Source organism: Sneathiella sp., from assembly GCF_002694385.1.
GTDB lineage: Bacteria > Pseudomonadota > Alphaproteobacteria > Sneathiellales > Sneathiellaceae > Sneathiella.
The window spans coordinates 1-113,950 of the sequence record NZ_NZMB01000019.1 but is presented as its reverse complement, the minus strand read 5'-3'; the positions used below and the strand labels follow the sequence as shown (position 1 = coordinate 113,950).

The window sequence follows — 113,950 nt, the reverse complement described above, 5'->3', positions numbered from 1 at the left end:
TCGTGCGGGTCAGCATCTCCCCGGTTGAGAGCCTTTCCGGCGTGAGTTATGAGGCGCAGTCGGAGATATTCACGCTTCCCTCTGCCTCCCTTACGCCGCTCGGCGGCAGTGGGGGAGAGACCAATAATATCACACGGTTGGTTGGCTATCTTCCCGCAACGGATGAGCTTCTGTTCCAGAATGCCTACCGGATTTTCAAATGGTCCACCCGCAGCCAGAGCGTGACGGTCAGCCGCGATGTCAGTGATCTGAGTGGCGCGCTCAGCCTGGTGAACGGCCATAACGGGATGGAGATTGTCTTTATCAGCGCCGGGCGCTATGCGGTTTATCTGAGCGCCGCGACGCTGGACGAAATTGAGCGGGTTGATCTCTATGAATTTGACGGGGTCTCCAATTCGGTGAGCGGCGTTTATGACGCGGCGACGGACAGCCTCTATGCCTTCAATACGGATTTCGGGCTGAAACGGCTGTTTCTCCGGCGGGGGAGCGGCGACGGGGCGCTGATCGCCGAAATCGTTGCCGATCTTTGCGTCCTCGGCCGGTTGGAGGTGGGGGATATTGATGTTTCCGCTCTCACGGGCAGCATTCCGGGTTATCTGGTGACCCGCCCGCAATCCATTGCCGAGGCGCTGACCCCGCTCAGCCAGTACGCCCTGTTTGATGCGGTGGAAAGCGGCGATACCCTCAAATTCATTCCGCGCAATCAGGCACCGAGCGGCGTGACCCTTCAGGATGCCGACATGCTGGCCCCGCCGGAAATGCGCCGATTGCAGGAAAGCGAACTGCCGGAGCGGATATCCCTTTCCTATCTCGCGGCCGATGCGGGTTACCAGATCGGCACGCAGATGGAAAAGCGCAGTTTCCGCCCCGTCGCCACCATGTTCGGCCGCAACCAGATTGCCCGCGATTTGCCGATGGCCCTGACAGCGGATGAGGCGCGGGCGGCGGCGGCCAAGAGCCTTTATGCCGCCTGGGCGGAGCGGCAGACATTTTCCGCGGCGCTTCCCTTACGCTTCCTCGCGCTTGATCCCGCCGATGTGGTGACGCTTGATCTTGGGGGGAGGACGAGCGCGGTGCGGCTGATGCAATCGCGCTTCGGGGCGGATTTCACGCTGGAGACGGAGGGGGTTTCCCTTTCCCCCTTCAGCGAGAGCACCCTTGCGGCGGGGGATAGCGGTTCGGGCTATCAGCAGGTGCTGATCCGCCCGGCGGTGACGGCGGAGCTGTTCCTCCTCGATCTGCCGCTGCTGCGGGATCAGGATGGCGCGGGCGGCACGGGCAGCCGCTTTTATTTCGCCATTTCAACACGCGCGGCGGGCGCAGGCGGCGCACTCTACTCCGCCTTTGACGAGGAGAGATATGAGATTGAAGGCAATGCCGGGGCGGGGGCCGTCTGGGGCGTCGCGCTGAATGCGCTGGCCGCAACGGACCGGCCGTTCCAGACCGATCATAATTCCCATGTGGATATTCGCATGATCCACGGGGCGGAGGAGTTGGAAAGTCTCAGCGATGTGGCGCTGCTGAACGGCGGCAATGCGCTGTTGCTCGGCGATGAAATCCTGCAATTCGGCACGGTCACGGAGAATGAGGACGGCAGTTACCGGCTCACGCATCTGATCCGCGGGCGGCGCGGCACGGAAGGAGCGATCACGGGGCACAAGGTTGGGGATCGGGCGATCCTGCTGCGCCGCAGCGAAATCGGCGGCGGCTTTACGGCGCTCGCCCATCTCGATATGCCGCGCCGTTGGAAGGCCGTGGCGGCGGGTCAGTTGATTGAGGCGGCAACGCCGGTGACAAGAACCCTCACCGGCAATGATTTGCGGCCCTATGCCCCGGTGCATATTGCGGCGTCGCGGATTGATGATGATCTTGAAATCACCTGGCAGCGGCGCACCCGCATGGGCGGCGGCGGCAGTCTCAGTACGGCGGTGCCGCTGTCTGAAACATCGGAACGCTATGAGCTGGTCTTCACCTACGCGGGGCAGAGCGTCTCGAAATTCGTTCATAGTGCGCGGGCGTATGTCTATTCGCTGTCCGATTTCAATGATGATTTCGGGCTGAGCGAAGGGGCGATCCCGCCGCTCACCCTCACCCTTTATCAACTGTCTGAAACCATCGGCCGGGGTTTTCCGGCAACGGAGATTATCTAGCATGTCCGAACTGGATTTACCGCAGATCGCCGAAAATCAGGCGCTCGCCTATGTCACGTCAAATGATGCGGATGCGGCGCTGGAATCCGCGCTGTGTAATGAAAGGGCGGGCCATGACCCGACGTCGGGCGATGTGACTTTGAGTGACAGTGACTTTCGCGAAGCCTGGCACCATGTCATCGGCGGCAGCCCGGCGGGCGGCTTCAATTTTATCGTGCCCGCCATCAAGCGCCCCTTCATGGTCACGAACGGGAGCGGGGAGACGGCCACCGTCAAGACGGTATCCGGCGCGGCGGGGCAGGTGCTGGACGGGGAGACGCGGCTTTTTTACTGCGACGGGACGGATGTCATCGGCCTCACCGACAGCACATCGGACGGCGGCGTAGGTGGCGGCGCTCACGCGGGCGTGCTGGTCACCAAAACCGCCAATCAGAGCATTGCCAATAACAGCAATACGGCCATCGCCTGGGACAGTGAGGCCTATGACACCGACGGCTTCCACGACAATGCGGTGAACAACAGCCGTCTCACCGTGCCGGGCGGGGTGACGAAAGTCATCGTGAGCGGGCAGATCCGCTGGGACAGCAGCGCGGCGGGCACGCGGGAGATTTTGCTGGAGAAGAACGGCTCAGGGACTTATGCCGGACGCCCGTTCGAACATATGGAGGCGCAGACCAACCGCACCATGCAGAGCTTCGTCTCGCCGGTGCTGGCGGTGACGGGCGGTGATTATTTCGAACTGATCGTCTGGCAGGACAGCGGCGGCGCGCGCGACGTGGAAAGTCATGCCGCCACCTGGTTCAGCCTGCAGGTCATTGAATAGGCCGGGCAAGACCCACGGTTCAAGGGGGACAGAATGAAAAGATTTTACCGACTGGCGGCCGCAGGGGCCGCTTTTTTTATGCCGGTCGCGCTTCTGCCGCTGGCGGCGGCGACCGCGGAGGGATGCCTGCCGCGGGCGGAGCTGGCCCGTCAGCTTGCCGCGCAATATGGCGAGGTGCTGATCGCCCAGGGGCTGAGCAGCGCCGGGCAGCTGCTGGAGATTTATGCCAGCCCGATGGGCGATAGCTGGTCCCTGACGGAGACGGACCCCGCGGGCCGCGCCTGCCTGCGGGCGGCCGGGGACTATTGGAACATGCCCGCGGCGCTGGCAGGAAGGCGGGGCGGACAACCCGCCTTTTTTCAGCCGGACAGCAAACCGGACGGCGGAGGCGCGGAATGAACACACTGGAACAGGAAATCGGCGCCATGCGGGTGCGCATCGAAAATCTCCACCTCGATATGGTGGAGCTGCGCGACGATGTGAAATGCCTGACGTTGCAGGTCAGCATGGGGCGCGGCGCGCTTAAAGTCATTGGCATCACAGGGACGGCCATCGCCGCGTTAACCAGCTTTGCCGTCTGGATCGGTCAGACCTTCCGGCCTTTCAATCTGTAATCATACAAGGAGAGAACGAGTGGGCATCTATGTCACAGTCGACAGCCTGATTGCCGCCTTCTGCGCGGCGCTGCACGGGCTGGCCATTGTGGTCACGCTGGCGACCGTCATCACGGCGACAACTCCGATGCGCTGGCGGCGGCCGGGGCTGGGGCGGCTGTTTCACCTGCTCAATCTGCTGGCCGGAAATGTCGGACGTAACCGCAATGCGGATGACAGATGAGCCCGCTGGACGCCGCCATCTGCGCGCGCATTGCCTATGAGACGGCGGGCGGGGCCATCGCGGCCCGCTTCGGCTACAGCTACGCCCCGGTGGCGAGCCGGGATCATTTCGCCTGGATCGGGCGGAAAAGGGACCTGACCGTCGTCGCCTTTCGCGGCAGCATATTCGCCGGGCGGGAAGCGCGCGGCAGCATCAGCAATCTGTCCACTGATCTCATCCGCTGGGGCGGGGAAGGCCGCGTGCATGAGGGATATTATCAGGGGCTCTGGCAGCTACTCGGTGCGGTGCAGCGGGAATTGCGCGGGCGCGCGGGGGAGCTTGTCCTCACCGGCCATTCCATGGGCGCGGCGCTGGCCACATTGGCGGCGACGCTGCTGGAGGCGGACCGGGTCCATGCCTTCGCCAGCCCGCGCCTTGGCAATCGTGCCTTTGCCGAAAGCTATCCGCGCGCCATCCGGGTGACCCGCTATGTCAACCGCTGCGACGTGCTGGCGCGCATGCCGATATACGGCGAGGTGCAGGGCAGCAATCCGCCCTTTCGCGAACGCTATTGCCATATCGGGCGGCCCGTCCGGCTGCCCGGTCTCGGCCATTCCATGAGCGCCTATATCGAGGGGTTGCGCCTGCATCGGCGCGGCCTGCGCAGCCATCCATCCACTGAACAGGGAGAATGATCATGAATGCAATTTGGTGGGACAGGAAGTCCGACGAAGATGAGCAGGAGACCGCCCCGTTATCGGGGGGGATATTGGCGGACTATGTTGTCCTGACAGGTGAAGAGGACGGGGAGGAGGGGGCCCGCGACGCGGCGTCCGGGGAAGAGATATTCCCGCTGCATGAGCTGCTGCACGGCTGCATCTGGCGCGATGCGGAAAGCGCGCAAGCAAAGGCGGGCATTCTGGATGTCGATGGATATGACTTATCCGCGTCCGATGCGGATCGGTGGCGGGAGCTGGACTTCTCGGAGGAGCGGCGCGGCGCGCGCGGTTTCCTCGATGAGGAATGGCTGCCGTTTGCCGCGGAATATGAAGAGATCGAATGACGCCGGGTTTATTTGCGGCCGCTGAGGGCGAGGCCGATCCCCGCGGCAATGAGGAAGCCGCCGGTAAGACGGTTCCGCCACCGGCCATAGCGCAGCAGCAGCGGCCGGAGCGCGCCCGCGAAAAACGCCCACAGGGAATCGCCAAGGGTGAGGACGATCAGGAAAACGGCGGCAATCAGCGCAAGCTGGCTGTCGTGGTTGCCGCCCGGCGTGATGAACTGCGGCAGCAGGGCGGCGTTGAAGATCAGCGTTTTCGGATTGAGGACGGCAATGCCCAGACCATGCAGGAACAGCTTTCCGATGGGCGCGCGCACGGGGCCGATATGAGCGAGGTCCGCCGCCGGGGTGAGCCAGCTTCTGATTCCGAGCCACAGAAGATAGGCGACGCCCGCCCATTTGATCCAGGTCAGGATATCGGCCGCCAGCTCCAGCAGCGCGCCGATGCCAAGCACAACAAGCACAAGCTGCAGGCCAACGCCCGCCGTTGTGCCGAGGACGGTGACGAGGCCATACATCGCGCCATAGCGCAGCGAATTGGCGACGGTCAGCGCCACATTGGGCCCGGGAATGGCAACCAGGCCCAGGGTGACCAGAATGAGAGCGAGAATCGATTCCATATTTTTATTCTTACCACGTCGGCGGGTGCCGGCAACGGCTTTTCATAAAATCGTCACAGAGCGGCCACAGTCACTCCCTAGATAGAATTCGTGAAGCATACAAAGTACATAGAGGATGACAGGAAAAGGTCGCCACGACCGGCTCCTGTCAATATTAACCATGATCGATAAAAGACTCGATTTCACACAAAATTCGGATAAAATTATCGACATTCCGGATAAGGTAATACTTGTTTTATTTCAAACAGTTAAATTTCCTGCAGCGGTTGCTGCGGAGCAATGTAATATTGGGGACATCTCATGACAGCCGTAGTGACAGGTTACAGGCAGCACATGTATGCCGTTTGCCTGACGGCGTTGATGGGTCCGTTTCTGTCTGCGGTTGCGGCCGATCCGGCCGCCGCGACGGAAAGCGGGTCTGATTGTAAGGCGTATTTGTCTGCACAGGACATGTCTGCACAGGACCGGGCCACCTGCCTTGAAACGCAGGCCCTTACGAACGCGGGCGCGGCGGTGATGCAGCTGGCGATGAAAGAGGACGCGCTGCAAAATGGCCGGGGGGATAAAAATCTCTCGGTGGCGAAAATGATCCTGCCGGACCGGATTATCCTCACGGATGTGAAGCCCGCCGCGCGCAAGGAGGCGGAGGTGCCGGACCGCAAGCAGAAAGAAGCGTCGGTGGGAGTTTTCTCCCCCATTTCGCTGCTGTTGTTCGGCGCGGCCTTTGTCGGCATTCTCTATCTGGGCCGCCGCCGCCGAAACATGCGCGAGGAAGACAGCTAACCCTCGCGCGTCTCTAATGGCTCCCGCCGTCAAGACGGGAAAACGGGCATTTTTCGGGGCATTCTTCATCCCCGCAGGCAAAGGCGGCCGCAGCATGGCGGGGATGGCTCCGGCCGCTGGCCGCGCCGGTTGGGCAAGAAGCAAGCGGGGCGGTCAGCGGTTTAATCATTGATTAGCTTCCCCGCGCTATGATCGGCGGATGGACCGCCCGCAAACGCAAACCGCCCGTCCGGCCGCCGCGCTGCTTGATGCCTTCCGATTCGTCATTGCGCATCGGTGGCCCTGCCTTGTGCGGGCCGTGCCGGTGATCGTGATGACGGGTCTGATCGCCTGGCTGGAGACCAATATCCTGGCGAGTGCGGAGTATTTCCGCCTCGTCGTGAATGACATCCTTTATGCCATTTTCGCCGTTTACTGGCACCGCTACACCCTGCTGGAGGAGGCGCGGGAAAGCCCGGAATCCGGGCTGCATTTCGGGCTGCGCGAGATCAGATATGCGGGCGCGATGGTCGGGGCGGCGATTGTGACCCTTGTGCTGGGCAAGCTTTATGTGGTCAGTAATGGCGGCAATGTGTCGGCCGCATCCGTTGTGCTGTTTGTCGGGCTGCTGCTGCTGTGTTTCCTGCCGCTGATGTTCGTTTTCCCGGCGATTGCGCTGGACCAGCCGATCCGCCTCGTGCCCTTCGTCCGCAGCGTTATCGACATGTTTCTGCCGCTGCTCGGGGTCATGCTGCTCGCCCTTGTGGCGGTGGTCGGGCTGTACGGCCTGATCTATCTGCCGATGCTGCTGCTGGTGTTACTGAAGTGGCCGGAGATGGCGGGCATCCTGTTCTATCTGCTGTCCAGCTTTGTGATCATGCCATTTGTCCTGGCGGTGGGGATTTCCTTCGTGTCGTTTCTGTATCGGGACGCGGCGGCGGGTGAGCCGTTCACGCCGGTCCGTTGATATTGCTGCTTGCCCTGCCGGGGAATATTTCCTAGCGTCTCTCCTCATGAAGAAAAGGCACGGGATGGGTTTCGCCGGGAGGTAGCCCGTCCGTGCAAATGGTACAAAGCGGAAAGGATAACAATAAATGACGCTGAAAATCGGAGTGGTCGGCGCCGGGGCGATTGGCGGATATTTCGCCATCCAGCTGGTGCGGGCCGGATATGAGGTGGTGGTGCTGGCGCGCGGGGCCAATCTTGCGGCGATGCGTGAAAAGGGACTGACCATCACTTCGGAGGAGGGAGAAGTGAACGTCAAATTCGCCGCCGTCTCCGACAAGCCGGCGGAACTCGGCGTGTGCGATGCGATGCTGTTCGTGGTCAAGGGACAGGACAGCGAACAGGCGGCCGCCGACATGCGGCCGATGATCGGCCCGAAGACGGAGATTATCAGCCTGCAAAATGGCTTTTACGGGATCGAGCATCTGGTGGAGACATATGGCGCGGAGCGCGTCTCGCCCGGTGTGACATACATTCCCGCCGTGCTCGACGCGCCGGGGCATATCCGCCGCACCGGCAATCGCACGCGGTCCTATATCGGGCCCTACCACCCGCGCGATACGGCGCTGCATGACGAGCTGGCGGCGGCGCTGCGCGCGCAGGGCACGGATATCCAGGCGCTGCGGGAGCCGATGCGGCAGATCTGGGCGAAATATGTCGTGCTCGCGCCCTTTCACGCCATGTGCAGCCTGACGCGGCTGCCCGTCGGCGGCTGGATCATCCATCCGGAGATGCAGGCGCTGTATCTTGGCGCGATGAAGGAGGTGGCGGCGCTCGGCCGGGCGAAGGGCGCGGATGTGCCCGACAGCATCGCCGAGAAGCAGGTGGAGATCACCCGTACCTCGACCAGCCCGAAGACCCGCGCCTCGATGTTCGAGGATCTCGATCGCGGCAAGCGGCTGGAGCTGGAGCCGATCATCGGCTGGATTGTGCGCGAGAGCGAGAAGCTCGGCCTTGAAAGCCCGATCCATAAAATGGCCTATGCGCTGCTGCGGCCGCATCGCGACGGCACGCCGGAGATTTAACAGGCCGCGACGCCGGAGCGGACGGAACAGAAAAGGGCGCTTCCCATAACGGGCGGCGCCCTTTTTCGTGACCATCACAGGGTTTCAGCTCACCCACAGGCGCCTTTCGGGGCGCCTTTTTCATACCCGCAAGGGACGCGGGCGGGCCGATGCAGAAGATGCAGAAAAGGAAAACCGCATATGATTATTCAGGACTTTCGCGATCTCATCATCCGCCCGACGCTGGCGGTCCTTGGCATGGGCGGGCGGGCGGCGGAGGAACTCCTCCTCGGCACCGCGCTGGTGGAAAGCGGTCTCAAGCATCTCAAGCAGGTGCGCGGGCCCGCCCTCGGGCTTTACCAGTGCGAACCCGCAACCTACGCCGATATCCTGGCTTACGTCCGCGCCCGACCAGGCCTGCTTGCCCGGCTCCGGCCGCTGATCGCCGGAGCTGAGCTGCCCGATGTGTCGCAGATTATCTGGAACCTCCAATACGCAACCGCCATCTGCCGCCTGCATTACTGGCGTATCCCGGCGCCGATTCCGGAGGATATGGCGGGGCAGGCGGCCTATTGGAAGCGCCATTACAACACCGTGCACGGGCGCGGCACGGTGGAGAAGTACCTTGAATGCGCCCGACCCCTGAATGAATCCCTGACTTAAGGAGTATGACGATGAAAACCTATCTGAAAGGCAAGAAAACCTATGTGACGGCGTTTCTCGCCATTGTCGCGGCGGCGGGCAGTTACCTGCTCGATGAAATTCCGCTTCAGGACATGATTGAGGCGTGTTTCGCGGCGCTGACCGCCATGACCATCCGCGCCGCCATCGGCAAGGGCGACAGCGGCGGCATTGAGACCGGCGGTGCAAGTGGCCATGAGAGCGATCCGATGAGCGGGGTGCAGGATGAACGCTAGAATGCTGTCGATGGGCGCGCTGGCATCGGGGGTTCTGATGCTCGCCGCCTGCGCCGCGCCCCTGGCGGGTCTCACGCCGCGTGATCAGCTTCTGATCGCCTGTGACGGGATGGCGACCACCATGGGCATTGTGCGGAACTATATCCTCGACGGCACTATTCGCCATCCGGAAACGCTGACGGCCCTTCGCGATGCCTCCCTCGTGGTGGAGGAAAGCTGCCGCGAGGAGCAGGATCCGGGGGCGGCGCTGACGCGGCTGGCCGCTCATTCGAGCATCTTGCTGGAAGCGCGTCTTGTTGCCGAAGCCGGAACCAAACGGGGGGAGGGGGCGACATGGAAGTAACGTCAGCCACCATCGTTGCGCTGCTGGAAGGCGGGGCGTTCCTCATTGGCGCGGCGCTCCGGGCCCAGAAAGGGGCGCTTTCCGCCGCCGAGGCGGCGGCCATCCTCACCCATCTCGGGCAGGAGGGAGCGTCCCTCCGCGCGGCTGTCGATGCCGCGCTGGCGGCGCAGCGGCAGGCGGATCGGCAGGCCCGCTGATATGGGTCATTGCAGCATGATCACAAAATTAAAGGGGGCGTCATGCCCCCTTTATTCCCGCCGGTTAAAATCCGCTAATCCAGACTCACCCCGATCTTTTCGTTCCAGGCTTTGTTGTGTGCAAGGTCCAATGGTGGAATGAGGGAACCGTCGCCGGTCCGGTTATCGCGAGAAATCCTCCCAAATTCCCTGCGGCCATGCGACAGTAATTTCGTTTTTGTTATTATCCTTTACGGTTCCCTCATATCGCTTGCAGGGAAAACATTATCTTGCATCGATTGATATGATAAATAATAATTTATGTCATATTAATATGAATTTCATATAAATCAGGGGATCGGGATGTATCGGCATTTCAAGGCCTTTGTGGCGGTGGCGCGGCATCTGCACTTCACCCGCGCGGCGGAGGAGGTGCATATGACCCAGCCGTCGCTGTCGCTGCTGATCAAGCAGCTTGAGGAGCGGCTGAATGTGCGGCTGATCACCCGCAACACGCGGCATGTGCGGCTGACGGAGATGGGGCGCGCGTTCCTGCCGTTGGCCGAAAAGTCGGTTGCCGAGATGGACGCCGCCATGCGCCATATGCGCGATCTGTCCGATTTGAAGGCGGGGCGGGTGACGGTGGCGGCCTTTCCTTCCGTTGCCGCCAATCAGCTGCCGCCCATTCTGGTGGAGTTCCGCCGCCGCTATCCCGAGGTCAAGGTGCAGATCATCGACAGCGTCTGGGGCACGGTGGTGGAGAAGGTGCGCGACGGCATCGCCGATTTTGGCATCGGCTCGCAGCCGCCGAAGATGGACAACCTCAATTTCGAGCAGATTTATGAAGACGAGATCATGCTGCTGGCCAAGCGGGAGCATCCGCTGGCGGCGCGGAGCAGCCTTGACTGGGAGGATATCTCGGGCGAGGAGATCATCGCGCTCGCGACCGATACGGGGGTGCGCCACAGCATTGACATGGCGCTGGCCGACACCGGCGTCACCTTCCGCCCGGTGATGGAGCCGTCGCTGATCCAGACGGTGGCGGCGCTGGTCATGGCGGGGGCGGGGATCGGCGTGATCCTGTCGTCTTACCTCAAGGCGGTGAATATGGACGGGCTCGTCGCCATCCCGCTCTATCGCCCGCACGTGCTGCGCCCCGTCGGGCTGATCACGCGGCGCGACTGGCAACTCACCCCAGCGGCGGAGGTGATGCTGAAAATGATGGTGGAGAGTCTCAGATTGCGGACCCTCTCTCCGAATTATACACAATCGAAAATGACATGAAAAAAGCAATAAAGACAAAGGCGGCGAGGCCGTGCGGCGGCCCGCGTTTGGCGCAAATAAAAAAGCCTTCGGAGGTAACTCCGAAGGCTTTTGAATTGGCTCCCCGAACAGGACTCGAACCTGTGACAGGCTGATTAACAGTCAGCTGCTCTACCAACTGAGCTATCGGGGATCAGGGTCCGAAATATGCGGACTGGCGGCTTATAGCAAGTGCGCCTTCGCCTGCCAAGCCTTGTTTTGCCTTTTTGGCAAAAATTTATCGCCCGGCGGGCATCCGGCGCGGGCGGTCAGCCCTTGCCGTGCGCCTCGGCGATTTTTCGGTCCGTATTATACTGGCTGAGGGCGTAGACGGCCCAGATGGCGGCCGGAATCCAGCCGATCAGCGTGATTTGCAGGATCAGGCAGATAATCCCCTGAAAAGGCTTGCCGATGGTAAAGAATACCAGAAACGGCAGGATCAGCGCGATAATCAGTCTCATGACATACCCCAATATTAAACATCGGGGACAAGCTTAGCGGCGTTGCGCGGGCCTGGCAACTGCCGGGCCGGTTCCTGTCCCCCTGTACGGACAGCATATATAGGGGAAATTGCGGCGATGTCCATGACCGGTCAGCGGCGGCGGGATTATTTCGCGCCTTTGCCGCCACTCTTGGTCTTTTTCGGTTTGGCATCCGCGGGCTTTGCCGCATCGGGCGCGCCCGCCTTTGCCGAGCTGTGACCCGCCGGGTGATGATAGAGCATATACAGCGCCCATAGAATGGCGACGGGCCAGCCGATCAGGGTGAGTTGCAGGATCAGGGCAAGGATACCCCGGCGTCTGCTGCCGAACCGGAAGAACAGCAGACAGGGCAGCAGGATGGCGGTCAGGGTCGGCATAAAACCTCCTTCAGCATAGGGATGCATAACTTAAGGCGCGGACAGAATGCGGCGCGTTACCCAGACGCGCGGGCGGCCCGGTTTGTGAGGCGGCTATCGGCCTGCCTTTGCGGATAAAGGGGTGGGGGGACGGGCCATGGATCGCGGCGCGCGCTGCAAATCGGCGGAAGTTCGATGCGGGGATAAAGGATGGAGGCCTGGACCGGAATCGAACCGGTGTACACGGATTTGCAATCCGCTGCGTCACCACTCCGCCACCAGGCCTCACTCTGTGGTGTATCGGCCGCCGCAGGACGGCGCCGACAGATCGCTCATATGCAACGCGAGGCGGCTGGCTGTCAAGTCCGCTTTCAAAGTTTCCGCGCGCGGGCGCGATTTTGCGGCCACGATAAAGCCTTTCCCGCGGCGGAGAGGGGCAAGAGCGGAATGGCCGCACGGAGAACGGGGCGACAAGAAGGGCGGATAAGGAGGCAGAAAGGCAGCGGGAAAAGGCAATCCGGCCGCCCCGTCGCGGCGGCGCGGAGCCGAACGCGGCCCCTGCATTTTTCTGTTGCGCTGCAACACATTTACTCTACTCTGTTTGTCATGGAGGACAGCAAACAGATTTTTGATGAAATGCATGGGGAGGCGGGCGGCGTCCGCTATCCATACGCGGAATATCAGAAATGGCTGGAGACGGAGGACCCGGCGCGGTTGCGCCGCAAATCCACGGCATCGGAAGCCTTTTTCCGCAGAACGGGGATCACCTTCAATGTCTATGGCCGCGAAGAAGCGGCGGAGCGGCTGATTCCCTTCGACATTATTCCAAGGGTGATATCGGCGCGGGAATGGGCGCGGCTGGAACGCGGGATCGAGCAGCGGGTGCGCGCCATCAACGCCTTTCTCCATGATATCTACCACCGGCAGGAAATATTGCGCGCGGGCCGCATTCCGCTCGACATCATCGCCAATAACGCGGCGTTCCTGCCGCAGATGATCGGCGTTTCCCCGCCCGGCAATGTCTACACCCATATCGTCGGCACCGATCTGGTGCGCACGGGGGAAGATGAGTTTTACGTGCTGGAGGACAATGCCCGCACGCCGTCCGGGGTTTCCTATATGCTGGAAAATCGCGAGACCATGCTGCATATGTTCCCCGAGCTGTTCGCCGAGGTGAAGGTGCGCACGGTCAGTGACTATCCGAAGAACCTCCGCCGGTCGCTTGGCGAATGCGCGCCGGAAGCGTGCGAGGGCAAGCCGGTGATTGCGGTACTCACTCCCGGCATTTACAACTCCGCCTATTTCGAACACAGCTTCCTCGCCGATCAGATGGGGGCGGAGCTGGTGGAAGGGCATGACCTGCGCGTCATTAACGGGCGCATCGCCATGCGGACAACGCGCGGCTATGACCCTATTGATGTGCTCTACCGCCGGGTCGATGACGATTTCCTCGATCCGCTGACCTTCAATTCCCAGTCGCAGCTCGGCGTGGCCGGGATCATGGATGTCTATCGCGCGGGCGGCATCACCATTGCCAACGCGCCGGGGACAGGGATTGCCGATGACAAGGCGATCTACTCCTATATTCCGGAGATTGTAGAATTTTACACCGGTGAGAAGGCGATGCTGAAAAACGTGCCGACATGGCGCTGTGCGGAGCCGGAGTCTCTCGCCTATGTGCTGGATAACCTCACCGAGCTGGTGGTGAAGGAAGTGCATGGCTCGGGCGGTTACGGCATGCTGGTCGGTCCGGCCGCCAGCAAGAAGGAGCTGGCCGCTTTCCGCGCCAAGCTGAAGGCCCGGCCCGGCAATTATATCGCCCAGCCGACGCTGGCGCTCTCAACGGTGCCGATCCTGACGAAAAAGGGCTTGGCCCCGCGGCATGTGGATTTGCGGCCCTTCGTGCTGGTGTCCCCGCGGCAGGTGAATATTACACCCGGTGGCCTGACGCGCGTCGCGCTGAAGGCGGGCTCGCTGGTCGTTAATTCGAGCCAGGGCGGCGGCACCAAGGACACCTGGGTACTGGAGGAGTAGCGGCGCGATGCTGGGCAAAACCGCAGGAGGGTTGTTCTGGATGTTCCGCTACCTTGAACGGAGCGAGAATACCGCCCGTCTGCTCGACGCCGGGTTCCGTATCGCGCTGACCCGCTCCAGTGCGGCGGAGAATGAATGGGCGTCGGTCGTCGCCACGGCCGGGGTCAGTCGCAACTATCTGGAAAAATATGATCAGTATGTCGCCCGCAACGTCATTGACTTCCTGCTGCGCGACCGAACGAACCCGTCCAGCGTCTGGTCCGTGATCGAGGCGGCGCGCAACAATGCCCGCATGGTGCGGACGGCCCTGACCCGCGAGGTGTGGGAGGCGACGAATGAATGTTATATGACGCTGCGCGACCTGTTGTCCCATCCGGTGTCGGAGCGGGACCTGCCCGATGTCCTGGGCAGCATTCGCCAGCAGAGCGCGCTGGTGCGCGGGGCGTTGCATGGCACGATGCTGCGCAATGACATTTTCGACTTTGCCCGCCTCGGCACCTTTCTGGAGCGTGCGGACAATACGGCGCGCATTCTTGATGTGAAATATTATGTGCTGCTGCCATCGGCCTCTTTCGTCGGTTCCTCGCTCGATAATGTGCAATGGGAATCGATCCTGCGCTCGGTCTCGGCGCAGCGCGCCTTCCGCTGGCTCAACCCCGGAGAGGTGAATCCCATGAGCATTGCGGAATTTCTTATTCTTGACCGGCGGCTGCCGCGCTCGCTGGTCTTCTGCTATTCCAAGATTGTCGATAATCTCGGCTATCTGGAGGAGGATTACGGCCTCCGGCTTGACTGCCATGACAAGGCTATGCCCATTCTCAAGCGGCTGAAGGATGCCTCGATCACCACCATTTTCGATCACGGGCTGCATGAATTCATCACCACCTTCATCCGCGACAATATCGATCTCGGCGCGCAGATCGAACAAGACTATCGGTTCAGCGGATGATGCCATGCTTCTGAAAATCTCTCACCTCACCAAATACCGATATGAGCATCCCGTGCGTTACGTATTGCAGCAACTTCGCCTGATGCCGAAAACCGGCGTCGGGCAAACGGTACTGCGCTGGGATGTCACGCTGGAGGGCGGCGCGCGCGAGCTGGAGTTTGACGACCAGTTCAACAATCATGTTATGCTGGTCAGCACGAATCCGGAGGGAACCGAAATTTCGATCCGCTGCGAGGGGGAGGTGGAAACCACGGACCTGCATGGCATTATCGGAGTGAACAGCGGGTTTGCGCCGCTGTGGTTTTTCCTGCGCGAGACACCGCTGACGAAGCCGGGTGTGCGGATCGGCAAGCTGATCCGCGAGCTTGGCCGCGACTATGCCTCCGATGTTGCCATGATGCATGAATTATCCCTGCTGATCGCCAAGAGCGTTCCCTATCGGACCGGAGAAACCCATGCGGAAACAACGGCGGAGGAGGCCCTTGCCACCGCCAATGGGGTGTGTCAGGATCATGCGCATATCTTCATTTCAGTGGTGCGACAGCTTGGCTTTCCCGCCCGCTATGTCAGCGGATATCTGATGATGGACGACCGTATTCACCAGGAGGCGACTCACGCCTGGGCGGAGGCCTACCTGCCCGATATCGGCTGGGTCGGTTTTGATGTGTCAAATGGCATTTCGCCCGATGAGCGCTACGTCCGCGTCTCGACAGGGCTTGATTACAAGGATGCGGCGCCCATCTCGGGCCTGCGTGTTGGGCACGGGGGGGAGTTTCTGGATGTATCCTTGCAGGTTCAGCAACAATAAACGTTCCATGGTTCGGGGTCTGAAGTAACGAGCATGACATACTGTGTCGGTCTGAGGCTGAACAAGGGCCTCGTTTTCATGTCGGACACGCGCACTAACGCGGGCATCGACAATGTCTCCGTCTTTAAGAAGATGCATAGCTGGGTCGTCCCCGGCGAACGGGTCATCACCATGCTGACCGCCGGTAATCTGGCGACGACGCAGGCGATCATCAGCATGCTGGATGAGCGTACCAAGGCGCCAGCGGACCGCAAGCCGTCCATTCTGGAGGCGCCGTCCATGTTCCAGGTGGCGCGGCTGGTCGGCGAGACGGTGCGCGAGGAAATCCGCAGCCACAGCCTGGAAGGGCAGAGGGCCGATGCCGCCTTTAACGCGACCATCATTGTCGGTGGCCAGATCCGGGGCAGCGCGCCGCGCCTGTTCATGGTCTATCCCGAAGGCAATTTTATCGAGGCGTCGAGCGAGACCCCCTTCTTTCAGATCGGCGAGACGAAATACGGTCGGCCCATTCTGGTGCGCGCCTATGATCCGGACATGAGTTTTGAGGATGCGGTGAAGCTGATGCTGGTGTCGTTCGATTCGACCATCAAGGCCAATCTATCGGTCGGCCTGCCGCTCGATTTGCAGGTCTATGAGAATGACAGCTTTCTGATCAGCCATGAACAGCGCATCCCGCTTGACGATGCCTATTACAACCTGATCTCGACAGGCTGGGGGGAGGCGCTGAAGGAAGCCTTCCGCTCGCTCCCGGATTTTCATTTCTGAGCGCAGGCAGGAGGCAGCCTTTGCCTTTCCCCGTTCGGAATGTGTTATGGCTTGCGTATCAAGGCGGTAATTCAGTATAACCAGCGAAGTTTTCGAAAAGGAATGGCCGGAACATCATGATTGCTGAAAAATATGCCGAGGCGCGCCGCCATATGGTGCTGAGCCAGCTCAGGCCGAACCGGGTTACCGATGATCGCATCGCCGATGCCATGGAAACCGTCCCGCGCGAGGAATTTGTGCCCCGCAATCTGCGCGGCGTTGCCTATCTGGACGAGGATCTGGAGGTTGCCGGAGGGCGCTATCTCATTGAACCGCGGGTATTCGGACGGCTGTTGCAGGAAGCGGCTGTTGCGCCGACCGACATCGTGCTTGATATCGCCTGCGGCACGGGCTATTCCGCCGCCGTGCTGGGGCAGCTCGCTCAGGCCGTTGTTGCCGTTGAAAGCGATGCGGAGCTGGTGGCACAGGCGAGCGAGACGCTGACGCGGCTCGAATGCGACAATGTGGCCGTGATCGAAGGCGCGCTGGACAAGGGCAATGTCAAGCAGGGGCCCTATAACGTCATTCATATCAACGGGTCAATCTCGACAGCGCCGCAGAGCCTGTTGGACCAATTGGCGGAAGATGGCCGGCTGATCTGCGTTCTCGGCACGAACCCGGGGGTCGCCACTGTCTATCGCCGTCGGGGAGAAAGTTTCTTTCCCCGCGCGGCCTTTGACGCATCGGTGCCGCCGCTGCCGGAACTGACCCGCGCGGCCGCCTTCAAATTCTGACCGGAGGTCGGCGCGGAAGTAACAAATTTGTCACGATTTGCCTGCTATGATTGGCAGATAGAGGACAATAAACAGGATTTTGGTGTCAATATCGGCTGTCAATCATATGATTCGTTAAAATTGTTGATTGAAACCGCTATCGGGACTAAATTCGGCTATGGTTAATTACTGTTTGCCCTGCAAGAGGGGTCGGAAGGCGAATTGATGAGAAAAGTAGCTTTGACAGTTGCATCTGTGTTGGCCGTCATGATGCCGATCACCGGCGTTCATGCCGAAACGCTGCAGGATGTTCTGGCGTCCACATATGACAACAACCCGACTCTCAAGGCCCGTCGTGCCAATGTTCGCGGCGTGGATGAACAGGTGCCGCAGGCGCTGTCCGGCTGGCGGCCGCAGGTTTTCGCCACTGGCGAGATTGCGGCGCAGAGTCATGACACCAATGTGCCGGGGGTAGACAAAAACAGCAACCCGCGCGAAGCGGCGCTGACGGTCTCCCAGCCGATCTATACCGGCGGCCAGACGGTTGCCTCCACCAAGGCGGCGGAAGCCACAGTTTTGGCGGCCCGCTCCGGCCTTGAATCGACCGAGCAGGGCGTGTTTCGGGATGCGGTTGCGGCCTATATGAATGTGCTGCGGGATGAGGCGCTGGTTGATCTCAATCGCAACAACAGCGTTGTTCTGCGTCGCCAGCTTGATGCCGCCAACGACCGCTTCCAGGTTGGGGAAATCACCCGAACCGACGTGGCGCAGGCCGAAGCCCGTCTCGCGGATTCCATTTCGAATCTGATCCAGGCGGAAGGCAATCTGCGCTCCACCCGCGCCAACTTTGAACGCATCGTCGGCCGCGCGCCGCTCAGCCTGGAGGAGCCGGGGGTCCCTTCCGATTTCCCGGAGTCCGAAGCCTCGGCGCTGACGATCGCCCTTGATAACCACCCGGACATTCTGGCCGCGCGCTTTAACGAGGAAAGCTCCCGTTATGATATCCGCGCAACATCGGGTCAGCTTCTGCCCTCTGTCGAAGTCAATGGCCGTCTGGCGACGGGGCAGGACTTGTCTGTCTACAGCTCCAGCAACGACACGGCCCGCATCGGCGCGGTGCTGACGGTGCCGCTCTATCAGTCCGGTGCGGTCTACAGCCAGGTGCGGCAGGCCCGCCAGATCAACAGCCAGCGGATGCAGGAGATCGAGGAAACGGTCCGCGCGGTCCGTGAAAGCGTCATCCAGAGCTGGGAATTGCTGGAAACCTCCCGCTCCCGCATCGGCGCGAGTGAAGAGGCGGTCCGCGCCAACACCATCGCCCTTGAAGGGGTGGAGCAGGAAGCCCAGGTCGGCTCCCGCACCACGCTTGATGTGCTGAATGCGGAGCAGGAACTGCTGCAAAGCCGGGTTGACCTGGTCACCGCCCGCCGCGACCAGTATGTGGCGATCTATAATGTGCTGGCCGCCATCGGCAAGCTGAATGCCCGCGATCTGGCGCTCAATGTCGACTATTACGATCCGAATGCGAACTATGACCGGGTTCGTAACAAATGGTTCGGTACGGACGGCGGGCTGGATTAGTCAGAGCCGGAGACCGGCCCGGGTCGTGCGAAATATATGTGTAACAGGGACACCGGTGTTTGTTGATCCGGCCCCTCCGGCTTCTATGGTGAATTGACGATGAGCGATCCTACGACAGAACAAGAGCCGACGATGGAAGAGATTCTTGCCTCCATCCGGCGCATCATCTCTGAAGACGGTGACGAGGGGCAGGACGAGGGCGCGGCGAAAGCCGGGGAAGCCGATGAGCCTGATACAGCGGATGACTCCGATGTCGACGCCATGGCCGACGAGCTGGCCGCCGAGATTGAGGCGGAAGTCGAGGAAGAGCCTGAACCCGAAGAGGATGTTCTGGAATTGACCGACGAGGTCGCGGAAGAGGTCGAGGAAGACGAGGTGGTTCTGTCCCTCGACGATGCCGTAGAAGATGACGCGGCGCCGGAGGTTATGGCGGAAGCCGAAGAAGAGCCGGAAGACATGGATATGGAACCGGAATTTGAAGAGGAACCGGCGGCAGAGCCGGTTGAGGCGGGCGCGAGTGCTGCCGATAAAGTCACCAGCAGCCTGCTGGCGGACCCGACTATTGCCGCAACGACGAGCGCTTTCGCCTCACTGGCCGGCGCTGTTGCTTCATCACGAGGATTGCAGATGGGTAAGAATGCGACATTGGAAGACATGGTCAAGGATATGCTCCGTCCTATTCTGAAGGACTGGCTCGATCAGAATCTCCCGCAGATCGTGCAGCGCATCGTGGAGCGCGAAGTGAGCAAGCTCGCTGACCGGGCGGACGAAGAAGATTAAGTCTTTCCCCCCGGGTAGTGAGCCGACTATATTACTCCCGAATTTTGCCGACTAATAAATAAAGAAAGGTTCAGCGATGCTGGACAAGTCTTATCGACCCGATGAGGTCGAGGGAAAGCTCTATTCGCGCTGGATGGAGCAGGGGGCGTTTGCCTGTGGCCGCGCCGACAGTGACGAGACCTATACGATTGTTATCCCACCGCCCAATGTGACGGGCAATCTGCATATGGGCCATGCCCTCAACAACACGTTGCAGGACGTGCTCGTGCGCTTTGAGCGGATGCGTGGCAAGGATGTGCTGTGGCAGCCGGGCACCGACCATGCGGGCATTGCGACCCAGATGGTGGTGGAACGCCAGCTTGGCGAACAGGGCAAGACCCGCCATGATCTCGGCCGCGACAAATTCATCGATCAGGTCTGGGAATGGAAGGAACAGTCCGGCGGTCAGATCATTGAACAGCTCAAAAGCCTCGGCGCGAGCTGTGACTGGGACCGCGAACGCTTCACCATGGATGAGGGGCTTTCCAAGGCCGTCCGCAAGGTGTTCGTCCAGCTTTATAAAGAGGGGCTGATCTATCGCGACAAGCGCCTTGTCAACTGGGATCCGAAATTCCACACGGCGATTTCCGATCTGGAAGTGGAGCAGCGGGAGGTGGAAGGCCATATGTGGCATTTCCGCTATCCCATCGACGGGGAAGAGGGGCGTTTCATCACCGTCGCGACGACGCGGCCGGAGACGATGCTGGGGGATACCGGCATTGCGGTGCATCCCGACGATGAACGTTATCAGGACCTGATCGGCAAGCACGCGATCCTGCCTATTGTCGGGCGGCGCATTCCTATTGTCGCCGACGACTATGCCGATCCCGAACAGGGCTCCGGCGCGGTGAAGATCACCCCGGCCCATGATTTCAATGACTTCGAGGTCGGCAAGCGCGCCGGGCTTGAGGTCATCAATATCATGGACGAAAACGCGCATCTGAATGACGCGGTGCCGTCTGCCTATCAGGGCATGGAACGCTTCGCGGCGCGGAAAAAGGTCGTCGCCGAGATGGAAAGCCTCGGCCTGCTTGAAAAGATCGACGCGCATCCGCATACGGTGCCCTATGGTGATCGTTCCGGCGTGGTGATCGAGCCGCTGCTGACCGATCAGTGGTTTGCCGATGCGGCGACGCTGGCGCAGCCCGCCATTCGCGCGGTGGAGAGCGGGCAGACCAAATTCGTGCCCGAGAAATGGACCAGCACCTATTATGACTGGATGCGCAATATCCAGCCCTGGTGCATCTCGCGCCAGCTCTGGTGGGGGCATCGCATCCCGGCCTGGTTCGGCCCGGACGGCATGATCTTCGTCGAGGAAACGGAAGCGGAGGCCTTTGCCGCCGCCGAGGCGCATTACGGCAAAAAGGTCGATCTCAACCGTGATACGGATGTGCTGGATACCTGGTTTTCTTCCGCCCTCTGGCCCTTTTCGACGCTCGGCTGGCCGGAACAGACACCGGAGCTTGCGCGCTATTACCCCACAAATGCACTGGTGACGGCGTTTGATATCATTTTCTTCTGGGTCGCCCGGATGATGATGATGGGGCTGCATTTCATGAAGGAAGTGCCGTTCGATACCGTCTACATTCATGCCATTGTGCGCGATGAGCATGGCGCGAAGATGTCGAAATCGAAGGGCAATGTCATTGATCCGCTGGTGCTGGTGGATAAATATGGCGCCGATGCGCTCAGGTTTTTCCTGTCCACCAGTGCGGCGCAAGGCCGCGATGTCCGTCTTTCCGAACAGCGGGTGGAAGGCTATCGCAACTTCGCCACCAAACTCTGGAATGCCGCGCGCTTCTGCGAGATGAATGACGCCCGTGTGCCGGATGGGTATGATCCCTTCACGGTGACGGAAACCATCAATCAATGGATCGTGGCGGAGACGGTGAAATGTGAAGCCGCGGTGCGTGAGGGGATTGAGGGCTATCGCTTCAACGATGCCTCCAACGCCATCTATGCCTTCACCTGGAATGTGTATTGCGACTGGTATCTGGAATTCGCCAAGCTGCCGTTCCAGCAGGATGGTGCGGCAAAGGCGGAAACGCAAGCCACGGCGGCCTGGGTGCTGGATCAGATCCTGAAAATGCTGCATCCCTTCATGCCGTTCGTGACGGAGGAACTCTGGGGCAGCGTCGCCGCCACGCGATCGAGCGACCTGATCATTGCTGACTGGCCGGTCTATCCGGCGGTTGATAACGCCGCCGCCGTTCAGGAAATGGATTGGGTGCAGGAGCTGATTACCGGTATCCGCGGGGTACGCAGTGAAATGAATGTCCCGGCGGGGGCGAAAATCCCGCTTATCTTCAATGACGGCAGCGCGGACGACAAGGCGCGGCTCGACAGGCACTGGGATATCATCGCGCGGATGGCCCGGCTGGAGGAAAAGACGCTCGACGCCGCCGTGCCGAAGGGGGCGCTGCAATTCGTCCATCGCGGGGCAACGGTTGTCCTGCCGCTCGCAGGCGCCGTGGATCTGGACGCGGAAAAGGCCCGCCTCGCCAAGGAGATGGGCAAGCTGTCCGGCTACATCACGGGTCTTAACAAAAAGCTCGGCAATGAGAAGTTCGTCGCTAATGCCCCGGAAGAAGTGGTGGCCGGGGAACGTGAAAAACTCAGCACCGCCGAAACGGAGCTTGCCCGGCTGCAAGAGGCGGCCAATCGCCTCGCCGAAATTTAAAGACAAGCTGACAGGAAGCTTGCAGAAAAGGCCGGAAGCACCTGCTCCCGGCCTTTTTGTTATAATGGAAAGTCGTGGGACGGGGTTATCGCCCGATCAGTTTCATCATCCGGGTCCAGATGGCGCGGAACAGCCGGTCGAAAAGGGCGACCATCGGGGTCACTTTCAAAAAGGGCAGCAGGATCAGCGAAGCGGCGGCGCCGCCGATGATCACATCCGTCAGCCAGTGACCGCCGCCCGCAAGCCGGGGCAGGCAGACAAAAACCATCAGCAAAATACTGAAGGCAATGACATAGGGACGGTTGCGGAACAGGAGGATCAGGCCGCCCGCGAACAGGGCGCTGGTCATGGCATGATCTCCGGGGAAGGAATTCTCGCTCGCCGTCTTGACGCTATAGCCGCTGATAAATTCGTTGAGGTCGTTATAGGGCTGCAAGGCATAGCCCGGGCTGAGATGCGGCATGTCGCTGAAGATTTGCTTGGAAATAAGCAGCGCCACTCCGATCAGCAGCGCGATACACCAGATTTTTGCGGCGGTGGTGATCCATTCCTCCCGTCGGCTCGAAAAAACCAGATAGACGCAGAGCGCCAGCATTACAACAAAGGTGAGTTCATCGAACAGCTTGCTGTTGGTCCAGGCCCAGAAGGTGGTGAGCGGCTGATCGGCTCCGATGCTGCTGTTCAGGGCGCGAAAGGTGCCAATGTCGAGCGGCTTCCAGAGGCTGTCATAAAGTCCGGTGAAATTGGAGGCAAGCAGTAGCGCCGCCAGCGCATAGCAGAGGATCAAAAGGGCGGCCGCCTGCCGTCGGCCCAGGGGCAAATCCGTCATTATTTACTCGATTTAATTATCTTATTGCCAGTTGACGCCGATCTTCAGGAAATCCCGCAGACAGCTTCATATAGCGGAATATAAGGTCCGGGCTCAAGAAACAATTTTTGATTGAGGGATGGAGGAGGAACGCATTAGACTTCTCTCATAACAAAGGCATCGTCGGCACTGGCCGAGGGGGAGGGGGAAGCTCATGACGGATATAACGGAAATTCATTACGCATCGGCAACCGCGCAGGCGCGGGAGATCGCCACCGGCAATATCGGCGCGGAAGAGCTGCTCGATCACTATCTGGCGCGGATTGATCGCTATAACGGCGATGTCAACGCGGTGATCTGGCAGGATGAAAAAGGCGCGCGAAAGCGGGCGCGGGAGGCGGATGCGGCGCGCCTCCGCGGAGATATCCTCGGGCCCTTGCATGGCGTGCCGATGACCATCAAGGAATCCTATGATTTTGTCGGCAGTCCTTCCACCTGGGGCAATCCGGCGTGGCGGGAGAATTTCCCGGCGCAGAATGCCGTGGCGGTGCAGCGGCTGCTGGATGCGGGGGCGAATATCTTCGGCAAGACGAATGTGCCCTTCATGCTCGCCGACTGGCAGAGCTTTAACGACATCTATGGCACGACAAACAATCCGTGGGACCTGGCGCGTATTCCGGGCGGCTCCTCCGGCGGGTCGGCGGCGGCGCTGGCGGCGGGTCTCACGGGGATGGAGGCCGGATCGGATATTGGCGCGTCCATCCGCAACCCGGCGCATTATTGCGGCGTTTTCGGGCATAAGCCGAGTTACGGCATCATTCCCGGTATAGGACAGCGACCGCCCGGCATTGTCGCGGAAAGCGATATCGCGGTGCTGGGGCCGCTTGCCCGCTCGGCCTTTGATCTGGAACTGGCGCTCGATATCATGGCGGGGCCGACACAGCCGAAAAATGCCGCGTGGAAATTGCAGCTTGCCCCGGCGCGACACCGCCATTTGAAAGACTTCCGCGTTGCCCTGATGACGGCGGCGGAGGGGTTTGATGTGGATGACGATTATCAGGCCGCACTTTCATCCCTCGGCGACAGGCTGGAGGCCGCGGGCGCGCGCGTCAGCCGGGAGGCGCGCCCCGATATCCCCATTTCTGATGCCTATGAAACCTATATCCTGCTGCTGCGCGCTGCCACCTCGACAGGGTTGACCGAGTCGCAGCTAGAGCGCTTTCGCGCCATTGCGGCGTCGGCGCCTGCCGATGACAAAAGCTACCTGACCCTGATGGCGCGGGCCGGGACGATGCCGCATAAGGAATGGCTGCGCCTGCATAATGAGCGAATGAAAATGGCGCAGAAATGGCAGGCCTTTTTCGAGGACTGGGATATTCTGATCTGTCCGGCGGCGGCCGGACCCGCCTTTCCCCATAACCAGAAGGGAGAGCGGCAGGACCGCATGCTGGATATAAACGGCCGGCCGCAGCCGACCACGGACCAGCTTTTCTGGGCGGGCTATTCGAATATGGTCGATCTGCCCTCCACCGTCATGCCCGTGGGGATCACGCCGTCGGGGCTGCCCGTCGGATTGCAGGCCGTCGCTGCCTATGGGGAGGACCGCAGCAGCCTGCGATTCTGCCAGTTGATAGAGGAAGCATTCGGCGGATTCGCCCCGCCGCCGGGTTATGGCTGATCGGCACGGCGCAAGTCCAGAAAGGCCCGATTTTGTGGGCCTCCGCCAAGCTCCTGATTCAAAAGGATATTGCTGGCGGGCAGGGAAACTCCGGACAAATTTCGGCAAATTGACGGCGTTCTGGCAAGGTTTCGTCAATAATTACCTGCTAGTCTTCAGACAGGTTAAAAAAGGTCGCATTTCCCGGAGTGGAAATTGATGCAAACCTCCGGGCAGCGGATATTCGGCAAGGGAGGGAGTGATGGCCTATGCTATTCCGATGATCGAGCCGCAGACGCAGAAACGGGCGATTGCCTATTGCGGCATTTCCTGGACCTGCCTGCTTTTCGGACCATTTCCGGCGCTGTACCGGGGACATATCCTCGGGTTTGTCGGCATGACACTGATGAACATTGCGACGCTTGGCCTGTCGCTGCCGGTTTTCATTTTCGTCTATAACGCCTGGCATTACCATTCCCTGCTGGCGCAGGGGTTTCGCCCGGCCCGGCATCTTGGCGATACCGGACGGGAGACGAGCGCCGAAATGTCACTGCGCCCGGCCGCCGATCCTGATGCTTATTTCGAACCACCGGCCCGCCCGCCCGCTCAGAAAATCCGTCTCGCCATGCCGGAATTGTCCGAACGGCTGATTGATGATCACGGGACGGGCGTCGTTCTCCCGAAATAAAACTCGCGCAGGGCCACGGGGGCAGGTCCGGTCTGGCTGCCGTTAGAGCAACATGACGCTGGTTGTCGCATGGGCGGCGGTGACCTCCGGGTCGCCCATATGCAAGTTCATGTCGCCATAAACCAGTCGTTTGCCCCGCTTGACAATGCGCACGTCGCAGAACATTTCATCCCCCATCGCCGCGCGCAGGAAGCTGGTCTGCATATTCACCGTCGTCATCGGAACAAAACGCCCGACGGAGGCGGCGACGGCAAACACCATCGCCGTATCGCCAAGCGCCATGATTGCCTGGCCGCAGATCATGCCGCCGGTGCGGATGACCTTTTCGCTGACGGGCATGCGCATGCTGACGAAATCGGGGCGAATTTCCTCGATGGTGAGCCCCATCTCCCGGATCCAGCTATTGAAATTATTGTCGAAGTGGTTCTGTGCCTGTTCTTTTGTTATGCCTGACATTTGATCCTGCCATTGTTATTTATCGACCGGCAGCATGGCGCAAAGTTGCTGCGGTGACAACAGGATAACGTCTCTGCCTGTCCGGATCATGGGAGGCGGCGGCGGCGCGGCTCAATCCTCCCGGACAGGCGCGCTGCAATCGCGGATTTCAACACGCCGCTGCGGCAGGTCGGGGCTGTCATCCTCGCCCCGGCCGATCACGAACAATGCCTCCTTGGCCAGTCCGGCCTCCAGCATCAGATTGGTGACCTCATGGGCGCGCTGACGTGACAGGCGGTAATTCTCGAAGGTGGAGCCGCTCGGGTCCGAATGGCCGGAGATGACAATGAAATGTTTCTCGCGCTTTTTAAAATGCTCCGCCAGCCTGGCGATCAGCGCCTGCGTTTCAGCGCCGCTCACCCGTGTCGAGCCGACATTGAAGGTGACAATCAGATGCGGGTCAATCTCCCAGCAATCCTCCGGCACGCTGGCGCCGATGCGGGCGGTTGTCGTCTGCTCGATCTCGCCAAGCGCATGACCGATGCGGCCCATGCCTTCCTGCAAGCCGTCGATGGCGGCGGCGGTTTCGGCCGCATTCTGTTCCAGCCGGGCAAGCTTGTGGTTGACCGCGCCAAGATCCGGCGTGACCGGTTGTTTCGCGGCATCGGCGAGGCTTTTCAGAAGATTGCTGTTCTCCTGACCGAGGCGCAGGCTTTCCGAAAGGGTGCGGCCGTTTTCCTGCGCCAGCGCCTCGATCGCGCCCATCCGCGTTTCAATCCCGGCGATGCGGCTGTCATCACGCATCGGCGGCGAGCCATAGAGGGGGCCGAGATGCTGCACCGGCACGGCGAAGGGCAGGCGGGTTGCGCCGTTGAAGAACAGCTCAAAACGTGAGGTGGCACCAAGATAGAGAACCGGTTTCGCCGCCTGGCCCTGTTTCAGCATGACGACGGGAAAGTTAAAGAAATTGACCAACGTGCGGCGGAATTTGCTGCTGACGCTGATATCCTCCGCCGGGGTATCAAGATGGCTGCGGCAGAGGCTGGACATATTGAGGGCGGGATAGAGTGTGGCGGCATCTTTTTCGGCAGGAACTATCCGGCCATCGCTTGCCATAATGATACACTGGCGCATTTTGCGCGCTTCATAGCCCGCATAGAGGATCGAGGCGGTGGAGGCCAGTGTCAGCAGCAGGATCGTGACCGCAAAGCGATGATTGCGGAAGGTGGAAACAGCCAGAAAGCGGCGATAGAGTGTGCCGGCGATCTCTGCCGGATCGGGCCCGTCCTTGTCGGCAAGCGTCCTGCGGTGGCGGTTCAGGGAAAGGGCGAGATGCTCCCGCCCGATCATGATCTGCGCCGGATATTTGCGGTTGCGCTGCGGGATCATGAAAATAAACATATGCAGCACATTCAGAGTGAAAATTCCGAGGCTGAGCCCGATCATCTTGAGCCGCGTGGCGAGCTTGAGATGCTTGCCGGAGGTAACATGAATGAGCCGTGCCAGAAGCCATATCGTGAAGACCGCGGCGACAAGGAAGGTGTAAAAGGCCCACGCCTTCAGCACGACGGCTGTCAGCATCCCGCCATTGCGCAGCATGCCGATGAAGAAATCATCGAGCCCGGCGTATTTCAGATATTGCAAATCGAAAATGCCATAGTGCAGGGTGTCAAAATACAGACCGAAAAGGAAGAAATAGGCAAACAGCAAGGCCGTCGCAAAGGGGATCAGCAGGGCGAGATTGTAGGTGCGGTTGACCCGTAAGTGAATCTCGCAGAAAATTTCATCGTCCAGCGCTTTGTTGCGGCAACGCTTTCCGGCGCGCGTTATTCCTTCGCATTGCATTTTCCGGGCCTCTCGGTGTTATGCGGCATGAGCAAAGCCTTAAGTAGCTATTTCACTGGTAATAACAATTAAAGGTTGAATTTCGTGAAAAAATAACCGCAAAAGCCACGCTATGCCGGGCTTGCACTTGTCCTGACCTCCGGTTCGTATTAACTAGAATGTCAGTCAGTTCAGGAAAGAGATCAAAATGCCCCAATACCGATCCAAAACCAGTACACATGGACGCAATATGGCAGGCGCGCGCGCGCTGTGGCGTGCGACCGGCATGAAAGATGACGATTTCAGCAAGCCGATTATCGCCATTTCCAACAGCTTTACGCAGTTTGTGCCCGGCCATGTGCATCTGAAGGATCTTGGTCAGATGGTGGCGCGCGAGGTGGAGAAATGCGGCGGCGTCGCCAAGGAATTCAACACCATCGCCGTGGATGATGGCATTGCCATGGGGCATGACGGCATGCTGTATAGCCTGCCGTCGCGGGAGATTATTGCCGATGCCGTGGAATATATGGTCAATGCCCATTGCGCCGATGCGCTGGTCTGCATTTCCAACTGCGACAAGATCACGCCGGGCATGTTGATGGCGGCGATGCGGCTGAATATTCCGGTGGTGTTCGTCTCCGGCGGCCCGATGGAGGCCGGCAAGGGCATGGCGGACGGCAAGGTGGTTGGCCTTGATCTGATTGACGCGATGATCCAGGCGGGGGATCCCAATGTAACGGATGAGCAGGTCGCGGAAGTTGAACGTTCGGCCTGTCCGACCTGTGGTTCCTGCTCGGGCATGTTTACGGCCAATTCCATGAACTGTCTGACCGAGGCGCTGGGTCTCGCGCTGCCGGGCAACGGCAGTCTGCTCGCCACCCATGCGGACCGCAAGCAGCTCTTCCTCGATGCGGCGCGAACCATTGTCGATATCACCCGCCGTCACTACGAGATGGATGAACCGGGCCTGCTGCCACGCGAAATTGCCTCCTTCAAGGCGTTTGAAAACGCCATGTCGCTGGATATCGCGATGGGCGGCTCCACCAATACGGTGCTGCATCTGCTGGCGGCAGCCGAGGAGGGGGAGATTGGCTTCACCATGAAGGATATTGACCGGTTAAGCCGCAGGGTGCCGCATCTGTGCAAGGTGGCGCCCAGCATCCAGACCTATCATATGGAAGATGTGCATCGCGCCGGCGGCATCATGGCGCTGCTGGGCGAGCTTGGCCGGGCAAAGCTGCTGCATGAGGAGGTGCCGACGGTGCATTCTCCGACCCTGGGCGAAGCCATCCAGCTCTGGGATGTGACGCAGAGCCGCAGCAATACGGTGCAGGAATTCTATCGCGCGGGGCCCGGCGGCGTACGCACGACGGAGGCCTTCAGCCAGTCGAAGCGCTATCCCGACCTTGATCTTGATCGGGAGAAGGGGTGCATCCGCTCGCTGGAGAATGCCTATTCGAAAGATGGCGGCCTCGCGGTGCTCTATGGCAATATCGCGGAGGAAGGCTGCATCGTGAAGACGGCGGGCGTCGATGCCAGCATCCTGAAATTTTCCGGTCCGGCGCGTCTATTTGAAAGTCAGGATGCGGCGGTTGACGCCATCTTGGGCGATAAAATCAAGGAAGGGGACGTGGTTGTCATCGTTTTCGAAGGGCCGAAAGGAGGCCCCGGCATGCAGGAAATGCTGTATCCGACCAGCTATCTGAAATCGAAGGGCCTCGGCAAGGCCTGCGCACTGCTGACGGACGGGCGCTTTTCGGGCGGCACCTCTGGCCTCTCCATTGGCCATGTCTCGCCGGAGGCGGCGGAGGGCGGCGCCATTGGCCTTGTACAGGAAGGCGATATCATCGAAATTGATATCCCCAACCGGACCATCAATCTTAAAATTTCCGATGCTGACCTTGCGGATCGCCGCATCCGTATGGATGCCAAGGGGGCTGCGGGATGGCGGCCGACCAAGCCACGCTCCCGGAAAGTCTCCGCCGCGCTCAAGGCCTATGCAGCATTGACCACCAGCGCCGCCCGTGGCGCTGTCCGCGATGTGGATCAGCTAAAGCGCTGAACGCCCTAAGCTCGGTACTGAAATGTAAAAAGCCCGCCTTTCCCAGGCGGGCTTTTTCTTTACATTGATGATTTGGCGGTTTTCCTAACCCTCAATCTCCACCCAGATAGGGGTGTGGTCGGAGGGTTTGTCCTGTCCGCGCGGGCCCTTGTCTATCCCGACTTTGCCCATGCGGTCCGTCGCCTGCGGGGAGAGGAGGAGATGATCAATGCGGATGCCGTGATCCTTCTGCCAGGCGCCCCGTTGATAGTCCCAATAGGTGTAATTCACATCGGTGGTATAGGCGCGATAGGCATCCGTATAGCCCATATTGAGAAGCTGGCGGAAGCGGTTGCGGCTTTCCGGGCGGGTCAGGGCATCGCCTTCCCATGCCTTCGGATCATAGCAATCCTCATCCTGCGGGATAATGTTGTAATCGCCCGCAAGGACAACGGGCATTTCACTTTCCAGCAGCCCTTTGGCGTGGGTGATCAGCCGCTCCATCCAGCCGAGCTTATAGGGAAATTTGTCACTGTCCACGGGGTTGCCGTTCGGCAGGTAAATGGAGGCGATGCGTATGCCCTGCACGGTTGCCTCCATATAGCGGGCTTGCTCATCCGCGTCATCGCCCGGCAGACCGCGACGGATATCCTCAAGGGGGAATTTGGAAAGGAGGGCGACGCCGTTATAGGTTTTCTGGCCGTGTGTTTCCACATGATAGCCGAGTTCCTCCACCTCCAGACGGGGGAAATTCTCGTCGATGACCTTTAATTCCTGAAGGCAGAGCACGTCGGGGGCGTAGTCTTTCAGATAATCCATCAGCCGCGGCAGGCGGACTTTCACGGAATTGACATTCCAGCTCGCAATTTTCATCTCATCCCCCGAAAAACACAAAAGCCCGGCATGAACCGGGCCTTTTTTCTAGCATCTTTGACCGGCCGATCAAATCGCAAATGATGACCCGCAGGAGCAGGAGGCGGTCGCGTTGGGGTTCTTGATCTGGAATGACGCGCCGATCATATCCTCGACATAGTCAATTTCTGACCCGGCGAGATACATCAGGGATATCTGGTCCACTAGCAGCGTCGCGCCCTTGTTGGTGACGACGACATCATCGGGATTCTGCGTATCATCAAGATCGAAGCTGTATTGAAAGCCGGAACAGCCGCCGCCATTGACGGCAACGCGCAGCATCCTTTTGTCGGAATTCATTTCCTCGACAATGGTGTTTACGCGCGCCGCGGCCTGATCGGAAAGTTTGACCGGCGGCTCCATTTGATCCATGACAGACATTTCAACATCTACCCAAAAGACAGGGCCAATCCGCCCTGATTTATAGTGACTATACAATAGATGATGTATTAATCCTATTGCTGTTTGTCAATTGGCCGCTGTTAAGGAAAGCGCGGGATGTCCCGATCCTATCATATTATGGTCCGTGAGGCGCTGTTATCGGCGCTGGGAAGCGATGCCTTTGCGACCGAGATGGCGGCGGCGCGGTTTCTCGCCGATTTACGCCTCCGCCCGCCGCAGGGGCCACATGTCGCGGATCTGGCCACTAATGCGGCGATCCTGCTGACATCGGCGGGCCGGGAAGGGGCAGACGCCAGGATTGATGCGCTTCTCTCCCGTTTGAAGGCGCTGCCCGATCTCACAGAAGTGCGGTATGAAACAAATGGCTACATCAATCTGATATATAAGCCGGAATTCTGGCAGGCGCAGCTTCCTCTGCTGCTGCGGGAGGGGGCAGGATATGGCCTTGATGGGCTGGCGGCGGGTTTGGGGGCAGTAACAGTCCGCCGCCCGGCTTCGCTGCACGATCTTTGCGGCCTGCGGGAAGACGTGAATGGGCAAGTGCTGCGGCGGCTTGCGGAAAAGTCAGGGGCCGTGATAATCGAGGTGGCGGCGGAGAATACAGAGAGCGATAGCGGTTATCCGGCCGGAGCGGCGATTGCCAGATGCGGGGAGGCACGCACGAAATTTGCCCTGATCGCCAATCCGCCCGCCTTTATGAGGGCGTTCAGCCCTATTTTGGCCACAGAGCGCAGCTATAATAACCCTGTTTTCGCCATTCCCTATGCGCGGATGATGCTGGCGCGGCTAAACGCGACGTGGGCGGCGGGAGAGAGGGCCATTCTGGAGGGGGCGGATCTTTCCTTTCTGAACGGAGGGGAGGAAAGGGCGCTCATGAGGCGGCTGGCGGATTGGCCGCTGGCGGTGGAAGAGACGCTGCGCAAGCAGGACGGATTTTATCTCGCCTCTTTCCTCCAGGACCTTTCCTTGCTATTTTTCCGCCTGTTCGAGACGGAGCGCCCGATTTCCTCTGACTATCTTGGGGGAGGGGCGGAGACGCCCGCAAGAAGAGTGCTGCTCGGGGCGCTGGATGCAATTCTGGATGGCGGGATGACATCTCTCGGCGTCGATATGGTAAAGGAGTATGGCTAGTGAACCGCGAAGATGAATATCCGGATGATGATTTTTATGAGGGCGAGGATGAACCGCGTTTCAGCCGCCGGAGATGGATTGGCGCAACGCTGGCCCTGCTCATCGTGTTCGGTTTCGGCATCGGTATCTGGTACGCCTATGATCAGGGCGTGAAGAAGGGCGTGCAACTCGCCCCGCCGATCATCAGCGCCGACAAGGCGCCGGTGAAGGTGGCGCCGGAGGATCCCGGCGGCATGGAAGTGCCCAATCAGGACAAGCAGGTCTTCAACGTCCTCAACTCCGGTGAGGGAGAGGAAAAGGTAGAAAAGCTGATGGCCCCGCCGGAAGCGGCGATCCGCGAGGAAAAGCCGGAGCTGAGCGAGGCTGAAAAGGCGGCGGATGAAAACAAGCTGGATCAGCTTGTGGAAAAGGCGACGGAAGACGGTGAGGCGGCCGCCGACAAGGTGACTGAGACAGCGGAAAAGGCTGCCGATGCGGTGAGTGACACCACTGAAAAAGCCGTTGAGGCCGCAAAAGAAACTGCCGCCGCTGCAGAAGAAAAAGTCGCCGAGACTTCGGAGACGGTGAAAGAAAGCGCGAAAGAAACGGTGACGGCGGCTCTGCCCCCTGCCAAGGAAACGGCGACGCCCGGCGGCAATAGCTGGGTGCAGGTCGGCTCCTTCGGATCCGTCGATGCAGCGGAGAAGCAATGGTCCAACCTGACGGGCAAGCATGGCTCCCTGCTCTCCGGCGTCGGGTATCGGGTGCAGGATGTGCAGGTCAACGGCAAAACCTATTATCGTTTGCAGCTTGGTTCCTTTGGTCGCGATGCCGCCTCGAAGCTGTGTAATGATCTGAAGGCCGCGAAGCAGGATTGTCTCGTTGTCAGCGGATGATCCGGCGTCTTTTCGCGCTGTTATCTTCGGCTTTGAAGGGCTTCATCTGACGACGGCGGAGAGAGACTTCTTCGCCGCTGAAAAGCCCTTCGGCTTCATCCTTTTTGCCCGCAATGTGCAAAGCCCGGCGCAACTCGCCGCGCTGACGGCGGAGCTGCGGGAGGTGGCGGATCGGCCCAATGTCCCCATTCTCATTGATCAGGAAGGCGGGAGGGTGCAGCGCCTGCGCGCGCCCGACTGGTTCGAGGCGCGGCCCTTCGGCTTTTTTGGTGATCTGCATGGCCGCGATCCGGCCCTCGCCATCGAGGCGTTGCGCCTGACCACCCGTCTGATTGCCGCGGATCTGCAGGCGGCGGGCATCACGGTGGATTGCACGCCGTGTCTTGATCTCCGGCTTGAGGAAACGGTTGCGGCCATCGGCGATCGCGCCTTTGCCGATGATCCGATGGTCATCGCCCGTCTGGGCGCCGTGGTGGCGGAGGAAATGCTGAAAGCCGGAATTCTTCCCGTGATCAAGCATATGCCGGGGCATGGCCGGGCGACGGTGGACAGCCATCTGGAATTGCCCCATGTGGGCGCGGCGCGTGATAGACTCACGGCGACGGATTTCAGGCCCTTTCAGCAGCTTTCCCTGCTGCCCTGGGGCATGACCAGCCATATCGTTTTTGACGAGATTGATCCGCATCATCCGGCGACACAGTCGGCGATCGTGATTGACGAAGTGATCCGTGGCGAGATTGGCTTCGACGGTCTGCTGTTGAGCGATGATATCAATATGCAGGCGCTTTCCGGCGCGCTGGGGGAGCGGGCGGAGAAGGCGCTGGCCGCCGGGGTGGATATCGTGTTGCATTGCTCCGGCAAGCTCGATGAGATGCGGGAGGTGGCCGGGAAATGCCCGCCGCCCCATGAGAAGACACTGGCACGCATCGCCCATGGGGAAAAATTGCAGCAGGCGGCGGGCGACACCGCGCTGCGGCCGGAGGAGGACAGCATTCGCCTCGCGGAAATTCTGGCGCGGGAGACGGTGTGATGGATATAACGGGCATTCTCTATCAGATTTCCATCTGGATTATCCCGGCGCTGACCGCCATCACGCTGCATGAGGCGGCGCATGGCTTCGTTGCCTGGAAGCTTGGCGATGACACGGCGAAGCGGCAGGGGCGGGTGACCTTCAACCCCTTCCGCCATATTGACCCGGTCGGCACAATCCTCATACCGGGCTTTCTGCTGCTGGTGAAGGCGCCGTTTCTGTTCGGTTATGCGAAGCCGGTGCCGGTCAATGTGGCGCGCCTCAACAATCCGCGGCGCGACATGATCTGGGTCGCGCTGGCCGGGCCGGGAATGAATTTCCTGCTCGCCTTTCTCTTCGCCCTCGGGGTGCACTCATTGCAATATATGTCCGGTGATATGGCCTTCTGGTTCGCCGATAACTTCAGAAATGGCATTATCCTCAATGTGATACTGGGGGTTTTTAATCTTCTGCCGCTGCCGCCGCTGGATGGCGGGCGGGTCGCGGTTGGCCTCTTGCCGGATCGTCTCGCGCTTCCGCTTGCCCGGCTGGAACGCTATGGCTTCGTGATCCTGCTCGCCGTGATCTTTCTGGTGCCGATGATCTCCCGCCAGCTCGGAAGTGAAATCAATCCTTTGAGCTGGCTGCTCGGCGCGCCCATTAACTATGTGGTCAATCTGATTGCCAAGCTGGCCGGTCTCGGCTAGATTTTTGCCATGGTCAAAGGCGTCAATTCACGGGCAGGAAAGGGGTCAAATGGATAAGGGCTCCTTCGATGAGGCCGGGCAGAGAAATCCGGAGGTGATTGCGCATCCCGTGCAGGCGTTGCTGGTCGACCTCGATGGCTATGAAGGGCCGCTGGATGTGCTGCTGCTGCTTGCCCGCGATCAGAAGGTCGATCTGCTCAAAATTTCCATTTTGCAGTTGGCGGAGCAATATCTCACTTTTATCGAGCAGGCCCGCAGCCTGCGTCTTGAGGTGGCCGCCGACTATCTGGTGATGGCGGCATGGCTGGCCTATCTCAAATCCCGGCTGCTGTTGCCGCCGGAAAAGGATGACGAGGGGCCGAGCGGGGAGGAACTTGCCGAACGGCTCGCGTTCATGCTGCGCAAGCTGGAGGCCATGCGCGGCGCGGCGGACAAGCTGATGGACGGGCGCATTACCGGGCGCGACCGGATGGCGCGCGGCCGGCCCGAGGCGATCCGTATCCTGCGTCATTCCCGGTATCACTGTACGCTGCGCGAATTGCTGCACGCCTATGCCGCGCAGAAGGAGCGCAAGGGCATCACCAATCCCCTCCGCCTGATGCGGGAGGCGGTCTTCTCCGTAGAGCAGGCGCTAGCCCGGCTCGAACGGATGCTGGGATCCTTGCCCGAATGGACCGATCTGATGTCCTATCTGCCCGATAATCTGGCGACCCCTTTCAGCCGTCGTTCGGCGCAGGCGTCCACATTGCTCGCCAGCCTGCAAATGGCGAAGGAGGGGCGACTTGAACTGCGACAGGGGCAGACATTTGGCCCCATTCAGGTGAAAATGAGGAAAGACACGGAATGAGCGTCGATCCCGGACATGTCCGAATGGCGGAGGCGTTGCTGTTCGCCTCCCGCGAGCCGCTGGATGAAGCCACACTGGCCGAACGCCTGCCCGAGGATGCCGACATTGCCGCCATCCTCGCCAGTATTGAGGAGACCTATAAGGGACGCGGCGTGAATCTTGTCCGGCTTGCCGGGAAATGGGGTTTCCTGACGGCGCCCGATCTTGCCTGGCTGCTGGAGATGGAACGGGAGACGACCCGTAAACTCAGCCGTGCCGCCCTTGAAACCCTCGCCATTATCGCCTATCACCAGCCCGTCACCCGCGCGGAGATCGAGGAAATCCGCGGTGTCGGTCTCAGCCGGGGCACCATGGATGTGCTGTTCGATGCGGGCTGGATCCGGCCACGCGGACGGCGGCGGACGCCCGGCCGTCCTGTCACCTATGGGGTGACGGAAGACTTTCTCATCCACTTCGGGCTGGATGATATCAAGGATCTGCCGGGCTTTGATGAAATGAAGGCGGCGGGCCTGCTCAATCTGGAGCCGGGCAGTATTTTCAGCGATCTTGCCACGACTGAAGAAGACCCCATTGATCCGGAAGAAGAGGAAATCTGAACCTTTCCTGACCCGGTTTCCGCTGTAATCCAGTCCGGCGGAAGGCGCCCGCAAACAGGCTTTTGTTTGACAATGCCAGTGATTATTATTTACGGATGGGATGAGCCGTGCCAAGAAGGCGGGAATAATCATTCGGACAGGCGATATCCGTGAGCGTTGTACAGATTGAAAATCGGCAAGACCTGCGGCGGCGGGACGGTCCGCGTGGCCGTTTCCCGGCAATGATGCTGGGGCTGTTCATCCTGACGCTGATCCTCGCCCTGCCGGTGCTGGTGGTGTTTGGTTATGTTTTTGTCCCTGCGGGCGATATCTGGGCCCATCTGGCCAGCACGGTCCTGCCGGTTTATCTGACCAATACCGTCTTTCTTGCGCTTGGGGTGACGGTGCTTGTCCTGCTGATCGGGGTGGGGACGGCGTGGCTGGTCACCATGTGCGATTTTCCGGGTCGGCGCATTTTCAGTTGGGCCCTGTTTCTGCCGCTTGCCATGCCGGCCTATATCATCGCCTATACCTATACGGGGATGTTCGATTTTGCCGGACCTGTGCAGACTGCCCTTCGGGATGCCTTTGGCTGGACACGGGCGGATTACTGGTTTCCGCCGATACGCAGCCTTGGCGGTGCCATCCTGATGTTCGGTCTGGTACTGTATCCATATGTCTATCTTGTGAGCCGCGCCGCCTTTGTCGATCAGTCCATTGCCGCGCTGGAAGTTGGCCGCACCCTTGGGCGCGGGCCGTGGCGCAGTTTCCTCACTATTGCCCTGCCGCTCGCGCGGCCTGCCATTGTTACTGGCGTTGCCCTTGCCCTGATGGAAACGCTGAGTGACTTCGGCGCGGTCCAGTATTTTGCCATTGATACCTTCACGACCGGCATCTACCGCACCTGGCTTGGCCTTGGGGAGCCTGCGGCTGCCGCGCAGCTCGCCGCGATCCTGATGGTTTTCGTGTTTGCGCTGATCCTGCTGGAACGTCTTAATCGCGGTCGGCGGAAGTTTCATCATACAGGGCGGTATCAGCCGATCAGCCGCTATCAGATGCGGGCAGGACGGCAGTTTCTGGCCTTTGTTGCTTGTCTGCTGCCCATCTTTCTCGGCTTTCTTCTGCCGACGGGATGGCTGCTGAAAGACAGTATCCTGCATTCCAGCAGTGCCTTTAATGCGGGGTTTTCGCGCCTGGTGATCAGCAGCGTCACCGTTTCGCTGGTTGCGGCGGGCTTGTCCCTGCTGGTCGCGCTGGTGCTGATTTACGGCACACGACGGGAGAGCCGGGCCCCCGGGCGTATGGAACAGATATCGCTGCGCATTGCGGCCATGGGCTACGCGGTGCCGGGGCCGGTACTGGCTGTCGGGATCATGCTGCCCTTCGGTTTTATCGACAACAGCATTGATCACTGGATGCGCAGCGCTTTCGGCATTTCCACCGGGCTGCTGCTGAGCGGGACGATGACGGCGCTGTTCTTTGCCTATATCGTCCGTTTTCTCGCCATTTCCCTGAACACGGTGGAAGCGGGGGCCGATCGGGTCACTCCCAATATGGACCGTGCCGCGCGGACGCTCGGCGTGACGGGTCTGGCCAAGATGTTGCGGGTGCATATCCCGCTTGTCTCCGGCAGTCTGATGACGGCGGTGCTGCTGGTTTTCGTCGATGTCATGAAGGAGTTGCCCGCAACGCTGGTCATGCGGCCTTTCGGCTTCGAAACCCTGGCCATCCGCGCCTATGAACTGGCCATTGACGAGCGGCTTTCCGATGCCGCCGCACCGTCACTTGCCATTGTTGTCGTCGGCATTCTGCCGGTGATCATTCTGAGCCGGGCGATTGCCCGTTCCCGACCCGGCCGGAATAAATCCGCAAACAGCAGGTTGTGATGAGTAGTCTGATCTTTGAAAATGTCTGTCACCGGTATGACGGGATCAACTCCGTCGATATCGACCGTCTGGAGGTGGGCACGGGGCGGCTTGTATGCCTGTTGGGTCCGTCCGGCTGTGGTAAATCGACGACATTACGCCTTGCCGCCGGGCTGGAGAGGCCCTATGCGGGCCGCATCCATATCGCCGGAGAGGTGATGGCCGATGAGCGGGTTTTCATTGGGCCGGAAAATCGCCGCGTCGGGCTGGTGTTTCAGGATTACGCCCTGTTTCCGCATCTGACGGTGCTGGACAATGTCGCCTTTGGCCTGTCCGATCTGGCCGCAGGAGAGCGGCGCGCGCGTGCCCTGCAGATGCTGGAAACGGTGCGCCTTGTCGATGCGGCGAAGAAATATCCGCATATGCTGTCCGGCGGGGAGCAGCAGCGGGTTGCGCTGGCCCGGGCGCTGGCCCCGAACCCGCGCCTGATCCTGATGGATGAGCCTTTCTCCGGCCTGGATGTGGTGCTGCGCAACCGGGTGCGAGATGAGACGCTGGCGCTGCTGAAGGACATGGGCACCACCGTGCTGATGGTCACCCACGATCCGGAGGAGGCGATGCGCATGGCCGATGAGATTGTTCTGATGCAGAAGGGGCGGATTGTCCAGCAGGGCAGTGCAGGCGCCCTCTATAACTATCCGGCCAATGCCTTTGTGGCGTCATTTCTGGGCGATGTGAACCGGGTACCGGCGCGGCGGATGGACAATGCTTTTCAAACGGACCTTGGCAGCATCCCGGTATCGGTGGCAACGAAGGATATTATGACCGATGAGCTGTTGATCCGGCCGGAGGCGATTCGCCTGCTGCCCGTGGTGGATCCCAGCCAGCCGACGGCAGAGGTGATTTTATCCCGTAATCTGGGCGCCTATGCCCTTGTCGATCTTAAATTCCCGAGCGGAGTGTGCGTGACCGCGCGCATGGCGTCCTTCAGCCGCCCAGAAGCGGGGGATCGGTGCTCCTTGTCGCTCAATCCCGAAGGGGTGTTTATTTTCCCGGGGCGGGAAAATGACGAAATCGGCGATAAAGCCGTGTCCAATGAAAATTAAATGTCGTATAAACGGGACGCGGCCTTTATATAGTATGAGTTGAGGGATATTCAGAGGTTTGTATTAGAAGGTCCTGATACGGAAACTGTTTTGTATTTGTGGACGATACATGAATTGACAAATTCCCGCGACGGGAACAGGAGCTGAGAAATGAGTATTGGTCCGTGGCAAATAATTCTGATCCTTGTCATCGTGCTGATCATTTTCGGCGCGGGCAAGCTGCCCCGCGTTGCCGGAGATCTTGCTAAAGGCATCAAGAATTTCAAAAAGGGCATGAATGAGGAGGATGAGCCGAAAGCGGCGGAATCCAAACCGGAAGCCCTTGAATCTGCCAAAAGCGAGCAGACGGAAAACAAGGACAAGGCGGCTCAGGGCTAAGTGCACTGCCGCCTTTTTCATGTGACATTCAATTTGGATAATGTGAATAGCCATGTTTGATATTGGCTGGACGGAAATGGTCGTTGTGCTGGTGATCGCGGTGCTGGTCGTCGGCCCGAAAGACCTGCCGCGCGCCATTGCCACCATTGGCAAATATATCCGCAAGGCGCGGGCAATGGCGCGGGAGTTCCAATCCGGCATCAACGATCTCGCCCGTGAGGCGGAACTGGATGATATCAAAAAAGATATCAGCAGCACCGACTTCAATATCAAGAAGCAGGTGGAGGATGCGGTTGACCCGACCGGTTCCATGCAGGGCATGTTCAACGATATCAAACCGGAGATAAAAGACACGCCGTCGGGGAACGGCAAAGCCGCCGTCACGGCAAGCGCGACAGCAACGGCAACGGCGACGACCCCCTCCGGAGACAATGCGGAAAAGGGCGCCGCCGCTTCGGCGGACGCATCTCCTGCGTCCAAGGCTTCTTCCAGCACCTCTGACACCTCCCTCAAGTCCAGTTCGGAAACAAAAGCATCGTGAACGAAAGCGAGATCGACGAACACAAGGCGCCGCTGATGGAGCATCTGATCGAGTTCCGCAACCGGCTCGTCTATTCGGTTGTGGCGCTTCTGGTCGCCTTTATCCTCTGCTATCTGGTGTCGGAGGAGTTGTTCGCATTCCTCGTGCGGCCGTTGGTGGCGGCGCTTGGCGATGATCTGGAAGGGCGGCGGATGATCTTCACCGGCCTGCATGAAGCCTTTTTCACCTATATCAAGATCGCCTTTTTCGCGGGCATGTTCATTTCCTTTCCGATAATTGCGTCGCAAATCTGGATTTTCGTTGCCCCCGGCCTGTATAAGAATGAAAAGCGCGCCTTTCTGCCCTTTCTGATTGTAACGCCGGTCCTGTTTTTTCTGGGCGGGGCACTGGCCTATGAAATCGTCATGCCGCTGGCCTGGAAGTTCCTGCTCAGCTTTGAAAGTAATGGGGGGCTGAGCCTTTATGCGCGCGCCGTTGCGGCCATCGTTTCGGAATATCCGGCCATGGCAAGCTATCTGCCGACACCGGCGGAACAGGCAACCCTGCCGATCCAGTCGGAAACACGGGTCAGTGAATATCTCAGCCTGTCCATGCAGCTTATTTTTGCCTTCGGGCTGTGTTTCCAGCTTCCTGTCCTGCTGACCCTGCTGGGCCGGGTCGGGATTGTTTCCTCCGCCGGGCTGAAGTCGAAATTCAAATATGCGGTTGTGTTCGCCTTTATTGTGGCGGCCATTTTGACGCCGCCGGATCCGCTCAGCCAGATCACCCTCGCCATACCGATTATCGTGCTTTATGGTATTTCCATCATCAGCGTCCGTATGATCGAGAAACGGCGCGAGGCGGCGGAAATGGAAGACGACGCCGACTGAGAGCGGCGGCCCTGTGGGATCGTCACAACAAATTTGCGATAAAAACCCGGTGCGGCAGAAAGCCCTCTGGACGTCGGGCGGCTGCGCCCTTATACACAGGACATCCACCCGGAAACGAAATGGCGTAACATGCTTGACTTGAAATGGATCAGGGAAAATCCGCAAGACTTCGATGCGGCAATGAAACGGCGCGGCCTGCCGCCGCAGTCCGATGATTTACTCGGGACTGATAGGAACTGGCGGGACACTCAAACGCATCTGCAGGATATGCAGGCGCGGCGCAATGCGGCGGCGAAAGAGATCGGCAAGGCCAAGGCGTCCGGCGGTGATGCCGAGGTGCTGATCCGCGAGGTGGCGGAGCTTAAGGACGAGACGCAAAGATTCATAAAAGTAGAGCGGGATTTGCAGGAGATACTTGACACGAAGCTCAGCGGGCTGCCGAATATTCTGGACGCCGATGTGCCGGACGGGGCCGATGAGACGGAGAATGTCGAGCTCCGCCGGGTTGGCGACGCCCCTTCCTTCAATTTCGAACCGAAGGAGCATTATGAGCTGGGCGAGGCCCTCGGCCTGATGGATTTCGCGACGGCGGCGAAGCTGTCGGGGTCGCGCTTTGTCGTGACCAGCGGCCAGATCGCCCGGCTGGAGCGGGCGCTGGGCGCTTTCATGCTGGATGTCCATACGCTGGAGAAAGGGTATCTCGAAGTCTCTCCGCCCGTCATGGTGCGCGGCAGCGCCCTTTATGGCACCGGCCAGCTTCCCAAATTCGAGGAGGATCTTTACAAGATCTCCGACGATCAATATATGATCCCGACGGCGGAGGTGCCGCTCACCAATATCGTGAGTGAGAGTATCCTTGTCGAGAGCGACTTGCCGAAGCGCTTTACCGCCCATACGCTCTGCTTCCGCTCCGAAGCGGGCTCGGCGGGCAAGGATACGGCCGGTATGCTGCGCCAGCATCAGTTCACCAAGGTCGAGATGGTTTCCATCACCACGCCCGATCAGTCGCAAGCCGAGCATGAACGCATGACGGCCTGTGCGGAGGATATCCTGAAACGCCTCGGCCTGCCGTACCGCGTTGTCGTGCTGTGCAGCGGCGATACCGGTTTCGGTGCGCGCAAGACCTATGATATCGAAGTCTGGTTGCCGGGACAGAACAGCTATCGCGAGATTTCAAGCTGTTCCAACTGCGGCGATTTCCAGGCCCGCCGTATGAAGGCCCGCTATCGCCCGGAAGGGGAGAAGGGAACGGCCTTTGTTCATACGCTGAACGGCTCAGGCCTGGCGGTCGGGCGGACGCTGATCGCGGTCATGGAAAATTATCAGCAGGCGGACGGTTCCATCCGGATCCCCGAGGTGCTGGTTCCCTATATGGGCGGGGTCACGGAAATCTGCGCCGCTTGAAAATAAGAAAAGGAATGGCAAGTTGCGAATTTTACTGAGTAACGATGACGGCTTCAACGCGCCGGGAATGCAGACGCTCCGGCGTATCGCCGCAGAGCTTTCTGATGATGTCTATATTGTCGCCCCCGAGAAAGAGCAGAGCGGCGCCTCGCGTTCGCTGACGCTGCATGATCCGCTGCGTGTCCATCGATATGATGAACATGAATATTCGGTGGAGGGAACGCCAACCGATTGCGTGATGATGGCGATGAACTATCTGTTCAAGGATGAAAGGCCGGACCTGATCCTGTCGGGCGTTAACCGGGGCGGCAACCTGGGCGAAGATGTGCTCTATTCGGGGACCGTCGCGGCGGCGAGCGAAGGAACCCTGCTTGGTATCCGCTCTATCGCCCTCAGCCAGTGCCTGCTGGACACCGATACCTTTTACTGGGAAACGGCGGAATCACTGGCCCCCGACATTATTCGCCGGTTGCTGAAATTCGAATGGGCGCCGGATGTCCTGATCAATATCAACTTCCCGCCTGTGCCGCCCGGTGAGGTTGTGGGGGTCGATATCACGCATCAGGGAAAGCGCGATCTGTCCAACCTGTCCATTGACGCGCGGGTCGATGCGCGCGGCCGGGATTATTTCTGGCTCGGATATCGCCCCTCGCTCGGCACACCACAGAAAGGGTCAGACCTGTGGGCCGTTGCCAATGGCAGCGTCTCGGTGACGCCGTTGTCGCTGAACCTGACGGATATCCCGCTCGCCCAGAAAATGCAAAAGGCCTTCTCGTGAACGACAATCCGGCCCAGAAAATCCGTCTGATCATGGAGCTGCGCCGGCAGGGGATCAGTAACACCGATGTACTGTCGGCGGTCGAGCGGGTGCCGCGGGATGTGTTCGTGCCGCCGACCTTTCGCGACCGCGCCTATGAGAATATTGCGCTGCCCATTGCCAGCGGCCAGACCATCAGCCAGCCCTATATCGTCGCCTATATGACGCAGCTCCTCAATCTCGACAAGCGGCGCAAGGTGCTGGAGATCGGTACCGGATCGGGCTATCAGACGGCAATCCTGGCGCGGCTCAGCCGCCGGGTCTATTCGATTGAGCGTTATCGCAATCTGCTGGAGACGGCAGAGAAAGCCTTCGAGGAACTGAAGATCACCAATATCACGGCGCGGGTCGGCGATGGCTATAAAGGCTGGCCGGAGCAGGCGCCGTTTGACCGCATTCTGGTTACCGCCGCGGCTGAGGAAGTGCCCCAGGCGCTGATAGATCAGCTTGCCCCCGACGGCATTATGGTGCTGCCGGTGGGGCGGGATTCCACCAGCCAGCATATCCTGCGGATCACACGCGATGAGGCGGGCAATCTCTCAGAGGAGGTTCTGTTGCCTGTCAGATTCGTGCCGATGGTTCAAGGGGTTGCTGAATAATCTTAAGGCGATACTACATCTTGTATGTGGTTAATTTTGTTGTGACTTTCCGTCATTTATGCTTAATATAAGCGCATTATGGCGAGGTATGTATCTTTTTTCAGTCGCGTTGCCTGCGTAAGCCTTCTGCTCCCCCTGCTGGCGGGATGTCTTTATGACGTCTACCTGCCGCAGAACCGGAGTGCCAAGGCCATCCGCACGCCAAGTCCTGCGCCAACCCCTTCGCGGGTTGTGGTGGCGGACAACTTCGCCCCGAATTATCAGGGTCTTTCCTATCATTTTGTGACCGTCCAGCGCGGCGACAGCCTGTCGCAGATTGCGGACCGCAGTAGCGTCCCGGCGGCGTCTGTCATTGCGCTGAACGGCTTGCAATCCCCTTATGTCATCCATCCCGGCCAGCAGCTCAAGGTGCCGACGGTGCAGCGTCATGATGTGCGCCCCGGCGAGACACTCTATGCCATTTCCCGGGTTTATGATCAGACGGTGCAGGAAGTCGCCCATTTCAATGGGCTGAGTGCGCCCTATACACTGACACCGGGGATGGAGATCCGCGTCCCCCTCCGGACACAATCGGAGGTGATGGTCGCTTCCAACGATATGAGCGCCTGGCCCGCGCCCGCGCCTACCGTTCCCGGCCAGACGAATGCGCCGCTCAAGACCGTGATCATCAATTCCGAGCCCACAAAGGTGGCGCTGCCGTCATCGGAGACACGCCCGTCGGTTATCCGCAGTGCGCCGCTCTCTTCGGGGCCGTTGAGTGCGCCATTGTCAGCGCCGGAACTGACACCTGCGGCGGACAATCCGGCATCCGCGCCAGCGCCTGTCGCGGCGCCCGCATCGCCGCCCGCGTCGGCCCCCGTAAAGACAGAGCCAGCCTATCAGATGGCGAAGCTGGATTTGCCGCCGGTGCCGACCCGCAAATATACCGCAAAGGCCCCGCCCGCCCGCAGCGGCAAGGCCTTTGCCTGGCCCGTGAAGGGGCAGGTAATTTCCGGCTTTGGCAAGAAGGATACCGGCTTTCATAATGATGGCGTTAATATCGCCGTGAAGGAGGGAACGCCCATCCGCGCGGCGGAAAACGGCGTTGTCTCCTATGTTGGAAATGAAATGCGCTCCTTTGGTAATCTGCTGCTGATTTCCCATGCGGATGGTTATGTCACCGCCTATGGCCATACCAGCCGGATTGCGGTGACCAAAGGCGATGCGGTCAAAAAGGGCGATGTCATCGCCTATGCCGGATCATCAGGCAGCGTGACGCAGAGCCAGCTTCACTTTGAAATCCGTAAATCCGGGCGGGCCGTTGATCCCGTCGCCATGCTGGACTGATTTCCCGCAAATTATGCGATCAGTCAGGTCCGGGGCCGCAGCACCGTCTGCGTCTGCGTGACCTTCGCGATCAGCTTCCCTGCGTCATTGCGGAGTTCCGTCTCGATGACGATGGTGGAACCGCCGACATGCAGGGGTTTTGCCCGTGCGCTCACTGTGCCTTCCCGCACGGCGCCGAGGAAGTTGGTCTTGGATTCAATGGTGGAAGTGCCGCTTGCCCCCTCCGGCAGATTGGCAAAGGCAGCGGCCCCGCCCGCCGCATCGGCCAGCGCCATAACCGTGCCGCCATGGATCATGCCACCGCTGGTGCAGAGGCCGGGCGCCCAATCAAGGGTGAAGACCACTTCATCGGCGGCCAGCTTTATGGCGCGCATCCCGAGAGTGGCGCACAGCGGCATGCGCTCGTGAATAAAGGCGGTGAGATCTTTATCTGTCATGGGTCCGTCTCCTTGTCGGTTTGGCGGTCAGCATGACAGCGATCAGTAACGGCGGCAATTACCTTTAAGGTAAAGCGCGTGTTTCCGTCCCGGGCTCAGCGGGGTTGCAGATGCCAGGCCGCCTGATGCACCCTGATATCCTTTTTGAGCGATCCGCTGGCATCCGCCTTCTCCAACAGGTCAATCTGGAAGGCGGCGGAATAAAGACGGCGGACTTCCGCTTCGTCAATGGCGAAGGGTGGGCCCTTCATTTCCGCCTGATCATAGTCCAGCGTGATCAGAAGTTGCGGCGCGGCTTGTGTGATTTCCGGCAGATGGCGGGCATATTTCTCCCGCATTTCCGTTGGCAGAGCGACAAGGGCGGCCCGGTCATAGACCGCGTCGACAGTGCCCAGAAGCTTTGCGTCGAGATCAAATATATCGCCAACGAAAATGTCGATACCGGGGGCGCTATACTGTATCAGGGGGCCGACCGCCGAGACATGGGGTGTCAACTTGAGGCCTTCAAAAAGCTGCCGGATGGCACTTTCATTCAGTTCGGCCCCGGCGACGGTATAGCCTTTTGACAGCAGCCAGCCGATATCCAGCGTCTTGCCGCAGAGTGGCAGGAACACCCGTGCGCCCGGCGTGAGGTCAAGCCGATCGAAATGGCGGGGGAACAGATCATTCGGCTTGTTCTGATGAAAGCCGATTTCGTTCTTTTCCCATTTGCTGTGCCAGAAATCCGCGTCCATGCTGCGTCCTTCCTTTTAAGTCAGGTAAGTCAGGTGATTTTTGTTCCGGTCCGTCCCGCGAGATCCTGGATATACTGCCAGGCAACCCGCCCTGAGCGTGAGCCGCGGGTCCGCGTCCATTCAATGGCCTCGGCGGTGAAGGCCTCCTCGCTGATCGGGATATCGTAATGTTTGATATATCGGCGAATCATTTCCAGATACTCATCCTGCGAGCAGCTATGAAAACCAAGCCACAGGCCGAACCGGTCGGAGAGGGAGACTTTCTCTTCCACCGCTTCGGAGGGGATGATGGCGGTGGAACGCTCATTCTCGATCATGTCGCGGCGCATCATATGGCGGCGGTTGGAAGTGGCATAGAATAATACGTTCGCGGGCCGCCCTTCCAACCCGCCATCCAGCACCGTTTTCAGCGATTTATAGGTGGAATCGTCGCTGTCAAAGGACAGATCGTCACAGAAAATGACGCAGCGCCGGTCGGTTTCCTGAAGCTGCTGCATCAACAGGGGGAGGGAGGGGATATCCTCGCGATGGATTTCAATCAGGACGAGGCGGCTGCCGGTCGTCTGGTTGACCTCGGCGTGGGAGGCCTTGACCAGCGAACTTTTGCCCATACCGCGCGCGCCCCAGAGCAGCGCATTGTTTGCGGGCAGGCCTTTGGCGAAGCGCAGCGTATTCTCATATAGAATATCACGCACCCGGTCGATGCCGTGCAGGATGGACATGTCCACATGATTGACCTTTGGCACCAGGCGCAGGCGGTTCGTTTCCGCCTCCCATATAAAAGCGTCGCCTTTTTCAAGATCAACCGGGGGCGGGCTGGACGGGGCGAGACGTTCCAGACTGTCGGCAATGCGCGTGAGCTGCGCGAGTAACTGATCGTTTGTCATTTTCACCAATTGAAATCACAGGGGCCACACCCCAACTTACGGGACAGGCACATAAATGCCACCATACGGCAGAATGTTCAAGCGCTCCGGTCAGCGCAGGGAAGGGGACGCTTCACAAATGTCTCATATTCCTGATTGCAGCTTGCATTGAGGGGCAAGAACAAGATAAAAGTCGTTCAGTCATTAACAGGGCGGAGACAGGACCGCCCATTGTCAGATATCGCACCAAAGGACCGATAACAATGGACCAAGGACTCGCCCAACTTCTGCCGCTGGTACTGATCGGCGTCGTATTCTATTTTCTTCTCATCCGGCCCCAGCAGAAGCGGGCAAAGGCGCATCGCGAAATGATCGGTGCGGTTCGCCGAGGCGACAGCGTGGTCACTGCCGGGGGCATTATGGGCAAGGTGACAAAGGTGCGGGATGATAACGTGGTCCAGATTGAGATTGCACCCGAAGTCCGCATCGATGTGGTGAAATCGACGCTTGCCGATGTCAAGAGCAAGACCGAGCCGGTCGCAGCCGGAGCGGATGAGAACAAGACGGAGGGCGACAAGCCCGAAGGTGAGAACCCGGTCAAAAAACTTTTCAAAAAGTAACTGACGGCCTGATCCATGAACCGCTTCCCCATGTGGAAGATAATCGTCGTATTGCTCGTCTGCGCATTCGGCGTTATCTACACACTTCCGAATTTTGTCAGCAAATCCAGCCTCAGCGGATTGCCGGACTGGCTGCCGACGAAGCAGCTCAACCTTGGCCTCGACTTGCAAGGGGGATCGCATCTCCTGTTGCAGGTGGACGCCGGGGCTGTGAAGCTCAAAATGATGGAAAGCCTGGTGGATGCGGTGCGCGACAGCCTGCGCCAGCAGGGCGATAATGTCGGTTATCGGGATCTCAAGCATGACAGCAATGTCATTTCCTTCACTTTGCGCGATCCGGCGGATGAGGCCAAGGCGCGCGAACGGCTTGCCGATCTATCGAATATCATGCCGAACGGGCAGCGCGATGTCGTCATCTCCTTTGACGAGGGCGGCCTGGTCACCCTGACGCCGAGCGAGGCGGCGATTACGGCGCGTCTCAGCGCGGCTGTCGATCAGTCCATCGAGATTGTCCGCCGCCGCGTGGATGAAACGGGGGTGAATGAGCCGAATATTCAGCGGCAGGGGCAGGATCGCATTCTCGTCCAGCTTCCCGGCGTCGATGATCCGGATCGGGTCAAACGTCTGCTCGGCGAAACGGCGCAGCTCACTTTTCATCTGGTTGATCTCACTGCCGATCTTGGCGCGGCGGGACGGGTGCCGCCGGGATCTAAACGCTTGCCCGCTATCGAGGAAGACGGTCGGAGTTATGTGGTCAAGAACCGGGTGATGGTGTCGGGCGAAAATCTGGAGGATGCGCAGGCCACCTACCAGCAGGGGCAACCCGTTGTCTCCATCCGTTTTGATGGCCTTGGCGCCAAGCAGTTTGGCCGGGCGACATCGGAAAATGTCGGCAAACCCTTTGCCATCGTCCTCGATAACAAAGTGGTCAGTGCCCCGCGCATTAATGAGCCGATCCTGGGCGGTTCTGCCGTCATTACCGGTGGCTTCGATGTGGCGGGGGCGCAGGATCTCGCCCTGCTGCTAAGGGCGGGCGCGCTGCCTGCGCCGCTTGATATTCTAGAGGAGCGGTCCGTCGGGCCGGATCTGGGTGCGGACAGTATTGCCGCCGGTGAAATCGCAGGGATTATCGGCATCGTCGCAGTGGCTATTTTCATGATCGCCTATTACGGCCTGTTCGGCGTGTTCGCGAATATCTCTCTCGCTATCAACATATTCCTGATCATGGCGGTTCTCTCGGTGCTGGGCGCAACGCTGACCCTGCCGGGCATTGCCGGTATCGTGCTGACCATCGGGATGGCGGTGGACGCCAATGTACTGATTTTCGAGCGTATCCGCGAGGAAATCCGGGTGGGGAAAACGCCGCTGAATGCGGTTGAATCCGGTTTTAATCGCGCCTTCACCACCATTATTGACGCCAATGTCACAACCGCCCTTGCCGCCGTGATCCTGTTCGTGATGGGAACCGGGCCGATCAAGGGCTTCGCGGTGACGCTGCTGATCGGTATTCTCAGCTCCATGTTTACGGCAATTCTGTTGACACGCATGCTGGTTGAGTTCTGGTTGCAGCGCAAGCGGCCGAAAGCACTTGAGATATAAAGGGCCGGAGCGATGAGAAAAATCAAGTTCATACCGGAAAACACAAACTTCCCCTTTATGAAGGTGCGGCTGATGGCGCTGATGCTGTCGGCGGTTCTCATTCTTGGATCAATCGGGGCGTTTTTTACCGTTGGTCTGAACAAGGGTATCGATTTTGAGGGCGGCATCCTGATGGAAGTCGGGCTGGAAAAGGCGCCGGATCTAAGCGCAATGCGCAGCGCACTTGGCAATCTCGGTCTTGGGCAGGTGGCGCTGCAAACCTTCGGCAGTGATACGGATATCCTGATCCGCGTTCAGCGGCAGGAAGGGGATGCCTCCGCGCAGGAAGCGGCGATGGATAGTATCAAGGCGCAGCTTGCCGCGGATTATGGAGAAAATGTTTCCTATCGCCGTGTCGAATTTGTTGGCCCGAAAGTGTCCAGCGAGCTGGTAATCGTGGCGATCGAGGCTGTCATTGCCGCCGTCTTCGCCATGCTTGTTTATATCTGGTTCCGCTTTGAATGGCAGTATTCGGTGGCGGCCATTCTTGCGATTGTCCATGATGTGATCATCACCATTGGCATGTTCACAATAACGGGACTGGAATTCAACCTGTCGTCGATCGCGGCACTTCTGACAATCGTCGGCTATTCGATTAATGACACGGTCGTGGTTTATGATCGCATTCGCGAGAATTTCCGCCGGTTCAAGAAACTCGAGGTGTCGGATCTGATCAACCTGTCGATCAATGAGACGCTGTCCCGCACCACCATGACCTCTTTCACTACCCTGCTGGCGCTCGGCGCGCTCTATATTTTCGGGGGTGAAGTGATCCGCGGCTTTGCGGCGGCCATGATCTTCGGTATTCTGATAGGCACCTATTCATCAATCTTCGTCGCCTCGCCGATCCTGATGTTCTTCGGCCTCAAGCATCAGAAAGAGGAGGAAGACGGCGGCTTCGCCGGGGCGGAGCGGACGGACGCCGAAATCGAAGAAAAGAACTGATCACGCACCGCTTAAGGAGGCGTCATGCAGGATATATCCGGCCTTCCGCGGGAAGGGCAGCAACTCATCAACAGTTATGGCGACGGCGGCTTCCGGGTCAGTGGCGTGCGCTATGAGGGATCGGTCCTGATCCGCCCGGAAAAAACATCTTCCTGGCCGGTTGGCGATATTGCGGCACTTGAATTGGACAGCCTGTCGGCGCTGCTGGACGAGGCATCCGGCATGGACATCCTGCTGATTGGCTGCGGGGAGGCGATGGTCTTTATCGAAGAGGATATTCGCGCTGCTTTCCGGGCCAAAGGGGTGGTGATTGACGCCATGAGCACCGGCGCAGCGGTACGCACCTATAACGTCCTGCTGCTGGAGCGCCGTCAGGTGGCCGCCGCTCTGATCGCGGTGTGAGGCGCCGCCCGATTTCGGTGTGCTATTCAGCAATAAAAAAGGCGCCCCTTATGGGCGCCTTCTTCATTCATAAAATCGCATCCAGGCGGATCAGCCCTTTGCGAGATTCTCATTCGCGAAATCCCAGTTGATCAGATGGTCAAGGAAGGTTGCGATATAGTCCGGACGACGGTTCTGGAAATCCAGGTAATAGGCATGCTCCCACACATCCATGGTGAGCAGCGGTGTAGCGCCATCGGTCAGCGGGCAGGCGGCATTGCCGGTCTTGGTGACCTTCAGCTTGCCGCCGTCGAGAACCAGCCAGGCCCAGCCACTGCCGAACTGCGTGGCCCCGGCGGTTTTGAATTCCTCGGCGAATTTCTCATAGGAGCCGAAATCCGCATTGATCTTGTCGGCAATGGCGCCTGTTGGTTTGCCACCGCCATTCGGCTTCATGGAGTGCCAATAGAAGGTGTGGTTCCAGACCTGCGCGGCGTTATTGAAGACGCCGGCCTTGGCGGTATCGCCGGCGGTATCCTTCATGATTTGCTCCAGCGAGCGGCTGTCTTCGCCCAGCAGATTGTTCAGATTGACCACATAGGTGTTGTGATGTTTTCCGTAATGAAAGTTCAGCGTTTCCTCCGAAATATGCGGAGCCAGTGCGTTTCTTTCATAGGGAAGGGGGGGAAGTTCGAAAGCCATAATATTCCTCTTGCCAATTTACTGGTCAATATTCAGTTCATAATCCCGTGGAAATTCAAGCCCCGTATCGGGGAAAGAACTCGCATATCGCTATCCATACAGATATATACGATTTTAGGCGCGCTTCCAGTTTTTTATAATGATTCTATAGAAAAGGCGAGGGAACTGTGGAGGAACATGAGCAGGATCAGTATATAGTCAATGAGGCCAGACGGTATGATTATGACCGTTGGCTGACGGCTCTGTTCGCCCCGGCAGCGGCGCGGGAGGCGATTTTTACGCTGCTTGCCTTCAATGCGGAAATTGCCCGCATTCGGGAAACGGTATCGGAACCGCTGCTCGGCGAGATCCGCCTGCAATGGTGGCGGGAGGCGCTGGAGAAAATCGCGAATGGAGACACCCCGCCCGAGCATCCGGTAGTCAGTGGGCTGGCCGGGGTGATTGGAAGCTATGGGCTGCCGATTGCAGAGTTTCGACAGATGGTGGATGCGCGCGCGGCCGATCTCGATGCCGTACCCTTTCGCACGAAAGAAGACTGGCTCGCTTATGCCGATGCGACCGGCGGCTTGCTGGCCGGGCTGATCTTCCGCCTTTGGGGAGATGAGACGGACGCCGGGCTTGCCGTGGCGCGGCACACTGGCCAGGCCTATGCGCTTGCGGGGATGATTCGCTCCATCCCCTATCATGTGCGGCAGGATGTCCTGCATATTCCGGGGGAGATGATTGAAGCAAAGGGCCTCACGGCGGACAATCTGCTTATCCGTGATAATCGCGAGATATTTTTTGCCATTGTCCATGACCTTGGCGTGCTGGCGCGAGATCAGCAGCGCGCAGCGGCGCAGCAGGTGAAGGCGCGGCCACGCTCCGAGCGACCCTATTACCGGCTATCCTCTTTGACATCGCTTTACCTGCGGCGGCTGGAAAAGGCGGGATATGATCCGGCGCATCCGGCTCTTGATGTCGGGGCGGTACGCAAGATTATCGCCCTTGCCACGGGGCGCTAGGGGAAGCCGAATTACATATTGCTGAGCCGCCAGGCCTGTGACTGCATGAAATTGCGGGCGAGAAACTGATAGGTCTGCTTGAGCAGCTTTTCCATGACAGGCCCTTCCTCAACAATGGTGCCGTCCCATTTTTCGACCATATCGTTCCAGATCATGAAACGTTGGTGAAGATCGTCACGCGCCCGGCGGATGGTCCTGATTGTGGGCTGGAAATTCTTCAGGATCACCATCATTTCGCAGGTCTGGGCGTCAATTTCGATGAAGGTGCGGTCAAATTTCTTGATCACCGGTTCGATCAGGATCTGCATGCGGTTAATCTCTTCCGATGTCATGCGATCCCGCTTATAGATGCTGGCGAGGCGGCCGAGATTGGTCGCGATCTTTCTGATCTTGTTATAATAATCGCGCAGCGCCTCAATATAGGCGAGTTCGCGCACCACATCATCAATCTTCGCCGTCACATCCTCACTGCGAATGCCCAGCTTCTGGGCAATATCGCGGAAGGCCTGCTGTACCTTGTTTTTGGTTTCCGGATCATTTGAAATGGCTTCCAGCTCGCGGATATTGAGAACAATCTGCTCATTGCCGCTGAGCCAGGAAATGAGCTGTACGGTGATGCGTCCGCGGGCAATTTCCTTATGGATGTCATCGATGGTCCAGGAGGCGGAACCATCCAGCAATTCCCGCGGGATGGAATCATTGGGGCGGATTTCCCGCACATATTTCAGCGCGCTGTCGATGGTAACGAGAAGCTGTGCATCGGAGCTTTTCGGATCGATTCCGAATTCCTTGCTCAAAAATCGTGTGGGAATCGCGCCCTTGATCTCCCCGAGATTAACGAAATAGCAGGGCTCCTTGGTGTCGTGGGTCAGCGCGAAATAGGCGCCTTCAACGCCGAATATCTTGTGCTCAAAAGCAAAATATACGCTGGGATCGCGCTTGCCTGACGCCTTCTTGCCCGATTTTTCGGGGGCATCCACCTGTTTTTCGCGTATGTTGCTCATTAACGATCCTGTCCACTCACATCCCCACAGGAATATGATCAGCCTTGCCCATGGCCGGGATGATAGGGAAATATCGTATACAAATGGTTACCGGATGTTGAAAACGCGTCTGCTGGCCGTAGTTTCATACGGCAGATGAATTTCCGTTCGCCCACTCCGTGAAGTCTGCGGCGGCGCGGGACGTATAGGCCTGTTTGCGGTCTTTCTTTCTGATCCGGCCTTCCGGGGGCGGGAACAGGCCGAAATTGACATTCATCGGCTGAAAGCTGCTGGACTCCGCCCCGCCGGTAATATGGCCGAGGATGGCTCCCATGGCCGTCGTAACCGGGGGCAGGAGGAACTGCCCGCCCAGAATATCGGCGGCGGCCATCCGCCCGGCAATGAGGCCGATGGCTGTGCTTTCCACATACCCCTCCACCCCTGTGATCTGCCCGGCGAAGCGGATATGCGGGTGATTTTTGAGGCGAAGCTGCCCGTCCAGCACTTCCGGGCTGTTGATAAAGGTATTGCGGTGCAGCCCGCCAAGGCGGGCAAACTCCGCCTTTTCAAGGCCCGGAATGGTGGAGAAAATACGTTTCTGCTCCCCATAGGTGAGCTTGGTCTGGAAGCCGACCATATTATAAAGGGTGCCGAGCTTGTTATCCTGGCGAAGCTGGACAACCGCATAGGGTTTGTCGGAACTGTTCGGATTGGTGAGACCGACCGGCTTCATCGGCCCGAAGCGCAGCGTTTCCGGGCCGCGCTCCGCCATCACCTCGATCGGCAGGCAGCCGTCGAAGTAGGGGGTGTTCTTCTCCCAGTCGCGGAATTCCGTCTTGCCGCCCTCCAGCAGGGCGGTGATGAAATGGCGATACTGCTCCTCTGTCATCGGGCAGTTGATATAGTCTGATCCCTCTCCCTTGTCATAGCGGGACTGGAACCAGGCGATATCGAAATCAATGCTGTCCTTATAGACGATGGGCGCAATGGCATCGAAGAAGGCAAGGGCATCGGCCCCCGTTGCCGCATGAATGGCCTCCGCCAGCGATCCGGAGGTGAGCGGCCCCGTCGCGATGATGACGGATCCCCAGTCGGTGGGCGGTAGATCGGTGATTTCTTCGCGGGTGAGGGTGATCAGCGGGTGCGATGTGATTTTTTCATTCACATAGTCAGAGAAACCGACGCGATCCACGGCGAGCGCGCCGCCCGCCGGAACGCGGTTGATATCGGCGCTCTCCATGATCAGGGAGTCAAGGTCGCGCATTTCCCGGTGCAGCAGGCCGACGGCGTTATTTTCCGCATCGTCGGAACGAAAGGAGTTGGAGCACACCAGCTCCGCCAGCCCATCGGTGAGATGGGCATCGGTTTTACGGACGGGGCGCATTTCATGCAGAATGACAGGTACGCCCGCCCGTGCGAGTTGCCAGCTTGCTTCACTCCCCGCAAGGCCGCCGCCGATAACGTGAACGGGTTTCGAGGGTATTGTTATCATTACGCTGCCTTCGTCTTTTTGGCTTTTTTCTTACGGGCCTTTGGGGCATCTTCAGTGCCGCCTTGTGGCACGGGCGGTCGCTTGGCGAGAATATCCTTCAGATATCGTCCCGTATAGCTTTCCTTCACCTCGGCGACCATTTCCGGTGTGCCCTCGGCCACGAGATAGCCCCCGGCATCGCCGCCATCGGGGCCCATATCAACCACCCAGTCGGCGGTTTTGATGACTTCAAGGTTATGCTCGATCACCAGCACGCTGTTGCCCGAGTCCACCAGCGCCTGCAACACTTCCATCAGCTTGCGGACATCTTCAAAATGCAATCCTGTGGTTGGCTCATCCAGGATATAGAGGGTGCGTCCCGTCGCCCGGCGGGAAAGCTCCTTCGCCAGCTTGACACGCTGTGCCTCACCGCCCGAGAGGGTCGTCGCCTGCTGCCCGACCTGGATATAACCGAGACCAACCTGCTGCAGGGTTTCAAACTTTTCCCGCACCGCCGGGACCGCCTTGAAAAAGACGGCCGCATCATCCACAGTCATGCTGAGAACATCGGAAATGGACTTGTCCTTGAATTTGATTTCCAGCGTCTCGCGGTTATACCGCTCTCCCTTGCAGACGTCGCATTGCACATAGACATCAGGCAGGAAGTGCATCTCGATCTTGATGACGCCGTCGCCTTTACAGGCTTCGCAGCGGCCCCCCTTGACGTTGAAGGAGAAGCGGCCGGATTTATAGCCGCGCGCCTTCGCTTCGGGCAGACCGGCGAACCATTCGCGGATCGGCGTGAACGCTCCCGTATAGGTCGCGGGGTTGGAGCGCGGGGTGCGGCCGATGGGCGACTGGTCGATATCAACAATTTTATCGAGCCATTCAATGCCCTCGATCCGGTCATGCGGGCCCGGATGGTTGCGGTTGTTGTTCAGCTTCTTGGCGATGGCCTTGTAGAGGGTTTCGATAATCAGCGAGGATTTGCCGCCGCCCGACACGCCGGTCACGCAGGTAAAGGTGCCGAGCGGGATATTCACATTGACCCGTTTGAGGTTGTTGTGCCGTGCGCCGATGATGCGGATCTGGCGGCTTTCCTTGATCTCCCGACGGGCGGCGGGCAGCGGAACTTCCATTTCGCCGGAAAGATATTTGCCGGTGATGCTTTCGGGGGCTTTCATGATGTCATCCGGCGTCCCTTGCGCAATCAGGCGGCCGCCGTGACGGCCCGCGCGCGGGCCCATATCCACCACATGATCGGCGGTCAGGATCGCTTCCTCGTCATGTTCCACAACAATCACGCTGTTGCCCTGATCGCGCAGGTTGACGAGGGTCTTGAGCAGCCGCGCATTATCCCGCTGATGCAGCCCGATGGAGGGCTCGTCCAGCACATAGAGAACGCCGGTCAGGCCCGAGCCGATCTGCGAGGCGAGGCGGATACGCTGGCTCTCTCCGCCTGACAGGGTGCCGGATGCGCGCGAGAGGGTGAGATATTCCAGCCCGACATCGACGAGGAAGCCAAGTCGTTCATTGATTTCCTTCAGAACCCGCTCAGCGATGGACAGATCTTTTTCCGAGAGGACGCCGGCGAGGTTGGCGAACCATTCGCGGGAATCGAGAATGGATTTTTCGCAGACCTCGCCAATGTTCAGATTATTGATGCGGATAGCCAGGCTTTCCTCTTTCAGGCGATACCCGCTGCATTTGGAGCAGCTGGTTTTGTCCTGATATTTCTCCAGATCCTCCCGCACCCAGGCGCTATCCGTTTCGCGCCAGCGGCGTTCAATGTTGGGGATCACGCCTTCAAATGGCTTGTTGGTCTTATAGGTGCGCAGACCGTCATCAAAGGTGATCTGCACCTTGTCATCCCCCGTACCGAACAGGATGACTTTCTGATGCTCCTCAGACAGACCTTCCCAAGGTTCGGTTGTGGAAAAGCCGTAATGTTTGGCGAGCGCTTCCAGCGTCTGCATATAGTAAGGCGCAGGGGTGGCGGAGCGGGACCAGGGCGCAATTGCCCCGTCACGTAAAGAAAGCGTCACATCGGGGACGATCTGTTCGGGGTCGAAGAACATCTCGCTGCCGAGGCCACCGCAGGACGGGCAGGCGCCATAGGGGTTGTTGAAGGAGAAAATGCGCGGCTCGATTTCCTCGATCGTGAAACCGGAGACGGGGCAGGCGAATTTGGAGGAGTACATGGACCGCTCCTTGCTATCCGCATCCTCCACCGCAAACAGCCCGTCGGCGAGATCGAGGGCCGTTTCGATGGAATCGGCAAGGCGCCCCTGTATCTCGTCATTGAGGACAACACGATCAACCACCACGTCAATATGATGCTTGATCTGCTTGTCGAGTTCGGGCACTTCCTCGATATCATAGATTTCGCCATCGACCTTGACGCGCTGGAAACCGCGCTTCCTGAGATCGAGAAATTCCTTGCGGTATTCGCCCTTGCGGCCGCGAACGATGGGCGCCATCAGGTAAAGCCGCTTGCCCGCGCCCATGGCCATGACTTGATCAACCATCTGGCTGACGGTCTGGCTCGCAATGGGCAGGCCCGTCGCCGGGGAGTAGGGTACGCCGATGCGCGCATAGAGCAGGCGCAGGTAATCATAGATTTCCGTCACCGTGCCGACGGTGGAGCGGGGATTCTTTGATGTCGTTTTCTGCTCGATAGAGATGGCGGGGCTTAGGCCGTCGATATGATCTACATCGGGTTTCTGCATCATTTCCAGGAATTGCCGCGCATAAGCGGACAGGCTTTCCACATAGCGGCGCTGTCCTTCCGCATAGATGGTGTCAAATGCAAGCGACGACTTGCCCGAACCCGATAGCCCGGTGATCACGACAAGCTGGTCGCGTGGGATATCGATATTCACATTCTGCAAGTTATGTTCGCGGGCGCCGCGGATGCTGAGAATTTTCTGCATTCGGATCATATACCTGACGTTAAGCATGAAACTGGTGCGGAATTTATCGGGTCGGGGCGAAAAATGCCAGTGCCAATCCAAAAAAATGTTTTCACTTTGTTCACGGTCGGCATTCTGGTCGAAAAGCACTGGCCAGAGCCGTCGTTGCACGTTATTGTCTGGCAGGATTTTTTGCGACATACAGAATCGGAAGCGGATAACACCATGGCGGGCAGCGTTAATAAAGTCATTCTTGTTGGAAACCTCGGCGCGGATCCGGAGATTCGCTATATGAACAACGGGCGGCCCGTCTGTAACCTGCGTGTGGCGACATCTGAATCCTGGCGGGATCGTGAGAGCGGGGACCGCAAGGAACGCACCGAATGGCATCGCGTCGTAATTTTCAACGAAGGGCTTTGCAAGATTGCGGAACAGTATCTGAAGAAAGGCTCCAAGATCTATCTGGAAGGGCAGCTTCAGACCCGCCAGTATGAGCAGGACGGCATCACCAAATATTCGACCGAGATTGTGTTGCAGGGCTTCAATTCCGCGCTGACCATGCTGGATAGCGCCGGTGGCGGGCAGGGCGGCGGCTTTGGCGGCGGGTCCTCCTCAGGGGGTGGATTTGGCGGCGGTGCTTCCGGTGGCAATGACCGTAGCTATGGCGGCCCGGCGGGCAGCGGCATGGGCGGTGATTTCGACGACGATATCCCGTTCTGAACGACGTGCTGGACGGCGAGGCGCCCCTTGGAAAGCGACCCAATTCGGGTCGCTTTTTTTATGCTGCTTACATATTTTGCAGGGGCAGGGCGGTGGTGAATTTGATTTCTTCCATGGCGAAGTTTGAACTGACATCGGAAAGATCAATGCGGCGGATCAACCGCTGGTAAAAACGATCATAGGCGGCGACATCGGGCACCACTACCTTGAGAAGATAATCCACATCGCCGCTCATCCGGTAGAACTCCGTTATCTCGGGGAACTGTTCCACCACCGCCGCGAATTTCTGTAGCCAGTCGGCCTCATGGCGGCTCGTCTTGATGGCGACAAAAACGGTGACGGGAAGGTTGAGCTTGCCCCGGTCGAGCAGAGCGACTTGACCGCGGATGACACCAGTTTCCTCCAGCGCCTTGATGCGGCGCCAGCAGACGGTGCGCGAAGCGCCGACTTCCTCCGCCAGTTCAGCGATGGGAATACGGCTGTCCCGTTGCAGGCGGGAGAGGATTTTGCGATCCAGTTCATCCATGAAAAATAATTACACTAATAATTAAAAAATAGAAACATATGTTTCAAATTTTTGCTTTTGTATGACAATATAGGATAAATATTTCATGATTCTCTGTCATTATATCCTTGTTGCATAACAAAGCTGTCGCCCCGGAACAAGGAATAGGATCATGCTGAAACATTTCACCGGCCATCCCGCATCGGTCAATGAAAGCTATCTGGAGCATATGGAGATGTCCGGTTCCTTCGCATTCCGGTTATTTCTTGCCGCTATCTGCGCAGCCCTTCATGCGGTTTTCCCTTTTCTCTTCGAGAAGACGGCAAGCGGCATAATCACCGATCTTTTCCATCGGATGGGGGCGGGACGCGTCCGCCATCGGCCGACGGGATCAGCGGCTCAGCAGGCGCTCGACAGCGCGGCGCTCTAGACCCGTATCGGTCGGCGTTGCCGGATGCAGCGGGGCGCTAATATAAGGGTGCTAGAGGTTGCGCCGGGGGGGGATTTCTTGTAGAACAGGGCAACCCTTTCCGGTGCTTCGGAAAAAGGGGAGTTTCCCGTTGTTTTTCTATCGGGTTGAGCCCGTTAGCCCCAGGATTATTCAGGAAGTCTGCCTTGAGCGAAGTAACCCAGCCGCCTGCTGACAAGCATATCGTTCCGATCACTATCGAAGAGGAAATGCGGCGGTCGTATCTCGACTATGCCATGAGCGTGATTGTGTCGCGCGCGCTTCCCGATGCGCGCGATGGGCTGAAGCCGGTGCACCGGCGCATCATCTACGCGATGTATGAAAACGGCTATACCTCTGACAAGCCGTTCCGCAAATCGGCCCGCGTCGTCGGTGACGTGATGGGTCGTTATCATCCGCATGGCGACAGCGCGATTTACGATGCGATGGTGCGCCTTGCGCAGGATTTCTCCATGAGTCTCACCCTGATTGAGGGGCAGGGCAACTTCGGCTCCATGGATGGCGACAAGGCCGCCGCCATGCGATACACCGAAGCGCGGCTGGAAAAGGCGGCGGAAAGCCTGATTGATGATATCGACAAGGAAACGGTCGATTTCGTTAACAACTATGATGATAGCGAGCGCGAACCATCTGTTCTGCCGGCGCGCTATCCGAACCTGCTGGTCAATGGCGCAGGTGGCATCGCCGTCGGCATGGCCACGAATATTCCGCCGCATAACCTCGGCGAGGTGATTGATGGCGCGCTCGCGCTTCTTGAGAAGCCGGAAATGGCGGTAGAGGAGCTGATCGACTATATTCCGGGACCCGATTTTCCGACCGGTGGCATCATTCTGGGGCGCAGCGGCTCCGTCAGCGGGCTGACCACGGGGCGGGGTTCCGTCATCATGCGCGCCAAGGTCGATGTGGAGGAAATCCGCAAAGACCGTCAGGCGCTGATCGTCAGTGAAATCCCCTACCAGATCAACAAGGCGCGGCTGGTCGAGCAGATTGCTGATCTGGTGCGGGCCAAGAAGATTGAGGGCGTGGGCGATCTGCGCGATGAGTCCGACCGGCATGGTGTTCGCGTCGTGATCGAAATCAAGCGCGAGGCCATGGCGGAAGTGGTGCTGAACCAGCTTTACCGTTTTACTTCGCTGCAAACCTCCTTCGGCGTCAACATGCTTGCCCTTAATCGCGGCAAGCCTGAACTGCTGAACGTCAAACAGCTTCTTGAAGCCTTCCTCGATTTCCGCGAAGAGGTCATCTCCCGCCGGACGAAATATCTGCTCGGCAAGGCGCGGGAGCGGGCGCATGTGTTGATCGGCCTCGCCATTGCCGTTGCCAATATCGACGAGGTGATTGCCCTGATCCGTCGGGCGCCCGATCCGGCGACAGCGCGCGCCGAATTGATGGCCCGCAACTGGCAGGCAGAGACAGTTGCGCCACTGATCCGACTGGTTGATGATCCCGAATATATGATCGGAGAGGATGGCACTTATCGCCTGTCGGAAGCGCAGGCGCGCGCGATCCTTGACCTGCGTTTGCAACGCCTGACGGCACTTGGTCAGAATGAAATCGGCGATGAACTTAAGGACCTTGGCGAAAAAATTCTCGATTATCTCGATATTCTTTCCAGCCGCCCGCGCCTGATCGGCATTATCCGCGATGAAATGCTGGAAATGAAAGAGAAATATGCCGTTCCCCGCCGGACGCTGATCGAGGAAAATGAGTTCGAGCATGATATCGAGGATTTGATCCAGCGCGAGGATATGGTGCTCACCGTCAGCCACAAGGGATATGTGAAGCGGGTGCCGCTCTCCACTTACCGGCCGCAGCGCCGTGGCGGCAAGGGACGTGCCGGGATGCAGACCCGCGATGAGGATTTTGTTACGCAGGTCTTCGTCGTCAATACCCATACGCCGGTGCTGTTTTTCTCCTCTCTCGGTCGGGTCTACAAGCTGAAGGTCTACCGCCTGCCGCTCGGCTCCCCGCAGAGCCTGGGCAAGGCCATCATCAATCTGCTGCCGCTGGAACCGGGGGAGGTGATCTACACCCTGATGCCGCTGCCGGAGGATGAGGAAAGCTGGGGCGATCTGGAGCTGATGTTCGCGACGGCCAAGGGCAATGTCCGCCGCAATCAGCTCAGCGATTTCTCCAATGTGAAATCAAACGGCAAGATCGCCATGAAGCTGGATGAGGACGATCAGCTCATCGGCGTGCAGATATGTACGCCCGACTCCGACGTGCTGCTGGCGGCCAAGGGCGGCAAATGTATCCGCTTCAAGGCGACGGATGTGCGTCTGTTTAAAGGGCGTGATTCCAGTGGCGTGCGCGGCATGAAGCTGGCGAAGGGCGATAGTGTGATCGGCATGTCGATCCTGAAATCCATGGATGCGGATACGGAAACCCGCGATGCTTACCTGAAAGCGCGTAAATCCATTGATGAAACGGGCGCTGTGACGGATTATGCGGGGCTTGATACGGCTCAATATGAGGCGTTGCTCGCGGAAGAGGAAGTGCTGCTGTCCATTACTGAAAATGGCTATGGCAAGCGGACCAACGCCTATGAATATCGCGTGACAAACCGCGGCGGGCAGGGAATTATCAATATTGAAACATCCAGCCGGAATGGCAATGTGGTGGCCACCTTCCCGATTACGGAGGATGAGCAGATCATGCTGGTCACCAACGGCGGCAAGCTGATCCGCACCCCGGTGGTGGATATCCGCATTGCCGGGCGCAATACGCAGGGGGTCACCCTGTTCAAGACCGCAGAAGGGGAGCAGGTGGTGTCGGTGACATCGCTCGCAGAATCAAAATCAGAAGATGACGTCGCCGAGGAGGCCGATCTTGCCGATGAAGGCGGGAATGGCTGACATATTATGGAACTGACAGATCAGGCAAGCTAACGCAGAGAAGTAGCGAGAAAAGAGAGGACGTGTCATGTCAAAAAATCGAGTAGGTCTGTATCCGGGAACGTTTGATCCCATTACTCTCGGGCATTATGACATTATCCGCCGGGCGTCGAAGCTGGTGGATACGCTGGTCATCGGTGTTGCCATGAATCCCGGCAAGAATCCACTGTTCACGGTCGAGGAGCGGGTCGATATGGTCGCCAAGATGACCGAGGAATTTCCCGGGACCAACTTTGTCGTGCGCCCGTTCCAGAACCTGCTGATGCATTTCGCCGAAGAGGTCGGTGCCTCCGTCATCATCCGGGGCTTGCGCGCCGTGTCCGACTTTGAATATGAATTCCAGATGGTCGGCATGAACCGCCGCCTGAACTCCGAAATCGAGACTGTGTTCCTCATGGCCTCTGACCAGCATCAGTTTATCGCGTCGAGCCTGGTCAAGGAAATCGCCATGCTGGACGGGGATATCCGTAAATTTGTCTCGGCGACCACCGCGCAAAAAATTGTCGAGCGGGTTGAGTTCATTCGGAGCAAATCCAAATAATTGTCAGAAATCGCGAGGATAAGTCTCGCGACATGAAGGAGAGAATATATGGCACGCGATCCGGAAAATACCCTGTATCTCGAGTTGAAGGATGGCCGCGTTGTCATCGAAATGCGCCCCGATCTGGCGCCGAACCATGTTGCCCGTATCAAGGAGCTGGCACGGGACGGCTTTTATGACGGGATCGTCTTCCATCGGGTGATTGACGGCTTTATGGCGCAGACCGGTTGCCCGCATGGTACCGGCACAGGCGGCTCGGGTCAAAAACTGGAGGCTGAATTCTCCGGCGAGGCACATGTGGAAGGCACTTGCTCCATGGCGCGGGCGGCCCATCCGGACAGTGGTGACAGCCAGTTCTTCATCATGTTTGACCGGGCGCCGCATCTCGACAGCCAGTATTCCATCTGGGGACAGGTTGTCGAGGGTATGGATGCCGTGCACAAGATCAAGAAGGGCAATGCCATGAACAATGGTGCCGTCAATGATCCGGACCGTATCGTCAGCCTGAAGGTGGCGGCCGACGTCGACTGATTTTACCCTGTCATTTTTTTTGGGCGCGAACGGTCCGCATGCCGGGCCGTTCGTTTGCGTTTAGATTATGGACGTTGACCTTTTCGACTTTACCCTGCCGCCGGAACGCATTGCCAATCGACCGGCCACCCCCCGCGAATCCGCGAAACTTTTGTGCGTCGCGGACGGGCTGTCGGACCATACCGTCGCCGATCTGCCGGATCTGTTGCGGGCGGGAGATCTGCTGGTCTTCAACGATACCAAGGTGATCCCGGCGCGGCTGCGGGGCGCGCGGCGCGGCGCGAAGATTGAAGTGACGTTGCATAAAACCCTTTCCGCCGATAGTTGGCGGGCCTTCGCGAAACCTGCCAAGAAATTGAAAATCAGTGATATCATAGAGTTCGGTGATGGATTTCATGCGCTGGTTTCAGAAAAATTCGCGGGCGGCGAGGTGACGCTCGCCTTCTCTCACAGGGGGCCGGAACTGATGGAAAAGCTGATGGAGGTGGGGGAGATTCCCCTGCCACCCTATATCAGCAGCCAGCGCGCCGTGGATGAGCAGGACCGCCGCGATTATCAGACGATCTTTGCGAAAGATGAAGGGGCGGTGGCGGCGCCGACGGCAGGACTGCATTTCACCGAAGAACTGATGGCGTCCTTCAGGGCCCGCGGCATTGAAACCGTCATGACGACACTGCATGTGGGGGCGGGGACTTTCCTGCCGGTGAAGGTGGCCGATACGGACGATCACCGGATGCATGCGGAACGCGGCTTTATCACCGCGGCGGCGGCGGCAAAGATGAATGCGGTACGGGCCAATGGCGGACGTCTCGTCTCGGTCGGGACGACCAGTTTGCGGCTTCTGGAAAGCGCGGCCGATGAACAGGGGGTGATCCATCCCTTTGAGGGGGAGACGGATATCTTTATCACGCCGGGATACCGCTTTCGCGCCATTGACCTGCTGATCACCAATTTCCATCTGCCCAAATCAACATTGTTCATGCTCGTCTCTGCCTTTTCCGGGCTGGAAACCATGAAGGCCGCCTATGCCCACGCCATTGCGGCAGAGTATCGTTTTTATTCCTATGGCGATTGTTCGCTGCTATATCCGAAGTCATGACAGACGATTTCCACTTCACCATTCATGCGACCGACGGCGCAGCGCGGCGCGGTACATTGAAAACCGCTCATGGGGATATCCGTACGCCTGCCTTCATGCCCGTCGGAACGGCGGCTACGGTGAAGGGCATGACGGTGGAGGCGGTGCGCGAGACGGGGGCCGATATTCTGCTCGGCAATACCTATCACTTGATGCTGCGCCCGGGATCAGAGCGGGTGAAGCGCCTCGGCGGTCTGCATAAATTTATGAACTGGCCACGTCCGATCCTGACCGACAGCGGCGGGTTTCAGGTGATGTCGCTGAATGAACTGCGCAAAATTGACGAAAATGGCGTTACCTTCAAATCCCATATCGACGGCAAGCGCTTCGAACTGACGCCCGAACGCTCCATGCAGATACAGAATGATCTTGATGCCACTATCACCATGGCGTTTGATGAATGCACACCCTATCCGGCAACACATGATGTGGCGGCAAGCTCCATGCGCCGTTCCATGCGTTGGGCGGCCCGGTCGCGGGATGCATATGAGTTGCGGCCGGGTTATGGCCTGTTCGGGATTGTTCAGGGTTCCACCTTTGAGGATTTGCGCCTTGAATCCGTGGCCGCCCTCTCTGAAACCGGCTTTGATGGCTATGCCGTTGGCGGGCTTGCGGTCGGAGAAGGGCAGGCGGAAATGTTCCGCACGCTGGAGTTTACAACCCCGGCGATGCCACAGGACAGACCCCGCTATCTGATGGGTGTCGGTAAACCGGATGATCTCGTCGGTGCCGTCATGCGGGGGATAGACATGTTTGATTGCGTCCTGCCAACCCGATCCGGCCGTAATGCGCAGGCTTTTACCCGCTATGGCACCATCAATATGCGCAATGCGCGTCATGCGGATGACCCGCGTCCGCTGGATGAAAACTGCGGCTGTCCGGCCTGCCGCAACTATTCGCGCGGATATCTCAATCATTTGTTCAAGGCGAAGGAGATGCTGGGCGGGATGCTGCTCACCTGGCATAACCTGCATTACTATCAGGATGTGATGGCGGGGATGCGCTCGGCGATCGCGGCGGGACAGCTCGCCGATTTTGCGCTCGACTTTTATGCCTTGCAGGAACAGGGTGATATCGAACCGGTTTAAAGATGTCCCGCGACGCGGGATAATCGAAGCCGCCTTTGCCTTAGAGGGGAGGGTGGAAGGGGCAAAAACAGCTTCGATCAACCTTGGACCATTTTATCATCCGCCCGCAACTCTTAACATAACGTTAATTTTTTTGCGGGCGGCGTGATTCCATCGAAAATCAGGGCGGGGTGAGGCATTTGAGCTATTTCAGCTCTTATTGCCGCTCGCCACACTCTCTTTGCTGTCTGGGGGCGGCGCCTCTGCCTTGCGAATGGACGCAGGCGCTGCCGCTGCGGGCGGCGTGGCGGTTGTGGCCGGAGCATTGGTGACGGCGGAGATGATCCGCTCGATCACATAAAAGATTAACTCGACGCTGTAACCGGCAAGAAATGCAATAGCAAGCGGGCTGAAATCAACCAGGCTGGTCGCGGTGTCATTCAGACTGGAGAGGGAGGAGGCATGCGGCGTGAGAGAGTGCAACTCCGCCGGGGCATTGGTGAAGAAATAGCCGGCCATGATCCCGGCCAGCGGTCCTTGCGCAATACGCAGGCTGTATTCAATATGCGAATTGAGCGAAAAGGTCAGGGTTTCGATATCTTTCGGTAGCTGGCGCAGCACATAAAAGGATGCGCCGAGAAGGCCATAAAGGACCGGCAGCAGATAGGCCGAAATGGCATGCAACATATATTGCGCCGAAACATAGTGGATATGGATTTGTGCTTCATCTGATAAAGTACCATAGCCGGAGCGGTCCATGCGTGTCCGGTCGATCAGCAATATTCGGCCCCACATGCGGTTCCAGCCTTTAAGCTCCATAATCTCGGCATCCCGCCAGTTCTTGAGAGAAGAAATCTGCTCACGCAGTTGTTCCCTTTCCGCCTGTGTCGAGGTCGGGGCGCCAGAGCCGCCTGCCGGTTTGTCAAGCGCCAGAAGCTGGGCCTGCATCGAGGCGATGCGGTCTGTCTGGCCTTTGATATCGGTCACCAGATTATTACCGACGGACCAGAAGATTTGCAGGATAATCAATGAGACCAGCGTGACCAGCGCCAGCAGCTTGTAATGGAAAACCGATTTCTTTGTAAACGGCCCGCTGCTGCGGCCCTTGAGGGAGCCGATCAGTCCGGGTTTCAGCCGATCCAGATCATGAGTGGCGCGGATGCTGTCAATGGAAATCGGGCTTAAAGCCCGCGACAAGGCTTCATATGCCAACCAGAAACTGCTTGCAAGTTCAGGGGTTATGAGGTTTTTTTCAAAGGCGTCTTCAGTTGCAAGAATGGTCCGGATGATTCTCGGGTCAAGCTGTATGCCGCGCTCCGCCGCGATCATCAAAAGAAGCTGGGCATCAATCAGCGCCCGCGACAGAATGGCCGCCGTGACCTGCCCTCCCGCCTTTTCATGCGGGCCGGAGCCGGATGATGAAAACCATTTGCGGGACACGCCCATGCTATTCTCCTTCGCCAAGGGACGTTACTGACGCACGTCCTGTGATCGTTTTGGCGACGTGCGCCCGCCGGAGGACTTGTCTTTACCAACCGGGACGCGCTACAACGAACGTAATGAACGCAGAGAGGGGAATGCCGTGATTGTCTATGGGATAAGGAATTGTGATACCTGTCGCAAAGCTCTGAAATGGCTGAATGCCGCAGGGATTGATCATCATTTTCATGATGTCCGGAAAGACGGCCTCACGGAAGAAGAACTGGCGCGCTGGCTTGCCGCCATTGATCGCCAATTGTTGATTAACCGCCGCGGAACGACCTATCGTCAACTTGACGCGGCGGACAAAGCGGCGCTGGATGGGGCGGATCCGTCTGCGATCTTGCTGGCGCAGCCGACACTGATGAAACGCCCGATATTTGTGTCGGATGGGAAGTATCTGGTCGGGTTCGGGGACAAGGAAAAGGCCGTTCTGAAAGATTGGGCGGGGGTCTAAAGCCCGGCCTCAATCCAGCTTTTGCACATAGCAGAGAACATGGTCGATATTGACCTGATCCTCGCTGAGGGGCAGGGCGATCAATCGAAGGGTCACCTCGTCGAAACTGGCCGGGAAAAATTCCGTCCCGTGTGTCGGTTTCCCCGTATTGGCGACCTCCCGCGCGAGCCTGAGCACCCAATCGACAACCATCGGTGAAAATTCCACATCCGGATTGATATTCCGTTCCGGATTGCCGCCATCTGTTGCCTGCCGGACGGCGGTGACGAACCTATTTTCAATCTGCAACCGCCCGCCCGTATGATCACAATGAACCAGTGTACAGTTGGGCCAGTAGCGACCGATCATCCCGGCGTCGAGACTGCGCCAGTCGGGATAACGCTTGTCATTGCGAATACCCATCCAATAGGACAGGATATCCGGTGTCGGAATCTTTTTCTGCCATCCGGAGACGGCGCGGCGGGCCCGGTTTGGCCGACGCGGCGGGAGGGGGACAACGGGCGCTGACGATTCCTCGGGACGTGCCGTGCCATGGCTGATTTCCGGCTCGATTACCTGTTTGAGAGTCGCTTTGCGCTGTTTGAGCGGTTTGCGGGCGGCTACGGCACTCTTTCCCTGGGCAGACATGGCTGAGCGGGCAGGAGGAGTATCGGCGGCGGGGGTGTCCATGCCGTTACGGGGCATATCCGGCCGACTTGCCTCCAGCTCATCGGCGAGAGCTTGCAACCGGTCGGTGATATCCCCGCTTTTGGCCTTGCGTGGCGTGTTGTCCATTCCTTTCGGGCGCCTGACCCGAATGCGGGAAAGTGACGCCGCATCGAGCCCGCCATCCGGCTTTTCCTCAATATTTTCAACCATGCCGGTCACTTTCTTACAATGACGATTTGTCCAGGACGCAACTACAGCTTTGCGGCAGGATTTCTGATCCGTGGTTGGCTATGTATTCCTCAAGTGCCGTTTCAAAGATGGATTGCGCCGACATCTGGGTATGGGCGGCGATCAGCTTCAATTGCAGATGATCGCGCGGCGACATACGGACCGAAATGCGGATGCGGCCAAGTCCGTCACGCTTCAGGCTGTCGACCTCTTCGGCAATCTTGCGCGCGGCGGCTTCGTCTAGCTGCGACGGGGCCGTCGCAGGCGCAGACGCAGGGCGGACTTGTTCGGCAAGGGTACGGGTGACCTCGCGGGAGACGGAGGATTGCGTTGCTTCGTCAAGACCTCCGAAGGCGGGATCATTCCTAAAGTCCTGATCGGGCAGGTCAGAGGCCGGAGGCTGATCATCTATTGTGTGGGGGGCGGTATCGGCAATTTTTTCCGGCTCCGCATACTCACGGACCCGTTGATAGATGCGGGAGACCGGATGCGCCGTTTGCCTCGCATCCTCCTCCAGCAAATGTTGCGGCGTCGCCCGCTGCGTGGCCGGGACGGCCTTGCCTTTCGAGGCGATCAGGGAACTGGTAAGAAAAGCTGCTTTCATGACGTTTCTTCTTTCTTATCGAGCGCGCGGGTCAGTTCCAGGCTGTGCCGTTGCTCGCCCGGGAGGCGGAAAGATGATGTGAGGGCGGCATGGGAAGATTGGCGTCCATGCGGGAAAGCCGCTCTTCGATATAGGTCCAGAGCTTGCTGATTTCCTCGCTGGAACGCGACGCGGGATCCAACTCCATGGTCGTGCGTCCATCAATCATGCTGGAGGCGAAATCAACTCGCTGATGAATGATGGAGGGGGCCAGCGTCCCATGCTGGGAGAGGGCGATGGCCGCTTCGCTGGTGATGCGGGCGCGCGGCGTAGCGCCATTGACGACAAAAATGAGGGGTGTGTTAAGCCCTTCAGCAAGCTCTACCGTGGCGCCGACAGCGCGCAGATCATGCGGGCTTGGCCGGGTCGGGATGATCAGCAGATCAGACAGGCCGATGACATTGGCGATCGTCGTTGTAATGGCCGGCGGGGTATCAACGAACAACAGGTTGATGCCCATCTTTTCCATGCGGCCGATATCCGCGCCGAGGCGCTCGACGGTCGTGCGGGCGAATAACGGGGTTTCCGCCTCACGCTCGTTCCACCATTCGGATAGGCTGCCTTGCGGATCGGTATCAACCAGCGCCACTGGCCCTTGTCCAGCCATTTCGGCCTGAACAGCCAGATGCCCGGCAAGCGTCGTCTTGCCCGAACCGCCTTTTTGGGATGCAACTGCGATAACCTTCATCGATACTCTCCTGCCGATAGCTGCCGGAGACAGGAAGGCCCGAAGCAACGGCTTAGTCGCTCCGGCCAGTGTCTCATGAAGCGAAATTACCGATGAAAACTTAAAAGAGAATTACGAACCGGATTGAAGTTTATCCAAAAATTAATAAAATTTTACAATCTGTTAGGGGCGGCTTTTAAAGCCTTACAGAATAAACTGTTCGTCCAGGATGCGTTTTTCCAGATTATGTTCCGGATCAAACAGCAGACGCAGTGTGATGTCGCGCTTTTCGCTGATCGTGACCCGGGCCACATCGCGGACCTCGACGGCATCGGCGACGGCGCTGACGGGGCGTTTCGCGGCTTCCAGTATTTCAAGGACAATGCGTGCCTCCCGCGGGAGAATGGCGCCGCGCCAGCGGCGCGGTCGGAAGGCGCTGATCGGTGTAAGGGCGAGCACGCCTGCATTGACCGGCAGGATCGGGCCGTGGGCGGAATAATTATAGGCGGTACTGCCGGCCGGTGTCGCCACCAGAACGCCGTCACAGGTGAGTTCCGCAACCTTGACATGTCCATCGATGGAGATGCGGATTTTGGCCGTCTGACGGCTTTCGCGCAGCAGGGAAACCTCGTTGATGGCGAGAGCCTGCATTTGCGCGCCATGCATATCGACGGCAGTCATGCAAAGCGGGTGCAACTCCGTGATTTCCCCGGCTTCCAGCCGCTCGATCAGCTTATCCTCGCGATAGCTGTTGAGAAGGAAGCCCACCGTTCCTTTGTTCATGCCATAGATGGGCAGGTTTGAGCTCATGAAACGGTGCATGGTTTCCAGCATGAAGCCGTCACCGCCGAGGGCGACAATAATGTCTGCTTCTTCGGCCGACACATGGGGATAGCGCGCCTTCAACCGTTCGAGGGCAGTCTGCGCATCGTCCGACTCGCTCGCCGTAAAATAGATATTCATCTGATATCAGCCGCCCGTCACATTCATATGGCGCTTTACTGCCGGGCGATCATCATGCCGCCGGTCAATGATAAAGTCATGGCCTTTCGGCTTTCGTCCGATGGCCTCATCTATGGCCGCATCAAGGGCAGCGCGGCTGGGGTCGCGTCTGAGTGCAGCTCTCAAATCGGCGCTGTCTTCCTGACCGAGGCACATATAGAGCATGCCCGTGCAAGTCAGCCGCACCCGGTTGCAGCTTTCGCAGAAATTATGGGTGAGGGGGGTGATAAATCCGACACGCATGCCGGTTTCCGCGACATCAAAATAATCCGACGGGCCGCCGGTACGATAGGCAGAAGGGGTCAGTGTCCAGCTTTGCGCCAGCTGCTGCTTGACCTCGGATAACGGCAGATACTGATCGGACCGCAGACCGTCAACCGCGCCCATCGGCATGGTCTCGATAAAGCTGATATCCATGCCCCGCTCCCCGGTCCAGCGCACCATGTCGCCAAGCTCCGCATCATTGAAGCCCTTGAGGGCAACGGTATTGATCTTGACATGCAGTCCGGCGGTGCGGGCCGCCTCAATGCCGCGCATCACCTTTTCAAAATTGCCCCAGCGGGTGATGTCCTGGAAATGGTAGGGGTTGAGTGTATCAAGAGAGACATTGATCCGCCGTACTCCGGCCGCAAAGAGATCGCCCGCATATTTCTCAAGCTGGCTGCCGTTGGTGGTCAGGGTCAATTCGTCCAACTCCCCGCTTTGCAGGTAAAGACCGAGATTGCGGAACAGAGTCATGATATCCTTACGCACCAGCGGTTCCCCGCCGGTGATGCGGATCTTGCGCACGCCCTTGCGGATGAAGGCGGCGCTGACTAGTTCCAGTTCCTCCAGCGACAGGACATCTTTTTTCGGCAGGAATGTCATATTCTCCGACATGCAGTATTTGCAGCGGAAATCGCAGCGATCCGTTACGGAAACCCTGAGATAGCTGATATGCCTGCCGAATGGATCGATCATGTCATTCTTCCGATTTGCAGAAGGCGCCCCTTTGCATTCAAAATATATCTTTATCCATGATTTGCAAGCAGTGAGGCGGGAGGGGATGACGCTCAGGTTTCCGCGTAGCGGATCTTTCCGGCGATGAATTCGGCATTTTGCAGTGCGATTGTCACCGCTTCTGCCGTCAGCAGATCATAAAATTCGAGCGGCGCTGGCGTGATGATCGAGGCGGGGGTTGCGCTCTCCGCCCTGATGGAGACGGTCAAATCATGGATATTCTTGTAAATGACCCGGTCGATTTCCAGGCGGCGGCAGGCGACGGCCAGAACTTCGGGGTTATCCGTATAGATGATCTGACGTACAATGGTGATGTCCATATCGAGCAGCCGGGCGAAAGCAAATTCGAATAGATCGACTTCTCCCTGTTGCAGAGATTTGATCATAAAACGCGGTGACAGCTCGCCGGAGCGATGCAGCTTTTCGACCAGTCGGGCGGAAGGATCATTCTCCATGGTAATTGCGCTGATCGTTGTCTCCCGGTCCTGTAGTTCCATTTCCAAGAGCCGGGCATCAACCTCGAAATTCTGGCAGATGAACTCCCTAAGCGACATGGAAACCCAGCGGTACATTTTCTCGGCGATCTCCTTGGGCAGGAACGGGCGTTCGAGCAGCGGGCGTTGATATTCGGGAATATACTCGGACTGTTCACCGAGATATTCCAGCATCATCAAAGGCATTTGCGCGGAATGGTTCATCAACAGCGTCACTGCGACATCCGTCTCTCCACTCTCGCAGAGGGCGGTGCAGACGGTTTCTTCAAGGTTATCCCGCGCCGCGATGGCAAGGCGATGCTGCCGTGAGCGATGCTTGACAATATCCAGCAGGTCATGTTCTTCAAGCAGGCCGCAATCGCGCAGGATCGGCAGCGCAACCTCAATCTCGTCATTGGCGAGAAACAGCATCAGGCTTTTTGGTACATCGGTGCGGGCAGCCAGTTTTTTCGCAAAGTTGGCGCGGATGGATCTTTCCACATCGGCAGTGATGCGGCAGATGATATCGGCCATGATTTCCTTCTCGGACAAAGAGAAGGTCTGTTGATCGTCATTCAAAAAGTGGCCGATGCGATTATAGAGAAATTCTCTTTGCTCACGGGAATTGGTTCCGGCCAGCCCGGCCAGTCTTTTGATTTCAAGAATATTTTCCTGCCGGGCGGCATTCATAAGCAAGCAATCCAGGAATTGGAAAATCTTGGCGTAAATCTTGCGCGTTATTGTTTAAGATATTCTTAAATACAGGCAGGTGGCTTTCGGTGAAGCGCGTCCCCTTGATCTGTCACTCTGTCGGTATGCGTGGTTTTTGCGGCTCCGATCTTGGGCAACGCCGTCTCTATTGTGCGATTGGCAGGCGGATCTTGAAACGGCTGCCTTCGGAGAGGCTGCTTTTCACCGTGATATTGCCGCCCATCAGCCGGGCCAGTTTGAGCGACAGGGTGAGCCCAAGTCCAACGCCGTCGGCGTTGCGGTTATAGATGCCTTCATGAGCCTGTTTGAATGCCTCAAAAATCTTTTCCTGATCCTCTTCAGCAATGCCGGGGCCGGTATCCCACACAGTGATATCAACGAAGCTGTCATCAATCAGCTCATATTCCAGCCCGATTGTGCCGCCGCGGGGGGTGAATTTCACGGCATTGCCGATGATATTGACGAGGATTTGCAGACAGCGTGTCGGATCGACGGCCAGCTGGATATCCTCCTGGATGCGCATGCCGATCATATCGAGATTTTTCTCTCGCGCATGACCCTGCACCAGCACATAGGCATCCGCCACCATGCCGGCGAGCGGAGTGGGGACAATCTCAATCGGGATTTTGTCGCTTTCGATCCGGGCAATATCAAGGATATCTTCGATCAGGCTGAGCAGATGCTTGCCGGAATTAAGAATATCACCGACATATTCGCGGTATTTGTCATTGAGCGGGCCGAATGTTTCAAGGCCGATTACCTCGGCAAACCCGATGACCGCATTGAGAGGCGTGCGTAGCTCATGGCTCATATTGGCAAGGAAGGTATCCTTTGCCCGCGCTGATTCCAGCGCTTTCTTTGCCGTCATTTCGAGCTGCATGTTTTTCTTGGTGATTTCATGCACGGCCCGTTCCAGATCGGCCTTCGAAGATAAGGCTTCATCTTCCGCAAGCAGGCGGGCGGTGATGTCATCGCTGGTCCCGCGATAGCCGGTGAAGCGACCCCGTTCGTTGAAGACGGGAACGCCGGACATGTTGAAAATCTTGTAGTTTCCATCCGTATCCTGAATTTCCAGGGGAACAGAGCGGAAAGGCACATGTTGCGTCATGGCCGCCTCGGCCTTGTTGCTGCCGTTGGCTTCGGGCTTGAAAACCCCGAGTTCGGCAAGGCGTTTGCCTTTCAGCAGCATCGGCGGCGCGCCCAGCGCCTGTACTACCCGGTCGGAAACGAAGGTGAGATTGCCATCGGCGTCGGTTTCCCAGATCCAGTCGGATGCCGCACGGGTGATATCCAGAAAACGGCGTTTCTCCTCCTTCAGCCGGACTTCCGCATTGACCTGCCGGGTGGAGTTGATGAAGCTGCCGCAAATCGAAATAAGCTGCCCATCCTCATCAAAAATGGGGAAATGGCGGGACAGGAAATATTCCGTCTGCTTGTTGGAGCGAAGGGCGAGTTGTCGTGTTTCAGTTTCCCCGGTTTCGGCAATGCGGCGGACAATTTCGAGGTGATCCTGCGGCAGGGACGGGAGGATTTTGTCTTCCACCCTGAGGGCCGATCCGGGGCGGAAATGATCGCGATATCCGCTGTTGGTATAAATAACGCTGCCGTCGGGGCGGGCCATATACATCGGCGGGGCCTGTTCAAAAACGGCATCAAAAAATTCCCGGCTGACGATCCCCTGAACAGGAGGAAATTCCGAGCCGCCTGTCTGTTTCAGATCCGAATGAAGCGAAACCACGCTTCCTTGCCCCCGTTCCGTCATTCATTTATCCCATGCGCTGCCGCATGTTCCCCATACTGAATTACGCTACTCCCCAACTCATAGATACACCCGGTCTTCGTCTAGATCTGTGTCGAGTTTTTCTATGGTTTCAAGATAATCCCGCTCCAATTGCCAGAAGCGTAATGTCATCTTGGCACTCTTCGGAGAAAGTTTATCATAAAATTTCATAATAATCTCAATTTCTTCCGGCTTAGTTGTATTTTTTCCCTTGCCGCGGCCCGGCAGGCTGCGGGTGAGGAGATAGACGGTGGTGAAGGCGGCGCGGCTGAAGTCCAGCGCTTTGAGAATAACCAGCAGAGCCTCGGGATTGGGATCAAACAGAAACCGGCTGATTTTCAGGTAATGGAGACCGGAGAGTTCGGCGAGACCAAGAATGAATAACCGTATCTGCCGGCTGCGCAATGACTGGACAAGAAATTTTTCATTGAGTTCATTGCGTTTGGCGAGTTCGCGGATCAGCGTATCGGCGCTGGAGCTTTTCGGTGCGACATCATGGCGATATTCAGTTTTTGTTGCGCTGACGATCCGTTCGTTGAGCTCCAGTTCGTCAATTTCGAAATGTTCAAGAATATGGCGCCGCAATGCAGCGGACACCCACCAGAACATCTTGTGGGCGAGATCGGCGGGAATATCGTGACGGGCGATGAGGGGTTCCTGAAAACGGTCGATGCGGCGGGATTCCTCGACCAGATACTCCATGCTCTTACGGGAAATCTTGGCATCCCCATTTTCGATAAGCTGGGAAATGACATCTTCGTCGCCATGGCTGATGAGCAGATCGCTGATGGTCGGGTTCACGTCGTCCCGTTCGGCAATAGCGAGGAGATGTTCCTTGCTGCGATTCTGGATAATCTCTATCAGGTCCGGCTCGGCGAGGCGGCGGCTCTTGAACAGAATAGGGCGCGCGACCGCGATCTCGTCATTGGCGAGCAGGGTGATCAGCCCGTGCGGCACATCGGGCATATCCGCAAGCTCTTCCGCAAGATTCTGCCGGATGGTGCTTTCGATGTCGGAAAGCAGTTTGCCCAGAATGCCGAGGACGAGCGAGTGCTCCTGCTCACTCATGCGTTCCTCTTCTTTCAGGAACAGATCGGTGATATTGCCGAGAAGATGACGGCGGCCGCGATTGCTGCTGTCTCGCGACAGCGCCACCAAACGTTTCAGCTCTTCATCCTGACTGTCTGTCATCTTCTTTCCGTCATTCCGATATCCATCGGGCAGGCTGTTATGGCCGCGATCGCCGGTTGCAGGCGGCAGCCTTATGCATGCCCGACCGTGTTGCGGCGCCGCAAATGNTNTCCGCAAGTCGATCCCGACACCCGAAGATGCGGCAGCGACATTAAATTCCCGTTAATTTACGNTGGGAAATTCTCTGCCCTATATGGCCATGCAATCATAAAATTGCCGCGAATTNATGGCCATTTTACATGTCCCCGGCCCGGAGGAAAGCNGNGAATGCCGNGATTNCGGNAAAAAAGAAAGAGTTTTCANAGGATTTATGACGATATCGCCGATTGTTCGCGAAGAATTTTTGATATTTTACATTTCGTTAAGATTGTCCGGNCAGAATAGGGCGAAAATTCAGAAATTCATTTTTCANAAACCCATTACCGGTNAAGCCCAAGGAAAAAATGTGACTGAAGATTATCATGAACTCACCCGATTGATNGAGCGGTTGCATCGGCGATTTCTCGATGTGCTCAGAACCGAGCTCGCGCTGATGGAAATNACNGACATCAATGCNGTNCAGGCNTTGCTGCTCGCCAANATCGGCGAGGAGGAGATNAATGTTCGCGAACTCATGTCGCGCGGTTATTATCAGGGCTCNAATGCGTCCTATAATCTNAAGAAACTCGTTGAAATGGGCTATCTTATTCAGGAGAAATCTGACCGAGATCGCCGNGCGACCATGATCCGATTGTCTGAAAAAGGNNTGGACATGGTTGAAAAGATGAATTTTCTGGAGCAGAAGCAGGCCAACCTGCTGGCGCGATCCAACCCGGCGCCNGACATTGCGGAAACCCGCAAGCATCTCCGCCAGATTGAACGGATCTGGACTGANTATATCCAGTATGGGACGCAATANNCGCGNGAGCGNTGNCNNNCGANCTGTTTTATTANCTCTTATCCCCTGATCTGCNGCTGNGTTTGTCNGCNGCGGGNCGGAGTTCNCGGTCGNCGTTAANANTTTGTTAATAATTTTTCTCTATCGTTGNTTCTNGCGGTACGCCGCGCGATATCTGGTCAAGACNTTGTAGAGGAGAGGAGTTGCGTTATGGACGTGACCCCGTATGCNAGAAATGACANNCNGACTGGNGCCTCGGGAACGGTCAGTCGACCGGCNCATGGCGAAGTCGTGAAATCCTTCAACAAGGGCATTGCCGGAAANTCGGAACAGGGGGCTGTCGTCGCGGATCCTGTCGAACGTGCCGAAGCGGCCATCGGCGGGCTGTTTGCAGACCCTCGCTATCCGACGGCNCGGTTTTCTATCGACCGGGATGANGAAAGCGGCCGTTATGTCTACCGGCTGATTGATCGCGANACCCGCGAAGTTCTCAANCANTTCCCCGGNGACTATGTCNTGCGCCGCGTGGCCTANTANCGCGAATTGCAAGGCCTGGCGGTCAACAGCGAAGTCTGACGGCCGCATTCTTTCACCTATTCTTCTCAAATCACCTGATTGATGGCAATCGCCCCGTTNACGGCGCGCATGTTGCGGCTGGCGAGNGGGTTGGCGACTGAGGCNCGNGCNGTATAGCCACTCGGCGGNGCTTTNTTCTTGGCAATTTCATCGGCCACCGCCTTGACNAANCCTTCGGTCACGGTCCGGGCGGTTGAAAGCTTGCGGAAATGNCNGTCNAGCGTGACATGGAAATCCTGGCTGACATTCTTCAGCCGGTCGATGTCNGCNTTCGCAAAGGNCTTNTAGGCGGCGGGATTGCGCTTGATCAGCATCATTTGCTGNTTNTATGTGGCGATCAGGCGTGTNTTNTCGTTCAGCATTGCCTTGAANCCGGCGGCATCGCCTGTTTCNAGNAGGCTGTTTTCCTGTTCCANAATNTCACCGAGNCGGGAAATCATCCCGCTCAAGACGTCGGGGCTCATCAGCCGGGGNGGTGTTTCCGGGGGGGTCGGCAGTTGTGCGTCTGTCATCTCAAACCTCCTGCATTGCCAGCATTTCGCGATAGACGGCATCGGCNATGCCAATACCNTTGTTGCGNCTCATGGAGCGNGCATATTCATCATTGAGCATGGAGCGGAACATCTTCTCGGANTCNCCNCCGCCGAACATNCCGTCNGGNTCCAGCCCTGANGACATGGAATTAAGAAACTGGCTGAGGAAGAAGGCTTCGAATTCCAGCGCCGCCTTGCGAAGATGCGCNTCATTCTCCGGANCGGCTTTACGACCGGAACCCTCCGTCCCGGCGGCAAATTTTGGTAATATTGATTGGATATCGGTCATNACATNAGCTCGATTTCTGCCTGCAGGGCGCCGGCCGCCTTGATCGCCTGAAGGATGGAGATCATGTCGCGCGGCCCGATGCCGAGCGCATTCANCCCATCCACCAGATCCTGNAGNCGCACGCCTTCNTTCAGGATGGTCAGTTTTTTCTCGCCATCATCATCAACCTCGACATTGGTGCGNGGAACGACGACAGTCTCNCCNCCTTCGGAGAAGGGAGCCGGTTGCGAGACCTGCGGGGTNTCGGTGATCCGNACNGTCAGGTTNCCTTGNGCGATGGCGACGGTNTCGACNCGCACCTCGCTGCCAATGACAATAATTCCNGATTGNTCGTCNATGACAACGCGGGCGNTCTGGTCCGGNTTGACGGGAAGCTGTTCNATATCNGCNANCANNTCGANCATATTNTNGCGNTTNCTGCCCTGTAGGTTGAGTACGACCGTGGACGGNTCGTTNGGNTCGGCGATGGGNCGGCCGATATANNTGTTGATGGCCGTGGCGATCCGGCGCGACGTGGTNAGGTCGGGGTTGCGCAGNGAAATACGCAGNCTGGTCATGCTNGCAAGATCGAAACCNAGCTCNCGCTCGACAATGGCGCCATTGACGATNCGNGCNGTNGTCGGNACNCCGCGGGTAATGGATTCGGCCGCNCCCCCGGCTGAGAAACCGGCGACNGTCAGCGTACCTTGCGCAACCGCATAAGCNTCNCCATCCGCNGCCATCAGCGGGGTGACAACCAATGTGCCCCCCATCAGGTTGGTGGCATCACCGAGGGAGCTGACAACAACGTCNATTTTTGTGCCCTGGCGCTGAAAGGGCGGCAGTGTCGCGGTCACAACGACGGCGGCGACNTTNTTCGTTTTCAGCGTGTCGTCGCTNGTATTGACGCCGAGACGCTCCAGCATGGACNTCAGGCTCTGTTCGGTAAAGGGAGAATTCCGGAGGGANTCTCCAGTCCCGTTCAGCCCGACCACGAGGCCGTANCCGACCAGGATATTGTCGCGAATGCCNTCAAAATCGGCNATGTCCTTAACGCGNGAGGTNGCATTGGCGGCATCAAACGACCAGAAAAANCAGCCAAGTGCAATNATNAGCGTTGCNACAGGNCGCANGCGCGCTTTGGAGAAGAAGGCAATTTGCCGGGCAATATTCAGGNCCATCCGTCAGTTCCGTTGTCTGGAGACTAAAAATTTTTAATTTCATTTATGAGAATGCGAAATTCATGCCANTTTTGTNTTATCNATAACATATTGATTTTATTNNAGTATGTNGTNATANNGCGAGAAAAANGCGNTGTCAGGCGGCAATATCTTCCCCCTTGACCGGGAAGGAATGTCCCCCGACAATGTGCGACGGAATAANTGTCACGCATCAGCAGGGGAAGCGGTTCCANTATGAAAGTGGGCGGACCAGGGCGAACCGGCGCCACATCCGGNAGCAAGTCCGGAAAGTCTGCGGGCAAGTCCGGCGCGAAATTCACGCTGGANAATGATGCNGTNGANTCTGCNGCATCNGGNGGCGTTGCGTCATCNTCNCCCATCAGNTCAATNGAGGCGCTGGTCNCGCTGCAGGGAATAGANGGGGACGAACAACCCCGGCGCGGNNATCGTGACGCGNNACNGAANGGGGAGGAATTGCTCGAAAAGCTTGANGCGATCCGGGGCGGTCTCCTCTCCGGNGGCCTGACNGTTGACAANCTGAAGGANNTGCAGANCNCCTTGTCGGGTTATGNGNCAGAGGCCGANGACCCCCGTCTGCGCGANATTGTCCGCGAGATNGANGTGCGNGCCGCTGTCGANCTGGCGAAATACGGCTATTAGGCCGAATTGCCTTATCTTTATGCATTTTTCCGGNATTTNNTTCGGATNNNANGCATCCTCNNATAAATATGTTCGGCANATGCATTAGTTTGTTGCTAANGACNGCATGATCTTATATTTATGTCCGTCCATTTTTATGGANGATCGTNTCACNGCACTTNAGANTTGGGAGCTNGAGTCGCTTAATGAACGTTCAAATTCCTGATGACTACAGGCCGTCNGAGGACGAGCCGTTCATGAACCCGCGGCAGCAGGCTTACTTNCGGGCGAANCTGATGAAATGGCGCAGTGAAATCCTTGCGGATGCGCATCAGACNATNGCCAGCCTTCAGGAAGAAACGGTGAAGGAGCCGGATATTGCNGATCGGGCCTCGACNGAGTCGGAACGGGCNCTGGAACTTCGCACNCGCGACCGTCAGCGCAAGCTGATCGGNAAAATTGATGCNGCGTTGCGTCGGCTCGACGAAGGAGANTATGGNTANTGTGTCGAGACCGGAGAGCCAATTTCGCTGAAACGGCTGGAGGCGCGCCCNGTTGCGACGCTGAGCCTGGAAGCGCAGGAACGCCATGAACGGCGCGAACGCAGCTATCGCGACGATTGAAATAAAAAAGCCGACCTGAAAANGTCGGCTTTTTTGTTGAATANCNNCCCCTTAGAAGGGGAAGATAATGTCGAAAAGCTGCTGGCCATAACGNGCCTGCTGNACGTCGGTCAANTGGCCGCGNCCGCCATAGGCGATGCGTGCTTCGGCAATCTTGGANGACTGGATNGTGTTGCCNGAGGTGATGTCTTCCGGCCGGACGACGCCGGTAATGGACAGATCGCGGCTTTCAAAATTNACCCGCATTTCCTGACGCCCGACNATCACCATATTGCCGTTCGGCANAATCTGGGTGACGATGGCGGCAATNTCCATNTTGATGCTTTCCTGCCGNTTGACGGCGCCGGAGCCACTGACGCTNTGATCGCTGCCAAGATCGACNAGNCCGCTNGCGCTNGTNCCTTCGGGCAGCACTTTCGTNACCTGCGTTTCAAGCCCNANCANCCCGGCAAAACCGGCATTNTCNCTGCTNGTCCGGCTGGTATCNGTNGAGTTGTTGAGCATGGCCTTGTCCTCGATTTTCACGAGAACGGTCAGAATATCGCCGACCTGGTTAGCCCGCTGATCCTTGAAGAAGGCCTTGGAGCCNGGCCGCCANAGCGAATTCGCCTGTTGCAGGGCNGGTTCCGGGCGCGGCATGGGCAGGGAGACCGGCTGATAACCCTGAGNGGTTACCGGATTGTCGATGGGGGAGAGGGGCGGCTCGGACCCGATATTGGCNATGCGGGTCAGGGCGTTGCAGGCTGAAAGGCTGACGGCGAGGGCGCCCAGCATCAGAATTCGGGAGAGGGGTTTAAANGTCGAAGTCATGGATATTTCCTTCAATTCTGATGATTATTCGGCNGCGGCAAGCTGCGGCTGNCGGGTGATAATACGCACTTCCTGCGGACCGATCACTTCAGCCTGTATGGTTTTGCGGCTGGCGATGTTTTCCACACGGATCACGTCGCCATCGCCCCCGGCCTCCAGCGTCCGCCCGGAAACGGAGAGATACATGCCGCCCTGCTCAAGAATGACGGAGACGAGCTTCCCTTTTGCCACCATCACCGGATCGCCGAGATTGCGCATATTCACCGGCTGGCCGGAACGGATGCCCCGCCGCGGGCTTTTGCCGATCAGGAGGCTGGCATCGGTGACGACCTGACGGCCGAGTGTGCTGGTCCGTTCTGCGATATAGTCAATATCGTTTTCCTGTATTTCTTCCCCGGCGGATTTGAAGCGTTTCAAGACTGGCACCAGGGTCTGCTCATGCACCTGACCGGTAAGGCGGATGCGATGGCCTCTGTCCGCATGGGCCGGGGCAACAAGTTCGGCGACGAACTGCCCATTCGCCCGATTGACAAAGAGATTTTCGACCGAAACGGTTTGCGGCAGGTTCGCGGCTATCTGGATCTGCATATTCTGCATCCCGAGGTTCATTTCGAACTGTTCCACCCCGAGTTTATGTTCAAGAGCTGTGCGCAACTCGTCAATGACAAGCTGCTGCGGGATGATAATGCCGAGGCGCCGCACAGCAATGCGACGGACCGGGGTGGCAGGGCGCCAATCAAGACCGTGGGAATTCAGGAAGCGGGCGACGGAGATCGCCTTGAAGACAGTTGTCTCGCCGGGTGCAGGGGACGGGGCGACCACCAGATCCGCCTTTTCACCGGCGCCGGTGAATATATCGCCAAGGGTGATCTGCTCTGCCTCCACCGTTATATCGGAACGGAGAGTCACATTGTCCGTGGCAAAGGCTGCTCCGGGGGCGGTGAGGGCGATCATCAGGGTGAACAGGAGGGCGATATATTTCATGACTGCGTCTTTCATTCTAGAAAGTTTTACCGGCCGAGCTGGTTGGTAACCGACATCATCTCGTCGGCGGCGGTGATGGTTTTCGAACACATTTCATAGGCGCGCTGGGCGCTGATGAGCTGGGTGATTTCCTGCACCGCATTCACATTGGACATTTCGAGGTACCCCTGTCGCAAGGTGCCAAAGCCGGTGGAGCCGGGAACGCCGATGGTTGGCGCACCGGAGGCGGTGCTTTCCTTATACAGGCTGTCACCAAGGGGTTGCAGTCCGCCTTCATTGAAGAAGATGGCAAGATCAAGCTGACCGACCGTCTGTAATTCCACCTGTCCGTCAATTTCGACTTGTACTTCGCCGCTCGGATTGATGGTGACGCTGATGGCGTCCTGCGGAATGGTGATGCTGGGGATAACCGTGAAACCGTCCTGGGTCACAATCTCGCCGGTCGGGCTGAGCTGGAACGATCCGGCGCGGGTATAGGCTTCCTCGCCACTCGGCAGCAGAACACGATAATACCCTTCGCCCTGAATGGCCATGTCATAGGTGTTGCCGGTGGATTCAAGGCCGCCCTGATCTGTAATGCGATAAACGGAGGCGGTCTTTACCCCGACACCGATCTGGATACCGGCGGGAACAATGGTGCCCGCATCCGAAGAGGCGGCGCCGGCCCGCTCCATATCCTGATAGAGAAGGTCCTGAAATTCCGCCCGCTGGCGCTTGAAAGCGGTGGTTGTCATGTTGGCGATATTGTTGGAAATTACATCAACATTAAGCTGCTGGGCCAACATGCCGGTGGCGGCGATACCAAGTGCGCGCATTATCCTGTTCCTTTTGCTTACTGTAGCGTTGGCATTTCTTCGATTGTCTTGATTTGCAGCTCATGCTCGGAATTGAGAAGCTGCTGCGCGGTCTGGTAGGCGCGCATGACATCAATCATGGAGGTCATTTCGAGGATCGAATTGACATTGGATTTTTCCAGCGTCCGTTCCAGAATGCGGGCCTCCGCCGCGGCCTGGGGCCGGAATGCGCCGGCGTCATAAAGGCCATTGCCGACCTGCTTCAGAACCTGCGGATTATCGAAGCTGACAAGCGTGATCTTCTGTGTCTGGCCGGGGCCCGTCGTAATGGTGCCGTCCGGAGCGATATTCAGTTCCTGGAACTGGACATCGACCATGATCTTGCGATTGTTTTCATCGAGCAGCGGCTGGTTGGCGGAAGAGATGATATAACCGTCCGGATCCAGCCGGAAGCTGCCATTACGGGTGTAGCGAACGCCCTGGTCAGTCTCAATGGAGAAATACCCCTCGCCGCTGATGGCGAGGTCGAGCGGGCGGCCCGTATGGGTGAATTCGCCCTCACGCAGGTCGCGATAGCTGCCGTAATCCTGCACGAAGGATACCGCCTTGTGGTTCATCGGCCGGATCAGGAATTCCTCAAACAGCGGATGCTCTGCCTTGAAAGCGGTCGTATTGACATTGGCGAGATTGTTCGCGGTCATGTCGAGACGCCGTTTTAGCGCGACCTGCTGTGACAATCCGATAAAAACTGCATTCTTCATATCTCTGCCCTTCTGGCACAAATTGATCTGCCATCTTATACGCAAGCAGCGTGCCAGAAAAATAATTCATTTAAATCAATGTATTGTCGGTTTTCTGGTGGGGAAATGGAAGCATTCCGGCACGCAAAATTGACCGCAGGCGGCAATTTTTTCCCATCTTGAGGCGGACCAGTTGCGTTTTGTCATGACAAATTTTGAAGAGTTAAGGGATAGGACGGCGAAAAAATGCGTTTTCATATAAAAGATATTAACAATCTCAACTTCTTGTTAACCAAAGACGCCTACTCTTGGGCCAAATGTCCAGTGTGAGACCATCAAAAGCGCAAGGGTAGAGAATGGTTGACCAGATTGATGAGGAAGGGCCGGACGCCGAACAGGGCGAGTCCGGGGCCAGGAAAAAGAAACTGAGCGGCAAGGTTCTGGTTCTTTTCATTCTGTTGCCATTGTTGATGATTGGTGGCGGTGTGGGCGGTGCTTATTTTGCCGGGCTGTTCGACAGCCCCGAGCCCACAGAAGAAGAACTGGCGGCGCAGGCGGCCGAGCAGAACAAGAAAGTGGTTTTCTATGACCTGCCGGAAATGCTGGTCAATCTCAATTCCGGAAGTTCGGCGAGCAGTTTTCTCAAGCTTGGAGTCTCGCTGGAGCTGGCGGATGCGGCCGTTGTGCCGGACCTGGAATTGCTGATCCCGCGCATCATGGATAATTTTCAGGTCTATTTGCGCGAGCTGCGCAAGGAAGATTTAAACGGATCGCAAGGGATCTTTCGTCTCAAGGAAGAATTGTTGATGCGCATCAATAACGCGGCAAGCCCGGTCCGGGTCAATGACGTGTTGTTCAAGGAAATGCTGGTGCAGTAGGGAAGTCATGGCTGATCTGGACGACGAAATGGATATGGCGGCGGCGATGGCTGCCGAAGCTGCCGGAGACGGAGCCGAAGACGATATGGCCGCGGCCATGGCGGCGATGGAAGAGGATGGTGAGGACGCCCCTGCCGCCGTTTCCGGACATAGCACCCGCGTTCTCAACCAGGACGAAATCGATAGCCTGCTCGGCTTCGATATGGAAGGGGAGAACGGCGCAGATAATTCCGGCATCAAGGCGATTATCAACTCGGCGCTGGTCAATTATGAACGCCTGCCGATGCTGGAGGTGGTGTTCGACCGGCTGGTCCGCATGATGACGACCTCGCTGCGAAATTTCACCTCCGATAATGTGGAGGTGAGTCTTGATAATATTACCTCCATTCGTTTCGGCGATTATCTCAATTCCATTCCGCTGCCTGCCATCCTCAGTGTTTTCCGCGCTGAGGAATGGGATAATTTTGGCCTGATCATGGTGGAAAGCTCGCTGATCTACTCCATCGTCGATGTGCTGCTCGGCGGGCGTCGGGGGACAGCGGCGATGCGGATCGAAGGGCGTCCCTATACGACCATCGAACGTAATCTGGTAGAGCGAATGATTTCCGTTGTTCTCAATGACATGACGGCGGCATTTGAACCGCTGAGCCCGGTTACCTTCCGGCATGAACGGATCGAGACCAACCCGCGCTTTGCGACCATTGCGCGTCCGGCCAATGCGGCGATCCTGATCAAGCTCAGAATTGACATGGAAGACCGCGGTGGCCGTCTTGAAATGCTGCTTCCTTACGCAACGCTGGAACCGGTGCGCGAGCTTCTGTTGCAGATGTTCATGGGTGAGAAATTCGGCCGCGACAGCATCTGGGAAAACCATCTGGCAACCGAATTATGGTCCACGGATGTTGATATTCAGGCGGTTCTCGATGAGAAGCAGATGTCATTGAAAGATGTTCTCAATCTTGAAGTTGGCGATACGATTATGTTTAACGCATCGCCCGCCAGCCCGACCGTACTGCGGTGCGGCGGGATTTCCATGGTGTCGGGGAAAATGGGCCGTTCAGGACAGAATATTGCCGTGAAGGTCGACAAATCACTGCGAACGCTGGGGTAGGAAAATGTTTGACACGATCCCTCTTGATTTTTTCATGAACCTGTTTCTGGTGGCGCTGCTTCTGGCAACCATCGGCTATTGCGCAGTTCTGAACCGGCGGCTTGCCAATATGCGTGATGCCCATGCGGAGCTGCGTAAGCTGACGGAGGAATTCGACAAGGCGCTGGTGCGGTCGAAAGCGGGGGTGGATGAACTTAAATCCCTGGCGGCTACGACGGGGAAACAGTTCCGGAGCGAGATCAGCCAGGCACAGGAACTGATCGAGGAATTGCAGCTTATCAATGCCTCCAGCACGCGTATTGCCGACCGGTTGCAGCAGGGAGTGGAAAAAACGAGCCGTCGCAGTGTCACCGGTGTTTATGATGACGATCCTGCCGGGCTGTTCGATGAAGAGGATGATCTGGCCACGGGGCATTCGACTCCGGCGCCGAAAAAATTCCGTACGGATGCGGAAAAGGAACTTTTTGAAATGCTGACGAAAGCGACATGAGACAGGCCCTCAGATGATGAAACATATTCGTATTCTGCCGGTGACGGTTATTGCGCTGGCGCTGATATTCGGGATCAAGCTGACGGCTGTCTGGAGCGATGCCCAGGGCGTTCTTTTTGATGTCAAGGTTGCCGAAGTACAGGCGAGTGAGAAGGCCGCGGCCAGTGAACCGGAGGCGGAGCAGACAAAACCGGCGGCAGCGAAGGCGGCCGGAGAAAACGCCCCGGCGCCGAGTGAACTTCCACGTGAAGACGTTGTTGCGTCCAATGATCCCGCCGCCGCGCCACAGCCGCAATTCACCAAAAGCGAGGTCGAGGTGCTGGAACGTCTCGCACAACGCCGCACCGAGCTGGACCGCCGCTCGGAAGCGCTGGACATGCGCGATAATCTGCTGAAGGCAACCGAATCCCGGATTGACGAGAAAATCGCCAAGCTTCGGGAAATGGAAGAAACCCTGAACGGCCTGCTCCGGCTTCATGATGAGGAAAAGAAGGCGCAGATGCAGAGCCTCGTCAAGATTTACGAGAGGATGAAGCCGAAAGATGCGGCGCGGATTTTCAACGATCTCGAGATGGAAATCCTGATAGATGTTGCCAGTAACATCAAGGAATCAAAGATGGCACCAATCCTGGCCGAGATGAACAGCAGCCGGGCCAACAAACTGACGGTGGAGCTCGCCACGCGGCGCGCACTGCCGGGCGAAGAGGGCGGTAAAAGCTGACCTTCTGCCGCCTTTTCGATGGCGCATCACGTTCCTGTAAAATATGCACGGCATGTGCGGGGGTTTACGTCCGATTAACCATTACCGGGTAATATTTGCCTGGTAATGGATGCGCCAAATGCGGGCGTAGATAATTTGACGGGCGGGTGCTTCGGGTGACCGATACGGAAAACGGCAGACAGACGGAAATCTTTATGGTCGAACCGGCATTGCATCCGGCGCGCCCCAAGGATACGACGAGCATCATTTTCGTCTCCCTTTATCTGCTGCTGTTGGCCTTTTTCATCTTTCTGCATTCTATTTCCGTTTTCAGGGAAGAGCGGGTGCGATCCGTTCTCGGCAGTGTTGAAATCGCTTTTCAGGGGCTGTCACGGGACACGCCGGCAGAGCGGCAGAAAAAGCTGACGGGGGAAGAGCAGGGCACACAGGCCTTTCACGCCAAACTGAAAAATGTTTTTGAAACGGCGATGCCCCTGGTGGAATCGCGAAAGACGGAGGGTGGCACACGGCTGCAATTCACGGCCTCCCTGAATGATCTCTTTTCAGGAGAGAGTTTAACGCCGCGCGGCAGTCTAGATACATTCCTTGCAGATGTCTCCGCCGCGCTTATAGACCGCAACCGCAATCTTTCGACGGATATGGAAATTATGATCGGAACAGGCGGCACTCTGCCTGATCCCGGCGATGCCGACCCTAACCTCGCCGCGCAGCGCCTGAATGCATTGGTGTGGTTGTTTCTGCAAAAGGGGGTTGCTGCGCGTAATCTTTCCATTGGCATGGAAGCGGGGGACGCGGGCCTTGTGCATTTCAGCTTTTTCCCGCGCAAAGATCTGGGTTTCCAGTTCCGTCCGGATGGGGACAGGCCATGAATTTTCTATTTCCCCAACAGAACAATGGTCAAGACGGCAGCAATATCTGGCTGACTTCTCTTGCCGATTTGCTGGCTCTGTTGCTGGCCTTTTTTGTGCTGCTTTTTTCCATGAGCGAGATCAAGGTGGATCGCTGGCAGACGGTGAGCGAAACCTTCGGCAACAAAATGAGCGATATTACGGATCTGGTGACCCGCACCGGGGAAGCCGAACGTAATATGTCCATGATTAATGAACCGAAGGCGATGAACCTTTCGTATCTGGAGCATATTCTGAACGGCAAGAAGGCACAGAGTCCACTGCTTGCAGATGTGGAAATTTTTAAGACAGATGGGCGGCTGGTGATTTCACTCGCCGGGCGGGACTTCTTTAAATCCGGCACGGACAAGGAAGGGCAGGACGTTGCTGAAATTATCCGGATGATCGGAACGACCCTTCAGCATATCAGCAACCGGGTTGAAGTTTTCGGCCACACCGACCCCGATCCTATTACATCGCCGGATGGCCGCTATCCGGATAACTGGGCGCTGTCGCTGGCGCGGGCGCTGTCGGTTGCCAATGAACTGAAACTGGCGGGGTATACCCGGCCGATCCGGGCGTTCGGTATGGCGGATTCCCGCTTTGGCGAGCTCGCATTCGTCGATAACAGGGATAGAAAATATGCATTGGCGCGACGCGTGGATATCATCGTCAGCGCGGCAGAGGGATGAGGGATTGTATATGAACCGCGTATCTGGTTTCACTTTCAGGCAGCGGACGGGACAGCTTCTTCTGCTCGTCCTGCTGACAGCCGTCTTTCTGCTGTCCGAAGCTCTGGCAGCATCGCCGGTTCGTGTTTCGGCGAGTGAAAAAGGGAGCAGCGGACAGATCTTGTTTGACTGGGGCCGAACTCAGGAATTCAGCACCGAAATAGAGGAGGGGTATCTCTATATCCGCTTTGCTGAACCGTTCGAGGCCGATCTCCAGCCCGCGTCCCGGGTGCTTGGCCACCTGATCGGTCGTGGAGAGGTGATGGAAGGCAACCAGTCTGTTCGTTTCCCTCTTAAAGGAGAGGTGTCTCTCTCCTCGCGTCGGCAAGGCAATATAATTATTGTCGAGCTGAACAAGATGCGGGTCAGCGAGAAACAGGATGGAAAGTCAGATAAAGCTGTTGCCGTAAAAGAGAATGCGGCGGCCATTCCGGTCACTTTGCGCGTAGGGGATCACAAAGGGTTCAGCCGTCTGGTGTTTGACTGGCCGAATGCCAATACACCCTATCAAAGCCGCGTGAAGGACAATAGGCTGGAAATTACCTTTGACGCGCGGGCCCGGATCAATCTGGCGCCGATCAATGATGATCCGTTGGCCTTTGCCCGCTCCGCTGCTCTGGAAACGGTAGGAGACAAGACCCGCATTTCCATTGCTCTGGCGCCCGGCAGTGAAGCGAGCGACTTTCGCAATGACAACAGCATTGTCTTCGATGTTCGTAAAAGCGCGAGTGGCAAGATACAGGAAAAATCAGAACCAAAGCCAAAAGCTGAGGTCGTAACGGAAAAATCTGAACCGGCATCTGTGCCTCCTGCCCAGGCGGCAGTGAAGCTCGCGTCCACGCCGGACCCGAAGGCAGAGGCGAGTATTTCAGATGGCGCGGTGGAAGAGGGAAAGAAATCTCTGCCCGCGATTGAGTTGCCAGCCGTCAGGACGGCAGGCAAGAGCCCGACCGCGGCGGCGCCCGCACGCCCGGAAAATAACCAACATGACAGCGACGTTACCGTAGATACGCCCCGCGTTGCAGAAGCATCGCCGCCAACCAACATACTGACGGGTGCAAATGCGGCTGTGAGCGATACTCAGCGTCCGCGCGAGGCACATGGTTTCGAGATGATGTCTCCGGTTTCCAGCTCGGCTATTGTCCCCATCGGCCCGACGATCGTGCTTGATCCACCGAAGGAACAAGCGGCGACGCCTGTCGCAGAACCGCCCCGCGAAACGCTGGCCGAAACGGTACCGCAGGAAAGCGGCCCGATCATGACCCTTGCTCCGATCATGCTGACGCCGAAGGCGGAGAAAATCACAGAGGGACCAAACATGACGGTCCGGATTGCCAATTTGAAAGATGGTTTTCGCCTGATCTTCCCATGGCAGGAGCCTGCCGCCATGGCCATGTTTGAGGTGAATGACGCCTATTGGGTAGTATTTGACCGTCCGGCGCAGCTGGATTTCAGCAATTTGTCCGGCCCCTACAAATTCCTTGTTCCCAGTGCCCGGCAGCTTGATCAGGCTGGGGGTACGCTGTTGCGTTTTGATTTTCGCGAAGGATATGCGCCCAAGGTCACGCGCCGCGGAAACGAATGGCATGCGGATTTTACGGTGGATGCGAAGCCTGCCGTGGCCCATCCGCTTGGTGTCCAGACGGAAGGCATTTCTGCTTCCCGCTTCCGCGCCTTTATTCCGGCCGTTAACAGCGCAGGCGAATTTCGTTTCACCGATCCGGGCAGCGGGGAGGAGATTATTGCCCTGCCGCTGGCCGATCCCGGTCAGGGCATTCAGGAAGCGCGTGTTTTTAACAGTATCAGCATTCTGCCAACGGTTCAGGGCATTGCCCTTATATCCGCGGCGACGGATGTCCGCATTGGCCATGAAATGAACGGTGTCGCGGTGACAGCGGTTTCCAGCGATTTTGCCCGTCCGCAGGAGCCGAAGGAAGTGGCGCGGAAACCGGGAGAGGAAATCTATCCGACGCCGGTGATCCAACAGGCGCGCGTTGTCCGGCTCGATGAATGGCGACAAGTCAGTCCGGTTCTGTTTACAAAGCGCCGTCAGGAGTTGCAGCAGGCATTGGCGAATGCGCCCAAAGAGGACAGGCGAGAGGTGCAGGAGGAACTGGCCCGTTTCTTCGTGGCGCAGAAATACCATGCTGAGGCGCTGGGCGTTCTTGCGGAAATGCAGCGCCGCTATCCGGCGATTGAAAAGGACAGAGAGTTCCGCCTGCTGAACGGTTTGGCTGAACTTGGCATGCATCATTACGAGAGTGCCGGAAAATATCTGTTTGACAGGGACTTTGATGGCGATGTGGAGGTTGCGCCGTTTCGTGGCATGATTGCTGCCGGGCAGGGCAACTGGGAGCGCGCCGCACAGGAGCTGAATTACGCCGCCCCGGCCTTTGAAGTGCAAGGCCGGGAATGGGCCGATCACTTCCATTTGTTACAGGCCCGGGCGGCCCTTGAGAATGTTGATGTCAACCTGGCCCGTGAGGTGCTCGCTCAGGTGAAGTCGCCCACCGTTACATCGCAACAGGCGGATAAGGCGTATCTTGAAGGTCTCCATGCCATGCAGCTTAGCGATTATCCGACGGCGGCGGCAAAATTTGATGAGGCGATCCGCGCCGGCTATCGCCCGATCAGCGAACAGGCCCGCTTCCAGAAGGTTAATGTTGCGCTGATGTCAAAGGCAATGACGCCTCAGCAGGCGATTGTCGAACTTGAAAAGCTTGATTTCGCCTGGCGTGGCGATGCGCTGGAGGTGGATTTGCAAAAACGCCTCGGCGATCTTTATGTCGCCACAGGAGAAATCGACAAAGGGCTTGAAACATATAAGCGAATTGTCCGTTATTTCCCGGAGTCGCCCTATGCGCGGGATCTGGGCCGTAAGATGAATGATCTGTTCGCCGAACTGTTTCTGGAAGGGGGCGCTGACAAGATGCCTCCCATCAAGGCGCTGGCGATTTATTATCAGTATCGCGAGCTGACGCCGGTGGGTGAGCGGGGAGACAGGATGATCCAGACCCTTGCCGACCGGTTGACCCGTGTCGATCTGCTGGAACAGGCCGCCCAACTTCTGGAACATCAGGTAAATTTCCGCCTGAAGGGGGAAGACAAGGCCCATGCCGGTACCAAGCTTGCCATTGTACAACTCTGGAACGGCAAGCCGGATGCGGCGCTCCGGGCGCTTTACGACACACGCTGGCGTCTGCTGTCGCCAGAGGAAAAGCGCGAACGGCTCTATCTGGAAGCGCAGGCGCAGACCGGGCTTGAAAATTATGGCGAGGCACTTGCCCTGATCAATCATGATAACAGCGTCGATGCAGACGAATTGCGCGCGGAAATCTACTGGAAATCCCGCGACTGGGCGAAAGCCATTCCGGCCATTGAAAAAATGATTGGCACGGGAGGCGGCGGCGTTGGCGCCGATCCCGGCCGCCTTGATCGGCAGCGTATCATGCAGATCGCAGTTGCCTTGAACCTCGCCGATGACAAGCCGGGCCTTATGCGGTTGCGCCAGCGCTATAATGATAAAATGGCAGGATCGCCCGATCAGGCGGCCTTTGACCTGATTACGGAACAGAAAAACCCGAATGAGACCGATTTCCGCCAGCGTGCAACGCTGATTGCACAGGTGGGGCAGCTTGAAAATTTCATGACGGGCTATCGCGAGAAACTGGAAAATGGAGAGTTCTGGGCGACTTACTGATCTCTCTCTTTCAGGGTGTCGCTGTATAGGTCCGGATCTACATTTCCGCCGGATGCAATGGCAACGACCGTCTTGCCGGTGATATCGACTTTCCCGGTTAGAAGCGCCGCCAGTGCAACGGCACCGCCTGGTTCGATCACGCATTTGAAATAGTGAAATGCGGCGCGCACCGCCGCTTTTGTCTCGTCATCTGAAACGACAAGCCCGCCTTTCAGCAGGCTTCGGTTGATTTCGAATGTCATCTCCCCCGGAATGGGCGTAACGATCGCGTCACAGATGCTTTTGTGGCCTCCTTCATTGGCAATGCGCTTGCCGGCCTTGAGAGAACGGCTTGTATCCTCGAAAAATTCAGGCTCCGCCGTATAGATATCCGTCTGTTTGGAGAGCTCATTGAGAGCAAGGGCGGTGCCCGCCACCAACCCGCCGCCACCCGCCGGAGCAACGCAGATATCGGCCTTGATATTGTGCGTGCTCAACTGTTCCGCTACCTCTATGCCGACAGTGCCCTGACCCGAAATGACGAAGAAGTTATCATAAGGTTTTATAAGGGTAAGGTTCTCCGCCCGGGCAATTTTCTCGCCGATTTCCTCTCTCACTTCGGTGTAGCGATTGAAGGTGATGACCGTCGCGCCATAGCCGCGCGTGTTGGCAAGCTTGATCTTGGGGGAATCCTCCGGCATCAGGATGGTGGCCGGAATGCCCAGCATTTTTGCGGCAAGCGCCACTCCTTGCGCATGATTGCCACTGGAATAGGCGATCACGCCCGCCGCTTGTTGCGCAGACGTGAGACGGGCGAGGGCATTATAGGCGCCGCGAAACTTGAAGGAGCCTGTATGCTGCAAAGTCTCGCATTTTAGGAACAGTCGCGCGCCTAGCTTTTCGTTAAGCGCATATGATTCCAGTAGGGGTGTCCGCACCACGACAGGATGCAACAGATCGGCCGCTTCACGAACCGACTCATAAGTCGGGAGGTTATCGAATTCCGGCAATGAAGGGATCCATCTTTTCAAGGGCGGCAGGTTCATCAAGCAACGGCACATGACCGCGATTTTCAAGCAGTACAGCCTGCATCTTCGGGTTTTCCTGCTGCATCCGGGCGAATACCTCAGCACTCAGCACATCGGAGAGGGCGCCGCGTATGGCGAGCAGGGGAATGTCGTCAAGCGCCCTGAAAAAGGGCCAGAGGTCAACTTGCTCCCCTTTACCGAACTGCTCCGCCAGTGCCTTGCCAAGGGCGAGATCATAATTCAGGCGGTAATTTCTTGCTGTTTCGTCAAATGTATATGTATTGCCCGCAACTTTTTGCCAGCCCGCCGCATCAAGATCAGGATACGCGCCAATATAGCTTTCCCTGTGCTGGGAAGCACAGGCTTCCGGTGTTGGAAAGCGAACATCCTTGCCGACATATTCGAGGATACGATTGCCGCCAGACTGGTCGACCTCCGGACCCACATCATTGAGAATAGCTCCTGCAATGAACTGCTTTGCAAGGCCCGCAAGGGCCATGATCAGCAAACCGCCGAGGGACGTGCCGACGAACAGGGCGCGGGAGATGTTCTTCTGCGTCAGGAATGCGTAAATATCGCCAAGATAGACTTGCGGATTATAATTGCTGTAGCTGGCGTCATAATCGGATTTGCCGCGGCCGCGATAGTCAAGGGCATAAACCTTCCGGGTTTTTGAATAGCGCAGGGCGAAATCGTGAAAATCGCCCGAATTTCGGGTAAGGCCGGAAAGGCAGACAAGGGGGCAGGCCTCTTCCTCCGTTCCATATTCTCTGTAATACAGATTAAGCCCGTCCGGAGATGTATAGAAATGTTCACTGAATGTCATGTAATGGAAGCCTTCGAAAGAATACAGGACAGGATGAACATCCCGCCTGCAAATGCAAGTGACATTTTCCGGTCAGTCGGCCGGACTGCCGCGATTGATGTCTTCGGCTATCTGTAAAATGCTGCCTTCCCTTTGCTTCAGCCGTTCGCGGTAAATCTGAAGATTTTCGATGACCCGCTGAACATAATTCCGCGTTTCGCCATAGGGGATAAATTCGATCCAGTCGATGCTGTCGATATCGCCGGTGCGCGGATCACCATGTTCACTGATCCAGCGGTTGACATTGGACGGCCCGGCATTATAGGCGGCAATGGCCAGGACGTAGGAGCCGTTATAGCTATTGATCAGATCCGCCAGATAGCTGCTGCCGAGGAGGGCGTTGTAGGCCGGATCGGCCGTCAGCAGATCGGCCGAATAGCCGATATTGAGCTTACGCGAGACATCCTGCGCCGTTCCCGGCATAAGCTGCATCAGGCCGCGTGCACCGGCCCGCGAGACGGCATCTTCCGCAAAGGCGCTTTCCTGCCGGGTGATGGCGAGCATCAGTGCCGGTTCAACCGGGGGCGTTTTGAGGGTGAATTTCGGCGTCGGCCAGTTGACTTCGACAAGTTCGGTGCCCGACTGCGCCGCCTGTTTGGCTATGGAAATCGCGTAATCGGGACGGCCCACACCATTGGCAAGATCGGCAAGGGTCACATATTCTTCTTCCTGTGTCGCCAAATCCGCCAGATGCATCAGGAAGGGGCGAGTCAATCGGGGTTCCCCGAGTTCGGCAAGCTGCCGAATGGCAAGATATAACTCGCCGGTGCCGGGAACTCTGGCGTCCGGCGTCTGCGCTTTGGAAATTTTCGGAATTTCGGGCAGCTTTCTCTGACCCAGCGCATGTAACGCCATCTGGCCATAATAGGTCGTGTAATACTGCCCGGCGGTCTTGTACCAGTATTCTGCCAATGGCCGATCACCGATTGCGGCCTGTGCGCGACCAATCCAGTAAGCGCCGCGGGCGCGGCTGATGGGGTAGCTGACATTTTCATAGAGATTGCCGAAATGGCGGAGCGCGGTTTTTGCATCATCCAGGAAACGCAGAGCGATCCATCCGGACAGCCATTCGGCGGAGGCAAAATTCTCGCCCGGCGCGAGGCCATGACGACTGGCAAGATTGTAGGCCTCCGTAATATGTCCGAGGGCCAGCAGTTCGCGAGCCTGTATATGCCGTTCCAGCCACCAATTTTCTGCACGAGGGGTGTCCGGGCCCATGGCCAGCAGTAGTTCTCGCGCTTCGGCATCAAGGGCGCGGGCACGTCGCCATTTCGTTCGTTCCAGAATGAGGCCGGGATCATTTTGCAGACGCGCTGGCACAGCGCGTATCGCTTGATCCACATCTCCCTTGCCTGTCATCAGGGCAAGGCGGGCACGGGCGAGCGCTTTCATATCGGTGCTGACAAGGTCGAGCATCCGCATCGCGGCGCTGCTGTTGGCCTCCCACAGAAGATGGTCGAGACGTTCTTCATGATCGGCACGCGTGAGAAGGGCGGCCGCCTCGCGCCGCATTTCCTTTTCCAGCAATTCCGGCAGATCGCCGCTTCGCCAGGCGCGGCGGATCCAGTCACGCCCCTCCGCCTCCCGGTTTGAGGCGAGCAATGCCTCACCATAGCGATACATGCCCGTGCCGGTTTGCGGGTTATGAGCGGTAAACCAGTTAATGGTTTTTTGCGGTGGGATGGGGACATTCAGAGACTGCTCAGCACGGCGGCGCAGCGTCGTTTGATAGGGCCAGCCGGGATTATCCCGAATGAAAGCGGTAATTTCATCAAAGCCCGCGTCCGAGCCATATGTGATAAAATATCGCCAGTCGATGATTTTCGCGGGGAGCTTGTACTTTGCCTCGCTCGCGATAAATCGCGCCAATGTCCAGTCGCGTTTCTCGGCGGCAGCAAAGGCCTGCTTGTAGATGCCGAGATCATTCCGGCTCAGCAAGCCGGTCGAGAGCGGATGAGGGGGCAGTTCCAGCCCTGCCGGACGGTCTGATGGGCGTGGCGCGTCCTTGACGGCAAGACCGACAACGGCAACCGCATCCGGCTTGTTTTTGGGAAGAGGGACAGGGCCATTCACAGCGTTCTGGGAGGCCGCCATGGCATCTCCCAACCCGCTGGATAGAGGGAGAAGCATCGAGCTGGTTATCAGCGCTGCAAGGACCCGGTTTTTAAACATACCCCTGACCGATCAAACTACGATACCGGCGTCTCAGGAGAGACGCCTGACATCCATGATAGCAGATTTTACTCTTAATCATGCAGGCTTTTATTTGCCATTTCGTAAACGTGATCTGAAAGGCCAGGCAATTCCAGAATTTTTTCAAGCTCGGCCTTCATCAATGACTGACGTTCGGTATCATACCGCCGCCACTGGCCGAGCGGGGCGACCAGGCGCGCGGCAATCTGCGGGTTCGGCTTGTTCAGATCCGCAATGACGCCGGAGAGAATCCGGTATCCTTCGCCGCTCGGGTCATGGAAGGAGACGGGGTTGGCCGATGCAAATGCGCCGATCAGGGATCGCATGCGGTTTGGGTTTAAAAGATTGAAAGCAGGGTGCTGCATCAAACCGCGCACATCCTCGATTGTGGTTTCGCGTACTGCCATGGCCTGCAGCATGAACCATTTATCGATGATCAATGCTTCTTTTTGCCAGCGATCATAATAATCGGCGAAAATTTCCTCCCGAATGGGGTCGCTGATGTCTTTCAGGGCAGAGAGCGTCGCGACGCTGTCCGTCATGCTGTCACTCGTCCGGTATTGGGCTTTTGCAAGCTGGTAGTATTCTTCTCGGCCTGTTGCGATCAGATAGTTGAGCGCCGTATTCTTGAGCCGGCGGGAGCTGCTTTCCGGCTGGTTGGCCGGGCCTGGGGAATTGCGGCATTCCTCATAAATGCGCAGCCATTTCTCCTCAAACCCAAGTCCGATCTGGCGGCGGGCGTCTTCGCGCACGCGGTGCAGGCCATCGACATCCACGACCGGCATTTTTTGCGCCACATCCTGTTCGCCCGGCAAGGTAAGGGCGGCGGCGGCAAAGGCGCGATCGAGCTGCTTGTCTTCCAAAAGCGCGTCAAAGGCCTCCATGAAGGCGGCGGGAAGGGTAACGTCCTTGCCCTTGTTCGCCGGTGAAAGCTCCTTCAGGATGATATTGCTGGCAAGCCGTTGGCCCGCATCCCAGCGATTGAACGGATCCTGATCCTTCGCATAGAAGAAAGCGAGGGCCGGATCATCCATTTTCTGATCCAGAATGACCGGCGCGGACAAGCCCCGGAACAGGGAGGCATGCGGCCGGGTTTTAAATCCGCCGAAGGTGAGGGACTGGATGTCATCGGTCAGGCTGAAGACGGCTTCCTTTTCGCCCTTGTGCGGCCCGTCCGGGAAGGAGATGGCCGTGCCCGCCTCATCCAGTAGGCCCATGCGAAGCGGGATATGCAGGGGCTTGAATGCCTTGCCCGCCTTCACATTTTTCTGGGCGAAGGCCAGGGTATATTCGCCGCGCGCTGCATCATAGCTTTCCTTGACCTGGATGGTCGGCGTACCGGGCGTGACATACCAGCGCCGGAACTGGGTCAGATCAACTCCCGAACCATCTTCAAGCGCGGAGACAAACTCCTCTGTCGTGACCGCCTGGCCATCATGGCGTTCGAAATAAAGGTCCATTCCCTTGCGGAATTTTTCCGCCCCGAGCAGCGTATGGATCATGCGGATCACCTCCGCTCCCTTCTCGTAAACCGTGGCGGTATAGAAGTTGTTGATCTCCACATAGCTTTGCGGCTGGATCGGATGGGCAAGCGGGCCGGCATCTTCCGGGAACTGGGCGGCTCGCAGGCGCTGGACATCGCCGATACGCTGCACGGCGGCAGAGTTCATATCGGCGGAGAACTGCTGATCGCGGAACACGGTCAGCCCCTCTTTCAATGTCAGTTGGAACCAGTCGCGGCAGGTGATGCGATTGCCGGTCCAGTTGTGGAAATATTCATGGGCAATGACGCTTTCGATCCCGTCGAAATCCGCATCCGTCGCCGTCTCGGGAGAGGCGAGGACATATTTCGAATTAAAAATGTTAAGGCCTTTGTTTTCCATCGCGCCCATGTTGAAATCGCTGACCGCGACAATCATGAAGATATCGAGATCATATTCCCGGCCATAGAGGTCTTCATCCCATTTCATGGACTTCTTGAGGGAAGTCATGGCATGACCGCATTTGTCCTCATTTCCTTTTTCAACGAAAATCTGAAGTTTCACATCACGGCCAGAACGCGTTGTGAAATGATCTTCCACCACGGCGAGATCACCGGCCACCAGGGCGAAGAGATAGGCGGGTTTCGGATGTGGATCATGCCAAGTGACGGATGTGCGGCCGCCTTCAATGATTTTCTTCTCGGTCAGGTTACCGTTGGACAGCATAACGGGATAGCGTGTGCCGTCCCCGATAATGGTGGTGGTGAAAACGGCCATGACATCCGGCCGGTCAAGATAATAGGTGATGCGGCGAAACCCCTGTGCCTCGCATTGCGTGCAGAAATTTCCGCTTGATTTGTAGAGTCCCTCAAGCGCGGTGTTCTCCTGCGGTTTGAGGCGCGTTTTGATCTCAAGCTTGAAGCTTTCCTCGCCGGTCGCAACGGGGAGAGTCAGATGCTTGTCCGTCAGCTCATAACCGGCCTTGTCCAGCGGTGCTTCGTCCTTTGCGATGGAGAGAAGCTCCAGATGCTCGCCATTCAGGCGGAGCGTTTCCGCCGCGGGATCCGAACGTTGCAGCGCAAGACGGGAGGTGACAATCGTTTCCTCTTCTCCGAGCTCGAAGGTCAGATCGATCGAATTGATCAGGAATTCGGGCGCTTTATAATCTTTGAGATGAATGGTGGCGGGTTTCAGAGCGGACTTGGACAAGGGACACCTTTAATTAAGAATAACAGCCTAAATGTAACCCCCTTCGCCAACGGATCAAGGGCGTCTTTCTGCACAATGGGGGAGAATGGCCACAGTCCGGACTTAAGCGGCCTCTTTGCATGCAGTTACCGCTTGCCATCAGGCTGTTCATGGCTGTAAATCAGGCCTTCGCCATTGTGACATGAAAAAACCTGCCAAAGGCGGGTTCCATAAAAATGGCGGGAATAGCAATTTTGAAACTGAGGATATTGTCATGTTTAGAGGATCGATCACAGCGCTTGTCACTCCATTCGATGGGGCGCGCGTGGATGAAAAATCGTTTCAATCCTTCTGTGACTGGCAAATAAAATCCGGAACAAAGGCACTGGTGCCGGTTGGCACGACGGGTGAATCCCCGACGCTGAGCCATCCCGAGCATGACCGTGTGGTCGAGCTGTGTGTGGAGGTGGCGAAAGGCCGGGTGCCGGTTATGGCGGGCGCTGGCTCGAATAATACACTCGAAGCGATCCGCCTTACCAAGCATGCCAAGAAGGCGGGCGCCGATGCCGTGCTGATTGCGATGCCTTATTATAACAAACCCACGCAGGAAGGCATGTATGCCCATTACAAGGCGATCAACGACGCGGTAGATATACCGATCTATATCTACAACATCCCGGGCCGTTCGGTTGTTGACATGACGCCGGAGACGATGGGCCGTCTTGCCCAGCTCACGAATATTGTTGGCGTCAAGGATGCGACCGGAGATGTTTCCCGTGCGGCGCTGCAGCGCATTCATTGCGGCGAGGATTTCATTCAGCTTTGCGGCGATGACCCAATTGCACTTGGTTATAATGCGCAAGGGGGGCGCGGATGCATTTCCGTGACCTCAAATGTCGCGCCCGCGCTCGTCTCGGAATTGCAGGAGGCGAGCCTTGCGGGGGAAAATGAAAAGGCGATCGCGCTTCAGGATCGCCTGATCCGATTGCACAAGGCGCTGTTTATCGAAGCAAGTCCCGCGCCGACGAAATATGCTCTTTCCCTGCTTGGTAAATGCAAGCCGGATGTGCGCCTGCCGATCATTCCTGTGTTCAAGGAAGAATCCAAGCGCGAGATTGAGGCCGCCATGCGCGATGCGGGCGTTCTGAACTAAAAAGGATAAATTCTAGCTATGGGCCGCACAATCGCGGAAAACCGGAAGGCTCGCTATAACTACTTCATCCATGAGGAGTTTGAAGCGGGCCTTATCCTTCAGGGCACGGAGGTGAAAAGCCTCCGCGCCGGGAAGGCCAACATTCAGGACGCTTATGCGTCTTTTGAAAATGACGGGCTGTATCTGATCAACGCGCATATTGCGGAATATGGGCATGGTAACCGCTTCAACCATGATCCGCTGCGCCCGCGTCAGCTTCTCATGCACAAGCGGGAGATCAGCAAGATTGCCGGGCAGATCCAGAAGGCTGGCAAGACGCTGATCCCGCTGTCGATGTATTTCAACGACCGGGGCATTGTAAAGGTCAAGGTCGGACTGGCCAGCGGCAAGAAGCAGCATGACAAGCGCGCAACCGAGCGGGATCGTGACTGGGGCCGTGAAAAGCAGCGGCTGATGAAAAATTACTCCTGAGGCCCGGCGGTATTTCCGGCACCTTCCGGGATATTCTCCTCAAGATCAGGCCATTGCCTCCCGGCTGAGGGGGGCTGCGAATTCGAGGCCGAGGAAGTTATCCTTCGCCCAGACGACCCGGCTTTTCAGCCCGTCCGAAAAGGCACGAGAGGATTGCAGGACGAGTGACGTTCCCTCCGGCAGCCTTTCCTGGAGCCATATTTTCGCGCCGCTGCGGCTGTAATCGACCAGGCTGACCGTTATTTTGGCCCCATTGGCAATGATGAAGGCGGGCCAGTCAATCTTGTGCCGTGGATAGCGGCGTTTGTCCGGGCTTTCCTGCGGCCTTTCCCGGAAAACAGGGATGTCGCTATCGGGTAAATTGGCAATCTGGCGGGGGCGGTATTTACGGTCGGCTTTACGACGGGCCAGAACAGTTTCGTGCAGCTTTTCCGGCTCCATACCGCCGCCTTCGGATATCTGGCCGGTTTGTCCGAACGGCCGGTTAAAGGGTTTGCGGAAAGGCAGAGGGACGCCGGCAACCTTACGCCGGTTCATGGCGATGCGTCCGCCAATGTCGGGGATGGTCATTTCTTTCAACTTTTGCAGATCAATATGCAACCCCTCATCTTGGGCGCGATCAAGCATCCAGTTGAGCGCGATATCGGACAGGCGGCTGTCCCGCCGCCCACCAACCACATTTTCATGGGATCCGGCGAACCACACCTGTTCCACCTTCCGGGTCTCTTCCGATTGCACGCCAGTCCAGAGGCCGGGTTTGAAGCGGCTGCGACGCTCATCCAGCGCGAGAGCCTGAAAAGCCGTGTCTACATTGCCGTTGACGCGGTGATCGTGATACATCATCCAGCTTTGCGAAATATGGTTGAGGCCCGGCATCGGCAGCCCGTGACTGCCGACCGTATCCCAGCAGCCGAGAAACCGGATCCGCACCTTGTTCATCGGTAGTTCATCCGCGAGCGCGCGGGCGGCGGGCGATTCCATCGCCTCCATCGGGATCTGGCTGTATTCAAAGGCGGCAGGCAGCAGATCGAGCCGTTCCGGCGGCAAAAGGCCCACCTTGTCAATCAGATCGGCAAGGCGGCGGATGTTAAATGCGCCAAGACCGGCGCCCAGCAGATAAATTTCATCGGCCTCACCCGCGCGGTAATTGCGGGACAGAAAGCGGTAGCTGTCAAATATCTCCACTTTCATGCCAAGGCCAAAAGTCCGCTGCATCAGACGCCGGTGAAGCGGGGGCCGGGCCTCGTGATCGTGCAGATAAAGAAGCTGGCTGCTGCCTTCCGCTGTTGTCGGTGCGATGCATTGATAGGCAAGGGTGGCATTCCCCGGAACGCGCCTGTTCCTACTTCTGAACTGGGGCGAGACCCAGCAGCCGTCGCTCAGGACCACAAGTTTTTGTGCCATAACTTCCCCTCTTTATTCAGACAATTATAGCAAACCGGGTACGCAAGATGGCGCTTTTGTTTAAGCCGCTTGAAAAATAGACATGGGACATACTTTCGAAGCGGTGTTCTCTGTCAAAATGCCGTGATGATTGTAGCGGTATTTTGCCGCACCATTCCACGAAAAAATGCAGACTTCCGAGAATCCATATGAACCGCAGGATGTGAATTTGGCGGAAATTTTGATTGCCAGGCAAACAAAACACCCTTATTAAAAGTGCGTTTTATATTCAATACTCTTTTTGAGTGTTTTGTTGAGAGGATGATGATGTCACTGAGATTTGTAAAGTCCGTATTACTTCTAACAATGCTGATAGGGCTCTCGGCCTGTGCTGCCGGTCGAAGTGTTGTTTCGATCCCTCTTCCGAACAGTGAATCAAATCCCGTTAATGGCGTGGACATAAAACTCGTCGCTGTCACGGACAATCGGGTATTTCAGGTTAAACCGGGCGTGCCGGAAGTTCCCTCCCTTTCTGAAGATGAAGAAATAAATTCCGGCATCAAGGCGCGAGCTTACGCAAGAAAAAGAGGTGACTGGGGGCAAGGACTTGGAGATGTAATCTTACCCGAAGGCGAAACAGTTGTGGGCGTGATGACGCAGTATATGCAAAGCGCTTTCCAAAATGCTGGTTACCGGGTGCTTTCGGAAGGAGACGCCGGGTATGATAGCGCAATTCCGGTGACCGTCCGGATTGTCCAGTTCTGGTGTTGGGTGGAATTGACTGTCGGTTTGAGCAATATATCGGAAATAATTATCAGAGCTCCGGATGGGAAACTGGAGGATGTCTTGATTGTACGAAACAAATCTGTCCACAAGGCTTTTTTATCAACAGATGAGGCATGGCAGCAGTGCGCAACTTTGGGAATGCAGGAGATTTCCGCCAAGGTCTCGGCCGAACTCAGGAAATTACAATAGACGGAGGCTCGCCGGGGAAGGGGCCTGACGATCAGGCGATTTCCTCGGCGTCCTCATAGGGATCATATTCCTCGGGGAACTGTTCATAATCGCGGTCATTGCGCTGGCTGACCGCGCGGCCGACACGTTTTTCAAGATCTTTCAATTCAATAAAAAAGTCAGCCTGACGGCGCAACTCGTCAGCGATCATGGGCGGTTGCGATTTTACGGTGCTGACAACGCTCACGCGGACGCCCTGCCGCTGGATCGATTCGACCAGGCGGCGGAAGTCACCATCGCCGGAGAACAGGACCGCATGATCAAGATGCTTTGCCAGCTCCATCATGTCGATGGCAAGCTCGATATCCATATTGCCCTTGTATTTGCGCCGACCGGCGGAATCGGTAAATTCCTTCGTTGGCTTGGTCACCATGGTATAGCCATTGTAATCAAGCCAGTCGACCAGCGGGCGGATGGGGGAATATTCCTGATCTTCGATCAGGGCGGTATAGTAAAAGGCGCGGACGAGCCTGCCCTGGGAAGCGAATTCGCTCAATAATCTTTTGTAGTCGATATCAAACCCGAGCGCGCGGGCGGCTGCATAAAGATTGGAACCGTCAATAAAAAGAGCAATCCGCTCCTCCGGGTAAAAAGGCATTACCAATTTCCGTACGTAATATTATAAATAATTCTTGCTACGGTCGCGAAAGCTCCCTAATCCGTCATCAATAGCAAAATAATTGCCATATCTCTAGACAAGATTTGCAGCCCGATAAGACAATTATGGTAAATAAATGCAGGAAACGGGGCTTTTTCGTGGTTTTTGAGGATAATTTATTGTGATTTTGATCGGTTTAGGGGCAAATTTGCCACATCCCGTTCATGGGGAGCCTGTCGATACGCTTGCGGTGGCGATTGAATGCATATGCGAATTTGCGTCCCTGCGGCGTCAATCCGGCTGGTACCAGACGGCGCCGGTGCCGGTCTCCGATCAGCCCTGGTTTGTGAATGCGGTCATCTGCGTCGAAACAGACCTGTCCGCACCAGCGCTGGAGGCGCGGTTGCATAAGGTGGAACACGCCTTCGGCCGCGTTCGCCGCGAGAAGTGGGAGGCGCGGCTGCTGGATCTTGACCTGCTCGATTTTCATGGCGAGGTGACGGAAAACCGGAATCAGGGCGCGGGACTTGTTCTGCCGCATCCGCAGATCGAATTCCGGGCCTTTGTGCTGGCGCCGATTGCGGAAATCGCACCGGAATGGCGCCATCCGGTCAGTGGCAGGGCCGCAGATGATCTGCTCCAGGGGCAGGCGTCGGCGCAGCCGATCCGCCGTCTTTGAGGCGGGCGCGGCAAGCTCTAGTGCGATAAAGTCACGTTTGGGTGAAAAACTGCCGGTTTTCAACGGCTTTTTCTGTCACTTTGACTTGCTATCCGCTATACAAGCGAATATGTAGTAAGCTGAATTCAGAGACAATTGGAGTTACCTTAATGGCACGCGTCACCGTTGAAGATTGCGTAGAAAGAGTACCGAACCGTTTTGAGGTCGTCTTGCTGGCTGCGCGCCGGTCACGGGAGATCGCGGCCGGTTCCATGCTGACGGTTGATCGGGACAATGACAAAAATCCGGTGGTATCCCTGCGCGAGATTGGCGATGGCACCATCGATATTGACGGGTTGAAGGACAATCTTGTCCATTCCCTGCAACGCCGGGTCGAGGTGGACGAACCGGAAGAAGACAATATGGCAGCCCTGATGAGCGCCAGCAACGAGTGGGCCGGCGTCATTCAGGAAAACCTGACCGAAGAAACATTTTCAGCCGATGATGTCGGTGCAACGGATGGGGAAGCGTCGGCAGCGGATACAGACGTTGATGACCCATTCGACGACAACTGATCGACACAGATACAGCGCCTGGCATTCATACTCTATCTATAGCGGTCAAATGCCGGGCGATGTATGCTCGAAATCCGGCGATCCGGCATTTTTTACGCTGACACGTATAGACAGCTATCAGGGGGGCGGCGCCTGTTTGCGCTGTAACCGCTGATGCTGCGTCAGGTTGAACTTGTTGATCGTGTGCTAAGCTACGATCCGCAGGCCGATGAAGACCTGCTCAACCGCGCCTATATCTTCACAATTAAAGCCCATGGCAGTCAGGTGCGCGCGTCGGGCGATCCCTATTTTTCCCACCCCATAGAAGTTGCGGGCATCCTGACCGAGCTCAAGCTCGATACCGCGACCATTGTCACGGCACTTCTTCATGATACGATTGAAGATACTGTCGCAACCAAAGAACAGGTTGAGGAAATTTTCGGTAGCGAGATAGCGGCTCTTGTGGACGGGGTGACCAAGCTCTCGCAGCTTGAGCTGCAATCCGACAAGACCAAGCAGGCGGAGAATTTTCGTAAACTGCTGCTCGCCATGTCCAACGATATCCGTGTTCTGCTGGTCAAGCTGGCAGACCGGCTGCATAACATGCGCACCCTGCATTTCATCAAGAACCCGGAAAAGCGCAGGCGGATCGCCACNGAGACGATGGAGATTTACGCGCCGCTTGCCGAGCGGATCGGGATGCAGAACTTTCGTGACGATCTGGANGANCTCGCCTTTATCGAGCTNAACAGNGAGGCGCGTAACTCCATCAAGCGACGGCTCGAATTTCTTCGCGAAGAAGGGGAAGATATTGTCGANCGGATTGTNGCGACGCTGAAAAANGATGTNGCNGCCTCCGANATCAAGGCGGATATCTATGGGCGGGAGAANCGNTATTATTCGATCTGGCGNAAGATGGAAAAGAACAATGTTTCTTTCGANCAGCTTGCNGATATCATCGCTTTNCGCATCATTGTCGACACGGTNGAGGATTGCTACCATGTCCTCGGCATCCTGCATGCCAAATATTCCATGGTGCCGGGNCGNTTCAAGGACTATATCTCGATACCGAAGCGNAATAATTACCGGTCGATCCATACNACGATCATCGGGCCGGAGAAGAAGCGCATNGAAGTGCAGATTCGCACGCGCGACATGCACGAAACAAACGAGTATGGCGTTGCCGCNCATTGGCAATANAAGCAAAANCTNGAACAGGTCCGGGAAGGNAANCAGTATCGCTGGTTGCGAGAGCTTCTCGAAATTCTGGAAAACACNGCCGATCCGGACGAGTTTCTGGAACATACNAAACTCAGCATGTTTCAGGATCAGGTGTTCTGCTTTACNCCCAANGGCGATCTGATCTCGTTGCCGCAGGGGAGNAGCCCGGTGGATTTTGCNTATGCGGTTCATACGGATGTNGGCAATACCTGTGTCGGCGCCAAAATCAACGGGCGATTGGTGCCGTTGCGGACGGCGCTTCGCAATGGNGATCAGGTGGAAATCCTGCGCTCCAAGAACCAGACACCATCCCCGACCTGGGACAGCTTCGTNGTCAGCGGCAAGGCGCGGGCGGCCATCCGCCGCTTCACCCGNATCAAGCAACGCGATCANTATATTGAACTGGGNCGCGCGATTGCGGAGAAAGCTTTCCGCATGGAAGGCAAGCAATTTGCNGAAAAGGCCCTGCAAACNGCCGTGGATGTCTGGAATCAGGAAANCATCGACGATATCTATTGCATGCTTGGGGANGGGACACGCACGGGCAGGCAGCTNATTGANGCTATTTTCCCCGGNGAGAAACACAAAGCGGANAANGACAAGGTAATTGNCCTCCGNCGGACCGGCGCAAAGNCNGCTTCCGGTNAGTCGCTTTCNATTCCCATTCGCGGCCTCATTCCGGGAATGGCGGTGCATCTGGCCGGNTGCTGNCATCCNCTGCCNGGAGATCGTATNGTNGGGATTGTCAGCACGGGNCGCGGGGTGACAATCCATACCATTGACTGCCACACNCTCGAACAGTTCGCCGAAGTGCCGGAACGCTGGNTGGATGTCTCCTGGGANGAAGANAATCAGCAGGCAGCNCTTCCCGTTGGNCGAATTTCGATTATTATGGCGAATGANCCGGGCGCGCTTTCGGGTGTGACCTCGACGATTGCCTCNAATAATGGCAATATCAGCAATCTGGTCATCGTNAATCGCAGCCAGGANTTTTTTGAAATGCGTATCGACATCCAGGTAAATGATGTCCGGCATCTNACCAATATCATCGCGGCATTACGGGCGGATCCTGTNATCAGCTCTGTGGAAAGATCGGCCGGTTAGGGNCCGGTGCGGAAAGGATAAAANAAGCAATGAAAGACGACGAAATCCTGGCCCATTTTCGCGAGACCGATGCGTTGCTGGAAGGNCACTTTCTTCTCAGTTCCGGACTGCATTCGGATCGGTATCTGCAAGCGGCAAAAGTGNTNATGTATCCGGACAGGGCGGCGGCGCTNTGCCNGGCNCTGGCNGCCAAGGTGANNGACAAATTCGGCAAGGATGCCNTCGATATTGTTGTCTCTCCGGCTATGGGCGGGGTTATTGTCGGATATGAGATGGCNCGGCAGCTTGGGGTNCCGGGAATNTTTACAGAGCGNGAAAATGGCGCCTTTACCTTCCGACGNGGGTTTTCNNTGACNCCGGGCGCGCGGGTGATCATGTCNGAGGATATNGTCACCACCGGNAAATCGAGCCGTGAATGCATNGAGGCNATCCGCGCCGCCGGCGGNNAGGTGATCGGCGCGACCTGTCTGATTGACCGTTCCAATGGNACGGCCGATGTNGGTGTGCCGCTTGTCTCGCTGTTGAAGATGGANGTCAGGACATTTGCGGCGGATCAGTTGCCGCCCGAACTTGAGGGGACACCCGCCGTGAAGCCGGGCAGTCGAAATCTCAAATGATTGCGGATGTGGAGCGAGCATAGATGTTTCGCCGTCGTAANAAATCATCGCGGCTGCGGCAGCTGGTGGATTTTTTCTGGCCCTCCATTGGTTTTCGNCGGTCCTCAAAATATGTCGGNTACCGNNTGGGNCGTNTNAAAGGCTCACCCTACAGCCTGGCNGCGGGGTTTGCNTGNGGCGCGGCGGTTTCCTTTACGCCTCTACTTGGTCTGCATTTTGTGCTTGCGGGCCTTTTTGCCTGGATCATGCGGGGGAGTATCCTTGCCTCGGCGCTCGGCACTGCAGTCGGCAATCCCTGGACCTTTCCTTTTATCTGGACAATGCTTTACAAGGTCGGGCGCTGGATACTTGGCGTCGATCCGGATCAGCGCGCTTTTCCCGATGCCAGCCTGACAACATTCTTCGATGGTCTCTGGTCCGGCCGCTGGGAAGAGGTATCGCATATCTTTCATGATGTCATTTATCCGATGCTGCTGGCGAGCGTGCCGATCTGCGTCATTGTTTGGCTCCTCTGTTTTTATCCCTTATGGGGCATCATCGGCAGATTCCAGGACAGACGGGCAAAAGCGATTCTGAAGGGGCAGCAGCGGCGTGAAAAGCCAAAGGTGGGTAAAGCTGAAAATCTGGGAGTAACGGAAAAATGAAGCATTTGAGACTGGGCGTGAATATTGATCATGTCGCGACCATTCGCAATGCGCGCGGTGGTGTGCATCCGGATCCTTTGCGCGCGGCGCGTATTGCCGAAGCGGCGGGTGCAGATGGGATCACCGCTCATTTGCGAGAGGATCGACGGCATATCAGTGATGCCGATATTACACGCCTTGCGCGGGAGCTGACCATTCCGCTCAATTTCGAGATGGCGGCGACGGAGGAGATGCTGTCGATCGCACTTGCCCATAAGCCGCATGCAAGCTGCCTTGTCCCGGAAAAACGGGAAGAACGGACAACGGAAGGCGGTCTCGATGTTGCCGGATCACATAATACGTTACGCTATTATGTGGACAGCCTGAAAGGAGCGGGTATTCGCGTCTCCCTGTTCATAGAAGCCGATCCCCGCCAGCTTGAGGCGGCGAAGGCAATCGGTGCCGATATTGTCGAGTTGCATACCGGTGCCTATTGCGATGCGGAAGCGGCGGCAGCGCGTGGTCAGGAGCTGGAGCGGATTCGCAAGGCGGCGGCCTTTGCTGAGGAATTGGGACTGGAATGTCATGCAGGCCATGGCCTTACCTTCGGAACGGTCGGTCCGGTTGCGGCTATCCCGACGATTGTTGAACTCAATATCGGCCATTTTCTGATTGGAGAAGCCATTTTTGCGGGCCTTGATCCCGCCATTCGCAAGATGCGAAACCTGATGGATGATGCCCGTCAGGCTGTCGCCTGAGGGAGCGTTCATGTCTCGTATCATCGGCATAGGCAATGATATCATCGATATCCGGCGGATTGAAAAGACGCTGGACCGGTTTGGTGAACGCTTTATCAAGCGCATCTATACCGAAGTGGAGGTCACCAAATCGGAGCGACGGCTCAACCGTGTTGAATCATACGCGAAGCGCTATGCGGCAAAGGAAGCCTGTTCAAAAGCGCTCGGCACCGGGTTTCGGCGCGGCGTTTTCTGGCGCGATATGGGGGTTATTAACCTGCCGTCCGGCAAACCGACCATGGCGTTGACCGGCGGGGCGCTTGAGCAGCTTGAGAAAATCACGCCGCCGGGAATGCGGGCCGAAATCCATCTCACCATCACGGACGAGCCGCCGCAGGCGCAGGCCATTGTTCTGATAACGGCCATTCCGCTTGACGAATAGAACACGCGGCTTCGAAGAATAAGGCTCGAAATCTGTTGCCTGTAAGGGCCGTTCATGCAATTGAATGTGACATTGTTTGATTATTGATCTGGAAGTTTGTTGATGAAGGAAGAAGCGGTTAAAGCCAAGGGCGGCATCGGTGAAACGATCCGCACGATCATCTATGCAGTGTTGATTGCGGTTGTTATCCGCACATTCGCCTATGAGCCATTCAAGATTCCTTCCGAATCCATGCTGCCGACCCTGATGATCGGTGACTATCTGTTTGTCTCCAAATACTCCTATGGCTATAGCCGTCATTCCTTTCCCTTCAGTATGGCACCGATTTCGGGCCGTGTTTTTGAGGACCTGCCGGAGCGGGGCGATGTCGCCGTGTTCAAAAAACCTATTGGCGAACCCATTGATTATATCAAGCGGATCGTTGGCCTGCCCGGGGATAAACTGCAGATGATCAACGGTGTCCTGCATATCAACGGTGCCGCCATCAAGCGGGAACGGGTTGAGGATTTTGTTGATCGGGATCGTTTTGGCAATGCGCGGCGTATTGCCCGGTATCGTGAGACGCTGCCGAATGGCAAAAGCTATTTTACCCTGGATGAAACGGTTCAGGGCATTATGGACAATACGGATGTCTATACTGTGCCGGATGGGCATCTTTTCGCCATGGGGGACAACCGCGACAATTCGACCGACAGCCGTTTTCTCAGCCATGTTGGATATATTCCGGTTGAAAATCTGGTCGGCCGGGCCGAGATTATCTTCATGTCCCTTGATGGTTCCGCCGCTTGGTATGAAATATGGAAATACCCGGTCGCTATTCGATGGAACCGGATTTTCAACCCCTTAAGCTGATGGCGGGGCCCATGAAAAATCTGGGAGATCTGGCGGCATTGCTGAACCATGATTTCTCGGACCCTGATTTGTTGAAAGCAGCCGTGACCCATTCCTCGCTTGTCAAAGGGAAGGGAAACAAGCCAAGCCGCCCCGATTATGATCGGCTTGAATTTCTGGGAGATCGCGTCCTTGGTCTTGTGATCAGCGAAGAGTTGTTTCGCCGCTTTCCGAATGCGGAATCGGGGCAGCTTTCCCGTCGTTATAATGCGCAAGTGCGCCGTGAAACGCTGGCCGAAATCGGCCTGGAAATGGGATTGCAGGATTATATCCAGATGGCGGGCGATCTCGCGGCATCCGGCGGGCGGGAGAATCCCGCCATTCTAGAAGATGTGATGGAAGCGATTATCGCGGCCCTTTATCTTGATGGCGGGATGCGGGTGGCGCGCAGCTTCATCAAATTGAAATGGTGGCCGCGGTTTGACCGCAAGGATGCCTCGAAAAAAGATGCCAAATCGGCGTTGCAGGAATGGCTGGCCAAGAACGGCCGCGTTCTGCCTGTTTATGCCGTAGTTGAGGAAACCGGCCCCGATCATGACCGGAAATTTAAGGTAATGGTGACAGTTGAGGGATTTTCATCGACAACCGGATCGGGGTCATCAAAACGCTCGGCAGAGCAGAAAGCGGCCGCGAAAATGCTGAAAGAATTACAAGGTGAGTGACGATATTCCGGGCGGAATGCCCATCAAGGGAACTGCGCGCTGCGGTTATGTCGCGCTTGTGGGGGCGCCGAATGCCGGGAAGTCGACGCTGCTCAACCAGCTTGTCGGCGCCAAGATCGCCATTGTCACGCCCAAGGTGCAGACGACGCGGACGCGGGTAACAGCCATTGCCCTTGAAGGGGAAAGCCAGATCATTTTCGTGGATACGCCCGGTATCTTCAAACCGGCCCGGCGGCTGGAACAGGCCATGGTTGATGCCGCCTGGAGCGGAGCGGAGGATGCGGATCGTGTCGCGCTCATCGTTGATGCGGCGAAAGGCATCACGAAGGATGTGGAGCGGATTATCGACAGGCTGGAGAAAAGTGGCCGTCGCGCCCATGTCATTCTTAACAAGGTTGATATCATCAAGAGGGACAAGCTGCTGGCCCTGGCACAGGCCTTCGTCGAGCGGGGCATATTCGATGATATTTTTATGGTTTCTGCCCTCACGGGGGACGGCGTTGCCGATTTGCGGGTGGCCCTCGCAAAGGAAATGCCGGAGGGGGCCTGGCTCTATCCGGAGGATCAGCTTGCGATTGCGCCGATGCGCCAGCTCGCGGCCGAGGTCACCCGCGAAAAGCTGTTTATGCGGCTTAATCAGGAGCTGCCCTATTCATTGACGGTGGAGACGGAAAGCTGGGAAGAGCGAAAGGACGGATCCGTCCGGATCCAGCAGGTGATTTTCGTTTCCCGCGCCAATCACAAGCCCATCGTGCTTGGCAAGAATGGCCAGACCATCAAGCAGATTGGCGCGCTCGCCCGGGCGGAACTGGAGGAGATGCTGGAACGCCGGGTGCATCTGTTTTTGTTCGTGAAAGTACGGGAAAAATGGCTCGATGATCCCGAGCGGTACCGGGAAATGGGCCTTGAATTTCCAAAAAATGCCGACTGAAGCCTCTTTTTACGATAGATATTTTTAGCCCTTTAGTGGGCTTGAGCCTCCAAAAACGTCCTGTTTTCGGGGAATTTCTGTCATTTTTCAGCCGATTATCCCCATTTCTAAACAAACATGGTTAAATTTCGCATGGCGCTAATAAAATTTTAACCAAATTTCTCTCATCATGCTTTCATTAGATGTTTTTGTTTTGCTAATCGGTTGAATATGGGGATTTGAACGATGGCTGTTACAAGTGAAAACTACGTTGAGACACAGTTGAAAAATGCCGATGCGGGCGTTGCGGATGACCAGTTTCGCGCGGGTCTGCTATTTTCCACCGGTGAGGGGGTTTCTCAGGATCTGGTGACGGCGCATAAATGGTTCAACCTTGCCGCCATGAACGGGATTGAAGAGGCAAGAGAGATCCGTGCCGAGATTTCCATGGATATGTCGACGCAGGAAATCGCTCGGGCGCAGAAGATGGCCCGCGAATGGATTATGAACCGTCGGCCACTGTCCTGACAAAATCGACAAAAATCGATTTAAAAGCTTGGACAGTCTGTCAAAATCTGCCATATTGCCGCCGCCCGGTGAGCTGGCCGAGTGGCTGAAGGCGCTCCCCTGCTAAGGGAGTATGGGGTCAACGCTCCATCGAGGGTTCGAATCCCTCGCTCACCGCCATCCACCCCCGGCAATTTGTCTCTAATCTTGTCTGGCGACGCAAGGGCCCGTAACAGGGCGCTTATTCGCCGCCAATCCCTTTCTTTGCATCGTCTCCGGACCGTCAGATGTCGGCTCTTCAGGGCTGGATTGCGAGCCAGTCTCCGTCTGTCTGGTGGTAGGGTGAGTTTCACGAGAACAGGATATTAACAGGGAATTTTCGATAAAAATAGCCGTTAACAGGGTAAAATTCTGTCTCGTTCGCATGATGCTATATATTTTATTACATAAAATCAGTGGTTTATATATGGGTTTTGCCACTTTCCTGTTTATCGACGGAACAGGATGATTAATCGCGATAACAGGGCCTGTTATTGCGATTAACAGGGAGTTTTAATCAAATTAACAGGTGAATTAAAAAATTCCCGGTGGGCGCTTTATCTGACTTTAATCCGCGGTATTGATCCCGAACTTGCGGTGTTGATCAGCCCAGAGCAAGGGGATATCGTGCCTAATCAGAAGGGCCAGTGTCAGATGATCCGGCTGGCGCCCTTCGAGGATAGCGCGCTGGATATCCGGGGCCAGAAACGCCAGCCGGACCAGGTTGCGCCGCCAGGGGGAGCTGGGCGCTGCCTGCAGGACCGGTCCTTTCATTGTATCCCGATCAAGCATCGCATAGGCGCTGCGCAAGGCCCGGATCAGGGACGGGTCCGGCTGCGGTGTGTTTCTGTCGCCGGCAAGAATATCGGTCCTGCCGCCCCGCGTCTGCATCCGCCAGGGCAGGGTCAACCGCAACTGGTCCGATTGCGCAAGGTCGGGCATAGTCTGTTCCCCGGTATGAAGGTTTGCCCTGATTTTGCCAATATGTTTGAGTGGCAGAAACAGATCGACATGCTTTGCATTGATCTCGACGCGACGAACAATCTCGAGCGGATCTTCCGGCAAGTTGGGGAGAAGACGGACCAGTGTCTTGATCAATCGACTTTCAATTGTCGCCGCTGAGATACGTCGCGGCGCGCTGCCCTGTTGGTCCCGCTTTGCGCCGCGCTGCAACGGTGCCGAGACATAATAGCGATACAGCTTGCCGCCGCGCCCATAGGCAAAAGTCGGGGA

Annotated in this window: 112 protein-coding genes, 3 tRNA genes and 4 pseudogenes (1 of these 119 cut by a window edge); 79 read left to right on the top strand and 40 right to left on the bottom strand. The window is 57.5% G+C overall.

Annotation, left to right across the window (positions count from 1 at the left end):
* The 7 genes in view from CMN55_RS13670 to CMN55_RS13640 are tightly spaced (at most 33 nt apart) and all read left to right on the top strand, a layout consistent with a single transcriptional unit that may run on beyond the window.
* Positions 1–2,150 carry the 3' portion of a phage tail protein gene (locus CMN55_RS13670; protein WP_293950370.1) on the top strand. It extends 1,189 nt beyond the left edge of the window, so only the last 2,150 of its 3,339 coding nucleotides appear in the window; the start codon falls outside the window, past its left edge; it ends in the stop codon at positions 2,148–2,150.
* Position 2,151: 1 nt separating this feature from the next.
* Positions 2,152–2,973, top strand: a complete 822-nt coding sequence (locus tag CMN55_RS13665; protein WP_293950369.1) for a hypothetical protein — start codon at positions 2,152–2,154, stop codon at positions 2,971–2,973.
* Positions 2,974–3,006: 33 nt separating this feature from the next.
* Entirely contained in the window at positions 3,007–3,372 is a 366-nt protein-coding gene (locus tag CMN55_RS13660; protein WP_293950368.1) for a hypothetical protein, read from the top strand.
* Positions 3,369–3,587, top strand: a complete 219-nt coding sequence (locus CMN55_RS13655; protein ID WP_293950367.1) for a hypothetical protein — start codon at positions 3,369–3,371, stop codon at positions 3,585–3,587. Before CMN55_RS13660 ends, CMN55_RS13655 begins: the two co-directional genes overlap by 4 nt.
* 19 nt (positions 3,588–3,606) lie before the next feature.
* A complete protein-coding gene (locus CMN55_RS13650) occupies positions 3,607–3,810 on the top strand; it encodes a hypothetical protein (protein ID WP_293950366.1) in 204 nt (67 codons plus the stop codon).
* On the top strand, positions 3,807–4,484 hold the full coding sequence (locus tag CMN55_RS13645) for a lipase family protein (RefSeq protein ID WP_293950365.1): 678 nt from the start codon (positions 3,807–3,809) through the stop codon (positions 4,482–4,484). Before CMN55_RS13650 ends, CMN55_RS13645 begins: the two co-directional genes overlap by 4 nt.
* Before the next feature lie 2 nt (positions 4,485–4,486).
* Entirely contained in the window at positions 4,487–4,852 is a 366-nt protein-coding gene (locus CMN55_RS13640; protein WP_293950364.1) for a hypothetical protein, read from the top strand.
* An 8-nt stretch (positions 4,853–4,860) separates the two neighbouring features.
* On the opposite strand, the gene CMN55_RS13635 is transcribed toward CMN55_RS13640, so the two are convergent.
* Entirely contained in the window at positions 4,861–5,469 is a 609-nt protein-coding gene (locus CMN55_RS13635; RefSeq protein WP_293950363.1) for a LysE family translocator, read from the bottom strand.
* A 300-nt stretch (positions 5,470–5,769) separates the two neighbouring features.
* Here CMN55_RS13635 and CMN55_RS13630 point away from each other — a divergent pair, with 300 nt between their 5' ends.
* The 8 genes from CMN55_RS13630 (at position 5,770) to CMN55_RS13595 (ending at position 10,960) form a co-directional block, all read left to right on the top strand.
* Positions 5,770–6,252, top strand: a complete 483-nt coding sequence (locus tag CMN55_RS13630; protein WP_293950362.1) for a hypothetical protein — start codon at positions 5,770–5,772, stop codon at positions 6,250–6,252.
* Positions 6,253–6,451: 199 nt separating this feature from the next.
* Positions 6,452–7,198, top strand: coding sequence for a hypothetical protein (locus CMN55_RS13625; RefSeq protein ID WP_293950361.1), 747 nt, complete (start codon positions 6,452–6,454; stop codon positions 7,196–7,198).
* A gap of 127 nt (positions 7,199–7,325) precedes the next feature.
* Complete coding sequence (locus CMN55_RS13620) at positions 7,326–8,261, top strand: ketopantoate reductase family protein (RefSeq protein WP_293950360.1); 936 nt, start codon at positions 7,326–7,328, stop codon at positions 8,259–8,261.
* Positions 8,262–8,441: 180 nt separating this feature from the next.
* Positions 8,442–8,903, top strand: a complete 462-nt coding sequence (locus CMN55_RS13615) for a hypothetical protein (RefSeq protein ID WP_293950359.1) — start codon at positions 8,442–8,444, stop codon at positions 8,901–8,903.
* A gap of 11 nt (positions 8,904–8,914) precedes the next feature.
* A complete protein-coding gene (locus CMN55_RS13610; protein WP_293950358.1) occupies positions 8,915–9,157 on the top strand; it encodes a hypothetical protein in 243 nt (80 codons plus the stop codon).
* Positions 9,147–9,500, top strand: a complete 354-nt coding sequence (locus tag CMN55_RS13605) for a hypothetical protein (RefSeq protein ID WP_293950357.1) — start codon at positions 9,147–9,149, stop codon at positions 9,498–9,500. Before CMN55_RS13610 ends, CMN55_RS13605 begins: the two co-directional genes overlap by 11 nt.
* Positions 9,491–9,697 (top strand): hypothetical protein, encoded by a 207-nt coding sequence (locus tag CMN55_RS13600; RefSeq protein ID WP_293950356.1) that lies wholly within the window; start codon positions 9,491–9,493, stop codon positions 9,695–9,697. Before CMN55_RS13605 ends, CMN55_RS13600 begins: the two co-directional genes overlap by 10 nt.
* Positions 9,698–10,039: 342 nt before the next feature.
* Positions 10,040–10,960, top strand: coding sequence for a LysR family transcriptional regulator (locus CMN55_RS13595; protein WP_293950355.1), 921 nt, complete (start codon positions 10,040–10,042; stop codon positions 10,958–10,960).
* Between the two features lie 96 nt (positions 10,961–11,056).
* Here CMN55_RS13595 and CMN55_RS13590 read toward each other — a convergent pair.
* The 4 genes from CMN55_RS13590 to CMN55_RS13575 all read right to left on the bottom strand — a co-directional run bounded on the left by CMN55_RS13590 (position 11,057) and on the right by CMN55_RS13575 (position 12,101).
* Positions 11,057–11,132: transfer RNA gene (locus tag CMN55_RS13590), tRNA-Asn, on the bottom strand.
* A gap of 115 nt (positions 11,133–11,247) precedes the next feature.
* A complete protein-coding gene (locus CMN55_RS13585) occupies positions 11,248–11,439 on the bottom strand; it encodes a YqaE/Pmp3 family membrane protein (protein WP_293950354.1) in 192 nt (63 codons plus the stop codon).
* A 146-nt stretch (positions 11,440–11,585) separates the two neighbouring features.
* Positions 11,586–11,837: a hypothetical protein gene (locus tag CMN55_RS13580; protein WP_293950353.1), complete on the bottom strand. Its 252-nt coding sequence runs from the start codon at positions 11,835–11,837 to the stop codon at positions 11,586–11,588.
* A gap of 190 nt (positions 11,838–12,027) precedes the next feature.
* Positions 12,028–12,101 (bottom strand) — tRNA-Cys (locus tag CMN55_RS13575).
* Positions 12,102–12,422: 321 nt separating this feature from the next.
* On the opposite strand from CMN55_RS13575, the gene CMN55_RS13570 reads away from it, so the two are divergent.
* The 8 genes from CMN55_RS13570 (at position 12,423) to CMN55_RS13535 (ending at position 22,204) form a co-directional block, all read left to right on the top strand.
* Positions 12,423–13,850, top strand: coding sequence for a circularly permuted type 2 ATP-grasp protein (locus CMN55_RS13570; RefSeq protein ID WP_293950352.1), 1,428 nt, complete (start codon positions 12,423–12,425; stop codon positions 13,848–13,850).
* Between the two features lie 7 nt (positions 13,851–13,857).
* The gene (locus CMN55_RS13565; RefSeq protein WP_293950351.1) at positions 13,858–14,799 is read left to right on the top strand and encodes an alpha-E domain-containing protein; all 942 of its coding nucleotides are present in this window, start codon (positions 13,858–13,860) and stop codon (positions 14,797–14,799) included.
* Positions 14,800–14,803: 4 nt separating this feature from the next.
* Positions 14,804–15,607, top strand: coding sequence for a transglutaminase family protein (locus CMN55_RS13560; RefSeq protein ID WP_293950350.1), 804 nt, complete (start codon positions 14,804–14,806; stop codon positions 15,605–15,607).
* A 33-nt stretch (positions 15,608–15,640) separates the two neighbouring features.
* Positions 15,641–16,372, top strand: a complete 732-nt coding sequence (locus CMN55_RS13555) for a proteasome-type protease (RefSeq protein WP_293950349.1) — start codon at positions 15,641–15,643, stop codon at positions 16,370–16,372.
* A 116-nt stretch (positions 16,373–16,488) separates the two neighbouring features.
* Positions 16,489–17,145 carry a protein-L-isoaspartate O-methyltransferase family protein gene (locus tag CMN55_RS13550; protein WP_293950348.1) on the top strand — a complete coding sequence of 219 codons (657 nt, stop codon included), beginning with the start codon at positions 16,489–16,491 and terminating at the stop codon, positions 17,143–17,145.
* 204 nt (positions 17,146–17,349) lie between these two features.
* Positions 17,350–18,705: a TolC family outer membrane protein gene (locus CMN55_RS13545; protein ID WP_293950347.1), complete on the top strand. Its 1,356-nt coding sequence runs from the start codon at positions 17,350–17,352 to the stop codon at positions 18,703–18,705.
* A 99-nt stretch (positions 18,706–18,804) separates the two neighbouring features.
* Positions 18,805–19,485 carry a DUF2497 domain-containing protein gene (locus CMN55_RS13540; RefSeq protein ID WP_293950346.1) on the top strand — a complete coding sequence of 227 codons (681 nt, stop codon included), beginning with the start codon at positions 18,805–18,807 and terminating at the stop codon, positions 19,483–19,485.
* A 76-nt stretch (positions 19,486–19,561) separates the two neighbouring features.
* On the top strand, positions 19,562–22,204 hold the full coding sequence (locus tag CMN55_RS13535; RefSeq protein ID WP_293950345.1) for a valine--tRNA ligase: 2,643 nt from the start codon (positions 19,562–19,564) through the stop codon (positions 22,202–22,204).
* Positions 22,205–22,289: 85 nt separating this feature from the next.
* Here the strand turns inward: CMN55_RS13535 and CMN55_RS13530 are convergent, their stop codons facing one another.
* Positions 22,290–23,033, bottom strand: a complete 744-nt coding sequence (locus tag CMN55_RS13530) for a phosphatase PAP2 family protein (RefSeq protein WP_293950344.1) — start codon at positions 23,031–23,033, stop codon at positions 22,290–22,292.
* Positions 23,034–23,226: 193 nt separating this feature from the next.
* Here CMN55_RS13530 and CMN55_RS13525 point away from each other — a divergent pair, with 193 nt between their 5' ends.
* Together CMN55_RS13525 and CMN55_RS13520 are read left to right on the top strand one after the other, a co-directional pair.
* Positions 23,227–24,690 (top strand): amidase, encoded by a 1,464-nt coding sequence (locus CMN55_RS13525; protein ID WP_293950343.1) that lies wholly within the window; start codon positions 23,227–23,229, stop codon positions 24,688–24,690.
* A 241-nt stretch (positions 24,691–24,931) separates the two neighbouring features.
* Positions 24,932–25,357, top strand: a complete 426-nt coding sequence (locus CMN55_RS13520) for a hypothetical protein (protein ID WP_293950342.1) — start codon at positions 24,932–24,934, stop codon at positions 25,355–25,357.
* A 42-nt stretch (positions 25,358–25,399) separates the two neighbouring features.
* On the opposite strand, the gene CMN55_RS13515 is transcribed toward CMN55_RS13520, so the two are convergent.
* Both CMN55_RS13515 and CMN55_RS13510 read right to left on the bottom strand, forming a co-directional pair.
* A complete protein-coding gene (locus tag CMN55_RS13515; RefSeq protein WP_293950341.1) occupies positions 25,400–25,813 on the bottom strand; it encodes a PaaI family thioesterase in 414 nt (137 codons plus the stop codon).
* Positions 25,814–25,924: 111 nt separating this feature from the next.
* Positions 25,925–27,637 carry an OmpA family protein gene (locus tag CMN55_RS13510; protein WP_293950340.1) on the bottom strand — a complete coding sequence of 571 codons (1,713 nt, stop codon included), beginning with the start codon at positions 27,635–27,637 and terminating at the stop codon, positions 25,925–25,927.
* A 187-nt stretch (positions 27,638–27,824) separates the two neighbouring features.
* Between CMN55_RS13510 and ilvD the strand changes: the two genes are divergently transcribed.
* Positions 27,825–29,678: a dihydroxy-acid dehydratase gene (ilvD, locus tag CMN55_RS13505; protein WP_293950339.1), complete on the top strand. Its 1,854-nt coding sequence runs from the start codon at positions 27,825–27,827 to the stop codon at positions 29,676–29,678.
* 84 nt (positions 29,679–29,762) lie between these two features.
* Here the strand turns inward: ilvD and xth are convergent, their stop codons facing one another.
* On the bottom strand, positions 29,763–30,530 hold the full coding sequence (gene xth, locus CMN55_RS13500; RefSeq protein WP_293950338.1) for an exodeoxyribonuclease III: 768 nt from the start codon (positions 30,528–30,530) through the stop codon (positions 29,763–29,765).
* A 69-nt stretch (positions 30,531–30,599) separates the two neighbouring features.
* Positions 30,600–30,950, bottom strand: a complete 351-nt coding sequence (erpA, locus tag CMN55_RS13495; RefSeq protein WP_293950337.1) for an iron-sulfur cluster insertion protein ErpA — start codon at positions 30,948–30,950, stop codon at positions 30,600–30,602.
* A gap of 117 nt (positions 30,951–31,067) precedes the next feature.
* Here erpA and CMN55_RS13490 point away from each other — a divergent pair, with 117 nt between their 5' ends.
* From CMN55_RS13490 to CMN55_RS13420, 15 genes are all read left to right on the top strand, one after another.
* A complete protein-coding gene (locus tag CMN55_RS13490) occupies positions 31,068–32,102 on the top strand; it encodes a DALR anticodon-binding domain-containing protein (protein ID WP_293950336.1) in 1,035 nt (344 codons plus the stop codon).
* Positions 32,102–32,977 (top strand): SPOR domain-containing protein, encoded by an 876-nt coding sequence (locus CMN55_RS13485; RefSeq protein ID WP_293950335.1) that lies wholly within the window; start codon positions 32,102–32,104, stop codon positions 32,975–32,977. The genes CMN55_RS13490 and CMN55_RS13485 overlap by 1 nt, the downstream gene beginning before the upstream one ends.
* Positions 32,964–34,007, top strand: coding sequence for a beta-N-acetylhexosaminidase (nagZ, locus tag CMN55_RS13480; protein WP_293950334.1), 1,044 nt, complete (start codon positions 32,964–32,966; stop codon positions 34,005–34,007). Before CMN55_RS13485 ends, nagZ begins: the two co-directional genes overlap by 14 nt.
* Complete coding sequence (locus CMN55_RS13475) at positions 34,007–34,693, top strand: site-2 protease family protein (protein ID WP_293950383.1); 687 nt, start codon at positions 34,007–34,009, stop codon at positions 34,691–34,693. The genes nagZ and CMN55_RS13475 overlap by 1 nt, the downstream gene beginning before the upstream one ends.
* Before the next feature lie 49 nt (positions 34,694–34,742).
* Entirely contained in the window at positions 34,743–35,540 is a 798-nt protein-coding gene (locus CMN55_RS13470; protein WP_293950333.1) for a segregation and condensation protein A, read from the top strand.
* A complete protein-coding gene (gene scpB, locus CMN55_RS13465; RefSeq protein ID WP_293950332.1) occupies positions 35,537–36,136 on the top strand; it encodes an SMC-Scp complex subunit ScpB in 600 nt (199 codons plus the stop codon). Before CMN55_RS13470 ends, scpB begins: the two co-directional genes overlap by 4 nt.
* Positions 36,137–36,357: 221 nt before the next feature.
* On the top strand, positions 36,358–38,001 hold the full coding sequence (locus CMN55_RS13460) for an ABC transporter permease (protein ID WP_459253670.1): 1,644 nt from the start codon (positions 36,358–36,360) through the stop codon (positions 37,999–38,001).
* The gene (locus tag CMN55_RS13455; protein WP_293950330.1) at positions 38,001–39,086 is read left to right on the top strand and encodes an ABC transporter ATP-binding protein; all 1,086 of its coding nucleotides are present in this window, start codon (positions 38,001–38,003) and stop codon (positions 39,084–39,086) included. Before CMN55_RS13460 ends, CMN55_RS13455 begins: the two co-directional genes overlap by 1 nt.
* Before the next feature lie 150 nt (positions 39,087–39,236).
* Positions 39,237–39,464, top strand: a complete 228-nt coding sequence (gene tatA, locus CMN55_RS13450; RefSeq protein ID WP_293950329.1) for a twin-arginine translocase TatA/TatE family subunit — start codon at positions 39,237–39,239, stop codon at positions 39,462–39,464.
* A gap of 52 nt (positions 39,465–39,516) precedes the next feature.
* The gene (gene tatB / locus CMN55_RS13445) at positions 39,517–40,005 is read left to right on the top strand and encodes a Sec-independent protein translocase protein TatB (protein WP_293950328.1); all 489 of its coding nucleotides are present in this window, start codon (positions 39,517–39,519) and stop codon (positions 40,003–40,005) included.
* On the top strand, positions 39,999–40,874 hold the full coding sequence (gene tatC / locus CMN55_RS13440) for a twin-arginine translocase subunit TatC (protein ID WP_459253669.1): 876 nt from the start codon (positions 39,999–40,001) through the stop codon (positions 40,872–40,874). Before tatB ends, tatC begins: the two co-directional genes overlap by 7 nt.
* Before the next feature lie 129 nt (positions 40,875–41,003).
* Complete coding sequence (gene serS / locus CMN55_RS13435) at positions 41,004–42,278, top strand: serine--tRNA ligase (RefSeq protein WP_293950326.1); 1,275 nt, start codon at positions 41,004–41,006, stop codon at positions 42,276–42,278.
* 22 nt (positions 42,279–42,300) lie between these two features.
* A complete protein-coding gene (surE, locus tag CMN55_RS13430; RefSeq protein ID WP_293950325.1) occupies positions 42,301–43,056 on the top strand; it encodes a 5'/3'-nucleotidase SurE in 756 nt (251 codons plus the stop codon).
* Positions 43,053–43,694 (top strand): protein-L-isoaspartate(D-aspartate) O-methyltransferase, encoded by a 642-nt coding sequence (locus CMN55_RS13425; RefSeq protein ID WP_293950324.1) that lies wholly within the window; start codon positions 43,053–43,055, stop codon positions 43,692–43,694. Before surE ends, CMN55_RS13425 begins: the two co-directional genes overlap by 4 nt.
* 78 nt (positions 43,695–43,772) lie before the next feature.
* Entirely contained in the window at positions 43,773–45,020 is a 1,248-nt protein-coding gene (locus tag CMN55_RS13420) for a LysM peptidoglycan-binding domain-containing M23 family metallopeptidase (RefSeq protein WP_293950323.1), read from the top strand.
* 23 nt (positions 45,021–45,043) lie between these two features.
* On the opposite strand, the gene CMN55_RS13415 is transcribed toward CMN55_RS13420, so the two are convergent.
* The 3 genes from CMN55_RS13415 to CMN55_RS13405 all read right to left on the bottom strand — a co-directional run bounded on the left by CMN55_RS13415 (position 45,044) and on the right by CMN55_RS13405 (position 47,078).
* A complete protein-coding gene (locus CMN55_RS13415) occupies positions 45,044–45,457 on the bottom strand; it encodes a PaaI family thioesterase (protein ID WP_293950322.1) in 414 nt (137 codons plus the stop codon).
* Positions 45,458–45,552: 95 nt separating this feature from the next.
* A complete protein-coding gene (tmpT, locus tag CMN55_RS13410) occupies positions 45,553–46,191 on the bottom strand; it encodes a thiopurine S-methyltransferase (RefSeq protein WP_293950321.1) in 639 nt (212 codons plus the stop codon).
* Between the two features lie 29 nt (positions 46,192–46,220).
* Positions 46,221–47,078: an ATP-binding protein gene (locus CMN55_RS13405; RefSeq protein WP_293950320.1), complete on the bottom strand. Its 858-nt coding sequence runs from the start codon at positions 47,076–47,078 to the stop codon at positions 46,221–46,223.
* Positions 47,079–47,320: 242 nt separating this feature from the next.
* Here CMN55_RS13405 and yajC point away from each other — a divergent pair, with 242 nt between their 5' ends.
* From yajC to CMN55_RS13385, 4 genes are read left to right on the top strand one after another with little or no spacing between them, the layout of a single operon-like run.
* Entirely contained in the window at positions 47,321–47,677 is a 357-nt protein-coding gene (gene yajC / locus CMN55_RS13400; RefSeq protein ID WP_293950319.1) for a preprotein translocase subunit YajC, read from the top strand.
* A 30-nt stretch (positions 47,678–47,707) separates the two neighbouring features.
* A complete protein-coding gene (gene secD, locus CMN55_RS13395; protein WP_293950318.1) occupies positions 47,708–49,276 on the top strand; it encodes a protein translocase subunit SecD in 1,569 nt (522 codons plus the stop codon).
* Between the two features lie 12 nt (positions 49,277–49,288).
* On the top strand, positions 49,289–50,260 hold the full coding sequence (gene secF, locus CMN55_RS13390) for a protein translocase subunit SecF (RefSeq protein WP_293950317.1): 972 nt from the start codon (positions 49,289–49,291) through the stop codon (positions 50,258–50,260).
* 24 nt (positions 50,261–50,284) lie between these two features.
* Positions 50,285–50,662, top strand: coding sequence for an Mth938-like domain-containing protein (locus CMN55_RS13385; RefSeq protein WP_293950316.1), 378 nt, complete (start codon positions 50,285–50,287; stop codon positions 50,660–50,662).
* A gap of 90 nt (positions 50,663–50,752) precedes the next feature.
* On the opposite strand, the gene CMN55_RS13380 is transcribed toward CMN55_RS13385, so the two are convergent.
* Positions 50,753–51,343 (bottom strand): superoxide dismutase, encoded by a 591-nt coding sequence (locus tag CMN55_RS13380; protein WP_293950315.1) that lies wholly within the window; start codon positions 51,341–51,343, stop codon positions 50,753–50,755.
* Positions 51,344–51,510: 167 nt separating this feature from the next.
* Between CMN55_RS13380 and CMN55_RS13375 the strand changes: the two genes are divergently transcribed.
* Positions 51,511–52,347 (top strand): phytoene/squalene synthase family protein, encoded by an 837-nt coding sequence (locus CMN55_RS13375; protein WP_293950314.1) that lies wholly within the window; start codon positions 51,511–51,513, stop codon positions 52,345–52,347.
* An 11-nt stretch (positions 52,348–52,358) separates the two neighbouring features.
* Here the strand turns inward: CMN55_RS13375 and CMN55_RS13370 are convergent, their stop codons facing one another.
* The 3 genes from CMN55_RS13370 to uvrA all read right to left on the bottom strand — a co-directional run bounded on the left by CMN55_RS13370 (position 52,359) and on the right by uvrA (position 57,734).
* Positions 52,359–53,351 carry a hypothetical protein gene (locus CMN55_RS13370; protein WP_293950313.1) on the bottom strand — a complete coding sequence of 331 codons (993 nt, stop codon included), beginning with the start codon at positions 53,349–53,351 and terminating at the stop codon, positions 52,359–52,361.
* Positions 53,352–53,475: 124 nt separating this feature from the next.
* Entirely contained in the window at positions 53,476–54,822 is a 1,347-nt protein-coding gene (gene trmFO, locus CMN55_RS13365) for a methylenetetrahydrofolate--tRNA-(uracil(54)-C(5))-methyltransferase (FADH(2)-oxidizing) TrmFO (RefSeq protein ID WP_293950312.1), read from the bottom strand.
* The gene (gene uvrA, locus CMN55_RS13360; RefSeq protein ID WP_293950311.1) at positions 54,822–57,734 is read right to left on the bottom strand and encodes an excinuclease ABC subunit UvrA; all 2,913 of its coding nucleotides are present in this window, start codon (positions 57,732–57,734) and stop codon (positions 54,822–54,824) included. Before uvrA ends, trmFO begins: the two co-directional genes overlap by 1 nt.
* 204 nt (positions 57,735–57,938) lie before the next feature.
* Between uvrA and ssb the strand changes: the two genes are divergently transcribed.
* Positions 57,939–58,433, top strand: coding sequence for a single-stranded DNA-binding protein (ssb, locus tag CMN55_RS13355; protein ID WP_366932068.1), 495 nt, complete (start codon positions 57,939–57,941; stop codon positions 58,431–58,433).
* Positions 58,434–58,500: 67 nt separating this feature from the next.
* Here ssb and CMN55_RS13350 read toward each other — a convergent pair whose 3' ends face one another.
* Entirely contained in the window at positions 58,501–58,959 is a 459-nt protein-coding gene (locus tag CMN55_RS13350) for an Lrp/AsnC family transcriptional regulator (protein ID WP_293950309.1), read from the bottom strand.
* 151 nt (positions 58,960–59,110) lie between these two features.
* Between CMN55_RS13350 and CMN55_RS13345 the strand changes: the two genes are divergently transcribed.
* The 6 genes from CMN55_RS13345 to tgt all read left to right on the top strand — a co-directional run bounded on the left by CMN55_RS13345 (position 59,111) and on the right by tgt (position 65,599).
* Positions 59,111–59,368: a DUF6356 family protein gene (locus CMN55_RS13345; RefSeq protein ID WP_293950308.1), complete on the top strand. Its 258-nt coding sequence runs from the start codon at positions 59,111–59,113 to the stop codon at positions 59,366–59,368.
* 185 nt (positions 59,369–59,553) lie between these two features.
* The gene (gyrA, locus tag CMN55_RS13340; protein WP_293950307.1) at positions 59,554–62,262 is read left to right on the top strand and encodes a DNA gyrase subunit A; all 2,709 of its coding nucleotides are present in this window, start codon (positions 59,554–59,556) and stop codon (positions 62,260–62,262) included.
* Between the two features lie 67 nt (positions 62,263–62,329).
* Positions 62,330–62,842 (top strand): pantetheine-phosphate adenylyltransferase, encoded by a 513-nt coding sequence (gene coaD, locus CMN55_RS13335; RefSeq protein WP_293950306.1) that lies wholly within the window; start codon positions 62,330–62,332, stop codon positions 62,840–62,842.
* Between the two features lie 48 nt (positions 62,843–62,890).
* Complete coding sequence (locus CMN55_RS13330; RefSeq protein ID WP_293950305.1) at positions 62,891–63,373, top strand: peptidylprolyl isomerase; 483 nt, start codon at positions 62,891–62,893, stop codon at positions 63,371–63,373.
* 67 nt (positions 63,374–63,440) lie between these two features.
* Positions 63,441–64,472: a tRNA preQ1(34) S-adenosylmethionine ribosyltransferase-isomerase QueA gene (gene queA / locus CMN55_RS13325; RefSeq protein WP_293950304.1), complete on the top strand. Its 1,032-nt coding sequence runs from the start codon at positions 63,441–63,443 to the stop codon at positions 64,470–64,472.
* Entirely contained in the window at positions 64,469–65,599 is a 1,131-nt protein-coding gene (gene tgt / locus CMN55_RS13320) for a tRNA guanosine(34) transglycosylase Tgt (protein WP_293950303.1), read from the top strand. The genes queA and tgt overlap by 4 nt, the downstream gene beginning before the upstream one ends.
* Positions 65,600–65,788: 189 nt before the next feature.
* On the opposite strand, the gene CMN55_RS13315 is transcribed toward tgt, so the two are convergent.
* Positions 65,789–67,024, bottom strand: a complete 1,236-nt coding sequence (locus CMN55_RS13315) for a hypothetical protein (protein WP_293950302.1) — start codon at positions 67,022–67,024, stop codon at positions 65,789–65,791.
* A gap of 76 nt (positions 67,025–67,100) precedes the next feature.
* Between CMN55_RS13315 and CMN55_RS13310 the strand changes: the two genes are divergently transcribed.
* A complete protein-coding gene (locus CMN55_RS13310) occupies positions 67,101–67,514 on the top strand; it encodes an arsenate reductase (RefSeq protein ID WP_293950301.1) in 414 nt (137 codons plus the stop codon).
* A gap of 9 nt (positions 67,515–67,523) precedes the next feature.
* Here the strand turns inward: CMN55_RS13310 and CMN55_RS13305 are convergent, their stop codons facing one another.
* The 8 genes from CMN55_RS13305 to CMN55_RS13270 form a co-directional block, all read right to left on the bottom strand.
* Positions 67,524–68,372, bottom strand: coding sequence for a PAS domain-containing protein (locus CMN55_RS13305; RefSeq protein WP_293950300.1), 849 nt, complete (start codon positions 68,370–68,372; stop codon positions 67,524–67,526).
* Positions 68,373–68,385: 13 nt separating this feature from the next.
* Complete coding sequence (locus CMN55_RS13300) at positions 68,386–68,994, bottom strand: hypothetical protein (protein ID WP_293950299.1); 609 nt, start codon at positions 68,992–68,994, stop codon at positions 68,386–68,388.
* Positions 68,995–69,025: 31 nt separating this feature from the next.
* A complete protein-coding gene (locus CMN55_RS13295) occupies positions 69,026–69,721 on the bottom strand; it encodes a ParA family protein (RefSeq protein WP_293950298.1) in 696 nt (231 codons plus the stop codon).
* Between the two features lie 183 nt (positions 69,722–69,904).
* A complete protein-coding gene (locus tag CMN55_RS13290; RefSeq protein ID WP_293950297.1) occupies positions 69,905–70,663 on the bottom strand; it encodes an NAD kinase in 759 nt (252 codons plus the stop codon).
* 6 nt (positions 70,664–70,669) lie between these two features.
* Entirely contained in the window at positions 70,670–71,662 is a 993-nt protein-coding gene (moaA, locus tag CMN55_RS13285; RefSeq protein WP_293950296.1) for a GTP 3',8-cyclase MoaA, read from the bottom strand.
* Between the two features lie 92 nt (positions 71,663–71,754).
* The gene (locus CMN55_RS13280) at positions 71,755–72,864 is read right to left on the bottom strand and encodes a DUF2336 domain-containing protein (RefSeq protein ID WP_293950295.1); all 1,110 of its coding nucleotides are present in this window, start codon (positions 72,862–72,864) and stop codon (positions 71,755–71,757) included.
* A gap of 166 nt (positions 72,865–73,030) precedes the next feature.
* Entirely contained in the window at positions 73,031–74,647 is a 1,617-nt protein-coding gene (locus CMN55_RS13275; RefSeq protein ID WP_293950294.1) for a PAS domain-containing sensor histidine kinase, read from the bottom strand.
* 57 nt (positions 74,648–74,704) lie between these two features.
* Positions 74,705–75,856, bottom strand: coding sequence for a DUF2336 domain-containing protein (locus tag CMN55_RS13270; protein ID WP_293950293.1), 1,152 nt, complete (start codon positions 75,854–75,856; stop codon positions 74,705–74,707).
* Between the two features lie 226 nt (positions 75,857–76,082).
* Between CMN55_RS13270 and CMN55_RS17290 the strand changes: the two are divergent.
* Positions 76,083–76,853 (top strand): annotated as a pseudogene (locus CMN55_RS17290) (MarR family winged helix-turn-helix transcriptional regulator).
* Between the two features lie 969 nt (positions 76,854–77,822).
* On the opposite strand, the gene CMN55_RS17285 reads toward CMN55_RS17290, so the two are convergent.
* Together CMN55_RS17285 and CMN55_RS13265 are read right to left on the bottom strand one after the other, a co-directional pair.
* Positions 77,823–77,987: a rod-binding protein gene (locus CMN55_RS17285; RefSeq protein WP_366932067.1), complete on the bottom strand. Its 165-nt coding sequence runs from the start codon at positions 77,985–77,987 to the stop codon at positions 77,823–77,825.
* A gap of 140 nt (positions 77,988–78,127) precedes the next feature.
* Positions 78,128–79,291 (bottom strand): annotated as a pseudogene (locus CMN55_RS13265) (flagellar basal body P-ring protein FlgI).
* 234 nt (positions 79,292–79,525) lie between these two features.
* Here CMN55_RS13265 and CMN55_RS17280 point away from each other — a divergent pair.
* Positions 79,526–79,951, top strand: a pseudogene (locus CMN55_RS17280) (flagellar assembly protein FliX).
* A 185-nt stretch (positions 79,952–80,136) separates the two neighbouring features.
* Positions 80,137–80,553 carry an RNA polymerase-binding protein DksA gene (dksA, locus tag CMN55_RS13260; protein WP_366932065.1) on the top strand — a complete coding sequence of 139 codons (417 nt, stop codon included), beginning with the start codon at positions 80,137–80,139 and terminating at the stop codon, positions 80,551–80,553.
* A 51-nt stretch (positions 80,554–80,604) separates the two neighbouring features.
* Here dksA and flgH read toward each other — a convergent pair whose 3' ends face one another.
* The 4 genes from flgH to flgF all read right to left on the bottom strand — a co-directional run bounded on the left by flgH (position 80,605) and on the right by flgF (position 83,902).
* Positions 80,605–81,327 (bottom strand): flagellar basal body L-ring protein FlgH, encoded by a 723-nt coding sequence (gene flgH, locus CMN55_RS13255; protein WP_459253668.1) that lies wholly within the window; start codon positions 81,325–81,327, stop codon positions 80,605–80,607.
* 60 nt (positions 81,328–81,387) lie between these two features.
* Positions 81,388–81,951 (bottom strand): flagellar basal body P-ring formation chaperone FlgA, encoded by a 564-nt coding sequence (gene flgA / locus CMN55_RS17465; protein ID WP_459253667.1) that lies wholly within the window; start codon positions 81,949–81,951, stop codon positions 81,388–81,390.
* Positions 81,952–82,373: 422 nt separating this feature from the next.
* A complete protein-coding gene (gene flgG / locus CMN55_RS13245) occupies positions 82,374–83,162 on the bottom strand; it encodes a flagellar basal-body rod protein FlgG (RefSeq protein WP_293950289.1) in 789 nt (262 codons plus the stop codon).
* A gap of 17 nt (positions 83,163–83,179) precedes the next feature.
* Positions 83,180–83,902 carry a flagellar basal-body rod protein FlgF gene (flgF, locus tag CMN55_RS13240; RefSeq protein WP_293950288.1) on the bottom strand — a complete coding sequence of 241 codons (723 nt, stop codon included), beginning with the start codon at positions 83,900–83,902 and terminating at the stop codon, positions 83,180–83,182.
* A gap of 335 nt (positions 83,903–84,237) precedes the next feature.
* Between flgF and CMN55_RS13235 the strand changes: the two genes are divergently transcribed.
* From CMN55_RS13235 to CMN55_RS13205, 7 genes are all read left to right on the top strand, one after another.
* Entirely contained in the window at positions 84,238–84,759 is a 522-nt protein-coding gene (locus CMN55_RS13235) for a flagellar basal body-associated FliL family protein (protein WP_293950287.1), read from the top strand.
* 7 nt (positions 84,760–84,766) lie between these two features.
* The gene (gene fliM, locus CMN55_RS13230; protein WP_293950286.1) at positions 84,767–85,870 is read left to right on the top strand and encodes a flagellar motor switch protein FliM; all 1,104 of its coding nucleotides are present in this window, start codon (positions 84,767–84,769) and stop codon (positions 85,868–85,870) included.
* A gap of 4 nt (positions 85,871–85,874) precedes the next feature.
* Positions 85,875–86,360 (top strand): DUF6468 domain-containing protein, encoded by a 486-nt coding sequence (locus tag CMN55_RS13225; protein WP_293950285.1) that lies wholly within the window; start codon positions 85,875–85,877, stop codon positions 86,358–86,360.
* A 13-nt stretch (positions 86,361–86,373) separates the two neighbouring features.
* Positions 86,374–87,081 (top strand): MotE family protein, encoded by a 708-nt coding sequence (locus tag CMN55_RS13220; protein ID WP_293950284.1) that lies wholly within the window; start codon positions 86,374–86,376, stop codon positions 87,079–87,081.
* Positions 87,082–87,236: 155 nt separating this feature from the next.
* A complete protein-coding gene (locus CMN55_RS13215; protein ID WP_293950283.1) occupies positions 87,237–87,950 on the top strand; it encodes a hypothetical protein in 714 nt (237 codons plus the stop codon).
* The gene (locus tag CMN55_RS13210) at positions 87,947–88,660 is read left to right on the top strand and encodes an OmpA/MotB family protein (protein WP_293950282.1); all 714 of its coding nucleotides are present in this window, start codon (positions 87,947–87,949) and stop codon (positions 88,658–88,660) included. Before CMN55_RS13215 ends, CMN55_RS13210 begins: the two co-directional genes overlap by 4 nt.
* A gap of 10 nt (positions 88,661–88,670) precedes the next feature.
* Positions 88,671–92,399, top strand: coding sequence for a hypothetical protein (locus CMN55_RS13205; RefSeq protein ID WP_293950281.1), 3,729 nt, complete (start codon positions 88,671–88,673; stop codon positions 92,397–92,399).
* On the opposite strand, the gene CMN55_RS13200 is transcribed toward CMN55_RS13205, so the two are convergent.
* From CMN55_RS13200 to pepN, 4 genes are all read right to left on the bottom strand, one after another.
* Positions 92,393–93,388 (bottom strand): threonine ammonia-lyase, encoded by a 996-nt coding sequence (locus CMN55_RS13200; RefSeq protein WP_293950280.1) that lies wholly within the window; start codon positions 93,386–93,388, stop codon positions 92,393–92,395. The genes CMN55_RS13205 and CMN55_RS13200 overlap by 7 nt on opposite strands.
* Positions 93,372–94,232 carry an alpha/beta fold hydrolase gene (locus tag CMN55_RS13195; protein ID WP_293950279.1) on the bottom strand — a complete coding sequence of 287 codons (861 nt, stop codon included), beginning with the start codon at positions 94,230–94,232 and terminating at the stop codon, positions 93,372–93,374. Before CMN55_RS13195 ends, CMN55_RS13200 begins: the two co-directional genes overlap by 17 nt.
* Before the next feature lie 72 nt (positions 94,233–94,304).
* Entirely contained in the window at positions 94,305–96,365 is a 2,061-nt protein-coding gene (locus CMN55_RS13190) for a lytic transglycosylase domain-containing protein (RefSeq protein WP_293950278.1), read from the bottom strand.
* Positions 96,366–96,517: 152 nt separating this feature from the next.
* Positions 96,518–99,154 (bottom strand): aminopeptidase N, encoded by a 2,637-nt coding sequence (gene pepN / locus CMN55_RS13185; RefSeq protein ID WP_293950277.1) that lies wholly within the window; start codon positions 99,152–99,154, stop codon positions 96,518–96,520.
* 253 nt (positions 99,155–99,407) lie between these two features.
* Here pepN and dapA point away from each other — a divergent pair, with 253 nt between their 5' ends.
* Together dapA and smpB are read left to right on the top strand one after the other, a co-directional pair.
* Complete coding sequence (dapA, locus tag CMN55_RS13180; protein ID WP_293950276.1) at positions 99,408–100,286, top strand: 4-hydroxy-tetrahydrodipicolinate synthase; 879 nt, start codon at positions 99,408–99,410, stop codon at positions 100,284–100,286.
* An 18-nt stretch (positions 100,287–100,304) separates the two neighbouring features.
* Positions 100,305–100,757, top strand: a complete 453-nt coding sequence (gene smpB / locus CMN55_RS13175; protein WP_293950275.1) for an SsrA-binding protein SmpB — start codon at positions 100,305–100,307, stop codon at positions 100,755–100,757.
* Between the two features lie 45 nt (positions 100,758–100,802).
* Here smpB and CMN55_RS13170 read toward each other — a convergent pair whose 3' ends face one another.
* Positions 100,803–102,161 carry a phospholipase effector Tle1 domain-containing protein gene (locus CMN55_RS13170; RefSeq protein WP_293950274.1) on the bottom strand — a complete coding sequence of 453 codons (1,359 nt, stop codon included), beginning with the start codon at positions 102,159–102,161 and terminating at the stop codon, positions 100,803–100,805.
* Between the two features lie 300 nt (positions 102,162–102,461).
* Here CMN55_RS13170 and CMN55_RS13165 point away from each other — a divergent pair, with 300 nt between their 5' ends.
* On the top strand, positions 102,462–103,115 hold the full coding sequence (locus tag CMN55_RS13165) for a hypothetical protein (protein ID WP_293950273.1): 654 nt from the start codon (positions 102,462–102,464) through the stop codon (positions 103,113–103,115).
* Positions 103,116–103,146: 31 nt separating this feature from the next.
* On the opposite strand, the gene CMN55_RS13160 is transcribed toward CMN55_RS13165, so the two are convergent.
* Positions 103,147–103,752, bottom strand: coding sequence for a LabA-like NYN domain-containing protein (locus tag CMN55_RS13160; protein WP_293950272.1), 606 nt, complete (start codon positions 103,750–103,752; stop codon positions 103,147–103,149).
* A 181-nt stretch (positions 103,753–103,933) separates the two neighbouring features.
* On the opposite strand from CMN55_RS13160, the gene folK reads away from it, so the two are divergent.
* The 12 genes from folK to CMN55_RS13105 all read left to right on the top strand — a co-directional run bounded on the left by folK (position 103,934) and on the right by CMN55_RS13105 (position 112,858).
* A complete protein-coding gene (folK, locus tag CMN55_RS13155; protein WP_293950271.1) occupies positions 103,934–104,431 on the top strand; it encodes a 2-amino-4-hydroxy-6-hydroxymethyldihydropteridine diphosphokinase in 498 nt (165 codons plus the stop codon).
* 149 nt (positions 104,432–104,580) lie between these two features.
* On the top strand, positions 104,581–104,985 hold the full coding sequence (gene rpoZ, locus CMN55_RS13150) for a DNA-directed RNA polymerase subunit omega (RefSeq protein ID WP_293950270.1): 405 nt from the start codon (positions 104,581–104,583) through the stop codon (positions 104,983–104,985).
* A gap of 153 nt (positions 104,986–105,138) precedes the next feature.
* Positions 105,139–107,289 (top strand): RelA/SpoT family protein, encoded by a 2,151-nt coding sequence (locus CMN55_RS13145; protein WP_293950269.1) that lies wholly within the window; start codon positions 105,139–105,141, stop codon positions 107,287–107,289.
* A gap of 29 nt (positions 107,290–107,318) precedes the next feature.
* On the top strand, positions 107,319–107,906 hold the full coding sequence (gene pyrE, locus CMN55_RS17275) for an orotate phosphoribosyltransferase (protein WP_366932064.1): 588 nt from the start codon (positions 107,319–107,321) through the stop codon (positions 107,904–107,906).
* A 23-nt stretch (positions 107,907–107,929) separates the two neighbouring features.
* Positions 107,930–108,550, top strand: a complete 621-nt coding sequence (locus CMN55_RS13140) for a DUF2062 domain-containing protein (protein WP_293950268.1) — start codon at positions 107,930–107,932, stop codon at positions 108,548–108,550.
* A complete protein-coding gene (locus CMN55_RS13135; RefSeq protein ID WP_293950267.1) occupies positions 108,547–109,287 on the top strand; it encodes a pyridoxine 5'-phosphate synthase in 741 nt (246 codons plus the stop codon). The genes CMN55_RS13140 and CMN55_RS13135 overlap by 4 nt, the downstream gene beginning before the upstream one ends.
* Before the next feature lie 10 nt (positions 109,288–109,297).
* Entirely contained in the window at positions 109,298–109,708 is a 411-nt protein-coding gene (acpS, locus tag CMN55_RS13130) for a holo-ACP synthase (RefSeq protein WP_293950266.1), read from the top strand.
* 102 nt (positions 109,709–109,810) lie between these two features.
* A complete protein-coding gene (gene lepB / locus CMN55_RS13125) occupies positions 109,811–110,560 on the top strand; it encodes a signal peptidase I (protein WP_293950265.1) in 750 nt (249 codons plus the stop codon).
* Between the two features lie 11 nt (positions 110,561–110,571).
* Complete coding sequence (gene rnc, locus CMN55_RS13120; RefSeq protein ID WP_293950264.1) at positions 110,572–111,261, top strand: ribonuclease III; 690 nt, start codon at positions 110,572–110,574, stop codon at positions 111,259–111,261.
* A 16-nt stretch (positions 111,262–111,277) separates the two neighbouring features.
* On the top strand, positions 111,278–112,192 hold the full coding sequence (gene era / locus CMN55_RS13115; protein WP_366932066.1) for a GTPase Era: 915 nt from the start codon (positions 111,278–111,280) through the stop codon (positions 112,190–112,192).
* A 225-nt stretch (positions 112,193–112,417) separates the two neighbouring features.
* Positions 112,418–112,699, top strand: a complete 282-nt coding sequence (locus CMN55_RS13110) for an SEL1-like repeat protein (RefSeq protein ID WP_293950262.1) — start codon at positions 112,418–112,420, stop codon at positions 112,697–112,699.
* A gap of 67 nt (positions 112,700–112,766) precedes the next feature.
* Positions 112,767–112,858, top strand: a tRNA-Ser gene (locus CMN55_RS13105).
* A gap of 426 nt (positions 112,859–113,284) precedes the next feature.
* Here CMN55_RS13105 and CMN55_RS13100 read toward each other — a convergent pair.
* Positions 113,285–113,950 (bottom strand): annotated as a pseudogene (locus tag CMN55_RS13100) (hypothetical protein); the annotation flags it as partial.

What these genes read in the sequence shown, in the direction of transcription:
- CMN55_RS13195 (WP_293950279.1), bottom strand. Translation starts at nt 94,232, where the DNA reads ATGACATTCAGTGAACATTTCTATACATCTCCGGACGGGCTTAATCTG.
- CMN55_RS13510 (WP_293950340.1), bottom strand. Translation starts at nt 27,637, where the DNA reads ATGCAATGCGAAGGAATAACGCGCGCCGGAAAGCGTTGCCGCAACAAA.
- CMN55_RS13405 (WP_293950320.1), bottom strand. Translation starts at nt 47,078, where the DNA reads ATGACAAACGATCAGTTACTCGCGCAGCTCACGCGCATTGCCGACAGT.
- CMN55_RS13515 (WP_293950341.1), bottom strand. Translation starts at nt 25,813, where the DNA reads ATGTCAGGCATAACAAAAGAACAGGCACAGAACCACTTCGACAATAAT.
- ssb (WP_366932068.1), top strand. Translation starts at nt 57,939, where the DNA reads ATGGCGGGCAGCGTTAATAAAGTCATTCTTGTTGGAAACCTCGGCGCG.
- CMN55_RS13295 (WP_293950298.1), bottom strand. Translation starts at nt 69,721, where the DNA reads ATGAAGGTTATCGCAGTTGCATCCCAAAAAGGCGGTTCGGGCAAGACG.
- CMN55_RS13530 (WP_293950344.1), bottom strand. Translation starts at nt 23,033, where the DNA reads ATGACGGATTTGCCCCTGGGCCGACGGCAGGCGGCCGCCCTTTTGATC.
- CMN55_RS13345 (WP_293950308.1), top strand. Translation starts at nt 59,111, where the DNA reads ATGCTGAAACATTTCACCGGCCATCCCGCATCGGTCAATGAAAGCTAT.
- tatA (WP_293950329.1), top strand. Translation starts at nt 39,237, where the DNA reads ATGAGTATTGGTCCGTGGCAAATAATTCTGATCCTTGTCATCGTGCTG.
- CMN55_RS13160 (WP_293950272.1), bottom strand. Translation starts at nt 103,752, where the DNA reads ATGCCTTTTTACCCGGAGGAGCGGATTGCTCTTTTTATTGACGGTTCC.
- CMN55_RS13620 (WP_293950360.1), top strand. Translation starts at nt 7,326, where the DNA reads ATGACGCTGAAAATCGGAGTGGTCGGCGCCGGGGCGATTGGCGGATAT.
- era (WP_366932066.1), top strand. Translation starts at nt 111,278, where the DNA reads ATGCCCATCAAGGGAACTGCGCGCTGCGGTTATGTCGCGCTTGTGGGG.
- tatB (WP_293950328.1), top strand. Translation starts at nt 39,517, where the DNA reads ATGTTTGATATTGGCTGGACGGAAATGGTCGTTGTGCTGGTGATCGCG.
- secD (WP_293950318.1), top strand. Translation starts at nt 47,708, where the DNA reads ATGTGGAAGATAATCGTCGTATTGCTCGTCTGCGCATTCGGCGTTATC.
- coaD (WP_293950306.1), top strand. Translation starts at nt 62,330, where the DNA reads ATGTCAAAAAATCGAGTAGGTCTGTATCCGGGAACGTTTGATCCCATT.
- CMN55_RS13595 (WP_293950355.1), top strand. Translation starts at nt 10,040, where the DNA reads ATGTATCGGCATTTCAAGGCCTTTGTGGCGGTGGCGCGGCATCTGCAC.
- CMN55_RS13490 (WP_293950336.1), top strand. Translation starts at nt 31,068, where the DNA reads ATGTCCCGATCCTATCATATTATGGTCCGTGAGGCGCTGTTATCGGCG.
- CMN55_RS13560 (WP_293950350.1), top strand. Translation starts at nt 14,804, where the DNA reads ATGCTTCTGAAAATCTCTCACCTCACCAAATACCGATATGAGCATCCC.
- acpS (WP_293950266.1), top strand. Translation starts at nt 109,298, where the DNA reads ATGTCTCGTATCATCGGCATAGGCAATGATATCATCGATATCCGGCGG.
- CMN55_RS13525 (WP_293950343.1), top strand. Translation starts at nt 23,227, where the DNA reads ATGACGGATATAACGGAAATTCATTACGCATCGGCAACCGCGCAGGCG.
- CMN55_RS13610 (WP_293950358.1), top strand. Translation starts at nt 8,915, where the DNA reads ATGAAAACCTATCTGAAAGGCAAGAAAACCTATGTGACGGCGTTTCTC.
- CMN55_RS13475 (WP_293950383.1), top strand. Translation starts at nt 34,007, where the DNA reads ATGGATATAACGGGCATTCTCTATCAGATTTCCATCTGGATTATCCCG.
- uvrA (WP_293950311.1), bottom strand. Translation starts at nt 57,734, where the DNA reads ATGCAGAAAATTCTCAGCATCCGCGGCGCCCGCGAACATAACTTGCAG.
- ilvD (WP_293950339.1), top strand. Translation starts at nt 27,825, where the DNA reads ATGCCCCAATACCGATCCAAAACCAGTACACATGGACGCAATATGGCA.
- CMN55_RS13135 (WP_293950267.1), top strand. Translation starts at nt 108,547, where the DNA reads ATGAAGCATTTGAGACTGGGCGTGAATATTGATCATGTCGCGACCATT.
- CMN55_RS13380 (WP_293950315.1), bottom strand. Translation starts at nt 51,343, where the DNA reads ATGGCTTTCGAACTTCCCCCCCTTCCCTATGAAAGAAACGCACTGGCT.
- CMN55_RS13550 (WP_293950348.1), top strand. Translation starts at nt 16,489, where the DNA reads ATGATTGCTGAAAAATATGCCGAGGCGCGCCGCCATATGGTGCTGAGC.
- smpB (WP_293950275.1), top strand. Translation starts at nt 100,305, where the DNA reads ATGGGCCGCACAATCGCGGAAAACCGGAAGGCTCGCTATAACTACTTC.
- CMN55_RS13565 (WP_293950351.1), top strand. Translation starts at nt 13,858, where the DNA reads ATGCTGGGCAAAACCGCAGGAGGGTTGTTCTGGATGTTCCGCTACCTT.
- CMN55_RS13540 (WP_293950346.1), top strand. Translation starts at nt 18,805, where the DNA reads ATGAGCGATCCTACGACAGAACAAGAGCCGACGATGGAAGAGATTCTT.
- trmFO (WP_293950312.1), bottom strand. Translation starts at nt 54,822, where the DNA reads ATGATAACAATACCCTCGAAACCCGTTCACGTTATCGGCGGCGGCCTT.
- secF (WP_293950317.1), top strand. Translation starts at nt 49,289, where the DNA reads ATGAGAAAAATCAAGTTCATACCGGAAAACACAAACTTCCCCTTTATG.
- CMN55_RS13300 (WP_293950299.1), bottom strand. Translation starts at nt 68,994, where the DNA reads ATGAAAGCAGCTTTTCTTACCAGTTCCCTGATCGCCTCGAAAGGCAAG.
- CMN55_RS13630 (WP_293950362.1), top strand. Translation starts at nt 5,770, where the DNA reads ATGACAGCCGTAGTGACAGGTTACAGGCAGCACATGTATGCCGTTTGC.
- rpoZ (WP_293950270.1), top strand. Translation starts at nt 104,581, where the DNA reads ATGGCACGCGTCACCGTTGAAGATTGCGTAGAAAGAGTACCGAACCGT.
- CMN55_RS13605 (WP_293950357.1), top strand. Translation starts at nt 9,147, where the DNA reads ATGAACGCTAGAATGCTGTCGATGGGCGCGCTGGCATCGGGGGTTCTG.
- CMN55_RS13190 (WP_293950278.1), bottom strand. Translation starts at nt 96,365, where the DNA reads ATGGCGGCCTCCCAGAACGCTGTGAATGGCCCTGTCCCTCTTCCCAAA.
- xth (WP_293950338.1), bottom strand. Translation starts at nt 30,530, where the DNA reads ATGAAAATTGCGAGCTGGAATGTCAATTCCGTGAAAGTCCGCCTGCCG.
- CMN55_RS13660 (WP_293950368.1), top strand. Translation starts at nt 3,007, where the DNA reads ATGAAAAGATTTTACCGACTGGCGGCCGCAGGGGCCGCTTTTTTTATG.
- CMN55_RS13110 (WP_293950262.1), top strand. Translation starts at nt 112,418, where the DNA reads ATGGCTGTTACAAGTGAAAACTACGTTGAGACACAGTTGAAAAATGCC.
- queA (WP_293950304.1), top strand. Translation starts at nt 63,441, where the DNA reads ATGGACGTTGACCTTTTCGACTTTACCCTGCCGCCGGAACGCATTGCC.
- CMN55_RS13290 (WP_293950297.1), bottom strand. Translation starts at nt 70,663, where the DNA reads ATGAATATCTATTTTACGGCGAGCGAGTCGGACGATGCGCAGACTGCC.
- CMN55_RS13615 (WP_293950359.1), top strand. Translation starts at nt 8,442, where the DNA reads ATGATTATTCAGGACTTTCGCGATCTCATCATCCGCCCGACGCTGGCG.
- CMN55_RS13220 (WP_293950284.1), top strand. Translation starts at nt 86,374, where the DNA reads ATGATGAAACATATTCGTATTCTGCCGGTGACGGTTATTGCGCTGGCG.
- CMN55_RS13580 (WP_293950353.1), bottom strand. Translation starts at nt 11,837, where the DNA reads ATGCCGACCCTGACCGCCATCCTGCTGCCCTGTCTGCTGTTCTTCCGG.
- CMN55_RS13640 (WP_293950364.1), top strand. Translation starts at nt 4,487, where the DNA reads ATGAATGCAATTTGGTGGGACAGGAAGTCCGACGAAGATGAGCAGGAG.
- CMN55_RS13535 (WP_293950345.1), top strand. Translation starts at nt 19,562, where the DNA reads ATGCTGGACAAGTCTTATCGACCCGATGAGGTCGAGGGAAAGCTCTAT.
- CMN55_RS13415 (WP_293950322.1), bottom strand. Translation starts at nt 45,457, where the DNA reads ATGACAGATAAAGATCTCACCGCCTTTATTCACGAGCGCATGCCGCTG.
- CMN55_RS13625 (WP_293950361.1), top strand. Translation starts at nt 6,452, where the DNA reads ATGGACCGCCCGCAAACGCAAACCGCCCGTCCGGCCGCCGCGCTGCTT.
- lepB (WP_293950265.1), top strand. Translation starts at nt 109,811, where the DNA reads ATGAAGGAAGAAGCGGTTAAAGCCAAGGGCGGCATCGGTGAAACGATC.
- CMN55_RS13280 (WP_293950295.1), bottom strand. Translation starts at nt 72,864, where the DNA reads ATGAATGCCGCCCGGCAGGAAAATATTCTTGAAATCAAAAGACTGGCC.
- CMN55_RS13165 (WP_293950273.1), top strand. Translation starts at nt 102,462, where the DNA reads ATGATGATGTCACTGAGATTTGTAAAGTCCGTATTACTTCTAACAATG.
- CMN55_RS13170 (WP_293950274.1), bottom strand. Translation starts at nt 102,161, where the DNA reads ATGGCACAAAAACTTGTGGTCCTGAGCGACGGCTGCTGGGTCTCGCCC.
- CMN55_RS13385 (WP_293950316.1), top strand. Translation starts at nt 50,285, where the DNA reads ATGCAGGATATATCCGGCCTTCCGCGGGAAGGGCAGCAACTCATCAAC.
- CMN55_RS13585 (WP_293950354.1), bottom strand. Translation starts at nt 11,439, where the DNA reads ATGAGACTGATTATCGCGCTGATCCTGCCGTTTCTGGTATTCTTTACC.
- tgt (WP_293950303.1), top strand. Translation starts at nt 64,469, where the DNA reads ATGACAGACGATTTCCACTTCACCATTCATGCGACCGACGGCGCAGCG.
- CMN55_RS13455 (WP_293950330.1), top strand. Translation starts at nt 38,001, where the DNA reads ATGAGTAGTCTGATCTTTGAAAATGTCTGTCACCGGTATGACGGGATC.
- flgG (WP_293950289.1), bottom strand. Translation starts at nt 83,162, where the DNA reads ATGCGCGCACTTGGTATCGCCGCCACCGGCATGTTGGCCCAGCAGCTT.
- erpA (WP_293950337.1), bottom strand. Translation starts at nt 30,950, where the DNA reads ATGTCTGTCATGGATCAAATGGAGCCGCCGGTCAAACTTTCCGATCAG.
- rnc (WP_293950264.1), top strand. Translation starts at nt 110,572, where the DNA reads ATGAAAAATCTGGGAGATCTGGCGGCATTGCTGAACCATGATTTCTCG.
- CMN55_RS13655 (WP_293950367.1), top strand. Translation starts at nt 3,369, where the DNA reads ATGAACACACTGGAACAGGAAATCGGCGCCATGCGGGTGCGCATCGAA.
- CMN55_RS13210 (WP_293950282.1), top strand. Translation starts at nt 87,947, where the DNA reads ATGAATTTTCTATTTCCCCAACAGAACAATGGTCAAGACGGCAGCAAT.
- CMN55_RS13570 (WP_293950352.1), top strand. Translation starts at nt 12,423, where the DNA reads ATGGAGGACAGCAAACAGATTTTTGATGAAATGCATGGGGAGGCGGGC.
- CMN55_RS13470 (WP_293950333.1), top strand. Translation starts at nt 34,743, where the DNA reads ATGGATAAGGGCTCCTTCGATGAGGCCGGGCAGAGAAATCCGGAGGTG.
- CMN55_RS13315 (WP_293950302.1), bottom strand. Translation starts at nt 67,024, where the DNA reads ATGGGCGTGTCCCGCAAATGGTTTTCATCATCCGGCTCCGGCCCGCAT.
- dapA (WP_293950276.1), top strand. Translation starts at nt 99,408, where the DNA reads ATGTTTAGAGGATCGATCACAGCGCTTGTCACTCCATTCGATGGGGCG.
- moaA (WP_293950296.1), bottom strand. Translation starts at nt 71,662, where the DNA reads ATGATCGATCCATTCGGCAGGCATATCAGCTATCTCAGGGTTTCCGTA.
- flgF (WP_293950288.1), bottom strand. Translation starts at nt 83,902, where the DNA reads ATGAAGAATGCAGTTTTTATCGGATTGTCACAGCAGGTCGCGCTAAAA.
- CMN55_RS13545 (WP_293950347.1), top strand. Translation starts at nt 17,350, where the DNA reads ATGAGAAAAGTAGCTTTGACAGTTGCATCTGTGTTGGCCGTCATGATG.
- CMN55_RS13600 (WP_293950356.1), top strand. Translation starts at nt 9,491, where the DNA reads ATGGAAGTAACGTCAGCCACCATCGTTGCGCTGCTGGAAGGCGGGGCG.
- CMN55_RS13305 (WP_293950300.1), bottom strand. Translation starts at nt 68,372, where the DNA reads ATGGTTGAAAATATTGAGGAAAAGCCGGATGGCGGGCTCGATGCGGCG.
- CMN55_RS13635 (WP_293950363.1), bottom strand. Translation starts at nt 5,469, where the DNA reads ATGGAATCGATTCTCGCTCTCATTCTGGTCACCCTGGGCCTGGTTGCC.
- CMN55_RS13665 (WP_293950369.1), top strand. Translation starts at nt 2,152, where the DNA reads ATGTCCGAACTGGATTTACCGCAGATCGCCGAAAATCAGGCGCTCGCC.
- CMN55_RS13460 (WP_459253670.1), top strand. Translation starts at nt 36,358, where the DNA reads ATGATGCTGGGGCTGTTCATCCTGACGCTGATCCTCGCCCTGCCGGTG.
- CMN55_RS13555 (WP_293950349.1), top strand. Translation starts at nt 15,641, where the DNA reads ATGACATACTGTGTCGGTCTGAGGCTGAACAAGGGCCTCGTTTTCATG.
- CMN55_RS13235 (WP_293950287.1), top strand. Translation starts at nt 84,238, where the DNA reads ATGGTTGACCAGATTGATGAGGAAGGGCCGGACGCCGAACAGGGCGAG.
- CMN55_RS13270 (WP_293950293.1), bottom strand. Translation starts at nt 75,856, where the DNA reads ATGACAGACAGTCAGGATGAAGAGCTGAAACGTTTGGTGGCGCTGTCG.
- CMN55_RS13225 (WP_293950285.1), top strand. Translation starts at nt 85,875, where the DNA reads ATGTTTGACACGATCCCTCTTGATTTTTTCATGAACCTGTTTCTGGTG.
- CMN55_RS13205 (WP_293950281.1), top strand. Translation starts at nt 88,671, where the DNA reads ATGAACCGCGTATCTGGTTTCACTTTCAGGCAGCGGACGGGACAGCTT.
- scpB (WP_293950332.1), top strand. Translation starts at nt 35,537, where the DNA reads ATGAGCGTCGATCCCGGACATGTCCGAATGGCGGAGGCGTTGCTGTTC.
- CMN55_RS13520 (WP_293950342.1), top strand. Translation starts at nt 24,932, where the DNA reads ATGGCCTATGCTATTCCGATGATCGAGCCGCAGACGCAGAAACGGGCG.
- CMN55_RS13350 (WP_293950309.1), bottom strand. Translation starts at nt 58,959, where the DNA reads ATGGATGAACTGGATCGCAAAATCCTCTCCCGCCTGCAACGGGACAGC.
- serS (WP_293950326.1), top strand. Translation starts at nt 41,004, where the DNA reads ATGCTTGACTTGAAATGGATCAGGGAAAATCCGCAAGACTTCGATGCG.
- CMN55_RS13275 (WP_293950294.1), bottom strand. Translation starts at nt 74,647, where the DNA reads ATGACGGAACGGGGGCAAGGAAGCGTGGTTTCGCTTCATTCGGATCTG.
- CMN55_RS13645 (WP_293950365.1), top strand. Translation starts at nt 3,807, where the DNA reads ATGAGCCCGCTGGACGCCGCCATCTGCGCGCGCATTGCCTATGAGACG.
- tmpT (WP_293950321.1), bottom strand. Translation starts at nt 46,191, where the DNA reads ATGGACGCGGATTTCTGGCACAGCAAATGGGAAAAGAACGAAATCGGC.
- CMN55_RS13330 (WP_293950305.1), top strand. Translation starts at nt 62,891, where the DNA reads ATGGCACGCGATCCGGAAAATACCCTGTATCTCGAGTTGAAGGATGGC.
- CMN55_RS13370 (WP_293950313.1), bottom strand. Translation starts at nt 53,351, where the DNA reads ATGAGCAACATACGCGAAAAACAGGTGGATGCCCCCGAAAAATCGGGC.
- CMN55_RS13420 (WP_293950323.1), top strand. Translation starts at nt 43,773, where the DNA reads ATGGCGAGGTATGTATCTTTTTTCAGTCGCGTTGCCTGCGTAAGCCTT.
- fliM (WP_293950286.1), top strand. Translation starts at nt 84,767, where the DNA reads ATGGCTGATCTGGACGACGAAATGGATATGGCGGCGGCGATGGCTGCC.
- yajC (WP_293950319.1), top strand. Translation starts at nt 47,321, where the DNA reads ATGGACCAAGGACTCGCCCAACTTCTGCCGCTGGTACTGATCGGCGTC.